Here is a 115,343-nt window from a genome sequence, read left to right on the forward strand (position 1 = left end):
AGTAACAGATTCATATCCAATCCAATACTGTTTTTCTGGACTTCTTGACGATTTTTTTGGAAATTGCAGCGTCATATCTCGAAAGTTTTCTAGTAATCTTTGCCCATATTCTGTACAAATAGACTCTGGGTGAAACTGCACACCCCAAAAAGGTAAATGCTGATGACGCAATGCCATCACCAATCCTTCTTCAGTCCAAGCAATTTTTTCTAGACACTCAGGTAGTTCATCAGCGACTAACAACGAGTGATAACGCACCACAGAAAACTGATTAGGAATGCCTTGAAATAATTTTGAATTATTATGATAAATTTTACTGAGTCTACCGTGTCTAACTTCCGGTGCGTGAATCACTTTTGCACCATGTAGGTAGCCAAGTCCTTGATGCCCTAGACAAACTCCTAGCAAGGGCACATCTACATTCTCAATTATTTGCCGACAGACTCCAAAATCTTCTGATCTTTCTGGACGACCGGGACCAGGTGAAATCACAATGTTGTCAAATGCAATTTTTTTCAATTCATCCCAGTTAAGTTGATCGTTATAGATTACTATAGGTACTTCCCCATTTACTTCGGCAATCATCTGGTAAAGATTAAAGGTATAAGAGTCATAGTTATCAACAATTAACGTTTGCATACATAGTCAATTAGCTAGCACATATAGCAATCCTAAATCATTCGTGAAAAATTAGATCCCCAACTTCTTCAAGAGGTCGGGGATGTGGATTAAGTTCTATAGGCACATCTTCAAAAAGAAAGGGTTTCAGAACATTTTCCTGGATGAATGCTGGCTTGTTTGCCAAAGGTCACATTTATACGAGAATTTCGCTAGATTTTGTGCCATTTCTAGATTTTACCTTCTTGTTTTTAACCCTGATTTGTGGTAAGTCTTTTTTGTCTTTGTAAAAGTAACAGATTTCCACTAGAGTTGGCCATATTTCTAGAGAACCGTGAAATTGGCTAATGACATCATCAATAATTCTGGAAACATTTTGCTGAAAAAAGTCTGGTTCAAATCCATAAAATACTCTCGATAAATTCTCAGCAAATAATTGAAGTGATAGCTTACGTTCTTCATTTTGGGCAGACATTGAGGCTTTGATTACCTGTCTGTGGATAGCAGCGATTTTTTCCAGAATTTCCTCAGAATCTTGTAAAGTCACCTCGCCAGAGTAATCAAACTTGATTCCCAGATCATCAAGATGATAAACACTACTTTTAATTTTCCTTTTGAGGAGGCTACATATTTCCTCGTTAAAGAGTTCACTAGCGAGAGGATTACGCATATAGTTATTTCTAATATGGTTTTGGACAGCATCAACGTGTGCAGCCACGATGCCCTCTTGCTGTATCCAAATTCTATAGATATAATCTTCAAATCTGAGTCGAGTTGGAAAAAATGGTGGTAAACCTAGCTGATTGTCATATCCAGCGACTCCACAATCCATTCTCCAGTTTTTGTTAGTAATAACAGGTCGAAAATTAGTAAGAATATAAAAATCATTTAGGTCATTTGGACTAATTTGGTTCTCATCATTGAGATACATGTGAATAAAATCAAGTGTATCGATATCATTAGTTCCTGTGCGAAAAGTCTGGGCAATCTTGACGATGGCATTATTTAACACTCTCCCTGGTTGTAATAAGAGGCTGTTCTCTCGAAAGTAACCTTTGGTTGTGTTAGTTTCTAAATCCATTGCTGTATCAAGAACCAATTCTCCAGCCTCGAAGTTTTCTGGTACATGACTAGCTTTTTGACCGAGAACATCACCAAAAGCTGTGAGTAAGTCAAAAGATTTATGGATGTAGCCGCCTTGTTGGTTGGACTTGATTAATTTCCCTCGACATATTTCATCACCTGATAAAGATTCTGGGCTAGTTTCAATTAAGGCATCCGGTCGCATATCGTCATCTGCACTAACCATTAAATGTCCAAGTGTGTACATTAACGTGAAGTTACGATTTCCTCCATAACTAGGTCGGAATAGGTTTTTGACTAGTGATTCTAGCTTGCGATCGCGCAGTCTTTCGTTTAAAAATGTAATAAATTGCTCTTTCTGTTGAGGCCCGACATAAAACACATCATTGACTGTCTTAGTCTGCTCTAAAAGCGGATAATATTTCTCATGGTTGGCAATGCTGGAATCATCAAAGACGATAATTTTTACAGCATGACCATTTGCCCAGAAATTCTCATCATACTTTTCTATGGTCTGTGCTACATCTCTCAGTCGATGAGTCGGGATAACAAATACCGTTTCTTTCTGTTTCATAAAATTTGTTCAGGTTTCTCAAGTAAAATTTTAGAAATTCAAACTCTATTTCAAGGCTCTCAGTTAACTACTTACTGCATCCAGAATTAGTTAACTAAATTAAACCGATAAATCGCTACCAATTCCCAGCTTATTTTTACTATCCTCCAACCTTTTCCATAGTGCCTCAATTTGACTGAAGGCTTCTTCTGGAGATAGTTTGCCACCAGTTTCTAAGCTAGTGATATAACTAACTCTTTGAGAAAATTCTTGGAGGTTGGCATTAAAGACTAAGTTATTTGGCTGAAATTTACCGTGGTAGCGATCGCGAGGATAGAGAAAGCTATTTTTATCTTCATGATTTGGTTTTAACATTAATTTACTCCTGATGAAAAGCTAAAATTTTTATTTATTTGGGGCTGATTACAACGATCTGATTTAATACCATTTGGTAATACTGTTTCGCAGAGATTGACAGAATTACGCCCTTGGATATCATTATTTCTTGAAGCTTTTATAAGATTTGCATAACTAAGATTGGCATTCCTAAAATCAGTTCCTTCTAAGTTTGATGCTGACAAATTTGCCTTTTGTAAATCAGCATTAGTTAGCAATGTATTCTTAAGAATAGCTCCAGTTAAATCGGCTCCTTGGAGATTTGCTTCCCGAATATCTGCCCACTCTAAATTTGCATACCGGAGATTAGCATTTTTGAGGTTAGCTCCCTGAAGATTTGCCGATCGCAAGTCAGCTCGTTCTAAATTTGCTCCCGAAAAGTTCACTGCCGATAAATTACAACTGAAACATTTTCTTGTTTCTTGAAGCTGTTGAATTCCATGCTGTCGAAGCAAATTATTACCTTGGCTAACCAACGAGGGAGTCAGGACAAATGGTATCGGAATCAGCAGTCGAAAAAGGGGATTCATAAACAAAAACCCAAGTTTAAAAATGAGGAATTTGAAAAATGATTGTGACAGATGGTTTCACAAAACCCATACATAGAAAGCAATTCCCAATCCAAAATCTAAAATCTAAAATTCAAAATGGTATTATCTTCCTATGGCAATTTGGAAGGCTTCAGCAACAGGCCCTAGAACCAAAACAGGAAAAAATGTCAATGCTCCCAGAATCAAAATGGTGGCGGCAGTCACGCTCGTAAATAGTCTGGTATCTGTATTTAGGGTGGCAATTGAGGTAGGTATAAGTTGTTTGCACGATAGGCTATCTGCTAGCAGTAATAAAGCAATAATCGGAATAAACCGTCCCATCCAGAGGGTAAATGCTGTTGTCAGATTCCACCACAAGGCAGTCGGGGCGGGTTGGGTGTCTGCTAAACCTTCAAAGCCGGAACCGTTGCCCGCAGCTGCCGATGCATACTCATAAATCACCTGGGTAAAACCATGAAAGCCAGGATTGCTCATACCTGCAAGTTGCTCAGGAAAAGCTAGGGTAATGGCACTAGGGAGTAAAATTAATAGCGGGTGGATCAGAATAATTACGCTGGCGAGGGTAATTTCCCGTTTTTCGATTTTTCGCCCCAAAAACTCTGGGGTTCGTCCTACGATTAAGCCAGTCAGGAACACTGCCAAAAACATATACACCACCAAAGAAGCAGCCCCAGTGCCCATCGCTCCCCAAATCACTTGCAAAAACAGGTTGAGCAAAGCACAAAATCCACCAGAGGGCATCAGCGAGTCGAAGGCAGCGTTAGCAGAACCAGTCATGGTTGCTGTTGTAGTGATGGCAAATAACGCCGTTTCCGCCCAGCCCAACCGGACTTCTTTACCTTCCAAATTGGTCTGCTGACTACCTAGCAGGGCATTGACGGCGGGATTGCCCTGATATTCACCGATCGCAGTTACACCAATTAAGATTACAAAAATGGCGAACACCATCCACAATAGTCGGCGACTCTGTTTTAAGTTCCCGATAAAGATGCCGTAGGTATGAAGTAATGCTGTAGGAACCAGTAACATTGCTACCACTTGCACCAAATTTGTACCGCCATTGGGATTTTCAAAAGGATGAGCCGAGTTGCCACCAAAGAAGGCTCCACCGTTCTCACCCAGCATTTTGATGCTTTCAAAGTGGGCAATAGGGCCACGAGCGATCGCCTGAGTTGCTCCTTCTAAGGTGGTAATATTTACAGGGCCGCCCAGGGTTTCGGGCACACCGCCCAACATCAACAACACTGTACTGACAATAGCGATGGGTAGCAGGACTCGCGTTATCGAGCGAGTCAAATCTACGTAAAAGTTGCCCAATAGTCTACCTGTTAAGCCGCGAATGAAGGCAATTCCTACCGCTAATCCGGTGGCTGGCGCAACAAACATTAAGAAACCCAAGGCTGTGATCTGGCTCAGGTAAGACATTGTGCTTTCTGGCACATAGTGTTGCAAATCGGCAGCAACTAAGAATGAAATGGTGGTGTGTAATGCTGTGTCCCAAGTGGGCATCCCTAAATTGGTAGGATTCAACGGTAGTAAGCTTTGGAACATCAGCAGTAGTAGCGCCAAAACTGCCATTGCTGTATTACTGAGTAGAACAGCGATCGCATAAGTTTTTCCAGTCATGCTCTCTTGTGGTTCAATACCCATAAGGAGATAAATTAAGCTCTCCAATGGGTTCATCACTGCATCGAGCCAAGTTCTTTCCATCAAAAAGACTTCAGCTAGGTAGTGTCCGACCATTGGTACTGACACGACAACTAGGAACAGGGTGAGGAAGATTTGCACAAAACCTTGGAGCATAATTGGGAAGCGTGACATCAAGCGATCGCTATAGTGTAGCGAGAAACTCACCTATTTATGACAGTAGTCAGAGCAATTGAGTGCTTGTATAGTTAGAGCAATGGCAGGCTGTACTGCACACTTTAGATAACGGTTGTTGTTAAAAAATTGACACCTTTCACAGGGATGTTGCTGTAAATATTTGATGCTTACTATTTCGTCTTTATCTTGTGCTGCATTTTCTGGGGGATCTTCTAGTGCTTTGCAGACAGATGAAACGAGATAAACGACCATTGCCCAAACAATCATGAAGGAAATGTGAGCCAAAAATACTGCGACAAAGGGGATATCTCCGTCTTGTGGTTTTGTGTCATTATGTGTTAGCTTCGCCAGGTTTGCTTCAACTAGAGTTGAGTGATGAACACTTTGTTGGGTGGATACATAAAATCGGAAAAACTCTGAAGTAGGCATATTAAAAACCTTTAGTCAGTCGAACTCAGATTTAGTAAAGGTCATCTAAATTAAACATCTTCAGAAACTCGTGAGAAACTACTACCTTGCTTAGTTTCCATCCCAGATTTTGGAGGAAGTTTGCCGATGTGAATGTTCATCTGTCTAATAATATGTGGAATTCAAATTAGTTGTTAAATCTGAGTCATCTGAATTAACAGATTGCCTGTCTGCTGGTCGAGCTTCCAGTAAGCAATAGTTGAGGGAATAGTAAACAGAATGAATTTTCTTGAGAGTGACTTTGAGAGCGGGAACCATCATCGGATGGGTTGCTATTGCTAAAACGTAGTCTCCAGCAAAAATAGTCGGATTATCTGTTGCTGAGATTACTTGAGTATCTCTTAAAATCCCTACAAAAACGCATCGTTCAGGTAACTGGATTTCAGCTAAATGAAGACCGCAGTAGACGCTATTATCTTCGATAAAAACACCAAGCAAGCTTGGATCTAAAACCTTTTTGTTTTCTAGCACAAAACATTTTTTAACTCTAATAATATTGTCCAATATTTTAAAGAAAAATATGTTTTTCTGTAGATATATTTTAAAGATATATAAAATGTATTAAGCGAATATCTCTATGTTTATTGATTAGTTAATTAGGTATATATTTAGAGATATAGTTATGATATAGAGTAAGAGGTTTTAGTTAAATAACGAACCGCAGAGGCGCAGAGAACACAGAGGAAGAGAGAAGGATTTTACCCTGGAATGTTGATGTGGTGGACTGCTAGATGTAAAACAGTCGTAGGGGCACAGCAATGCTGTGCCCCTACCGTGTGGTCTATTTAACTGAAAATAGCTGTAAGTAATCTGCGTTTATTTCTTGATCTGATCGAGAGCTAAATTCAGCTTTAAAACATTAACCCCTGGTTCGCCAAAAATGCCGAGAAAGCGACCATCGGTATTTTGGGAAATTAAAGTTTCGAGTTGGTTTGCTTGAACTCCCCGCGTTTTGGCTACTCGTGCAATTTGCGCTGCGGCAGCTTCCGGGGTAATGTGGGGGTCAAGGCTGGAAGCAGAGGTGTAGACTAAATCGCCAGTGGGTTGCATACCTGCTTTTTTCAGACGAGTCAAGTCACCTTCAATTTTTTTGGTGGGGTCGGGGTCATCTTTACCTTTGATGCGTTCCAGTAATGCGGGATTACTGGGAGCCAAGTTACTAGCACCGGAAACCCCGGTTTTCAAAACTCCCCCATCATCCTTTTTGGGATCGGCTGTGCTGTAGCTCGTGGTGCTGGGACGGCTGTTAAAATAGCGATCGCTAGTAAAAGGTTGACCAATTAAGGCAGAACCGACAACTTGACCAGCGCTATTTTTCAGTAGACTACCATTTGCTTGAAACGGAAATACAATCTGCCCAATGGCAATCATCGCAAAAGGATAAATAATTGCTCCAATTACCCAGAGTACCAAGGTAGAACGAATAGCTCTACTAGCTTCGCGTGCAAAACTCATTAGAATTTCTCCGGTACAAACATTACAAAGAATAAATAGATGGAAAGTCCTAGCGTCGTCAGTCCTAACAATCCCAATCCCCAAGATTGACTGCGGGAAAGTTCTTCACCAGTAGCGGCATAGACTAGAGGTGCAACCACTAGGTTGAAACACATCGCCAGGAACAAATACAGTGGTAGCTTTTGTCTACGCCATTGATACCAGATTTCAGTTATTTCTTCTAATACTTGGGCAGCAATCGCGCGGCGGAGATGAACAGGTTTCATAGTAAATTAAGACAAAGGTAGGATAATATCTATCAGTTTGATGGCAATGAAGGGAGCAATGATGCCGCCAAGGCCATAGATCAAGATGTTGCGACGTAGCAGTTGATCTGCTGTTAAAGGTAAGAACTTCACGCCTTTGAGTGCTAGCGGGATTAATGCCGGAATAATCAGGGCATTGTAAATCAGCGCCGAGATGATCGCAGATTGGGCACTCTTTAATCCCATAATATTCAGTGCGCCGATGCCAGCCGCAGCAAAGATCGTGGGAATGATGGCAAAATACTTGGCAATGTCGTTAGCGATGGAAAATGTTGTCAATGCGCCACGAGTAATTAGCAACTGTTTACCTATGGTTACTAAGTCAATTAACTTTGTGGGGTCAGAGTCTAAGTCCACCATGTTAGCGGCTTCTTTAGCAGCTTGCGTCCCAGAGTTCATTGCCACACCCACGTTTGCTTGAGCGAGGGCAGGTGCATCGTTCGTACCATCTCCAGTCATTGCTACTAGCTTACCCTGAGATTGTTCCGAGCGAATCACCTCAATTTTGTCTTCTGGAGTTGCTTCGGCAATGAAATCATCCACCCCAGCTTCCTCCGCAATTACCGAAGCCGTAATTCGGTTGTCACCTGTCAGCATAACGGTGCGAACACCCATGCGCCGGAGTTGGTCAAACCGTTCCCGCAGTCCAGGTTTGACAATATCTTTGAGGTAAATAACCCCATAAATATCGTCATTTTGGCAGACAGCTAAGGGTGTACCTCCTAACCGAGAAACTCGCTCATAAGCTGCATCTATATCATCAGGAACCTGGCCGCCACGAGAACGGACAAACCCTTTAATGGCATCTACCGCCCCTTTGCGAATTTGTTTACCATCAGGTAAATTCGTGCCACTCATCCGAGTTTTTGCAGAAAATTCCACACCTTCGGCTTTGTCGATATTGAAATCTACCCCAGCCTGGGACTTTTCTGCTAGTATCACAATTGACTTGCCTTCTGGCGTTTCATCAAACAAGCTAGCAGCTAGGGAGACTCGCGCCACGTCTATTAGTGAGTGGTTATTCAAGGGAATAAACTCGTCGGCCATCCGATTACCCAGTGTGATAGTGCCTGTCTTATCTAGCACCAAGGTATTGATGTCACCGCAGGCTTCTACTGCTCTACCAGAGGTCGCAATGACATTAAATTGGGCAACTCTGTCCATCCCTGCAATACCGATCGCACTGAGCAAACCACCAATAGTTGTGGGAATCAAAGCTACCAGTAGTGAGATGAGAATCGCAACGCTAGCACCTGTACGCAAACTGTTTCCCGCCTCAGGGCCAAAGGCTGTGGTGATAAAGGTGGCAATGTAGCCCACGTAGGGGGGAATGGTTGACACTACAATCAAGAACACCTGTGTTAGTACTGCTAGCAATACCGTCAAGGCAATTTCGTTGGGTGTCTTGGTGCGTTGTGCCCCTTCCACCAGGGCAATCATGCGATCGATAAAGCCTTGACCAGGATCAGCACTAATGCGAATCGTCAACTCGTCGGAAAGTAAGCGTGTACCTCCTGTCACCGAACTGGCAATATCTGTACCTGGTTGCTTTAATACAGGGGCAGATTCCCCAGTAATGGCCGACTCATCCACTGAACCAATGCCTTTAATAACATCCCCATCGGCGGGAATCATGTTATTTGCCACCACCTGAACTATATCGCCCCGTCGCAGTTCCGTAGAACTGACTTTTACTATGGAACCATCAGGGAGGATTTTATTAGCGATCGTATCCGATCGCGTCGTTCGCAGTGAATCAGCCTGTGCTTTACCGCGTCCTTCCGCGACGGCTTCGGCAAAGTTTGCAAAAACGAGTGTGAAAAAGAGAATGAAGGTAATCAACCCATTTAACAAGCGTTGTTGGTTGATATCTGCCTGAATTGTGCCAAATAGATTTGGGTTAAGGGTGACAAGCAAGGTGACAATTGTCCCTACCCAAACAACAAACATAACTGGGTTTCTGACAGTAATTCGAGGATCGAGCTTGATAAATGACTCTCGAATTGCTCTCTGGTAAAGTCCCTTCAAATCAGCTTTGGGAGTATGCTTGCGCGAGTCACGAGTTCCAGATGGAATCCGGGATGAAGGAGAATCAGTAGTAGTTGGCATAGATTAAATTTTAGGGAATTGGGGATTGGGCATGGGGCATTGGGCATTGGGGATGGAGAAGAGGCAGAGGGGCGGGGTGCTGCTCTTGCTGGGGGAAAATTCTTCTCCCTAGCTCCCTGCTCCCTTGCTTTTTCATCTCCCTCATCCCCCATTCTCTACCCGATACCTTTGGCGATAAAAAAGGCTTCACCGATGGGCCCCAATGCCAGCACTGGGAAGAATGTGAGTGCGCCCAAGATTAAAATTACGCCTGCGGTGACGCCTGTAAATAGTCCGGTGTCGGTTCGCAATGTACCAGTTGTGTAGGGAACAGCTTGCTTGCGGGACATACTATCTGCTAGCAGCAGTAGACCGATGATTGGTACATAGCGTCCGGCTAAGAGGCTGAAGCAGGTGCTTAGGTTCCACCAAAGGGCGGTTACGGTAGTTTTCGTGCCAGTTGCGATCGCCAAGGGAGAGGGTTGTGAATCGCCTAAACCTTCAAACCCAGAACCGTTGTTAGCCGCAGCTGAGGCATATTCATAGATAACTTGAGAAAAGCCATGAAAGCCAGGATTGCTAATCCCTGCCAATTGGTCAGGAAAAGCTAAGGCGATTCCCCCCGGAATCAAAATAGCGATGGGATGAACTAGCAAAATCAGGAAGCTAGCCAGGACGACTTCACGCTTTTCAATCTTGCGTCCCAGAAATTCTGGGGTGCGTCCCACCATCAGACCTGTGACGAATACTGCTAGGATGCTATAGGCAAACAGGTAAGCGGTTCCAGTACCCTGTCCACCCCACATGATTTGCAGGAACATATTCGAGAGAAATATAAAACCGCCTGCGGGCATGAAGGAGTCGTGGAAACTGTTGACAGCGCCGCACATAGTACCAGTTGTACTTACCGCAAACAGCACGGATTCTGCCCAACCAAAGCGGACTTCTTTCCCCTCTAGGTTCGGTTGCTGACTGCCCAAAAGCGTATTTACAGCTGGATTGCCGTTATATTCTCCAATGGCGGTGACAATCAGAAATCCGATAAAAATTACACCGACCATTCCGTAGAGTAACCAGGCTTGTTTGGTGTTATTTGCAAACAATCCATAGGTATAAATCAGGGATGTGGGAACCGAAAGCATGGCCACAATCTGAATTAAATTAGAAAAGCCGTTGGGATTTTCAAAGGGGTGTGCCGAGTTGATGGCAAAAAAGCCGCCGCCATTCTCGCCTAGCTGTTTGATAATCTCAAAGTGGGCAACTGGGCCAAGAGCGATCGCCTGACTAATATTAGGGTCTTCTAAGGTCGGAAATACTGCTGGGCCAGCTAAGGTTTCTGGCACACCAAGAGCAATAAAGATGATGCCACCAACAATACTAATCGGCAGCAAAATTCGGGTAATCGAGCGAATTAGGTCTACATAAAAGTTACCCAAAGGTCTACCCGTCAACCCTCGAATAAAGGCGATCGCGACTGCGATACCTGTTGCCGCCGAGGTGAACATGTGGTAGCCTAGCCCCAACATTTGACTACCGTAGCTCAAGTAGGTTTCACCAGAATAATGTTGCTGGTTGGTGTTAGTAATAAAGGAAATAGTTGTATGTACAATGGTGTCCCAGGTTGGGGCATCTATCTTGGTTGGGTTAAGCGGTAGCCATCCCTGATTGGCGATGATAAAGAAAATCAGCAACCCCATGACTACATTGCTGTACAGGATTGCTCGTGCATACTGCCAACCCGTCATATTTTCTTGGGTTTGAACGCCAACCAAAGAGTAAAGCACTCGCTCAATCGGATTCAAAATCACGTCGAGAAAAGTTCTTTGATCTAGGAATACACGCGCTATATATCTCCCAAAGAAGGGAGTAATCGCTACTATAATTAGTAACGTTAATGCAATTTGAATCCATCCTTGTAGCATGAGCTAGTTCAACTCCGACATGAGTAAATTTGAGATGGTTATTAGATATTTTGCTTTCATGATTCACAAAAATAAATGAAGTATATTAGCATGTTAAATGCTAAAAAAATGAGCCAAATTTATCTGAATAATTGCCGAATAAGTAGTCACTATCAGTGTTAATCGTGCAAATTTCTCCTATCTTTAAAGCACTACTCACTATCTAAGTAGGTGCTTTTGATATCAATCATGTAACTTTTTTTGTCAAAAAACAAGGTATAACTTAATATTTAAACTAAGATATATGAGTCAGATCGCTCCTGTATATCTAGGTATATAGATTATTTAGTTGAATATATATCTGCAAGTATAGAAATCTAATCAGATAGTAAATCAACAGTTATTTGGCGAAAAAGTCAACTGATTCTTTAAGGATTGGTTAAATTTAATAAATAAGCTTACTGCTGATATATAGCAGTCCTAAATCATTCGTTAACAATAAGATACCCGACTTCTTTCAGAAGTCGGGTATCTTATTCTCTCGATTTTCACAACTCATTTAGGATTGCTATATTCATGTTCCAGAAGCTATCCAAAAAACTTGTCAGGATGTTGGGTTACGCAAAGCCTCCACCCAACCTACAATTTTTCAGTTATTTATTCACATCTAGCAACCGTGAAGTTTGTAACCGACTCATCCACTTCTCTAAATAAACTCGATTAACTTTTTGCTCATTTGAATTTTTAGTATCCAAAGGATGAGGCATCAGTCCCAAAATGGTTGCTGTCGTCACGCAAAACATCGATTTTTGGAAACTAATGCAAATTTGTACCCGCAAATCATCTTCACCCCGGAGACTACGACGATAAATTTCGTGCAGATACTCTGGAAGATAATGACGCATATCCTGCATCAGCAAGGTAGGAGGAATACCTGCACCGCCGATAGGCAAAGGATCGGCATACAATGCGCCATATTGAAATAGAGTTTGATCTGGGGGAATTTGATATCCTTGGGCGTTGTATGAAACTGTACCGTGGAAAGGAGTTCCTCGGAAGAATACTGCTTCTACATAAGGGATGGCTGTATCTGCTAAGAAAGTCAAACCAACGCTTTTGGGAATGATTTCATAAACTTCACCCCGAATTTTGATGGTGTAGGTAATTGGGTTTGATGCATTTGCCACTAACCCAACTTTAATGTGTTCTACAACTTGGGGAATCGATTTGATTTTGCCTTGATCGTAGAGGTCTGATAAGCTGAGGAAGATATCAGCCATGACTCGCCAGAATTGACCTAAACCTGTGTAGTAAGCAGAGACACGCAAGTGTTCAGTCAAGAAATCTGGAAACAGTTGGTTTATACTCGGAATGAAGGGATTATTTTTAAATTTTGCGGCAATAACGGCTTGCGCTCTTTCTTGAAATTCTGTTGTATCTAAATACGTATCTAGTCCACCGCCACCGTGCCACATCATAGCTTTCATGCAATACTCGGCATATTCAAAATTAATTCGGTTATGCCACCAGTGACGGAGTAATTTTTGAAAAGAAACCTCTCCATTAAAGTATTTAAAAAATGGAAAAAATACTAAAAACTGATGCTCGGCAATATAGTTAAGATTTTTTGAGTAGGCATCTAAAACTACCCCATAACTTTTAAGAATACCAACAACTTCTAGTACATTTTCTGGACTATCGGGAAGTAATGCATCTCCTTTTTGCAGGCGTTCAATATACTCAGCTAAGGGATTGTGAGTTGCTTTCTTTTTAATAGTTACCATTACCATCTCTCCGAAAAGTTTAGGGATTGGGTACTGGGGATTTGGTACTGGGAATTGGGTACTGGGAATTGGGTATTATGTATTAAAAAAAATCTCCCCTAGTCCCTAGTCCCCAGTCCCTAATCCCTACTCCCCATTGCTTTATCCAAGGACACTGCTACTACTACATTTTGGCTATTCACCATTGCTGTAATTGTTGGTTCAGTCCAGCGCACTAACCAAGCAGGTTGAATGCCAAAAATCACAATCAGCGCCGCTAAAATTACTGCTGGGATGCGATCGCTCCAATACACTCGTGGTAAGTTGGTAACTTGTGCAGACAAGCGGCCGAAAAAGGCGCGGTTGACGAGTATTAAGAAGTAAACCGCTGTTAAACCAGTACCAAGCATACATAGCAAGGTTTGCACTGGGAAAACTGGGAAACTCCCTCGATAAACTACGAATTCAGAAATAAACCCTAGCATTCCCGGTATACCAGCGCTGGCCATGACTCCGACAATCATCAAGCTACCGATTACTGGCATACCCCGTTCTGGGTTGAGCAATCCTTGGATAACCTCTAAATCACGGCTTCCGGCTTTTTTATACACAACCCCTACTAGCAAAAACAACATTGCCGAAATCAAGCCGTGGCTAATCATTTGCATTACAGCACCCAACACACTTAAAGGTGTGGCCGCCGCCGCCGCTAACAGCACATAACCCATGTGTCCAATGGAGCTGTATGCTACCATTTTTTTCATATCGGTTTGAGCGATCGCGCAGGATGAACCATACAGCACACTTACCACCGCCCAAGTGGCTAACCAAGGAGCCACATAAGCCCAAGCTTCTGGTAACAAGTTCATGCCAAACCGCAGTAAGCCGTAAGTTCCCAACTTCAACAGCACCCCAGCCAACAGTACGGAAATCGGTGTGGAAGCTTCAACGTGAGCATCTGGCAACCAAGTATGAAAGGGAACCAAGGGAATTTTAATCCCAAAACCGATCAAAATTCCCGCTAGCAATAAAAGCTGTGTTGCTAGAGGTAAAGTTGTTGCGTTCAAGGTTGCTAGTGCAAAGTTAGAGGAACCACTCAGCCAAACCATGCCGAGGAAACTTGCTAAAATCAGAATGCCCGAAACGGCTGTATAAATCAGAAATTTGGTCGCAGCATAACCCCGTTTCGCGCCACCCCAAATAGCTATCAACAAATACAGCGGAATTAGTTCCAATTCGTAAAACAGGAAAAATAGCAGTAAATCCTGTGCCAGAAAGGCTCCTGTCACCCCAGCGCTTAATAATAGGATCAAAGAGTAATAAAATTTCGGACGCTGTAGGGATTCATCGCTGCTGTAGATGGCAATGGCAGTTAACAATCCATTCAAAACCAGCAATGGCAAAGATAAACCATCTATCCCAAGGTTATAATTCAACCCTAAAGCATCTATCCAAGGGAGAGACTCAGCAAACTGTTGAGTAATTTCCCCTGGATGAAACTGAATTGCTAGTATGATTGTCCACAAAAAAGCGATACTGGCAAAGACCAAAGCCACCCCACGGGCGAATTTTCCATTGATGCCAGAGGGCGAGAAACCAATTAAAGCTGCACCGATTAACGGCACTAGAATTAAAACACTAAGCATAGACTTTAGGTAAGGGAAGCAGGGGAAGCAAGGGGAGCAGGGGAAGCAGGGGAAGAATAATAAATTTTTAACTCCTAACTCCTAACTCCTAACTCAGCACTCAGCACTCAGCACTCAGCACTCTTAAAAAGGCAATTTATCTAGTAAACCCAACGACCAGCTGATGAAAAAACCCAGGACGCTAACGACTGCTAGGATGGTCAACATATAGCCCTGAGATTGCCCAGAAATGCTGTACTTTAAAGTTTGTCCGCCAAGAATTGTTGCAAACCCAACCAAGTTTACAAAACCATCAACCAAGTAGCGATCGCTCCAAGCAGAAATTTTAGATAGCAGTGCAACTGCGCTTACCACCGTTACAAGATAAACTCGGTCAATATAAAAATCATAACCTAACAAGTCTTGCACAAATCTCCACGCCAAGATTCTGGATCGTGACCAAGCTTTGTGCAGATGAACTGTACACCCTACACCTACTCCCACCACGGTAGAACTAAATAATGCTAACGCCACATACCAGTTAATACTTTCCCAATCGGGTAGCAAGTACCATTGCTGTAACATCAGAGGTAAAAGCAGAGTCAGCACTGTCAGAATCACCATTGGTAGCGCCATCTGCCAACCAACTTCTGGGGTGCGACGGGTTTTTTGTTGCGGTTTACCCCAAAATACTAATCTAAATACTCTGGTTAGGTTTAATGCTGTCAAACCATTAACTAATATTAAAACCCCAATTACCCAAGGGCTAATACTGACAAAACCATCAGCCCATGCTAACATTGCCCAGAAGCTTCCTAGTGGTAGTAGTGTTACCATCCCAGCTGAACCGACCACAAAGGCAGTGGTGGTGGCTGGCATCCGTGACCACAAACCGCCCATTTCTGTCAAGTCTTGGCTTTGGGTAGTCAAGATGACTGAACCAGAACTCATAAATAATAATGCTTTGGCGATCGCATGAGTTAACAGCAACATCAAGGCTACACCCCCTTGCTGCAACCCTACGGCCAAAAATACTAACCCCATGTATGCACTGGTGGAATGAGATAGCGATCGCTTAATGTCAATTTGAGCTATAGATACTAATGTGGCTCCAATCGCTGTCACCGTACCCATGACTACCAAGGCATTTAAGGCAACTGGCGACAGGGCTAACAATGGTTGAAATTTATACAGTAAATAAGCACCACCAGCTACTACCAACGAGTTTCGCATTACCGAAGCGGGGTTGGGTCCTTCCATTGCCTCATCTAACCACAGGTGCAGGGGAAATTGGGCACATTTACCAGCAGGCCCAGCAATTAACGCCAACCCCAGCAACGTCGATGTCATTGGACTTAAATTAGCTGTTTGCGCCCATTCATATAAATCCGAAAAGTTTAAACTCCCGGCTAAGGTAGAAAGTGTTACCACAGCCATTAGTAGCAACAAGTCTCCCACCCGTTTAGTCCAAAACGCATCCCGCGCCGCCGTCACTACTAACGGTTGAGCATACCAGAACCCCACCAGCAAGTAAGTCGAAAGGGTCAAGACTTCCAAAAGGGCATAGCTGAGAAACAAAGAATCACTGATTGCTAGACTACTCAACGCTGCTTCAAAAAATCCCAGCAGCGCAAAAAAACGCGCCAACGACCAGTCTTTTTCCATATAACCCAGAGCGTAAACTTGTGCCAGTAAGCTTAACCCTGTAATTAAAACTGTTGCCCCAATACTAACGGGTGAAAGTTCTAAGGCAAAAGATAAGTCTAAATCGGCAACTTTGAACCAATTCACCAGTAAAGTTTCTGGTTCTCTATACCAGATACTTTTAAACACAAACAAGCTATGGATAAAAGCTAAAACGGTCGTCAACAAATTTAAGTATGCCGCAGGTCTTGGCCCTGTTCGCTGAATTATTCCTATTCCCCACGGCAAGGTCAAAATTGCGCCTAATAAGCTATAAAAAGGCACAAACCAACTTGTTGAAAATAGAAATTGATCCATTTAAATTTTCCTTGACGAATCAGCCTTGATTAAAAAAAAGCTCTAAAACAATTATTTATTTAATAAAATTAATTTACCAAAATACCGATGTTTTTTTAATATTGTTTCCGCTACATTCTAGCGAGTACTTTTACCTAGCTTTACCCTATTTAACATAAGTAAAATATAACTTTACATAAGCAAAAGCATTTACTTGCCTTAACATCACTGACCTTTTTACATTTGTATTTCTACTTTCAGCAAAGTACTTTATACAATATATTTGGAAAAGTTATATATTTTTCACCTAGTCATTGTAGATGTAGCAATCTTTAACAAAAGATAGATGCAGCAAAAGTTACAGCCGATGTTTGTCCCTCGACAGATCGGATTAGCCTTGGTTATGAATGTCGTTTTGTAAATGTAATAAAGAAATTATAAAGCATAAGTGGCCTCTCTAAGAATTAGTGAACTTTAATCGCCCAGAAGGACAGATAACTTTTTGTTAAGTTTTTTAAAACTTTCTTATCATAAACTATTATAGTAATTTATATTGCCAGGGACGCCAAGCTTTCCTATGCTTAATTTGGAAGTGTTTTCTTAGCTATAAGATAAACCTCTCCCCGTCAAAAATTTCAAACAACAGTACCGATCTGATTCATTTTGTAGGAGTTCTGCGATGCCAATTGCAGTTGGGATGATTGAAACGAAAGGCTTTCCAGCAGTTGTAGAAGCTGCTGATGCGATGGTGAAAGCCGCCCGTGTCACTTTGGTGGGCTATGAAAAAATTGGTAGCGCTCGTGTCACCGTCATAGTTAGGGGAGATGTATCGGAAGTTCAAGCTTCTGTAGCAGCTGGAGTTGAAGCGGCGAAAAGAGTCTTTGGTGGTGAAGTGTTATCCACTCACATCATTGCTCGTCCTCACGAAAACCTGGAATACGTCTTGCCGATACGTTACACAGAAGCGGTAGAACAATTCCGTACTTAAAAGCTGTTTAAACAAAGTAATTAAAGCTCTTTACCTGATTGAGCATCACTTTTGTCCAAGGCTAAAAACAATAAAAAAGGGATTAAAACTAATGTCAATTGCAGTGGGAATGGTTGAAACGCTAGGCTTTCCAGCAGTGGTGGAAGCTGCCGACGCAATGGTGAAAGCGGCTCGCGTCACTTTAGTAGGTTATGAAAAAATTGGTAGTGGTCGGGTAACGGTAATTGTTCGGGGTGACGTTTCCGAAGTGCAAGCTTCTGTGGCCGCAGGAGTTGAATCTGTAAAGCGAGTCAATGGCGGACAAGTACTGTCTACTCACATCATTGCTCGTCCTCACGAAAACTTAGAATACGTTCTACCAATTCGTTATACCGAAGATGTAGAGCAGTTCCGGGAAAATGTGAATGCAATTCGTCCTTTCGGTAGAAGACCGTAATTTGTAATGCAAATTGCCAAAGTTCGCGGCACAGTAGTTAGCACCCAAAAAGATCCAAGTCTTAGAGGTGTGAAACTACTGTTGTTACAATTAGTAGATGAAAACGGCAATATCCTACCAGAGTATGAAGTAGCAGCAGATATTGTGGGAGCAGGAGTAGATGAGTGGGTACTCATCACTCGTGGTAGTGCCGCTCGTCAAGTTGTTGGCAATGAACAGCGTCCATTGGATGCAGCAGTGGTGGCGATCATAGATACTATTTACGTTGAAGATCGCCTAATTTACAGCAAAAAAGATCAATATTGATAGTCAGTAGTCATTGGTCATTAGTTCTCGACAAAGGACAAATGACTAATGACAGAAAATACAGGAGGAATCTCGCGATGGCAGTCCGCAGCACGGCGGCACCCCCAACCCCGTGGTCAAGGAATTTAGCTGAACCCCAAATCCATGAAACTTCCTTTGTACATTCGTTCGCCAATCTAATTGGGGATGTACGAATAGGTGCAAATGTAATCGTTGCTCCGGGGACTACGATTAGAGCGGATGAAGGTACACCCTTTTATCTTGGTGAAAACACTAATATTCAAGATGGTGTTGTCATTCATGGATTGGAGCAAGGACGAGTAATTGGTGATGACCAAAATAAATACTCGGTATGGATTGGTAAAAACACTTGCATTACCCACATGGCTCTAATTCACGGGCCAGCTTATGTAGGGGATAATTCCTTCATTGGCTTTCGCTCGACGGTGTTTAATGCCAGAGTGGGTGCAGGTTGCATCGTGATGATGCACGCTTTGATTCAAGACGTAGAGATTCCCCCTGGTAAATATATACCTTCGGGAGCGATAATTACCAGCCAGCAGCAAGCTGACCGCTTGCCAGATGTGCAAGATCAAGATAAGGAATTTGCTCATCATGTGGTTGGGATTAATCAGGCATTACGAGCTGGTTATCTCTGTGCTGCGGATATCAAATGTATAGCACCCATTCGGGATGAAGTTGCTAAATCTTATACAGGTAATGGTATTACTGTTTTAGAGCTAGAAAGGAGTAGTGAAGTGGCGAGCAATAGCTTGGGTGCAGAAACAATAGATCAGTTGCGGTATCTATTACAACAAGGTTATAAAATTGGTACGGAACACGTAGACCAAAGACGATTCCGCACAGGTTCTTGGACTAGTTGTCAACCAATTGAACCGAGATCAATCGGTGAAGCGATCGCAGCCTTAGAAAGCTGTCTAAATGACCATAGCGGTGAGTATGTCCGCCTATTTGGCATTGACAAAGGTAGACGGCGTGTGCTTGAGAGCATCATCCAACGTCCAGATGGTGATGCAAAACCAGCGACCAGTTTTAAAGCTCCAATTAGTAGCCATAGCAATGGTAGCTACAGCAGCAGTAATGGTAATGGTAACAGTAATGGCTCTAGCAGTGCCAAAGTTAATGGCGAAACACTAGATCAGATCCGTCAACTTTTGGCAAGTGGTTATAAAATTGGCGTAGAACACGTAGATGAGCGGCGCTTCCGCACTGGTTCCTGGACTAGTTGCAAGCCAATAGAAGCAACTTCCACAAATCAAGTCATCTCCGCCTTAGAAGAATGTATAGAAAGCCATCCAGGCGAATATGTGCGTTTAATCGGCATTGATACCAAAGCTAAACGGCGGGTATTAGAAAGCATTATCCAACGTCCAAATGGTCAAGTAGCACCCTCTGGTAGTCAGAAATCATTTGCTACCAGTGCTAGCTCTGCTACAGCAACAGCTACCAGTAGCCACTTGAGTACAGAAGTAGTAGACCAACTCCGGCAATTATTGGCTGGTGGCTCTAAAATTAGCATAGAACACGTAGATGAGCGTCGCTTCCGTACAGGTTCCTGGACTAGTACTGGTCAAATTCAAGCCTCCTCAGAAAGAGAAGCGATCGCAGCTGTAGAAAGACAACTCGGCGAATATCCAGGGGAATATGTACGCTTAATTGGTATTGACCCGAAAGCCAAACGGCGGATATTAGAGACTATTATCCAACGTCCAAACGGTCAAGTAGCCTCCTCTGGCAGTCAGAAATCATTTACTACTAGTGCAACACCCTCTGCAAAAGCAACAGCTACCGCTACCGCTACCGCTACCCGCTTGAGTACTGAAGTAGTAGAACAACTCCGGCAACTATTAGCTGGTGGGTATAAAATTAGCGTTGAGCATGTAGATCAACGGCGATTCCGTACAGGTTCCTGGACTAGTACCGGTCAAATTCAAGCCTCCTCAGAAAGAGAAGCGATCGCAGCCGTAGAAGGACAACTCGGCGAATATCCAGGGGAATATGTACGCTTAATTGGTGTTGACCCCAAAGCCAAGCGTCGAGTATTAGAAACGATTATTCAACGACCATAACAGTGCTGAGTTAAAAGTGCTGAGTCTGAGTTAACACTTTAAAGACACCAGTTAAACCAGCTGTAAGCTCAGATTTTGTGAACATACTCAGCACTCAGCACTCAGCACTCAGCACTACACCTGCTTCCGAGGTTAAAATTTCCATGTCTGTGCCGCCACTGCGCCTCAGCAATAACTTTGATTCTTACATTAGTGGTGAGGTGACTATTCATCCAAGCGCGGTACTTGCACCTGGGGTGATCCTCCAAGCGGCTGTAAATAGCAAGATCATCATTGGGGCAGGGGTCTGCATTGGGATGGGAGCAATTCTCCAAGTCCATGAAGGCACTCTAGAGGTAGAAGCAGGTGCAAACCTGGGAGCCGGTTTTTTGATGGTTGGCAAAGGCAAAATTGGAACAAATGCTTGTATTGGTTCAGCAACAACAGTTTTTAACTATTCGGTTGAACCTGGACAAGTAGTACCACCTGGTTCAATTTTAGGAGACACCAGTCGGCAGATTAGCCAAATCAAGGAACCAGAACCATCTACAAATAACCCTACTTCTACAAATGCAGTACCGCCAAAGGAAGAGGAAAATGGCTCAGGTGAGGTTAAGGAAAAGGTAACTTCCTCGACTAACTTCTCAGCTGCGGCTTTTGTAGATTTCAAACAAAACAAGTCGATTTCTTATTTTAAATCTCCCGCCACTCCCGAAAGTCAGCCTCCTCCCGTAGAGGAACCTGCCAATGATGCTAACTCCACCTTGGAGTCAGCCGCCCAAGAGTCTACAGAATATCATTCAGACCCCAATCAGCCAACTACAGAATCCCCTAATGGTTTCGGGACTCAAATTTATGGACAAGGGAGCATCAGCAGACTGTTGACTACATTGTTTCCTCATAGACAATCCTTGAGCAACCCAAACTCTGACGATTAGTTCGAGTAAGTGTTAATTGTAAGGTGTCGGCTTTTTCCGTATTTTGGAGAATTCATCATGGAAACATCTAATCAACGGTCTACTCGCAGCAACCAAGGGGCGAGTAGTCAAGAAACCTTTCAGGATACCGCCTTGGGTTTAGTTTCTACCCGCAGCTTTCCCGCGATCGTGGGGACAGCAGATATGATGCTGAAATCGGCAGGAGTTCACCTCGTTGGGTATGAAAAAACTGGTAGTGGTCATTGTACTGCGATCGTTCGGGGTGGAATTGCTGATGTGCGTCTGGCGGTAGAATCAGGCGTGCAAACGGCTGAACAGTTTGGTCAGCTGGTTTCTAGTTTAGTGATTCCCCGACCTTATGCCAACCTAGATATAGTGCTTCCCATCACAACCCGTTTTACGAAATTGATGGAAGAGGGCAATTACAGCCGTCTGAGTAATCAAGCAATTGGTTTGGTAGAAACGCGAGGATTTCCGGCGATGGTGGGAGCGTGTGATGCCATGCTCAAAGCTGCTGATGTTCATTTAGCAGCTTATGAAAAAATTGGTGCGGGTTTGTGTACAGCGATTATCCGTGGTTCCGTAGCCAATGTGGCGGTAGCAGTGGAAGCGGGAATGTTTGAGGCAGAACGTATTGGGGAATTGAATGCTGTGATGGTAATTCCTCGACCCCTTGATGAAATGGAGTTAACCTTGCCCTTAGCAAGCTGCTGGATAGAAGAACGGGAACCGTTAAACTTGCCAGTGAATATTAAAGAACAAGTTGCCGAAATCGAAGTATTAAGATTACCAGACTTAACCAAGCTACCGACAAAAGTTACAGAAGAATTATGGAATGATGAATGATGATAGATGAATTTGGGAAAATCCTTATTCATCATTCATCGGGAGATGGAAGGCATCTTACGCTTTAGCTGTTCTGATAATAGCTTCTTGAATCCATAAAGAAAATACCATTATTATAATATCAAGAATAGAGTTTTATCTATGATAAAACTCGTAACTTTCTGTGAGCATCACTATATCATTTGCCAGTGTTCAGCAATACTAGTCTTATATCTATTAATCGCTATATACAGGAGAATCACCCTTGAACCAAGCGACGCTGCACCAGTTAAAGGTGTTCGAGGCGGCGGCACGGCACAGTAGCTTTACTCGTGCTGCTGAGGAATTGTTTCTCACCCAACCTACTGTTTCTATGCAGATCAAGCAACTTACAAAAACGGTAGGGCTGCCATTATTTGAGCAAGTAGGGAAGCGATTGTATCTGACGGAAGCCGGACGGGAGTTATTTGCCACTTGTCGGCAGATTTTTCACAATATAGCCCAGTATGAAATGAAGGTGGCAGATTTAAAAGGGCTAAAACAGGGACAATTACGCTTGGCAGTGATTACCACAGCAAAATATTTTATCCCACGTTTGTTAGGGCCGTTTTGCGAACTTTATCCAGGGATTGATATCTCGCTACAAGTAACAAATCACGAACAAATTTTAGAACGGATGAGTCAAAATTTGGATGACTTATATATTATGAGTCAAATTCCAGACAATATAGATGTGACTTGTGAACCATTTTTAGAAAACCCTTTGATCGTATTTGCACCGACTAATCATCCGTTATCCAAAGAAAAAAATATTCCTATCCAACGCCTGTCTCACGAACCTTTTATTATGCGGGAGCCTGGTTCAGGAACACGCCGCGCCGTCCAAAAGCTATTTGAAGAGCAAGGGGTAACGGTAAAAGTCAAGCTAGAATTGGGAAGTAATGAAGCAATTAAACAAGCGATCGCAGGTGGTTTAGGTATTTCTGTTTTATCTCGTCATACCTTACTATCAGACACTTCAGAGTTTAGCATTTTAGATGTACAACACTTCCCCATTCAGCGACATTGGTACATGGTTTACCCATCTGGCAAGCAGCTCTCTATCGTCGCTCGTGCCTATTATGAGTATCTACTAGCTGCGGCAAAGAATTTTGTCGAGCAAAGTTCTGATACTGCTTCTAGTACGCTCGAACCAATTCATAGGTAATTCGTAATTCGTAAGGGAACTCCAAGAAATAAATTATCCAATTTTGTGGGGTGGGCATCTTGCCCGCCATATAAGCTGGGCGGGCGAGACGCCTACCCTACAAGAGTTAATTGGATATTTTTTTATTTGGAAGTCCATAATTACGAATTACCTAAAGGGGGGTTGACTCTTAGACCGGGAAACATTGACAATTAACCAGCAGAATCATTAAAAATGGGGGAAAACTGGCAATGGTTAACCCGGAACTACCGTCTTGGCGCAAAACAGTACAAAGCGAGATTGTAGCTGTTACCGTGTATGCTGATAGAGCATTGGTTACACGGCGGGGTGTTGTTAATTTAACAGGAATTGAACAGGAATTAGTAATTACCCCAGTGCCAATAACTCTAGAAACTGAGTCTGTCAGGGTTAGTGGTACAGGTACGGTAGGGGTGCGCTTGCTGGGAGTTAGTAGCGATCGCATTTACACTACTGAACCGATAGCAGAACGAGTAGCACATTTAACAAGACAAATTCAGCAATTAGAAGCAGAAAAACGCCACCTACAAGCCCAAGTAGATGCTTTAGCATTGCAATCTAGTTTTATCGCCGGCTTACGTGAAAAAACAGAAGAACCCTTTGCACAGAGTTTGTCTAGGAAAAATCTCAGCCTTAGCGAAACTTTGGATTTCCTGAACTTTCTCGGAAGCCAGTATAGTGAATATGCGATCGCATCTGGAGAGTGCAAAACCCAACAGCAGGAATTAGACAAACAACTGCAAGCACTCCACACCTCATTGCAAAAAATCCAAACACCCCATCCGAAAGAGAGTTTTAACTTAGTTGTCGCAGTTGAAGTAGCGGGTGAAGGCGAATTTGAATTAGAGGTATCCTACATAGTAAATCGCGCTAGCTGGAATCCGCTTTATGACTTGCGCTTTAGCACTACCAGCGATATTGTGCATCTAAGCTATCTTGCAGAAATCACCCAAAGTACTGGTGAAGATTGGATTGGTGCAAATCTCACCCTTTCTACGGCTAAACCAGGATTAGGTACACTCCCACCCAAACTTGAACCCTGGTATATTGATGCACCACGTCCCCAAATGTTACGCCGACGACAATTTGATGCCCAGCCACCACTGCTGCCTAGCATACCAGAGCCGCCTGCTGCTGCCGCCAGAGCAGATTGGCAAGAACAAGACGAAGCTACCGAGGATAGTCTCATTCCAGCAGAAACCGTTATAGCAGAAGTATCCAAACAAGGAAGTGTAGTTACCTTTAAATTGAATAGTGGCGGCAACATTCCCAGTGATGGCGCACCCCATAAAACTACGATTTTCAACGATGATTATCCTTGTAGCTTCGATTATGTCGCAATGCCGCGCTTGGTAAGTTTTGCTTATCTACAAGCGAATGTGAAAAATAATCCCAATGGTGCGACTTTGTTAGCAGGTAAAGCGAATATTTTTCGCGACAACGTTTTTGTCGGCACTACTGGGTTAGACAATATTGCCCCAGGGCAAGAATTCAAACTGAATTTAGGAATTGATGAAGGTTTAAAAATAGAGCGCGACTTAGTTGAGCGTTTGGTAGATAAAAGATTAATTAGCAGCCAGCGCCGGACTACTTACAGTTATCGGTTGATAATTACTAACTTACTCGATAAAGAATTAAATCTGAAACTAACAGAACAATTGCCAGTTAGCCGCAACGAGCAAATTAAAGTGCGTCTTAGTCGCAGTAACCCACAAATTCAACTTGGTGAAATGGGAATTTTAGAATGGCTATTAACTCTTCCACCCCAAGAGCGGCGAGAAATATATTATCAGTTTAATGTTGAACATTCGCCTGATTTAATGGTAGTTGGGTTAGATATTTAGGGAATGCCAAAAAGTTAATTCTCTGCTAAAAACCATAACTTTTGTGGGGCTGCTAGATCCCCGACTTCGCAGAAGTTGTCGGGGATCTGAACACCACTAACCTCTCAAAACTTTTGGGACAGACTACTAGTTTTCACGTTAAGTTGACATCAATGAGCAATGCTGTACCCCTACGACTCACATTAAAGTAAAGGAGTCAGCAATCGCGAGACTCTCACGGCTAACTTAAACCAAAAAGGTTTTTTATCGTACTCATGAAGATCAACAGCAACACAGACGGCTAAATCATCCTCTAACATCTTTTTCACACTTTGGACAAACTCAGGCTCGGTAACAAAACCCATAACTTCAAAATTTAGAGAAAAAGAGCGATTATCTAAATTCACAGTTCCTACTCCTGCGAGATTCTTATCAACCACTATAATTTTCTGGTGCATAAACCCATTTTTATAACGATACAATTTGATACCGATTGTTTCCATTTCGGTGTAGTAAGAGAAGGAACATAAATAAACAAATAAGTGATCGGGTCGATTTGGTAAGATGATTCGCACATCTACACCTCGCATTGCTGCTAGTTTTAAAGCCGACAATGTTGCCTCATCCGGCACAAAGTATGGACTAGCAATCCAGAGGTGAGTTTGAGCTTGATTAATTAGTTCAACGAAAAAAAGCTTACAAGCTGGCAAACTATCTGCGGGGCCTGTAGGAAGTATAAATGCAGTTTGATTAGTTTCCTGATTAACTTTTACCTGCCAATTAACTTCGATAAGTTTTCGAGTCGCCCAATACCAATCTCGCACAAAAGAGTTTTGTAGGCTTTGTACAGTTGGGCCTTCAAGCATGATATGAGTATCACGCCAGGGACTCAATCGAGGATTTTTTCCTAAATATTCGTCACCAATATTCAGTCCACCTACAAATGCTATTTCTCCATCCACTACCAGAATTTTCCGATGATTGCGAAAATTAAATTGGAACCGATTACCTTGACCTTTGGTAGTGTTAAATGCACTGACTGCAATTCCATGCTGTTGTAGAGACTCGATATAAGGGCGAGATAGTTTCTTTGAACCAATTTCATCGTAGAGAAAATAGATGCTGATTCCTTGCTTGGCTTTAGCAATCAACGCTTCTTTAAACTCATTACCTGATTGGTCATCGTTAACAGTATAAAATTGAAACAAAATATAATTTGTCGCTGCTGCAATCTTTTTCAGCATTGCTTCATAGGTTTGCTGACCATTAATCAGTAATTCGGCAGCATTCCCTGATGTGAAAGAAATATCTGTAAAAGTCTCCGCTAATGGTTGTAATTCAGCGAGATTATCGGGTGGCGCAACTTGAAATTTAATCAGTTCGCTATAAGTAGGATGTAAAAGCTTGTAGTGTTGTGCATAGACTGAGCGTAGTGTTTCAGCATATCCGTGAAATTTAGTTCTTCCTAAAATCCAATACAACGGAATTGCTAGCCAGGGAAAGGTAATTAGAGAAATACTCCAAGCAATTGCCCCTTGGGAAGAACGCACATTCATCACTGCATGGGCTGCATGTATAACTCCCACGAAATGAACAACAACTGTCGCTGTGCTAAAAATTGCGAGAACACTACTATCTACAAGCATCTTAATTTTTTTGAGGATTGGTATAAGTAAATTCTGCCAGCAATGGTTTGTGATCTGATGAACAAATTTCGTCTAGCACTTTCGCACTAGCTTTCTTCACACTGATATCTCGGTAAAAGATATGATCTAAAGGGGGTGATAGTAGGAAGCGTTTAATTTTATCCTGATCATGAGGTGCAAAAACGACAGACGTTAACCCTAATTTAGTTGTTACTTGATTGAGGATAACTGCTCTTTTTCGACTCCAAGTATTGAAATCTCCTGAAAATATTAATGGGCCACGATGTATAGATAACGCTAGCTCTAATTCTTGCAGTTGTATTTTAAATTTATTTAAATCTACAAAATTTATCAAATGGCTATTGATTGTCAGGAGAGTTGTGCTTTGTTCAGATAGCAGATACTCAGTAATTAAAGAAATTTTAGGAGTTCTCACAATCGGCTCATGATGTTCAGTAGTGATAACTTGTTTGGTAATTGGACTAATTGTAGCTGCTGTGAAAATCCCCGAATAGGTTTGATGATGAATATCTACAAAGTTAGGTGCAAAGCTCCAATTCATTTTCAGCCATTTTCCCCATTCATCGGCTTCTAATTTGAGAGAAAACTCTTGTAATAATATTAGATTTGGCTGATAAGTATCGATGATTTTTACAAAATCTTTTACCCAAGTTTTATTATAGTTTTGTTTAGCAATATTCCAACTGAGAATCTTAATTGATTTACTATCAATTTCTGTTTGGAGGGAATTATTTTTATCAATTGTCAGTTCTTGCAAACGCAGAAATCTATAACCTGGGATAAATCTCGTTACGAGAGTATTTACGTGTTCTTGAATATTAGACATCACTAATATTAAAATGGATTTCTTTTAGCTTAACGCTATTGTATAGTTGTCACAGAAAAATGGCGCACTTGTAAGGCTATCCCAAACTGCGGTTTGGGTAGCAGGATCGGCAAAGTTTCCAAGCGGATGATGGCCAGTCCTTGGGTTATTTTAAATCTGGTTGTGCCCAAGTTCTGGCAAATAATCCTAATCTTAGTTGAAATAACAGCGATCGCTTGGCATCGGGAATTGCATTGTCAATTAAAATCGCTGTAAGTAAGACAACTTGCAATACTGTTCGGTTAAGACAAGAGACGCGATGAATCGCCGTCTTTACAATAATCAGTCTTGCGTCTTGACGGCGATTTATTTTGAGGGGATTCACCTTTCGGTAGATTTAGACAGAATCATCAAAACTGTATATTTGGATGGTGTAACACATAATTTACGATAAAACCTCATGCCAAATCAGTAATTTACAATCAACAGATGAAATTTTGATTGAATTCTAGTTAATTTGTTCTTTAAGTTCCTCATAAGCCATGACATCCCCTGAGCCTCAAACCGATTTTGGAGAAAAAGCTCCACAAACCTCATTTGAGCCACCTTCTGGAAAACGGCGGTGGCTTTGGTTATTTTTAGCAGCACTACTATCGTTAGGGGGCGGAGCAGCTATAGTTTGGCGTTTGCTCACTCCGCAAAATTCAGCACCCTCAACTGCTAACACTCAACCTCAAGGGGTAAGAGTCAAAATATCGACAGTGCAAAGCGGCATAATTGAGGAAAGTTCAGATTTTATTGCTAGCCTAAAATCTCAGCGCTCAGTCACGCTCCAGCCGAAGATTCAGGGCCAAGTTACCCAAATACTTGTCAAATCTGGAGATCCAGTCCCCGCAGGAGCGGCAATTCTCCAAGTAGATCGTACACCACAAGCAGCGATCGCTCTTAACAATACTGTGCCTCAAGCGTTTTTATTGCAACTGGCAAATGCCCGCGCAACACTTAAATCTCTGGAAGCAGAACGACCCTCATACGTTGCAAATGTGCGATTATACCAGCAGAACTACGAAAAGTTTGTCAACCTAGCTGAACAAGGAGCCATATCTCGACAGACTAGCAATCAGTTTGCTGATAGGCTCGCCAATGCTAAGACTAGTCTTGATGCAATTGATTCCAGAATTCAAGCACAACGAGCCATCATCTTGCAAGCTGAAAAATCCTTGCAGCAAGCTAATGTAAATCAAACACAGCAGATCCAGTACGACAAAATTATCGCTCCCTTTAATGGCACTATTGGTAATATCGCTGTGAAAGTTGGTGATTTAGTTAATACTTCCACACAATTAGTTAATATCACCCAAAATCGACCTTTAGAAGTGAATATCTCTGTACCACTACAGCAAGGGGCCCAATTGCGTAAGGGAATACCAGTGGAGGTTATGAATACACAAGGTCAAAAGCTGGGTAGAAGTAGGGTATTTTTCATCGCACCTAGCGCCAGTAATGAAACACAAACGATATTAATCAAAGCACTTTTTGATAACCCTAACGGTCAATTACGGGCAGATCAATTGGTAAGAGCTAGAGTGTTCTGGAATCAGCGCCCTGGAGTTTTAATCCCCACAACAGCAATGACTCGTATCGGTGGGGACACTTTTGTTTATGTAGTTGAAACCGAAAAATCTCCCCAAGGTATATTGCAACAAGTAGCTCGACAAAGGCAAGTGAAGCTAGGCGAGATCAAAGGTAATAATTACCAAGTTATTGAAGGATTACAGCCAGAAGATAAAGTTATTATCTCAGGATTGCTCAATCTTAGGGATGGTGTTGCGATCGTTCCAGAATCTTAGTGAAGGTTGGGGAGTGGAGGATGAAGCAATACTGTTCGGTTAAGACAAGAGACGCGATGAGTCGCCGTCTTTACAATAATCAGTCTTTCGTCTTGACGGCGATTTATCGGATCTTTGCGATCTATAATTTTCATCAAAAAACCTTAACCGAACCGTATTGGGAGATAAGGGGAAAAGAGAACAAGGGGAATAACCAATGCCCCATGCCCCATGCCCCACAAGAGTGCTGAGTGGGGAATCTCATTTCTTTACTCAGCACTCAGCACTCGGAACTCAGCACTCTTTATAATTTCCCTGTGAATACCCTCTCGGCTGGGCCTGTCATGTAAACTCGTTGGTCTACTTCTGACCATTCAATTTGTAAGGGGCCACCTGGTAATTCTATAGTGGCAGTGCGATCGCATTTTCCAGTTAACACTCCAGCTACTAAGGAAGCGCAAGCACCAGTCCCACAAGCTAATGTAATTCCAGCACCCCGTTCCCATACCCGCATTTTTAGATAGTCACGGCGCACTACTTGAATAAATTCGGTATTTATGCGTTGCGGAAAAACTGGGTGATGCTCAAATTTGGGGCCGATGGTTTCTAACTCAATTGCTGCGACATCTTCCACAAAGGTAATAGAGTGGGGATTTCCCATACTTACACAAGTGACATCCCAAGTTTGCCCCGCCACCTCCAACGGCAAAGAAATGACTTTTTCTTCAGCAGGTGCAAGGGTGGTAGGAATTTCGCCAGCGAGTAATCTGGGTAAACCCATATCCACCTTTACTTGACCATTAGGAAGGATTTGGGGAATCATCACACCAGCTAGGGTATGAATGCGATATGTGATTGAGGATTGGGAAAATTCTTGCCCAGTCCCCAGTCTCTCTAAATCTGCTAAAAAGCCGGCTAAACAGCGAATGCCATTGCCACACATTTCCGGTTCGGAACCATCAGAATTAAAAATCCGCATGGTGTAATCAGTGCCGTTTTCGCCGGGTAGGGCAAAAATAACACCATCAGCACCGATACCAAAATGGCGATCGCACAACTCGATCGCTTGCTCTGGTGTCAATACAGGCAAAGATGACGAGCGATTGTCAATCAAAATAAAGTCGTTGCCTAGACCATGATACTTAGTAAATTCGATTGCCATTTCTTCAAGGATGAATTATCAAGGATTAGTTACTCTTTATTTTGCCTTGTAGGTTCATCTTTACTAAAAATGCTTACCGAATTTGACACCACTTTGCCCAGTATTAAACAAGTCCAAAACCTGATTAAACAAACAACGCCAGTAGAGTTAAAGCTGCTAACTCAGGATGTGCTGATAGGAAAGGTTTTATGGCAAGATCCACAGTGTATCTGTATTAATGATGAAAACAGTCAGCAAATCATTATTTGGAAACAAGCGATCGCTTATATTAAACCCAAGAGTTAGTCATTTATCCTTTGTGAATAACCAATGAATGACTAATGACTATTCTCGCCAATTATCTATAGGCAGGGACTCTTTGAGAATTTCTGCCTCACCAGCTTTCACCACGGGGATAGAAAGGGGTACTGAAGTGGCGATCGCAAATAACTGTTCTAGTTGACTCAGACCTGACAAGTTACCACATAATAATACTTGGTCGCTAACTCGTAAATCCATACCGCCATCAGGATAGCGGATAAACTTGCCATCTCGCCGGATCGCCTGTACTTGCACTCCATATTGCTTGGCGATATCTAAATCTGCAAGAGTTTTACCTAGTGTTGGCGCATCTGCATTGACTGTAACCCACTGACAAGCACTATTTTCTCCGGGAACAGCCGCTTGTCCCTTGGCGAATTCTGCCAAAGCTGCCAGTTCTTCATCTGCTCCCACAACCAGCAAGCGATCGCCTTCTTCTAATTTAGTTTGATTATTGGGATAATCGATTTCATCGCCGTTAGCGCGGCGAATTGCCATCAAACTTGCTCCTGTTAAGTAGCGCATATCTGCTTCTTCTATGGTCATACCAATCAAAGGCGAAGCAGTGGGGAGAGGATACCAGCGCTGATTTAAATCGAGAGTTGCTTGGCGCAAATCACGAGCAACTTCAGTGGCAGAACGTTCTGGCCGCAAATCTAAATAATGATCGTTGCGGATTTGCTGCATTTCTCGTTGGACATCTGCTGGTGACAACAAGCCTAAGCCAGTTAATAAATAAGTTGCCATTTCTAAACTGGCTTCAAACTCTGGTTGTACAACTTCTCTGGCTCCCAATTGATACAGCACTTCAATATTTTTATCCTGGGTAGCACGGACAACTAAATCTAATTCTGGGCACAATTCCAAAGCGCGTTTCAAGCAAAGACGGGTACTCATCGGGTCTGGGAGTGCGATCGCCATTCCTTTGGCATGATTCACGCCGGCAGTTTCCAGAACATGTAAACTTACGCAATTACCATATACATAAGACACTCCAGCCTCACGCAACTGCTGAATTCTGCTTTCCGATTGGTCGATTACTACCACAGGTAGGTGATGTTGCTGCAACAACTTCACCAAATTCTTACCCACTCGCCCATAGCCACAAACTACCACATGGTCTTTGAAGGGCAAATCTTCCGATACATCTCGCGCCTCATCTTCTTCTAAGTACGGTTTCAACCAAGGCATTGATTCGGCAAAGTTAAATAAAAATGGCACTAACCGCAGTACAAAAGGAGTCAGCATGAGAGTGACTGCGGTGGTTCCCAAAATTAATAAATATACTTGTCGCGACACCAGCCCCAAAGACTGCCCTTCACTAGCGAGAACAAAGGAAAATTCCCCAATTTGCGCCAGTCCCAAACCGGCGATTATGGCTGTTTTCAAAGGGTAGCGGAATAATTTCACTAGGGGCGTGATAATCAAAAATTTACCGACGAAAACTATTGCCACCAACCCCAAAATCAATTCTAGATTATTCCACAAAAACACTGGGTCAATTAACATCCCAATGGCGGCAAAAAATAAACTGGCAAAGATATCCCGCAGTGGTTCCACATAAGTCAGGGTTTGATCGGCGTACTCCACCTCAGAAATCATCAAACCCGCGACAAATGCCCCCATTTCAATGGATAGCCCCAAATGCTCTGTCAATAGGGCAATGCCCAAACACAGGGCTACAACTCCTAATAAAAATAGTTCTTTACTTTCGGTACGGGCTAGCAATCGCAATAAAGGCGGTATCAGCCAAATCCCCGCAGCGATCGCCCCAGCTGCAAATAAACCAATCAAAGCTAGCGCTGTTAGCACAGCGATACCAATGGTTTCTGCTGGTTGGTTGAGGGCTGGTAAGACTGCTAACATCAGCCCTAGTGCCAAATCCTGTACTACTAAAATTCCCAGCATCACCTGTCCGTGGGGCGTTTCTGTTTCGTTGCGCTCCATCAAACACTTGAGAACAACGGCTGTGGAAGACAAGGACAGAATACACCCTAAAAACATACCTTTAGCAGGTAAAGTTCCCCAGGCTCCAGTTAACCCGCAGATTGCAACTGTGACTAGAATTGTCAAAGCAATCTGGAGTCCACCGCCGCCAAGAGCGATCGCTTTTACCTTCTTGAGTTCTGCAAAGGAAAATTCCACACCCAATGCGAATAACAAAAAGGCGACCCCGAACTGTGCCAGAGTCTCTACTTGAATGACTTCTTTAATCAATCCCAGTCCGGCTGGCCCAATGATCATGCCGCCAATGAGATATCCTAGCAGCACCGGTTGTCGCAGAAGTGCTGCCAACAGTCCACCACAGGCTGCAACGGCTAGAACTGAAACTAAATCAACAATTAGCCTAAAATCTTCTTGCACCAGTTTTAAAAAAACTATTAATTAAGACCTATTAATTCAGGATACAAAGTTTTATGGCCTCAAACAGCTTGTTTGGGAAAAGGGCATTGGAGATTGGGGATTGGGGATTGGGGATTGGGGATTGGGGATTGGAGATTGGGGATTGGGGATTGGGCAGGAGAGAATGATTTTACAGCTATTTTCAGGTAAATATAGCGGTTCTCGAATGGAAGCAATACATTTATTTTGACCTCTCTCCTAAAAGGAGAGAGGCTTTGATGCTCACTCCCCTTCCCCCGCAGGGAAGGGGCTGGGGGTTAGGTCTGTATTTCACGCAATTGAGAACCGCCATAGACTACGCAGGGGTACAGCCAATACGGTTCGGTTAAGGCAAGAGACGCGATGAATCGCCGTCTCTACAATAAGGGAACTCCAAGAAATAAATTATCCAATATTGTGGGGTGGGCATCCTGCCATAGGTGTCAAGTTAAGCTCAAACTTCCTATATCAATAAGCATTTATGCTCAAAAACTCGGCTTGAAAGGGACAAAAAACGAACTTTTTCAGGGACTATTAATGCTTTGTTTATTAGCATCACTCCCAGCTTGCGTATAAAAGTTAGAAAAAGTTCACCTTTATACTTCGTTCCTCACAAAACCCATCGTTGACAAATGGGTTTTAACCTTAAGTTGACACTAATGGCATCCTGCCCGCCCAGTTTTTATTTGGAAGTCCCTAATAAGTCTTTGGTAGAGATTTTTTACCCGAATGCCCAATGCCCAATGCCCTTTTCCCAATGCCCAATCCTCATTAAATTTTAGGTGAGCCAAGGGCACTCAATAATAGCAATGACCACGGCATTTTAATATCAGGTATAAGCCATGAATACTTTCTCAGTATGGGCAAGCCAGCAGGTAGTACAAAACGTAGAGAACGTAATGATGCAGGTTGATCGCCATTTTCATCGACAATTCCATATTTTTTAGCCAGTTCGGCAACAATTTGCACACGTCCTGTATGGTGTATAACATTTGCTTCACCAGCAAGTGCAGCGATCGCCCGTCCAGTTAATAAGGGAGTTTCCCAATTGTAGCGATCGCTGATGAATGAGTTTTTCTGGTCAGTACCATTGCTTTGATTCATCTCAGAAGCAAAACGCGAAAAAAGCTCAGTACCAACAATACCCGGCCAAATTGAAACAGAAGTGACGTTATGGGGTTTGAGTTCAACAGCCATGTTAGCAGCAAGGCGATCGCAAGCTGCTTTGCCAACTCCATAAGCTGTATTAAAAATATAAGACATCCCACCCCACGAAGAAATAGTGCAAATTAGTCCAGAGTGACGCTTAGTCATCATTCGCGCAGCAAAAACACTTGCAACATAGTGGCTACGAAGACCAACATTATTGCTAGCATCCCAAAGACTAGGCTCACAATCCCAAAATGGCTGCCCAAAAGCGTCTCTTATTGCCTGAACTCCTGAGTAAGCATTATTTACCAGTATATCGAGTTGTCCATTCTGCTCATCTTGAATGCGATCGAACAGCAAACTCACCTGCTCATCGTCGCTGTGGTCTACTTGGACGGGAATGCATAAACCACCAACTTCCTCAATGGCTGATTGAGTTTCGCTAAGACTCCCTGAAACCCCATTACTAGAAGAGTTGTTGAGGCTCCGTCCCGTTACATATACAGTTGCACCTGCTTCACCAAGACCAATGGCAATTCCCCCACCAAGTCCCCGCGTAGCACCTGTTACCAAAGCCACTTTCCCTTCGAGGTGTCTCATGATAGCTTATTTCTAATCTTTGACCGTTAAATATTGATTATTACAATATTCTTTCGTTGCTGTGATTGAAACAACTTCTACTTCTATCGGTTTTTCTTTAGTTCCATCAATGAGAAACTCACTAGCTCCTGCACGAGGTTTTTTCGGATTTCCCCAATCATAGGTGTAACCTAAACCTGTCCAAGGATAATGTTCTTGACTCCCAACTGCATAAGAAGTTGTGTATATATCTTGCAAAACCCGATAATTAGCAGGAATCGGTATATTAAAAACATTACAACTAGAATCATTAATTTCTGGATCAACGCATGGTCTACTTAAATCTTCGGCTTTCACCCATATTTCTATGAAATGGGTCTTATTTGAGTTTCTATTTAAAATTAAGCCTAAATACTGCTGTAATCTCAGAGAAAGCATAATATTATCGGGAATATTTATGCCAATACCCTTGCAATTTTGACAAAATTCTTTAACTTGAGGAACGGCTGTTAACCAAGTCCGTGCTTCTATACTTTTTTTTGTACCTACTTTCCAATCTTCAGTTGGGTTTTTGACATATTTCCAATTCGCCATCAGATATTCAATTTTGCCATTATTCTCTCTCCACTTTATTTGAGCATTATTTTTTGACAATGGCCAAAGATTGTTTACCACTTTATCTTTACTCGGTCTTTTTGCATCCTCAATAGCTTCATTTAACTGCTTTTTAAGAGCTTGATAACTCTCAGGTTTATTTTTCTCCAGATACTCATTGACATTTTGGTTGGTTTCTGATTGTGCTAAGAAATTCTTTCTCAGATTTGATGTACTCTGTATGGGAATTTCTCTAGCCAACAAACCAGAGTATCCTACTGCCAAAAATGCGCCTGTCAAGCCTAAAAATACTTTAGCCTTCAATTTTTTCATCAAAATAATCCTGTGGATTTCTAACAATGGGGTATATGTTCTATCCCATGTAAATATGGGATAAACTCAAAGATTGCATCTGATTTTATATTTATGTTTGGCTGAAATAATATTGTGCTTAATATTTTTAATTAACTTTATCTGGATAAAAATAAATATCTACAATCTGGTCATTTGCCACAGCCATCACAACAGATTATTGAACCACATCTGTCGTCAGGGCACAGCAATGCTCATTGGTGTCAACTTCAGCTGGAAATAGCTGATCTATTCGCTTCCATGCCCGCCCGGAAATAAATTTTCGGGCTAATAGCTTAAGTCTACTGAAGTAGACTGGAGATTTTTGGCGATATTTAGTCATCTTCAGATGACTTTAGCTTATGAGACGGGAATTTCAATTCCCGGCGGACAAGCGGTTTCGCGTTAAGTTAACACTCATGAGCAATGCTGTGCCCCTACCGCGTGGTCTATTTATATCTGCGATCGCAGTTTAACTAGACTTAATGCAGTACCAGTAAAATTACTTATAATATTCAATAAAATAAATCATGATCTACAGACACGACAATGTTAATTTGTCTGCCTCTACAACATAATTACAAGGCAAGACTAACAAGCGATCGCTTGTCAAAAACATTGTTTTCTTGTTTAAATGAGGGGTCTGACCCTCTATTTATCATTAGTAGGAAGGGGTTTTGGTCAAGTCATCCTTGTTGGTAATCAACTTCTGCCTAACTTCACAGGATGACGCTGGCTGAACAAGCGATTAAACTATGGATAATGTCGAGGAACTGTTGCTTTTAACACCACTTACATAAATTTAATCTCATTGTTAAATCTAAAATCTCATCCTGCTATATAAAATACCAGTTATGTCAGCGTATCAAGGAAGTTGTGGGGAGACCACTGATGTGATTATTGGTGTTCACAACCAAGAAAACCTCGAATTACAAGCGAATTCTGCTCCTGTGGGTACTCTTGCAACAAGACAAGGAACTTTTTCTACGTTTCTTGCTCCCCTAACTCAGGATACTTTCAAACAGGTAGTTAAGGATGTCGAGCAAAAATTACAGATTGTCCATCAAACCCTGTCAATGCTGGATTCTCATGGGTTTGAAACCATTCTGCAAGAAATGTTGCATTCGATTACCTTAAAAACCGGGGAATTACTGGGAGCAGACCGGACGACGATATTTTTATTGGATGAAGAAAAACAAGAACTCTGGTCAATTTTAGCTGAGGGTGAAGGCGGTCGCTCTTTAGAAATTCGCATACCTGCTAATAAAGGCATTGGTGGTGAAGTTGCCACTTTTAAAGAAGTTATCAATATTCCTTTTGATTTTTATAACGATCCGCGATCGCATTTTGCCCAAGAACAAGAAAAAAGAACTGGCTATCGCACCTACACCATGCTCGCTTTGCCACTCTTAAATGAACATGGGCAATTAGTTGCAGTAGTACAATTACTGAATAAATTAAAATCTGGAAATAACCACGATGCTGCACTTGCAGAGCGCATTGATACCAGAGGTTTTAGCTGTGCTGACGAACAATTATTTCAAGAATTTGCCCCTTCAATTCGCCTGATTTTAGAGTCCTCGCGCTCTTTTTATGTAGCTACCCAAAAACAAAGAGCTGTAGCAGCGCTGATGAAGGCGATTAAGTCCCTCTCTCAAAGCAGTCTTGACTTAGAAGACACGCTGAAACGAGTGATGGATGAAGCTAAGGAACTGATGAATGCCGATCGCAGTACACTATGGTTAATAGACCGCGATCGTCATGAATTGTGGACGAAAATCACTCAGGATGATGGTTCAACGAAAGAGTTGCGAGTCCCCGTAGGTAAAGGTTTTGCTGGGATCGTCGCGGCTTCTGGTAAGAAACTGAATATTGGCTTTGATTTGTACTACGATCCTGACTCAGAGACAGCCCAACAACTAGACCAGCAAAATGGCTATCGCACCTGTAGTTTACTTTGTATGCCAGTATTTAATGCCGATCAACAACTGATTGGCGTTACTCAACTCGTAAATAAAAAGAAAAATGGTGATTTTCCTCCTTATAACCCAGATGATTGGCCCAAAGCTCCCGACTGCTTCCAAGCTAGCTTTGACCGCAATGATGAAGAGTTCATGGAAGCTTTTAATATTCAAGCGGGAGTAGCGTTGCAAAATGCCCAGTTGTTTGCCACAGTCAAGCAACAAGAACAAATGCAACGGGATATTCTGCGTAGTCTTTCCAATGGAGTAGTTTCCACTGATAAAACTGGGTTAATTATCGCTGCCAATGAAAGCGCCCAACGTTTACTAGGACTGGGAGTAGATGACCGTTTAGAAGGTAAATTAGTTAATGATGTCATCGGCATCAAAGAAGGCGACTTTAGCAAGTGGTATCAGGATGCTTTACATGCGGTTGACTTAAAGGGTCGCCAGCAATATTACCCCGATCGCACACTTATTAGCACTGGTACAGAACAGCATAGTATTAATTTGTCGATTAACACCATTGCCGATGCTAGCGACCAAGAGCAAGTGCGGGGGGCGCTGGTGGTGATGGAAGACATCAGTGATGAAAAGCGGCTCAAAAGTACGATGTACCGCTACATGACCCAGGAATTAGCTGAAGAATTGCTGAAATTAGATGATGCTAAACTAGGAGGCGATCGCAAAGAAGTTTCGATATTATTTTCGGATATTCGTGGCTACACCACTTTGACAGAAAACTTAGAAGCAGAAGAAGTGGTGAGTATGCTCAATGAATATTTTGAATCAATGGTGGAGGCAGTCTTTAAACATAAAGGTACTCTCGACAAATACATCGGCGACGCGATCATGGCTGTATTTGGTTCTCCTCTACCATTAGAAGAACACGCTTGGATGGCAGTGCAAACATCCTTAGAAATGCGCCATCGGCTGCACGAATTTAATCAACGTCGCCATACAGATGATAAGCCCAAAATTAAAATTGGCATTGGCATCAACTCCGATACCGTGATTAGTGGAAATATCGGCTCTAGTAAGCGGATGGAATTTACCGCTATTGGTGATGGCGTTAATCTTGGCTCCCGCTTAGAAAGTGTTAGTAAACAGTATGGTTGCGATATTATTATTAGCCATAACACTTTTCAACCATGCCAAGATCAAATTTGGGCTAGAGAACTAGATTACATTCGTGTTAAAGGTAGAAACGAACCAGTAGCCATATATGAATTATTGGGTTTGCGTTCCAATCCAATTGAAAGCGAAAAATTGCAAGTAATTGAGCATTATCATAAAGGACGCGAGTATTACCTTAAGCGGCAGTTTTCTTTTGCTAGAGCCGAGTTTGCCAAAGTTTTAGCAGCTGATAACCATGACAAAGCTGCTATGTTGCACCTACTACGTTGTCAGCATTGGTTACAATCACCCCCAACAGAATCAGATTGGGATGAAGGAGTCTGGACATTTCAGGAAAAATAAGCAATTTTTCTAAAAGAAAATATGTTGTATTATTTTGCTAAACCGAGTGTACGACCAGGAAAACCAGCAACATCAAAATATCGGGTTGAACCAACAGTTTGATACTTCAAGATCGTTTTTAATCCATTAGTAGCTGGTTGAGATGTCAGAGTATGAGATTTAAAAGAAACTTTCTTTGCTCCTTTGGTCAAGGCTTCATGTAAAACACGACCTATAAGTTTTCCTTGATGTGGAATCTTCAAATTTAAAGTCTCAGCCAAGGTAATAGCCACATCAGCATTACTCACTGGTACTCGGTCTACAAAAGCTTTCTGAAAGTCAGGGCCGATCGCAGCCATATTATTGTAAGTATCAGCACGGCTAAAAGAGCCATGCATACCTTGTCCTTGCTGCAAAGAAGAGTCTGCAACCTCGACACCACAAGCGGTTGGTTCGCCACAGCCAGTATCAAATGTCCTAAAGTTTACTGCGATCGCTGGACTCGGAAGATGAGATTTACCACGAAGCCCGATCGCACTTAAGGGTAAAGTTCCTGGAATAGAACCTAATGCATCATCTACAAATAAACCGCTAACATAATCTTCTTTTAAGAGGATATCTACAATTTGTTTGACAAGTGCTTTGCGATTTGCAGGATTAGGCAAATAAATCAAATCTGAACCACCGTTAGCAGCCACTAACACATCAGGTTTATTTGGTTCTTTACCAATTAAACCGTTTTTAGAAAGCTGGCCCTGAGTTGGATCAACAGCAGCATTTTGCTTATCTGGATCAAATAAAGACAAATTTAAACCATGAGCAATATCAATAGCGAGAAAACCAGGTGGCAAAAATTCTTTGGGAACATCTGAATAATTAAGTGTTGTTGAATAGCTAGTTTTGCTCTCCTTGCTGATGGTAGAAAAGCCGTGATCGGCTGTCACAAAAATATTTGTGGAAGCTTCTAAATTTAGCTGTTTGAGAACGGCACGGATTTGGGCAAGATTATTATCAACATTTTGACGAGCGGCGAGTGAAGTGGGGCCATTAATCCCTGGAATGAGAGTGTTGAGACTATCACCTTGATTATGCTGAGTTCCATCAGGATCGCGTGACCAATAAATTAAAACAAAAGGTTTTTGCCGTTGCTTGAATAGAGGTAATAATACTTTTGTTGTGACATCAGCAAAGTATTGTTGTTGAAATATATTAGCTACTTTTGTTCCTGATACTGTGCTGTTACCAGATTTACCATTATCTCCTCGCGCTGGAGATTTTAAGGCAATGCCGTTTTTGGTTAACAGTTCAGTTATTTCAGAACTCAGAGGAATTCCCGTTTGAGAACCAGTGGCATCATCAATTATGATTGTAGGTTTACCAGTTCGTTGAGTTACATCTTGAATTAAGACTGGCCCAACCTTCCCCACCGCAGCGGTGCTAAATCCGGCTTTACGTGCGGCATCTAATAGGCTTTCTTCGTTTAGGTAATTACCATCAAAGTGTTGGTTAAGCTCTCCCAAAACAGCGTCATTTTCTAAGAAAGGAACAGGGCTATCACTAGCATTTTTGACAGGAAAGCCGACATTAATTGTATTACTGAAATCGCCAGTGTCACCGAGATAATGTCCAGTAGCGATCGCAGAAGCATTAGCTGTAGTAAATGTCGGAAACAGCGAATGGCTATTGACAAAATTCACACCCTGCTGGCGAATTTCATGAAGATTAGGAGTTTCCTGAGCATTAACTTTACTAGGTCGCAATCCATCGGTAATAAAAATTATCACATTGTGTTGAGGTTTTGTATTCGCAAATCCTGAGACTGCCAACACTGTAACTAGTGTCATAGTGGCTAGTATCAGAAAAGTTTTATATATCTTAGGTAAAACGATCTGCATACATCTCCAAATGTAGATATTTCAGGCTCTTTGGGTCTTTTGTATTTAATTGAATCATGGATCAAGCTTGATTGCGTGTTAACTATAATACAATTTTTTTATACTAGAATAGATTTCAGTGCGATCGCAGCTATTGTAAACAATTAATTTTACTTTTTCACTCAGAACTCGTCAGTCAGCAATATTTATCAGTCTGCACAATAAAATTATCTGTTAATTGAATTAATATCAAGTCGTAAAGACTATTTTGCGAATGAGTTTTAAACTTTAAGAATGGTGTTTGCACTGCTTAAGCTGAACCATAGCGTATTAGGTTATAAAATTCTTGTAGGACAGATGATAACTAGATTATTTAAATTAATTTTTATACAATCTTAATATTTCTCAATTTAGTGTAAAAAATCTTGGGATTCAGTTCATAAGTAAGAGCGATCGCTTTGTAAAGGTTAGTTGATATTTCTTGTCAAACTGCTAGTAAAGTTAGAAACTAAGAAATACAACACACGCAATTATTTTATGACTGCTATTTCTAACCTTGAATTCAAACGACCAATTTGGCAAACTGCAATCATATTGACTTTAGGCTTTTGGCTCAGTGCAAGTCTAGTTTTAGACTGGGTAATTATGCCTAGCCTTTATCTTTCTGGAATGATGAGCCAAGCTGGTTTTACGACAGCAGGCTATACGATTTTTTGGAACTTCAATCGGATGGAGTTATTATCTGCTGCTATTGTATTAACTGGGGCACTAGCTTTAGGAAAAACTCAATATCACTGGCGTATTGGCAGTATTGTTTTATCTGGGCTGTTGCTAACTATAGCTATGCTTGACACCTATTTCTTAACTCCGCAGATGTGCGCCATAGGAGTTCAACTCAACCTATTTGAAGCTGCTGCTGCTATTCCATCGACAATGAGTTTACTGCACGGTGGTTATTGGCTACTGGAAGTAGTTAAGCTGGTGGCATGTGGCACGCTTTTAACCTGGTGCTGGCGGGAGCAAGTTTAAGTCGATGGAGAAATATAACAGTGAGAATGTCTAATTATAAATCTCACGCCAAAGACGCAAAGAATATCTTGCGTCTTTTTGCTACATATATATAGGCTAGGCATACAATTTTATATTTATATTTGTGACTTTTAAAACTTGAGATTTTTCGGGTAAATTGCTACTGTAAAATGATTCATTCATTTATAAGTGTAATTAAAGAAGCATCTACAATTATCTTTTACTGTACATTTTCAGCCTTCCCGGACATCCGAACAAATAAATATTTATGACAATTGTCTGGAAGATGCTATTAATTAGTTTTCATGTTTACTTTACTGATTTATCATGAAGTTTATATATTTCTGCTAATTTTTTTTGAAAATTATAGTAACCTGAATTTTAGTGAGTACTTTGCTTGTTATCTACCATCTAGTTGAAAACAGCTATTTTGCAGGTATTTACTACCAATGAAGAATTTCGCTGTAAATTCTTGAATTTGTCACTCTAAATTGTGCAGGTGATTATTTAGCCCCAGCCCCACACAACATTAGAACCCGTTTGCAGTACTTATGAAGAGATTCCCTTCTGCTGATTTGTCCGCCTGTGCATCTCACTACAAACCATCATGGCGACAATTATCAGCTAACTCATCCTTGTCCGGAGGTTTACCATTCTTGTTGTGCGATAATTTTGCCCAATCCCAACATTAAGAGTTGCTCTACAATCACCAACCTAAGTAAGACATTGAGTTTTTGGAATGCTTAGTTTGTAATCATACTTTTTCTCTGGAAGGAGTTTCCCTCAAGAATAAACTTCTTAAAAAAGTACCCGACCACTTTCGTCACGGTTGCAAAAACATAGTTCATCAGTGCGGACTGAATGCCTAAAATCCTTGATTTAGTAGCATTCACGTCTATATGACAGTAGATTTTGGTTGCTTCAGATTTTAGCATTGCGAGCAACAAAAGTTTTGCAAGAGAACTAAAGTATCTGTAATTTCAGGCTGCGAAATACGGATGAGAATGATGCTTTTGTGACTGATGGGCGAGAGCCAATTGTCTATAGGTGGCACTTGAGTTACTGTTAGATTGGCTAGATTAGCTAAAGATACAGAAAACCAATCTAATTTTTGAAATACTATATCCTGGCAACTAGTCGGGCAATTTTGCTATTGGTCAGTAGCATGAATTCGTTTAGTTGTAACTCGCGGATTATAGCTTAACAGAGATTGGTGAATTAAGAGTTGGGGGGTGTGGAATCTCTGTACTAACTCAATTGTGACCACTATATTTTTCTGATAGTGCTTCTAACAAAGTAGCAGTGAATTCCGAAAAGGTAATTCGCTAATTTTGCCTGCAAATATTAATTTTATTCCCAAGCAATTCCAATGAAAACACTTCCGATTAGTAGATACAGATTTTTCCAAAAGCTTCAGCCCCTACCGTTGTTAAAAAAAATTACTGGTAAGTCTGTTACTGGTTGTTTGCAGGTGTTTAGTACATCAGGCTCTTGGTCAATATATGTGGACGAGGGTAAACTAATTTATGCCTGCTACTCAGAGAAAATGTTTGAGCCGCTTTACAGAAATTTGCAGTGCTTGAGTCAGGAAATTTCTACTCTCCCTCACGGAATCAAAGACCAGTTGCGGGCAATATTTGAAACTGGTATTGAAAATCAGGCAATACCGAATCCAGATTATCTAGCTATTTGTTGGTTAGTCAATCAGAAATATATCAGTCCTGCTCAAGCAGCAATGCTGATAGAGCAATTGGCGCTAGAAGTTCTGGAGTCATTTCTGAACTTAGAAGAGGGAAGTTATGAATTTATTCCTGAAAGCTTTCTAGATGATATGCCAAAGTTTTGTCATCTAAATCTCCGCTTACTAGTTGAACAATGTCTAACACCCCAAAGCTTTGACCAAGACTCTCGTAGAGAAGTAGCTTATCGTCAAACATCACCAAGTTCTCAATCGCACTCCTCACAATTTTTCCAAATAAATGAGCTACAATCTAAAGCCAAAACTACACCAAAATTGCCTGAAATAAACAGTTATAAACCAGCAGCTTACTCTATTAGGAGTAATGAATATAGGGGTCAGCAAATTATTCAACCGCCTGCTGACAAAAAAATCTACACAATCTTTTGTATTGATGACAATCCTACAGTCATGAATGCTATTAAAAGTTATTTAGATGAGCAAACATTTTCTGTTATGGGAGTTACCGATTCTTTAAAAGCTTTAATGCAGATTGTCCGTATAAAACCCGACATAATTTTGTTGGATATTTCGATGCCTAATTTAGATGGATATGAACTCTGCTCCTTACTGCGTAAACATTCACATTTCAAGAATACACCTGTGATTCTGGTGTCAGAAAAAGTAGGATTTATAGATAGAGCTAAAGCTAAGATGGTCAGAGCATCGGGTTATTTAACTAAGCCTTTTACACAAGGAGATTTACTAAAAGTAATTTTTCAACATATTGTTTAATTTCCTAATATAAAAAAATAACTTTACTTAAGCGACCTATTATTTAAAAGATTTAAGCTTGAGCAAGCTGTTTCATATTTAAACTACATATATTGGGCGGGCAAGATGCCATTAGTGTTAACTTAAGCTGAAACTCCTTTAAAACCTCGTTTCCAGCCCCGGTCTGGAAATGCTGCTCCTGGTGGCTCTGCCGCCAGCAAAAGAGGCGGAGCCTCAACAATGAGCATTCCCAGTCGGAGACTGGGAACGAGATAACTGGGGACTAGGAAGAGTTTTCTTGTCTACGAGACGCTGCGCGAACTAAACTTGGGTAGTGGTCTGAATACCCAAACAATTTTCTCAGCGCCCAGTCCCTTATTCAAATTACCGTACAAATTTCGTTAGTGATTGCAAAGAGAGCGATCGCTCTTTTCCACTGTTATATTAGTCTTTAGATAATCCTGCACCCACTCACAGCTATATTTCAGCAAGTTGAGATGGAAAATTTGTTGTAGATCCCATAAAATCACAAGTTGGTCATCTCCACCAGAGGCGAGGGTTTTACCATCAGGGCTAAAGGCAACACTGCTGACATTAGAAGTATGTCCATTCAGGGTGACAAGCAAAGTACCATCGATCTTCCAGACTTTGATCGTATTGTCAAAACCTGCCCCCGCCAACATTTGACCATCTAGACTAAATGCTACTCTCGTTAAACCAATACTTTTACCATCAAAAATTCTTACAAGAGTGCCATCGCGTTTCCAAAGTCGTAGACAACCATCTCCACCAGTGGAGGCAATAAATTGACTATTGGGGCTAATGGCAACTCCAAAAACTTCACTCTTGTGCCCTTCTAAGGTGCGATCGGGTTTTTCTAAGAGGCGTTCGCGATTTTCTGAAGTCCAAAGTTTAATAGTACCATCAGCACTCGCAGAGGCGATAAACTGCCCATCTGGACTATAAACAATGTCCCAAATTCGGGCTGTATGCGCCTGGATAACTTGGTGCAATTGGAACTCTCCATTAGAGTCGCGTTGCCAGAGTCTCAGCTTGTAATCAAAACCCACAGTCACTAGCCGATTACCATCTGGACTGTAGCTAACACCCAAAAGACCGATACCTGGCCCCTTCAAAATGGTTCGCTGATTGCGGTCTAGTTCCCATAGTCTCACAACACCACCAGAACCAACGATCGCTAAAGTTTTACCATCGGGGCTAAAGGCGAGACTAAGCATTCTGGAATCTTCTTCAACAATAGTTTTGGCTAAAGAACCATCGCGTTTCCAGAGTTTGACTTCTTTGCCAGCAACGGAGGCTAGGCGTTGCCCATCAGGGCTAAATGCCACCCGCCAGACCATTTCTTGATGACCATTGAGTAGCTTGACTAAGGGTGAGTTGACTCTCCAGAGTTTGACAGTGTTATCGTGACCGGCAGAGGCGAGGGTTTCTCCGTCAGGACTGAAGGCGACGGTTTGAACATTTGCGGTATGCCCCTGCAAAGTTCTTAACAGAGTACCATCTAGCCGCCAGAGTATCACGGTTTTATCAGCGCCGCCGGAGGCAATGGTCTGCCCATCAGAGCTAAAGGCTACACTAAATATTTCAGCGTTGTGTCCTTTAAAAGTTCTCAGGAGAGTGCCTTCTCGATTCCACAGTCGCACCATCTTATCTGCACCGCCAGATACTAAAGTTTGTCCATCAGGGCTAAAAGCAACACTCCAAACAGTTGCCTTTCCGGCTGTGAATGTTTTGATTAGCGTTCCATCCAATCGCCAAAGCTGATTAGTGCCGCCTACCATACTAGAAGCAAGGGTTTGACCATCGGGGCTGAAAACAATTCCCCATACACCACGTTCATGCTTGAGAGTTCTAATTAAAGTGCCATCTAGTTGCCAAAGCTTAACACTAAAATCGCCACTGGCAGAAGCGATAGTTTTTCCATCTGGGCTAAAAGCAACTCGCCACACCGCAGATTTATGGTCTTTGAGAACAGTTAACAATTTACCATCGATCGTCCAAAGACGGATAGCGCCATCAATACCGCCAGCAACTATCAGATGGTTATCCGGGCTAAAACGGACGCTTTGGATGGTTGCAGTATGTGGTAATGTTCTCACTAGCGTTCCATCCCGCTTCCACAACTTGACTGTGCGATCAATGCTAGATGAGACAATCCACTGACCATCGGGGCTAAAATCAACCCCTAAGACAATCCCTTGATGCCCTGACAGATGATTAAATTCATCAGCACCGTAGACAGATTGTTGTAACACTTTGCCTGTTTGGAGATCCAGGGCATTGGCATCTGCAAAATTTTGCAGATCGAGCCGTTGAAATTTCCGTCTAGCTTGGATTGCTTGTACCAGTGCATCTAAGCGTTGATTAGAATTAAAACTACCATTGGAAGCAGCTGCGATCGCTCGTACCTCACTCAGCGATGCTTGTCGATCGGCATAGAGGGTTGCGATCCCTAAGATAATAGCTGCTATTAGAGCTATACTTACCCCTATTAGTAGTCGTTGCTGATGGCGGGCGCTCTTTTGTTCACTTGCCAATCGCGCTTCGGTTTCTTTGAGCTGTTCTACTTCTAATTTTTGTTGGAATTCTCGACGTTCCAATTCCTGGCTGGCTGCTAAAAATCGATAGTCCAAATCGCTGAGACTTTTACGCTGAGTCCAATCCAATACCTCTTGTAAGGCATTTCCCCGTAGCAGGCGTGACTCATCTTGAAAATCCGATGCTACCCAAGCATTGAATGGCTGTGAATAAGGGCGCAGATTGTCTAACTGCCTTAATACCCATTCTGAATTGAAAATACTGCGGTAGATCGGATTTTTGATTCTGAGATAGCCATTGTATTTCTCAACCAATCCCGATAGTAAAAGCTCCGTCTGTTCTCGACTATCATCGGTAGGCACGGGAGATATTGGAGGTAGAAGATACAAAGAGTCGCTAGTGTCTTTATTTTTTGCGTCCCCCCATCCCCGCGTCCCTTTGTCCTCGATTTCCTCTGCTTGCAATACCTGCTGATAGAGACTCAACAATCGTCCAGCTTTTTGTTGGTTGAAAAGTAAGCGATCGCGAATAGTGCGGAGGTGTTCGGGTTCATCTTGTGATTCCCAGTTTTGAATAATGTGCGATCGCACCAATTCTTCTACCCAATACGCCTCAGTTTTTGGCGATAAAACAATTTTCCGATCTGATGACTTTGAGGCAGTTTGGAGAACTAACTGACAGAGTTTTTGAGTGAGAAACGGTTGTCCCCCTGTCCAGTAAATCACCTCTTGCAGCACAACTTCTGGTTGACTGATTGCTTCTTTTAACCCATTTAGCAATGGGCTAGCTTCATGCAATCGAAAACCGTATAACTCTATAGCCGTCCCAATATTAAAAGGTGTCCGGCGTTTGTCAGCAATTAAGTCAGATGGGCTGGCTACTCCAAACAATGCAAATCCCAAGCGTTGAAAATTCTGATCGTGTGCTTGCTGATTGTAGCAATGACGAATCCAGGCAAAAAAGTCATTGACCGGAAAATTCAAACTCAGTAAACTATCAATCTCATCAATGAAAATGAAAATGCCTTTGGCTTTGTCATCTGTTTCACCATCGCCCTTGACATTTGGCAGCAAGACTTCTTCAACAAACTGGTGTAGTTTTTGTATAGGAGAAAGACCTGCTTGGATATCCCACCATTGCTTAAAGTTGACGTGTTCCGCCAGATTTAACCCGTAGAACATGCTAACAATGATTCCTTTATACCATTGTGCTGATGTGGTATCCTCGCTACCCAATTGAGTCACATCTAAGTAAACACATTTATAGCCTTCTGACTTGAGACGACGACTTATTCGCTGTAGTAGCGATGACTTACCCATTTGGCGAGAGTTAAAGACATAGCAAAAATCACCGCCTTTTAGACTGGTATAAAGCTTTTCGTCTGCCTGACGCACAACATAAGTGGGATCGTCACTGTGGAGGCTACCGCCAACTTGGTATCTCATGCAAAAGTGTGATTAGAAAAAAAGGAAGATATAAAAACAATAATTTAAGAATTCAGAATTCAGAATTCAGAATTTTGTTTAGGGAGACAGAAAGAAAAATTAAAACCTTTTACTCTTATCTTTATACCTTTATACTCCCAGTCCCTAGTCCCCAGTCCCCACCCAGTCCCTTTTTCAACCAATCGTGTTTTCAGCTACAGTTATATTCTAGGAAAGTAGGCAACAATATTCGTAAATAACTAGAAATGCAGCCCTACCTGTAGAAAGATGCTGCCGTTTCATGAAACCCCGAATTATTGTTTGTGGCTTAGGACGTACCGGATATAAAACCTTTCGCCTGCTGAGACATCAGGGAGCCTTCGTTGTTGGTATTCATCATCAATCTATCCCTGGCGAAACGGCAGGAGATGTGATTGTTGGCGATTTACAAGCAGCTTCTACCCTAACAGCAGCAGGGATTCAACAGGCACACACTATAGTAATCGCTGGATCTAAAGATGCTTTGAATTTGTCTATTATGATGCAGGCACGGGTGCTGAATCCCCAGATTCGGATTATCAACCGTTTTTATAATACAAATTTAGGGGAGCGCTTAGATCAAAGTTTGCCAGACCATTTGAGTATGAGTGTTGTAGGATTAGCAGCACCCGTATTCACCTTTGCAGCAATGGGAAACCGAGCGATCGGACAAATCAAATTATTTCAGCAAACTTGGCCAATTCACGAAGAATACATTGATGAAAACCACTTCTGGAAGGGTCGAAAGCTGAGTGAATTGTGGGAAGACCGATCGCGGATGCTAATTTATTACTTGCCAGTCAAAGGCGAGATGGATTTGGTGTCAGCTGTCATCTCTGGACAAGAGATAAGAGTAGGCGATCGCATAATTATAGGCACTCAACCCCGCATTCGTTCTCCCCGGCGATCATTGATTAGAAAACTGCTGAAAGTTATGACTAATTTTAGGCAGTTTCAAGAACACGGGCGATCAGTAGTGCTGGGTGCGATTGCACTATTGGCGGTGATTGCGATCGCTACATTCACCTATATGTCGGCTGAGTTGAGTTTGTCTCCTGTGGATGCTCTATATTTTTCTGTAGGCATGATTACCGGAGCAGGTGGTAATGACAAAGTAGTAGAAAATGCTCCTAACAGTATTAAGTTATTTACTGTTGTGATGATGCTGGTTGGAGCAGTGGTGATTGGTATTTGGTACGCCATGCTCACCGATTTTGTCTTAGGAAGCCGCTTTAAGCAATTTTGGGATGCAGCCCGAATTCCCCAGCGATCGCACTACATTGTCTGTGGCTTGAGTGGCATTGGCGTGAGAATTGTCCAGCAACTCCACGCCAGCGGACATGAAGTTGTAGTAGTTGAACCCGACTCCAACAGTAAATATATCAACACCGCCCGCGAACTGGGTATTCCCGTCATTCAGGGCGATGCTAGCTTTCGCACAATACTCAAAGCCAGCAATATAGACTCTGCCGCCGCAGTGCTGGCTGTTACTAGCAATGATGCTACCAATCTGGAAATTGCCCTCAAAGCCAAAGGTTTGACACCCAGCATTCCGGTGATTGTTCATTATGCCGATCCCGATTTTGCTGGCATAGCGCAACAGCTATTTGGCTTCGAGGCCGTACTGAGTCCAGCTGAACTAGCAGCCCCAGCTTTTGCCGCTGCTGCACTAGGGGGACGCATCCTCGGCAATGGCATCACAGCCGATAGTCTTTGGGTGGCTTTTGCCACTGTGATTACAGCTTCACACGCTTTTTGTGGTCAGTGGGTGAAAGATGTAGCCATGTCTGCTGATTGTGTACCTTTATACGTAGAAACTAATCACCAAACTCTTCACGGCTGGGATTTGTTAGAAACTAATCTCAGTGATGGTGACGTTTTATATATGACCATGCCAGCAACGCGGCTATATCAACTGTGGCGAGACGAGCGAGTTTGTGAATCACACACTTAAATACCCCAGGGAACAGGGTTGAAGTCCCTGGTTTACCTCACCTTGAATCCCTCTCCGATGTATTGGAGAGGGAAGCTAGAGACAGGATGAAGTTGTGTATCTTATTTAACGTGAATTCGATTGCTCATCATATAATATCTACCCAATTTGCTCAATCAAAAAACCTCTAAGAAGGTTTTACTACGCAAAACCGTCCCTCTCCGACTCGGAGCTACGGTGTACACACAAGTGGTATCTACAAGGGTTTCAAGCTTTCTAGACCCAATAAATTGTCATTACGAGCGGAGCGAAGTAATCGCATAATCCCGTAGTTTTTGCGATTGCTTGTCTGCGACACGCTCTTGCGTTCGTCGTTCCTCCTCTCTACGAGACGCACTCGCGTTCGCAATGACAAGCTTTCGGAGCGATCCAACAGCTTAGGGATAGACGACGAAACCAAGTGTGAGGTGTAATTTCAAGACTTGTGTGTACACCGTAGCCGACTCGGAGAGGGACAGACTTGAACCTTAGTTCAAGGCAGGGAGAGGTTCGTCTAACTCACGTTTATTTAATCCACGTTCCTTATTGCCCAGTCCCCACTCCCATTTATTTGTTAACTACTCGTTGCTGATATTCTTGCTCAGTAATCATATCGAGAGTGTTCTCTAGGCGATCTACAAATACGATACCGTCAAGATGATCGTACTCGTGTTGAAAAATCCGAGCGATAAAATCGGTTAATTCTTGCTTTTGTAAATTGCCTTGAGAGTCAGTGTATTCCACCTCAATAGATTTATAACGAGGAACTAACCCCCTAATTCCTGGAACACTTAAACAACCTTCCCAATCTTTGACAACTTCAGTTGAATGGGCAATGATTTTGGGATTAATCATGGCTGTAGGTTCCATTTCTGGGGCGTTGGGATACCTGGCATTAGGACGGGAAGCCACGATAAATAAACGATAGGATTGTGCTACTTGAGGCGCAGCAATTCCCACGCCGTTAGCCTTGGCCACAGTGGCAATTAAGTCTTCAATTAATTTTTGGATTTGCTCATCTTGAATATTCTCAACCCAAGCAGCTTTTTGGCGTAATGTTAGATTTCCTAATTGAATTATTGGCGCTAATTCAGTCATGATAAAACTCCTTTAAGTAATGGGGAATGGGGACTGGGGGGATTGGAGATTGGGGATTGGGGACTGGGCTAATGACAAATGACAAATGACTAACATCATCCTTCACGTCTTACGGGCAAAGGAGCAGGTTGGACTCCTACTCGGACAATTTGGCCATTGCGTTCTACTTCTATTGGTAATTTAGTACCGATTTTGCTCTTTTCTACTAGCTTTTGTACTTCTTCAATTTTAGTAACAGGCTGGCTGTTAATGCTTTTGATTACATCACCAACTCGTAGTCCGGCTATAGATGCAGGCGATCGCGGCACAATCTCTACCAGCAAAACGCCCTCATCTGCTGTAAGATTTAAGCGATCGCCTGCAACATTTTTGATTCTTTCTTTATTTTCCGGTGTCAATGTCACCATCTGAACACCCAAATAAGGATGATCCACCTTACCTGTAGCGATTAATTCTTGGGCAATTCTTTGCACAGTGTTAATGGGGATAGCAAATCCCAAACCTTGAGCGCCTCGAATAATCGCTGTGTTCATCGCAATCACTTGACCACGAGCATTGAGCAATGGGCCACCAGAATTACCAGGGTTAATCGCTGCATCTGTTTGGATGTAATCAACCCGCTTGTCACTAGCGCCGATGTCGCTACTAGAACGACCTGTAGCACTAATAATCCCAGAAGTTACGGTATTATTCAAGCCTAATGGATTACCAATGGCAATTACAGCCTCTCCTGGTTGTAAAGCGTCGGAGTTACCCACAGATAAAGTTGGCAGATTATTCGCATCAATTTTAATCGCAGCCACATCCGTTACCGGATCTTCACCCAAAACTTTACCATCAAAAGTCCGCCCATCTTTAAGTGTGACAGTCACTCTATCAGCACCGTCTACTACATGGGAATTGGTCACAATTTGACCTGAAGAATTAATAATAAATCCAGAGCCACTACCCCGTTCTACGCGTTGTCTAGCCTGTGGGGTTCCCTCTCCAAAAAACCGCCGAAAAAATGGATCGTTGTTAAATTCGTCTGGTACGCGAGAAGTAATTGTTCGAGAAGAATCAATGCGAACTACCGCAGGCCCCACCTGTTGCACTACTTTCACTACAAAATTAGGATCTCCAGACGAAGAGAAAATTGGCGGGGGGACAATTGCTGGATTGGGTTCTATTGTCTTTTGAGCTTGAGTCTCGCTTTGTTGAGCCTCAATTGTCTTAGCAGGTAGAAGAGAGCAGCTCCCCAGGAACACCACTGCTACCCCGAATGAGAGCATTCCCAGAATATTATTTACCCCCCATCTGTGGGGCAAAGACCTGGTATTTATCTTTTTGGGCGCTGAGTGATGGTTTCTTGTCTTCATGTGTCGTTGCTTCTCCGTGTCAATGAGAGTGCTGAGTTAAAAGTGCTGAGTGCTGAGTTAAAAGACCGCTCATAATAAGGGACGAGGCATATACTGAGTACTAAAGCTCTGATAAATTTTTGCTTTACTCAGCACTCGGTACTTAGCACTCAGCACTCGGTTTGGTCAGTGGATGTTAGGATCTTGCCTACTGGGTATGTCCCAAAATGATTACAACTTAAAAGCCTATTTTAGGTCTAGCGTGTCTCAATGCTAAATTGATGCTTTCTCTTCTATTGTGACGTGGTGGATAATGGAAATTCCCATAGAAAGTCTGTGGAGTCAGGTACTAGAGCGCCTAAAGCTTGAATTATCCCGACCTACCTTTGAAACTTGGATCAAAACTGCTAGTGCGGAGCGATTAGAAAATAATTGCTTGGTGATTCGCACTCCTAACCCATTTGCTCGTAATTGGTTGCAGAAGTATTACATCAATACCATTGCTCATGTAGTACAAGATATTCTCGGTCATCCGGTAGGAATTTACATTACTGTTGCTCAAGGTGATGAAGTTTCTCATTTTAGTGAACGAGATGTTTCTTGGGAATCACCAAATCCCAATACTATTTCTGAAGCTGTTGCTAATCACAATCATAAAACTACTGAATTAAACTCTAAATATGTCTTTTCCAGATTTGTAGTTGGTGCTAACAATCGGATGGCTCACGCAGCTTCTTTGGCAGTTGCAGAATCTCCAGGGAAAGAGTTCAATCCTTTGTTTTTATGCGGTGGCGTCGGTTTGGGTAAAACTCATCTCATGCAGGCTATTGGTCATTATCGCTGGGAAATTTGTCCTGATTGTAAAATATTTTATGTTTCTACTGAGCAGTTTACTAATGATTTAATTACAGCGATTCGGAAGGATAGTATGCAGAGTTTCCGAGAACATTACCGAGCCGCCGATCTTTTATTAGTTGATGATATTCAGTTTTTAGAAGGAAAAGAATACACTCAAGAAGAATTTTTTTATACTTTTAATACTTTACATGAAGCTGGAAAACAAGTTGTCATTGCTTCTGACCGTCCTCCTAACCAGATTCCGAGTTTACAAGAACGTCTTTGTTCTCGGTTTTCTATGGGGTTAATCGCGGATATCCAAAAGCCGGATTTAGAAACGAGAATGGCAATTTTACAGAAAAAAGCTGAGGATGAAAATATTAGTCTTCCCCGCGATGTGATTGAGTATATCGCTTCTAACTATACTTCTAATATTCGAGAATTAGAAGGAGCTTTAATTCGGGCGGTGGCTTATATTTCTATTTGGGGCTTACCGATGACGGTGGAAAATATTACACCAGTTTTAGAACCGCCTAATGAAAAAATGGCAGCTACTCCAGAAGCTATTTTAAAGGTTGTGGCGGATAATTTTGATGTTTTAATAGATGACCTCAAAGGCAACTCACGCCGAAGAGAGATTAGCTGGGCGCGTCAAATAGGGATGTATTTAATGCGTCAACATACATCCTTGAGTTTGCCGAGAATTGGCGAGGAGTTTGGTGGTAAAGACCATACAACAGTGATTTATAGTTGTGATAAAATTACCCAACTTCACCAGAGCGATCGCACTTTAGCACAAACCCTACGCCAACTGAGCGATCGCATCAATATCACTAGCCGTTCCCGAAAACCATCATAAAAATAGATGAAGTTTTCCACAACCCGCACTCTGAATCATTTGTCTAGATGACTCAAGAATTAGTCAAGAATTAGTCAAGAATATTAAGTAACGTATAAAAATTGATTAAATTTAACTGAAATTGTGGAAAAAACTGTGGAAAACTTAGTATTTTCCTGGTTAAATTTAATTAAGTATAATTACCTTGTGGAAAAATATCAGAGTTTTTCCACAAGTTTTCCACAGATGTAAAGCAACTTGCCTAACGACTGCAACTGAACTGATTCTAACCCTGACAAATGGTTCACCCGATTGGGTGTATGCGATCGCAACATCCAGAACTACTCTGAAAGTAGAGCCAGTTTTTTTTGCTGTTAGTGATCGTGCCGACAGCTAAAAAACTTTCACAATGGCTATGATTGCCTTGAATATTATGCCAATTGCTTATATATCAAAGGGTCTAAGAGTGGATGAAACTGTAAAATCACCGCATAAAGCAGATTTTTCACCAGAGAAGATCACTCTCTTGGAAACAACTGCTGCCAATTTACCGGGGATGATTTTTCAAATTCTGCAACGGCAGGATGGTTCTATATTTATCCCTTATATTAGTTCTGGTTGTAAATACTTGTATGAATTAGAACCAGAAGCTATACAGGCGGACTATCAGGTGCTATATAAACTGATTCATCCACAGGATATAAAAGCTTTTGTAGAATCTATTGCTGTTTGTCGCACCACTGGTAAACCTTGGTATTGGGAAGGTCGGATCATTACGCCTAGTGGGAAACTTAAATGGATTCAAGTTACTTCGCAACCCGTACTACAAGAAGCAGGCAATTTGCTTTGGAATGGCTTAGTTATGGATATTACAGACCGAAAACAAGCCCAAGAAAAATTGCAAGCAAGTGAGGCGCGCTATCAAGCCATTTTAGATGCTATCCCTGATTTGATGTTTCGTATCAGCCGTGATGGCGAGTATCTAGATTTAAAAAGTGAGGGAGTAAATGTCACTCTTTCGCGAGAAGAAATAGTTGGCAAACATTTGGAAGAGTTATTGCCTAGTGATGTTGCAGCTATTAGCCAAGTAGCCATTGCTAAAACTTTAGATTCTGGAACTTTACAAACTTGTGAATATAAACTACCAACGCCTTTGGGAATCAGAGATTATGAGGCGCGGTTGGTAGTAAGTGGTCAAGATGAGGTACTAGCAATTGTCCGAGATATCACAGATCGGAAACAAGGAGAAGTCGCTTTACAAAATCTTGCTCAAAAATTTGCCAAAGCTTTTAGTTGTAGCCCCGATTCAATTACCATTAGCACGCTACAAGAAGGACGTTTCATCGAAGTTAACGACAGTTTTGTGGAACTCTCAGGTTATGAACGAGATGAGGCGATTAGTAAAACTGTTTTTGAGTTAAATCTTTGGGTACACGATCGCGATCGCCAAAACTTAGTACAGGAGTTGCAAGCTACAGGAGTGGCTCGGAACTTGGAAGTTGAATATCGGCAAAAGTCCGGCGAGATAATTACAGCGCTGCTTTCAGCCGAAGTCATTGATTTAAATGGCATTTCCTGCATTTTAGCAGTGCATCACGACATTACAGAACGCAAACAGGTAGAAGCACAATTACGCCTTTGTGCCCAACGCGATCGCTTGTTAGCAGAAACCCTAGTACGAATTCGCTCTTCCCTTAACTTAGAAGAAATTCTGCAAACCACCGTGACGGAAGTCAGGCAATTTCTGCAAGCAGATCGAGTTCTTATTACTTTAAACAATGCCAACTTGGGAATCAGAACTATTGCCGAATCAGTAGATCCCAAGTATCCATCAGTCTCAGGGTGGTCTACTAATGACGAAGCTTATCTACAAGAATTGCGAAACTTATTAAAAGATAATTTTGTGCGTGTCGTTGAAGACATGACGCAAATAACCATATCTCCGAAAGTCAAAGCACACTGCGAGAAATTCCAAACGAAAGCTAGTCTGGCTATACCAATTATGCTAGATGACGAATTATTTGGGGCATTAATTGCCAATCAATGCTCCGGTTCGCGTCATTGGCAGCCAATAGAAATTGATTTGTTACAGCAGATGTCAGAACAGGTAGCGATCGCTATTCACCAAAGCCAGATATACCAAAAATTAGCAGAACTTAACACTAATTTAGAACACCAAGTAGAAGAACGAACAGCACAATTGCAGCAGAAAATGCAAGAAGTTGAAAAATTGCATCGCGTCAAAGATGTTGTTTTGCATACGGTTGCCCACGATTTACGAACTTCGGTGATGGGTAACTTGATGGTGTTAAAGAATTTGTTAAATCAGGGAGTGGGGGCTGGGGGCTGGGGACTGGGGACTGGGGATCAGGGAAAAAGGGCACAAGGACAAGTTATTGAAGAAGTCTCTCCCTTGTCTCTTCTCAATGCCCAATCCCCAATCCCTAATACCCAATCCCCAATCCCCAATCCCCAATCCCCAATCCCAATATCTCGCTCAATTATCGAGCGGATGATTCAAGGCAATGATCGCCAACTAACAATGATTAACTCATTGCTAGAAATTAATTCCTGTGAAAAACAGGGTATTGAAATCAAACACGAACCTGTGCAACTTAGCACCGTACTGGGAGGAACATTTGCCCAGTTGGAACCAATGCTGACACAAAATCAAGCGACTCTGAAGAACTTGGTTGCTGCTGATTTACCGTTAGTAATGGCAGATGGGACTAAGTTGCAGAAAGTTTTGGTAAATTTAATTACACATAGCTTGCACAATAATCCACCAGGATTAAACTTTACCCTCAGTGCCACCGTTGAGGCGGGAATGATTCGCATTCAGATTCAAGATGACGGTGTAGTAATGAGTAAACTAGAGTGCGATCGCCTCTTCGATCTCCATGTCCGCGATCCCCAAGACTGTTGCTCTACAAGCATTGGCTTAAAAATGTATCTTTGTCGGAAAGTTATTAAGGCGCATGGCGGCAATATTGGTGTTATTAGTAACCGCAAGCGTGGATTAACTTTTTGGTTTACACTACCTTTAGCAACTTCATCTGCAACAATTCACCCATAAATCACCAAAAAATGAGAGGGTGTTAATTATGGCAATGTTGAGTAAGGGAAACACCCTCAAGGTATGGGCAAAGTTGCTCGGATGCTAATGGCTACTCCATTTAGAACAGTGCAAAGCTGGTGGAGAAAAACTTTTTCTGCACCAACAATAGATGAAATCACTACTCTTTACAAAGCTTGGCGTAACCGTTTCTTGTGGCAAAGATTACGTTTATGGTTATGGCTGGCGCTGATTTGTCTGTTGTCTTTTACTTTGCGAGATGTTTACAGCTTGTTTTTTCCTTTTGCGGAGTTGCAACAGCTGCCAGAAGTACTTACAACTCAACGCCTTGTAATCAATGTTGCAATGCTGCTGAGTATACTGATCTGCTTGGCTTTACATAAAACTAAGTTAGGTCGTCGTCATCCAGATTTATTATTTTTGGGGTCTTCTTGGTCAATTAGTTTAGCATCGCAATTATTTGCAACTCTTAGAGGTTTTGCGCTACCCGATACCATCGGTTGGTCGCTGCTGTTTTTGAGCCAAGCTGTGTTGATGCCTGTCTCCTGGATTCTTCACTTACTGACTCAACTGAGTGTGCTGGTTTACTATTTTGGTGTGAATACGGCACTTGGGCTAAAAACACCAATCCCCGAACATCCAGAAATATATAATGTCACGTTCATTTTATACATTTTTTGGTTTTGTACTATATGTGACATGGGTGTTTATCTGTACGATCGCCTGCAACGTTCTGAGTTTTACGCCCGTCAAGAATTAGAATCTGCCTATCAGAAACTCAAGGTTGCAGAAGCTAAATATCGCAGCATTTTTGAAAACGCCGTTGAAGGGATTTTTCAAAGCACTCCCAATGGACGTTATATTACGGCAAATCCTGCTTTAGCAAGAATTTATGGCTATTCCTTACCGGAGGAAGTGACAGCAAATTTCACTGATATTGAGCAATTGTACGTCGATCCGAACCGCCGGGCAGAATTTGTGCGCCTGATGGAAAAGTATGGTAGTGTTTCGGAATTTGAGTCCCAAATTTATCGCCAAGACGGGAGTATTGTCTGGATTTCGGAAAAAGCCTACGTAGTGCGTGACGAACAGGGAAAACTGCTTTACTACGAAGGTTTGATTGAAGACATTACCCAGCGTAAGCAAACTGAAGAAGAACTAAGAGTATTTTTCCATGCCGTTTCCCACGACTTACGTAACCCAGTGCTGGGTACTTTAATGGTATTGAAGAATTTGCTAAATCAGGGATTGGGGACTGGGGACTGGGGACTGGGGACTAGGAATCAAGGGCAAGGAGGACTGGGGACTGGGAATCAAGGGCAAGGGAGACAAGAGGGAACTATTGAAGAAGTCTCTTCCCAATCCCCAATCCCTAATCCCCAATCCCCAATCCCCGTTTCACGCTCAATTTTAGAGCGGATGATTCAAAGTAGCGATCGCCAACTGAACTTAATTAATTCGTTGATGGAAACTCATGTTAGCGAGGTGCAGGGTGTTGTTTTGCAACATGAATCAGTACAATTACTGACAGTTGTCAAAGCTGCGATCGCTGATTTAGAGCCATTACTAGCACAAAATCAAGCCAAGCTGACAAATCTGGTATCCGCAGATTTGCCTTTAGTGAATGCCGATCCTACGCAACTATGGCGAGTTTTTTCTAACTTAATTGTCAATGCATTGAAACATAATCCCCCTGGATTGCTCTTGACAATCAATGCTACCCGTAAGGATGACATGATTTACTGTACTGTCAGTGATAACGGCGTAGGAATTAGTAAACAACAAAGCGATCGGCTTTTTGACCTTTACTTTCGGGGTGCAAGTATCGGCAATTCTGTAGGTTTGGGATTAGGGTTGTATCTGTGTAAGCAAATCATCCATGCCCACGGCGGTGAGATTGGTGTCAACAGTGCATTGAATGCAGGGGCAACATTCTGGTTTACCTTACCTATTAGCTGATTTCCTACTTACTCTTAAATGCTTACGGGCATACCTATTTCTAGCTTTGTGGTAATTGTTAGATTGTCGAATCTTGGCTTTTTTTCTTTCTCTGCTGAACTTTTTAGATTTCTGACGATTTGCACGGTTTAACTGTTTTTCTGAGTTACGGTAAAACTTAGGCGCGGTTTCTACATTACCTTTGTTACCATGATTTACATAAACAAACAGTCAAGGCAAAACAAAACAACACGAGTGTTCTAAAGGACTCAGCTAGCCTTCTCCCAAAGGGACACGCAAGCGCGAACATCACGCAGCCTGAAGTACGGAATACGTAACGACGTTGCTGTTCCTCAAGGGTTTTCGGCATATTCCTTATAAGATCGAAAATAAATTCATGCTGTGTTTATGGCAACCCAACTCACCCAAGCCAAATCACCAACAGAACTGGTAATCACCTGGGAAGCCTTACCCAAGGATTTTCAACTAGAGGATGAACCAGTGGAGAATACAGGTCAGCCGCTTTTGGCTGGTGCTTTGCGTGAAAGCCTAGAAATCAGTGGATTCATTCAACCCCAGATGTTGATCGCCTCTAACTTTGGTCTTTGTGCAACAGTCAACGGGCAATTTATCGCCAAAGCACCTGACTGGGTTTATGTGCCGTTGGTTAATGAAATTGTCGGTAATCGCAAAAGTTATACACCCAATTTAGAAGGAAATATCCCCGCGATCGCCATCGAATTTATCTCCGATACTGAAGGTGGAGAATATTCGGTAAAGCGATCTTATCCACCAGGAAAATGGTTTTTCTACGAACAGATTTTGCAGATTCCCATTTACGTGATTTTTGAACCTAATGGCGGTTTATTAGAATATTATCAACTAGAAAATCAACGCTACGAGTTAAAGCTGCCCGATGAAAATGGTCGTCATTGGATTGACGCAATGGGCTTATTTTTGGGAACTTGGCAAGGAACAAAAGAAGGGCGAACTGGTTATTGGTTGCGCTGGTGGGATCAAGCGGGGAATTTGTTACCGTGGGCTGTGGAACAGATTGAACAAGAACGCCAACGCGCTGAACAAGAACGCCAACGCGCTGAACAAGAACGTCAGCAAAAAGAAAGACTAATTGCTTATTTACAATCTCAGGGTATTGATCCAAATAATTTGCCCCAGTTCAAGTAAGACCAATTCATGTAGACACATTCGCACAGATCCACATATTTATTCTTCCCAGTCCCTAGTACCCAGTCCCCAATCCCCAATCCCCAATCCCTAATTCAATCTTCAATCATCTCCAACAATTGCGCCTCGCTTAACTGCGTAATTCCCAACGAAACCGCTTTTTTTAACTTAGAACCTGCATCTTCTCCTAATACTAAATAATCTGTTTTTTTACTCACCGAATCAGTCACTTTCCCACCAGATTTTTGAATCAAAGCCTTTGCTTCATCACGCTTTAAGGTTGGTAATGTACCCGTAATTACAAAATTTTTACCCGCGAATTTTTGATTACTATCGCCAACTAATTTTGTTTCCTCTGTGGCAGTTAATTGTAATCCTTCTGCTTGCAAGCGTTCTATCAATTTTTGGTTGGCATCAATCCGAAACCACTGATACACCGATTGGGCAATTTCAGCACCAATACCGTAAATGCCTTCAATATCTGATTGTTTTGCTGTGGCTAACTGGTCTACAGTGAAATATTTCTGAGTCAACAATTGGGCATTTACACTGCCAACGTGACGGATGCCTAAACCATATAATACCCTTGACCAAGGTTGATTTTTTGATTGAGCGATCGCATCCACTAACTTCTCTGCTGACTTTTTCCCCATTCTTTCTAATTCAGATAACTTCTCTGTTGTCAACTCATATAAATCGGCAACGGAATGTACCAAACCTTTATCAACGAGTTGATATACCAACTTTTCGCCCATACCTTTAATATCTAAGGCATCACGACTTACCCAATGTTCAATGGAACCTTTAAGAATTGCTGCACAGGAAGCATTGACGCACCGAGTCACCGCCTCACCTGATTCTCGCACCACAGGTTGACCGCAAACTGGGCAATGGGTAGGCATCAGGAAGGGTTCAGTATCAGTCGGACGGAGTTCTTTGATTACCCTCACCACTTCTGGAATGATTTCCCCAGCTTTGCGGACAATGACAGTATCGCCAATGCGAATATCTAATTGAACAATGCGATCGCTATTATGTAAAGTTGCACGGGAAACTGTTGTCCCCGCCAATTGCACCGGGCGCATCTCGGCTAACGGTGTTAACGCCCCCGTTCTCCCAACATTCACAGCAATATTTTCCACACGGGTAGGTGCTTCTTCAGCTGGGTACTTTAAGGCTACTGCCCAACGGGGGAATTTCTGGGTAAACCCTAGCTGTTCCTGAACTTTAAAAGAACTCAGCTTCACTACTACCCCATCAGTCATGTAGGGTAAATTCAGCCGTTCCGTATCCCAATATTCATAATATTTTGCCACTTCTGCGATCGAAGCACAGAGTTTGTGGTTAGGGTTGACTCGAAAACCCATTTTTTCCAACAACTCCAACGCTTCCCATTGAGTATTGGCAATACTGGTGTCATCTCTACCAGGAATGTGCAAGGTGTAGCCAAAGAAATCTAAGCGCCGTTTAGCGACAATGCGTGAGTCTAGTTGTCTCAGTGTACCAGCTGCGGCATTACGGGGATTAGCAAATAATTGCTCACCTGCTTTTTGCCTTTCCTCGTTGATTTGTTTAAACACTTCCAATGGCAAAAACGCCTCACCTCGCACTTCCACCCTTTCGAGAATTTCTAACCCTTCAAAATTCAAACGTAAGGGAATTGAGCGAATTGTCCGCACATTTTGGGTGATATCTTCACCAGTCACCCCATCACCTCTAGTTGTCCCTCTAACTAGAATGCCATCTTGGTAGGTAAGAGCCAAAGCAGAACCATCAATTTTCAGTTCACTGACATATTCCACTGAATCTATTTTTGGTATTTGTCGCCGCCAACGCTGATCCCAGGCTTGCAACTCATCAAGATTGAAGGCATTCTCCAGACTGTACAAAGGGATATTGTGACGCACCGAGGTAAACTGGGTTGCTGGTCTCTCACCCACGCGCTGAGTCGGACTATCGGGTGCTGTCAATTCTGGATATTGAGTTTCGAGTTGTTGTAATTCTCGATATAGCTGGTCATAGACTGTATCCTCCATAATGGGAGCATCTAGGACGTAATAAGCATAGCTAGCTTGTTGCAATAACTGGCGCAATTCTTCTGTGCGCTTTACTTCCGGCTTCATCTGTGTCATTAGGATTATTACAAAATATCTAGACGAATACAATTTAAAAATGAGCAAACCTGCATAGCCAGGCTTTGTTTAGATAGCCGCAACTGGCCGTCGTCGAGTCAAGGTACTTCTCACAAAAATTGGGTTTGGCTAATCAGCTTGCCTTAACAGAGGTACTTTGGGCAAACATTACTATTTTTCTAGGTTAATTAATTTAATACCAATCGTCGCATCCATCGCTAGACCTAACATTTTACGTACAGCGCTTCCTGACAATAAATCATTCTCTGTTGAAAACCTGAAAATAATTTTTTCTAATATAAGTAATTTTAAGATACTAAGTATTATAGATTCAAGTCAAAGCAGCATAATTATACCTAAAATATCTAAATAAAATATCAGTATTCTGAATTCTGGAATCGTCTGTAAATCAAGAGTATCTATAATTGTCGGCACTGCTCCCTGGTATTGCATAAAAAAACAAATACCAACCTATTTAGTTAGTGCAGCCCAAAACCCAATACATTATTACAGATTTATTTTACTAATATGTTCATGCGCTCTTTAACATTTACTGCCTCTAGTGCAGTGTTACTTTCAACTTTAGTCAGTTCCGCTTTTGCCGCTCCCAACAACTTTGCTAGTAGTGTTGGCAATACCGATACAAACACAAAGGTACTTGCTCAAAATGTTATCCAGTTAAAGAAAATTCCTCATAGCACAATACAAGCAATAGCCAACGGACAAGACCGATATGCGGCTATTTGGGTTAAGTCTGGTGGTGCAGCTTGGGAGGCGCGACATGGATTGACCTCAGCCCAGTATCAAGCGACTTTTGACAAACTGGTTGGTCAGGGATATCGGTTGGTTGATGTCAGTGGTTATGGTGTGAATGGACAAGACCGATACGCAGCTATTTGGGTGAAGTCTGGCGGCCCAGCTTGGCAAGCACGACATGGATTGACCTCAGCCCAGTATCAAGCAACTTTTGACAAACTTGTTGGTGAAGGATATCGATTAGTTCACGTTAGTGGTTACAGTGTCAACGGAAAAGACCGATACGCCGCTATTTGGGAGAAGTCAGACAGCCCAGCTTGGGAGGCGCGACATGGATTGACCTCAGCCCAGTATCAAGCGACTTTTGACAAACTGGTTGGTGAAGGATATCGCTTGGTTGATGTCAGTGGTTATAGTGTGAATGGACAAGACCGATACGCGGCTATTTGGGTAAAGTCTGGCGGCCCAGCTTGGCAAGCACGACATGGATTGACCTCAGCCCAGTATCAAGCGACTTTTGACAAGCTGGTTGGTGAAGGATATCGATTAGTTCACGTTAGTGGTTATGGTGTGAACGGACAAAACCGATACGCGGCTATTTGGGAGAAGTCAGATAGTCCAGCTTGGCAAGCGCGACATGGATTGACCTCAGCCCAGTATCAAGCAACTTTTGACAAACTGGTTGGTGAAGGATATCGATTGGTTGATGTCAGTGGCTACTATAGCGGTTCTTAATTGCATAGAATACAGACCATTTGTAGGGGCACAGCAATGCTGATATAGCAATGCGATTTGATTTCTGAATCACTCGTTGAGGTAAGGGACTGGGAAGAAGGAATAAAGGTGTACTGAGTTTTGTTCAAAAATCAAATATGAGTCTTATAGGTGTCAACTTAACGTGAAAGCAAGTCTATAACTAGCTTTTAGATTGCCTCGTTCCCAGTCGGAGACTGGGAATACTTGTCTTTGAGGCTCCGCCTCTCTTTACTGGCGGCAGAGCCACTTTTGAGTTGCATTTCCAGCCTCCGGCTGGAAATGAGATTTGAAAAGGGTTTTAGCTTAAGTTGACACCAATGAGCAATACTATGCCCTATTGTGTATTGCATCCGAACGAGAACCGCTATAGTGCCGCAAGGCGGAATTAAAAATTAAAAATTGAAGAAGGCAGGAGGCAGTCCCGATGAAACAAGTTTCACAGCCTTGAATGAAAGAATAACTGGGGACTGGTATTTTTACCATACTCAGTGCCTCGGCTTATAGTGCTAAGTTTTGAAGTTGAGTACTCAGTACTTTCGCACTATGGTAAAAGCCCCGCTCTAGTGGGCGGAATCTTTATAAATTTTGAGGAATGTTGATACCCCGCCCCTCTGGTGCGTCCGCTGCGCGAATGTGGGCGGTCTTTTAACTCTAAGCCGAACGGGCTAAACTCCCCGCTACCGCTAACGGAACTCAGCACTATAACTACTAAATAAAAGTTAAATAAAGGGCTAATCGAGAACATAAAAAACCCCGACTTGATAGCCGAGGTAGATGGGAGAAGTCCAAATGTCGATGGGATATTGTAAAACCGAAGTCTGTTTTTCTTAGTTAACACCCAATGCAACCAAAACTAGATAGGTAATAGACAAGGTGCAATTTTAGCTATGCAGCTTACTTTGGAGCTTTACTAAGTTATGTAAATAAATATAACAACAATATTACAAATAGTCAACTAGACTTGACAAACAAAGGCTGATAAAATTCATAAGAAATACTTATTAAAGCAGTACATCGGCAAATGAAACGGGTTACTGGGTAAGATGGTGGGATGAAAACGAGAACCGATCTTTTGGGGAGTACGAACACTAAGGGATTAGCTACACAATTCAGGGTAGTTGGAATTAAGCCAGAGATTTGAGAAGCTAGCTACTAGATCGCGAAAGTCTTTACAATTCCTTTGTTGACTCAAAAAGTATTTCTCGACCTATGACGAATCAAGCTCCTATCCCGGTTATTGTCAACGGTGCTGCTGGTAAAATGGGCCGTGAGGTAATTAAGGCGGTGGCGCAAGCGCCTGACTTAAACCTAGTGGGTGCAATTGACCACAGTTTGGAACATCAAGATAAAGACGCTGGAGAATTGGCAGGTTTAAGCGAACCTCTGGAAGTGCCGATTACCAATCAATTAGAACCGATGTTGGGGTATGTGGCTGGCGACAGACACTCTCCTCCAGGGGTGATTGTAGACTTTACTCATCCCGATTCAGTTTATGACAATATTCGCAGTGCGATCGCTTATGGTATTCGTCCTGTAGTCGGCACTACTGGGTTAAGTCCAGCACAAATTCAAGACTTGGCAGATTTTGCCGACAAAGCTAGCACAGGTTGTCTAATTATTCCTAATTTTTCCATTGGGATGGTACTGTTGCAACAAGCTGCGATCGCAGCCTCCAAATATTTTGACCATGTGGAAATTATCGAACTGCATCACAACCAAAAAGCTGATGCTCCCAGTGGTACTGCCATTCAAACGGCACAATTATTAGGAGAATTGGGTAAAACTTTTAACCCTGCTCTTGTAGAAGAAACGGAGAAATTACCAGGAGCAAGGGGCAGTATCGCAGAAGAAGGGATTAGAATTCATAGCATCCGCTTGCCAGGATTGATTGCCCACCAAGAAGTTATTTTTGGCGCAGCAGGACAGATTTATACTTTACGACATGATACGAGCGATCGCGCTTGTTATATGCCAGGAGTGCTACTAGCGATTCGCAAAGTCTTAGCGCTAAAGTCGTTAGTATATGGATTAGAAAAAATACTTTAAACACACTCTCAGCACTCATGTTAGTACCACTGACTCGCCAGAAATTTGAACAAGTTGTCCCCCTAATTGCCACTGGTTTGCAGTACAAGTACTACTGGGGGAAATTCTCAAATTTTTTGCAACGGCTGTTAATTTCTGTAGTTGCCGTAGTTGTTATTTTGCTTGTAACAGTCGTTTTCAAGCTTGAGTTTGCTTCAATAGTATTTGTACTAGGGGTAGTTAGCGCTTTTTTTTGGTTGTGGTATCCAGTGTTTCAAGCAAGTATGCGGAATTTGCAATGCCGCCGTTATAAGTACGGCGGTTTTTTCCGTGGTCGAGTCCTAGATTGGTGGATTACAGACCAGTTAGTAGGTAAACAAGAAACAGTCAACAACAAAGGCGAATTGGTGATTGTAGAAAATCGGGAAAAACAGATAAATTTAGAGATTGGTGATGACACTGGATTTACCATTGAATTTGTAGCACCATTACGTCCTGCTCACAAAATTATTACTCGTGGTCAAATTGCAGAAATGGTAGTAATGTCAAATCGCTCAGATTTGAGCAGTATTGAAGAATTTAGCGATATATACTTTCCTAATCGTGACCTATGGGTTAGCGATTATCCTTATCTGCGGCGGGATTTCTTTAACGAAGTCGGTCGCCGCTTGCGTGAAGACCAACAACAAAAACCGCGTCGGCGGCGTCGTAGAGTAGAAGATTGAATAATAAGTATTCAAAAAGACGCAAGGTACAGACCTACATTAATTACGAGCCTGACCAAATAATTACTAATTAGTAATACTCGCCTCCGGCGAGAAGCAAGCTACGTAATTCGTAATTAAAGAGGGTACAAGCCAAAGGCGAACAATTATTGGTGGATTCAAGCCCCCACTAATTGTAACTAAGCTGTTGTGATTATAGTTTGCACATTGAGGCGGCAGGGGAGCAGTGCAGGGAGCAAGGGAGAGGAGTTACAGGTTTTGCCTAATCATGCTTGTGATGCAATTTGTAGGCGCAACAGCTTACAAATTACGAATTATGTTGACCTATACCTCTTGCCTTCTTGCTAACGAGAACATCCAACTTTGATGAGTTTCCCTTGCAAACGATAATTTATAGTCCCACAAACAAAACCTGGCGACTTAGGTTCTACATAAGACCGTGTTGGCGGATTTTGTTTATCTAGTCGCGATTTCCAATCACTAGATATTTTATCTAGAGTAGGATACTTTCTTAAAAACTGTGAGTCTGCAACAATATCGTGAGACCCCTTAACAGTTACTTTAGAACTATTGATGTAGATATTATAATCATAAATAACATTTTTATTCTTAGTGTTGATATTAATATCCTTCCCAGGAAAAGCATAGAGAATGTTATTTAAAATTCTGACATCAGATGAAGTATGAGCAAATATTTGCCCCCCTTTAATTTCTGGACTCTGATTATTTAAAACTGCTGTGTTATTTATAATATCAACATGCTCACTTAAAAATGCATGAATACCCGATCCACCATTATTAAATGCAAGATTATTTTTAACTAAAGTACGTCCTTTATATGCACCCAATTTGGAGTTATTGTCATTTCTTGTACTATCGATAATAATGCCATTACCGTCTGTAATCTTTCCAACTGCAATCCAAGGAATGTACATACGATTGTTATAAGTCTTGTTGTTGGTAACAAACATCTTGTATCCCCGGTTGTTGTCAAAATTCCAATTGCTCAACATCGAAATGCCACTGCAACCATAAACGCTGTACCAGGCATTATCGAACACCACATTATTATCTATCGTCACATAGTCCGATTGAATAGCTGAAATACCTGCTCCTCCACAACCATGCACTTTGTTGTTGACAATATGTATATGGTGACTATGACCATTTTTTCGTCCATCCACATTTATGCAGTTTCCACTTGTCAGCGGATTTTGTTTGTTAGTTTTCTCACTCATCGCATAATCAAGGGTTATGTTGGCATTGTTTCCTACGACTTCCAACCCATTGATCTCGATATATGAAGCTCCATTTGAAATTAGGATACCATTCCAGGCATTATGCTGAATTTTTGGGAAATGCCCAGGATATGCTTTATACCTAATCCAGGCATTTGCAGTTCCAGAACGTTTAATACTTATTACACTCCCATCTTTGGGTGAATTTGTGTATACTCCGTTCATAATCAAGACTGTATCGCCAGGGTTGGTAAGGTCTGCGGCCCTTTGAATTGTCCTAAAGGCGGATGATGTAGAAAGTCCGCTATTTTTGTCGTTTCCAGTACCACTAACATAGTATGTTTTTTGAGTCGCTTTAGTACTAATTAGCTCACGACGAGATAAACTCATTTCCTGGTTAGTAGATACCTGACGAACGGTTTCAACTAAAGATGCTTTTATCCTTTCTGCGTTAGCCAAAAGAATTAATCCTACAGGAATTGCCAGATATGCGCTTAAACTGAAACCTCGAATTCCCACGATAAAAGGCTCCTTTCTTAGCACTACTTAATAAAAATATCAGGATATTCAGTAATTTTGAATACTCTTTTGGATACAAAATAGAATAGAGTCAACTTTCCTAGCTCCCTCGATTTCCATCTTGTCCATAGGCTTGCCAAGCCAAGTCTACCAATCCATCAACGATCGCAGCTGCTACAACTGCATTCCCTTTGCGACTGTCAATTGTAATATAAGGAACTAGAGAGTCTTGTAAGCGCTCCTTAGCTTCATCAACATTTGCAAATCCCACTGGAGTCGCAATTATTAAAGCAGGTCTAATTTCCTCAGATTCAATTAAATCCACCAGTGCTGTCAATGCCGTTTGCGCTTGACCCACCACAAAAATACCCTCTGGATAACGCTTTGCTAAAGTTTCTATTCCCCATGCAGCGCGAGTTTTTTCTTTTTGGGGACGTGTTAAAGCTTCCATACTGCAATACAGCGGATTAGCAAAGGTGTTTTGAATGTCGTAGGCAATACCTACTTGTACCATCGGCACATCGACCACAATCGTGGTACGCGCGGCTAGTGCTGCTGCTCCAGCTTGCAAGGCACGCTCAGAGAAACGAATCAAAGACTTATACTCAAAGTCAGCCGTGGCATAGATTACCCTACGCACAATCTCATACTCTGCGGGAGAAAAGACATGATCGCCAATTTCACTATCAATGATTGCTAAACTTTGAGCATCTGTTACGTGCCATTCCATTTTTGTTGAGCTTCTCAAATATTAGCTTTCAGCTTATCAGCTTCAGAGAGTTAAGAGTTAGGAGTTAGGAGTTATAAGTTAATTAAACTACTCGCTCCTAACTACTCACTCATAACTCATTACCAGAAGAAGACCGACTGAAAATAGGAGATAGGTAGGCAACTAAGACGCCAATGAGAAACCCGGAGATATTGCGAGTTAGAGGTACCCAGTCGCTTGTACGTGTCACCACTGGCCCAATGCCAAAGGCAATAAACAAGATTCCCCACAAAGGTGAGAAAATTAAAGCCCATTGCCAAGCGAAAACTTGGCCTTTATCGCGGGGTTGAGCTGCAAATCCACAAATCACCCCACCAATCACTGAGCTAATCAAGGTGAGAATCCACTGCTCTCGTGGTAGTCCGGGGACAACATTGCAACCCCCCTTAAGTAAACAGCCTTTAACTGATTCTAAGGCTTGCAGAATGGCTTGATCTTCGCCTTGTTCGCGGACAAAGTACAAATTACCGAAGCGGGTTTGCAATTCTATCCAGAAAGTCCGGGGTAAAAGTTCATAAACAGCATCACCGACACTAAAGCTGAGGATGTTACCGCCACGAGAATCGGCAACTAGTAGAATGCTTTTGTCATCCAAACCCCAATATTTGATAACTGCGCGACCTGGGGTGCGGTCATACTGGGTCAATACTCGCAGTTTCCAACCTGTATCGGCTTCAAACTGCTCTAAATCTTTAACCAGCTTTTCTTCTTGCAGGACAGGTAGAGATTTAGCTAAGTCTACAACAGGGGTAAAGGTGTCAGGGAGTAACTCAGGATTGTCATAAGCCAGTGCTGGGGGAGAATGCATGACCCAAATCGACCCAGCCAGAAAAAATATTGCAATGGATATCAGAATTCGTCGCCAAAAACAAGATTGCATGGACGTTTTTATATAAATATCAACGGTAGAAGTGAACAAGTTGTTTTAAAAGAGTACTGTAAAAATGATAGTTCTTTACACTTGTTTACTTTACTCTAATCTAGGGGATCAAAGCAAAAGGTTTTTGGGGAGTGGAGAATAGATTCTTCTTGTGTACAGGTTATGCGTATTTTGTCAACCAGTTAAAATACAGCTATCTCCAATTAAAATATATGGTGCAAAGGCTATGCTCTAATTCAATCTTCGTCATCAAAATTGTTTTCCCAGCTAGCAGCGTCGTTGTAACCGTCATTAGCGCGGTATAATTCTGCTTTGATCCGGTGATTTTCTTGCCTCAGCACTTCTCGTTCTCGCAACGTTAGTGGTGGTTTTTCATTGCTTAGGGTGCGATCGCCTGTTCGTCTTGCAGGTTTTTGGCGCGTGAAATTTCTCCATGCAGCTTTCACGCCAACAACAATAGTACGTGTACCTACTTGCAGATTTTGAGCCTGTTTTCTTGCACTATCAAGACTTTGGTCAACTTGCTTGACAACTTGACTAGCGCTTTTTACACCTTCACTGACATCATCAGTTAAGTCTGTGATTTCTAAGCCAGTCACGCGGATAGCTTCTAGAGTGGGTGGTAGTTCCCGTGATAGGGTATCAAATAGCTTTTCTGCACTACGAGCCGCACGTGCTAACTCCTGCAAAGCCGGTATTGCCGCCACTAAAACCGCAGTCAAGCTTGTGGCGACTAAAAGTAAGGAGAGTCCCAACCAAAACAGGGGTTCAATCACGATTGTGTCATTTATGAGCGTTCTAATTGCTGGGGAAGTGAATCTGAGTCTTCAGCAAACGTTTGTCGCTTCAAGACTTGGTTTTCCTGCTGACTGGCATCTACACCTGCTGCGATCGCTTCCCGTAATCTATCTAATGTCTCATCCCAATTTCGTAGAGCGCTAGCAGAGAGACGATCTGCCTGAATTTGTACACTCGTTGATAAATCTTCTGCCAATTCTGGGATAGCATTAGCAGATTTTTTCAAAATTTTACGCGTTTCGCGCCCTGTGCGTGGAGCCACGAGCAAACCAGTCAAAGCACCGATAGTAGCTCCCAGCATCAAACCGCCAATAAATACTCCAGAACGGTTATTAGACATCTTATTGTTTCTCTCCTTACACCTATTTTAGGTGGGTTTTCTCCCCTTGTAAGACTCTACCGATTTTATTCAGTTAATCTATCGTGACAAAATATCAGCCATAAATGTTGCTTTTATTCATTAATTAATATAAAAAGCATTAATTACTTATAAGTCCAAATTTTTCATGTCTCCCAAAGTATTAATACCTCCGCGAAAGCTTCTGGCGGGCGTCTCTTTGTATTAACACATCCCCCATAGTTCCGTACCCTTCTCCTAATGGAGATGCTGCATCAAGGGTGGTAGCCCCCGCACCCTCAGGAAGCAAGCTAGATGATCTTCATGTCAGCCCTAATTATAAATGCTCATGTGAACCTGACATAACTCATTTTGCAACTGTGCTTTTCCCAAATATTAACTCTAGCTTCGGAAAATAACGCTGCCAGATTTGGCGTCCTAGCAAAAGTAGACTGATAATTTGCCGCACTTGTTGAATTTGTATTTGTAGCGCTTGATTTCTCTGCCGTAAGTTATAAATATTCTGCTGGCTGAGATAAATATTTTCCGGTGCTTTGTTCAGTGCTGTATGGGTACAACTTTCATAGGCGGTTAACCTATCTGCGATGTATGCTAGCTGCTGCTTTAGTTGACACACCCGCCAAGCCACATAGAGTAGTATCACCGAAATCAGGGTGTTAACTAGGATAACTAAAATTATCATTGTTTATCTTCACCAATATTAGCTTTGAGGAATTGTTCTATATACTTGATTTGGCTCTGATTTAATGATGAAGAAACTAGAGGATAAAAATTATTGCACAAAGTACAACCTAGATTATAGTAATAAAGTATTGCAAGGCTTTACTAGGTGAAAATTAGTGTAACAAAGGCTGATGGCTAAAAACTCGCCAATGTGCCAATTTTGTAACAACGATATATCCACACATTGCCAAACCACAGCTACAATTGCCTTAGATTCACGACTTGGTTTGCGAAATCAACCCGTATGCTCAATAAGCCCCATCATGACTACATTCCACTTCTCAAGTTGATAATCCTAGTCAATTTGCGATCTTTGTGGTAAACAAGCACAATGGTATAGTCCCTTCAAAAAGCGGTGAGAGAACTACACCCTTGGAGGCTGCCCAGCATCGCCTTTATTATTGTGCTTCTACCTCTACCAGTTTTCCAGCCTGTCGCGTGAAGCTGACTAATATTTTGCCTCTAAAAACCTCACTGGTACAACACGGCGTAAAGAAATCACCTATTCTAAATCAATGAAACGGTTACGCTGTATTCGTTTTGAATTTTGAATTTTGTTAGCGCAGCGTTAGCGAGTCATCGAGCGTCATTTTGAATTTTGAATTCCGCCTTGCAGTACTAGTGGTTCATCAACCAGAAAGTGCTGGGTGTGGACTGGGGAAAGTGGGAAAAGGAAGAGTCTATATAATTCCTCTTCCCTTGGCCTTTACCCTTTTATCAGCCAAGAGCTTCTGCATCTCACCTTAACTTTAACCTGAAGACTTTTCCCTAGTATTTTACCAATACTTGAATAATAATGATTATTTTTCTTACACATCCAGTAGGAGTTGAGGATGTCACAAAAATCACCATTGAATAATTTTTTTCCAGCTATTCTTGTTGCATTGACAATTGGATTTGTTGGATGTGGAAATCAAGCTGCAAGAACTGCATTTACTCAGACTACCACCCAGGTAAATGAGAACCTCCCCCAAGTTGTAGCAACTACAAGTGTATTGTGTGACTTAACCCGACAGGTTGCTGGAAATACAGTTAACCTCACCTGCTTAATTTCTCCTACAGCCGACCCGCAATTTTATAAACCAAAACCGGAAGATCGTAAAGCCATTGAGCGAGCTAATCTTATTCTTTATACTGGTTACAATTTTGAACCAAATCTGATCAAGTTAATTAAAGCTACTAAAAACTCTGCACCGAAAATAGCTGTTGTTCAAATGGCAGTGCCTAAGCCACAAAAATTTCAGATAGGTGATAAGAGTGTAACTGATCCTCATATTTGGCACAATGCCAAAAATACTATCAGAATGGTGGAGGTAATTAATAGTAATCTGAGAAAATTAGAATCTAATGATGCAGAGGCTTATACCAGCAATACTAAAAAAATCACGAATGAACTCACTCAACTAGATAGCTGGATTAAGTCAAGAATTGCCAGTATTCCTACCAAAGAACGCAAGTTAGTTACAACCTCTGATGCACTGAGTTATTACGCCAAAGCATACGGTATCTCATTGGCAGGGGGATTACAAGGTATTAGTACTAACGAAAAACTGACAGCCGAACGAGTCAAAAATTTGGCTACAAACATTAAACGGGCTAAAGTATCAACAATTTTTGCTGAGGTAGAAATTAATCCTAATTTGATTCAATCTGTAGCCACAGAAGCTAACGTGAAAATTTCTAACAGGAAGCTTTATGCTGAGGGACTTGGCGAACCAGGAAGCGACGGTGACACTTATCAGAGAATGATGATTGCCAATACACGCACAATTGTGGAAGGACTTGGAGGGACGTATTTGATGTTTGAAGCTAAACCTTCTAGATAGCTATAACATCAATTCAGTAATCCTAAAAACCAGGTTTTCTAAAATTGCAGGCAACTTGGTTTATTAGTCTATATTTTTCAAGACATAAATGTAGGAAAGATGGGTAAAAGAGATTGTGTTATTCAGATTTATCCGGTGTCCACCATACCAATGCTTTACTTTGTATCTCTTTGATGAACCCATCTTTCCCATCCATATATCCGATGATATCGTTAGGATACTGCTTTGCTAACTCACGTTTTAATTCACTATATTTCTGTGCATCTTAAAGATGTGCAATCATATAATCCCGAAATGCTAAATGTCGTTTTACTTCCGATGATTTAGCCGTGAAGGTATGGATATGATGCGTCCTTGTACCTATTGTATTATTCTTACGAAAAAAGCGGCGACCTGGTATGCCAAACTCACCCATTACTTCATAACCTAACGCTTCCATACCCAAACTACAATCATCTACTTTGGCAATATTTTCAACTTCAACCAGCAAATCAATAATAGGTTTCGCGTAGATATGTGAAATTGCTGTGCTACCAATATGGTGAATAGCAACTACATTTTCACCTAGTATAAGCGCAACACGTTTTGATTCATGGTCAAATTTGCTGCGCCATGTCGAATCATGCGGTACTACTTCTATTTTCATCAGGATTTAGCAAAAATATTTTTAAAGTGGAGACGTAAGATGTGTAAGACATCACACATCGCTTCACTACTATTGAATCCAAAATCTAAAATACTAAAATTGACTCACCATCCCCAAGTACCAGGAGTGCCTTTAAATGGCCCAACAATATCACTGGTTATCCAACCACCGTAGAAGTTACCTGGTTGTGGTTGCACCTCTTCGCCATTCACGTAACATTTATCCATGACATGAGCGTAAAAAGCTACATAGTCCTTGATAGATTCAAAGGCTGGTGTGGGATTTTGGTAAAACCAACCAGCATTATGGACTTCTTTTTCACCAACTCGGATTGTATAGTAACCAGCACTTCCCTTCCACTCACAAAAACTAGATTGCGGAGTCAAATGTAGATATTCCATTTTGATATCTACAGGGGGAATGTAGTAAGAAGGAGGATGACTAGTTTCTAAAACACGTTTGGCATTGTGGGTATCTGCAATTATTACTCCGTTAAAGATTATTTGGATATGTTTATTTGTGTCCTCCAGACGAGGAGGACGGGGGTAATCCCAAACTGATTCTTGTCCGGGAGCAGGTTCGATGCGTTGAGAATTAACCATCATCAAGAGTGCTGAGTGCTGAGTGCTGAGTATTGAGTGAGGAAAAGTACATAGATACTAAGTAATAAGTGAAGCAGCAACTCTCCTTGTGGAGTCACTGCGGTCTTTTAACTCAACACTCTTTATCGTACCTCTTTAAGAGCATCAACTTGCTTGGTAAATAACTCAGTGAATAAACTAAGCACAGTCCGTTCTTCACGTACTTTTATATTGGCACTGATAGACATACCTGATTGCAAGGTGACGTTTTTACCCTTAATTACTAAAGATTGCTTATCTAATGAGAGTTTTGCCGGAAATCTGTAAAACTGATGGGTTTGGTCTGGCGGTAATGCGTCTGAACCTATGTCAATCACTTCCCCTTTGATATCGCCAAACTCGCTGTAAGGAAAGGAGTCAATTCTGACATCTACCTTCATACCTTTTCGCACAAATCCAATATCTTTGTTAGTGATGAAAACTTCAGCTATATAGCTTTCATTGGGGACAATTTGCAGCAATTTGGTAGTCGGAGTTGCAACAAATCCAGGATTTTTTGCTTGTAAATCGAAAACTGTTCCAGCCACGGGCGCGCGGAGTTCTTGATATTTAACGTTTAATTGTGATTGAGATATTTTACTATTGACATCTGCCAAACGCTGCTCATTATCCAGTAAAACTTTCATGAATTGGCTATCGATTGTGGCAATACGCTGTTTATTATCAGCTATTTTATCTAAAATATTTTTATTAGAAACAGCCACCGTATTGCTTGCTTCTTGTTGTCCTTTTTCTATATCAAACTGGAGGCGTTTTAGTTCTTCACCTAGTTGTGCTACTTCCGCCGTGCGGTTTTGTACTTCTTGTTGTTGGTTGAGATACTGAAGTTGAGAAATACCACCTTCTTCTGCTAATATTTTCAGCTTCTCTAAAATCCCCTGTTGAATAGCTAAACTTGATTTACTATCTTCCAGTTTAATTTGATTTTGAGTAAGTTGCTTTCTGGTTTTTTCTACTTCAAATAGCGCCGCAGAAGAACGAGAGTCTAATTCTTTTTTGGCAACTCGTAGAAGTTGTTGTTCATCAATTCCCAGTCTAGAATCTTGACCAGAGTTTTTTAATTGAGTCCGAAATAATTCATTTTCTGCTACTAAGGCAGCTCGACTTTTTAACAGAAAAGCAGTTTCTTGTGGTAAATTACCGCGCAGATATAACAATTCCGATCCTGTGGCGGTACTTGCACTCATCAATCGACGATAAATTTGGTTTTCTTTAATTAATGCAAGTCGAATTTTCTTCAAAGAATTTAATTCGGCTACAGAAACGATAGAATCAAAAGTCAGCAATAAATCTCCTGGCTTAACTTCTTGTCCATCTTTAACATTAACTGTTTTCACCACTCCACTAACAGGAGCTTGAACTTCTTTGACTGTTCCTTGCGGCTTTAATTGTCCTGTTGCTGGCACTACTTGCTCAATTTTTGCAAAATAAGTCCAAGCAATTCCAAAACAGGCTAGTCCTATGAGCGTAACCATGATTGTACGCGACCAAATTGGAGATTGGCGCAAGACAATAGATTGCTCAAACTCCTGATCGTTTGAGTTATTTAAAGATTCTTGAGCAGCTTTCTGTTGTTTTGTAAGTAGGCTTGAATCTTGCTTCACTCCGTTTTTTTGATTGCCATTTTTCTGATTGCCGTTGAGGTGATTGCCATTAAGTTGAGTCATAACGATTTGGGATTTTAGATTTTGGATTTTTTGTAGAGTGGGCAATGTTTCCCGATGCCAAAAACCTTTGCCCCAGGAATGACTAATTACAAGTTTACATCTTGTTGCTGATACAGGTAATAATAATGACCTTTAGTAGCCATTAATTCCTGATGACTACCTTGCTCTATAACCCTGCCATTATCCATCACAACAATCATGTCTGCATTACTCACAGTATTCAAACGATGGGTAATAAAAAATACTGTATCACCTTTGAATGCTTTGGCTAAATTGAGACAGATTTGCCGTTCTGTGGGATAATCTAATGCGCTGGTTGCTTCGTCTAAAACTAATAGTTTTGGTCTTTGTAAAACTGAACGAGCGATCGCAATTCTTTGTCTTTGTCCACCTGAAAGTGCAGAACCGCGCTCTCCCACCCGCGTGTTATAACCGTTGGTTAAGTTCATGATAAACTCGTGAGCGCACGCAACCTGAGCCGCTTCGATAATTTCTTCGGTTGTGGCATCGGGATTGGTTAGGGCAATATTTTCCTGAACGCTGCCGTCAAACAATAACGTCTCTTGGGGAACTACGCCTATTTGTCGTCGCAGTGAATAAAGTTCCACTTTGGCAATATCATAACCATCAATCAATATTCTGCCGGACTCAGTATCGTAAAGTCTCAGCAGTAACTTCATCATCGTACTTTTACCAGAACCGCTTTGTCCGACAATGCCGATAAATTTCCCTGGCTCAAATTCGAGGTTTACATTAGAAAGTTGTAGAGGGCCACTTGTACCAAAACGGAAGGAAACATTTTCGTATTTCACTGCTCCCTTAATAGTAGGTAAGGGTATATTGTAGCGGTCTGTTTCTCCTTCTTGTGGTGTATCGACAATATCGCTTAAACGTTCTAGAGACAAGGCAGTTTCTTGGAAGCTTTGCCAAAGTTGAGCTAAACGTAATATTGGGCTGGTAACGTAACCCGATATAATTCTAAAGGCGATTAATTCGCCTAATGTTAATTGTTGTTGGAGAACTAAATAAGCTCCTACCCACAAAACTAGTAAACTGCTGAGTTTGTTGAGAAAGTTACTGGTAGAATTTGCAAGGGTAGAAGTCACAACTGTTTTAAAACCAGCGGCGACAAATCGGGCATAACGCTCTTGCCAGGAAAAGCGCGATCGCAATTCGATATTTTGCGCCTTTACTGTTTGAATTCCTGACATCACCTCCACTAAATAAGATTGAGTTTCGGCGTTGCGTTCGGCTTTGGCACGTAACTGTCTGCTAATGGTGGGAGAAGCAACTAAGGTGATCACAATAAACACGGGAATTGTGCTTAAGCCAACTAAGGTGAGTTGCCAACTGTAAATCAGCATTACACCAATATAGACCACTGAAAACAGAGCATCTAACCCTACTGTTAAGGCAGTACCCGTGAGGAATTGACGAATATTTTCTAATTCGTTGATGCGAGTGGAAAGTTCACCCACTGGTCGGCGTTCAAAATATCGCAGCGGTAGACGTAGTAAATGGTCAATAATTTCTGACCCTAAACCCATATCAATCCGATTAGTGGTATCGACAAAGAGGTAGGTTCGTAAGGTAGTCAATACTGCTTCAAATAGCCCGACTACTAACAGCAAAACCCCCAAAATATGTAGTGTACCAATACTGTTTTGAGTGATAACTTTGTCGATAATTAACTGAACGACTAGGGGATTTGCCAACGCTGCCAATTGCACGAAAAAGGAAGCGATAAAGACTTCTATGAGAACTCGACGGTAGCGTGATAAATAGGGTATAAACCACCGTAAACTAAAGCGTTCTTGGGGTGTTTCTTTGGTAGCACTGAGTAGTAATACCCTAACTTGGGGCGGAAAGTTGGTTGGATCAACCTCTAATTGTTCAACCAATTGAGCAGGTTTGCAGCGCACAATTCCTTGAGATGGCACACCTACAACTACGGTATTGGCATCAGCTGCATATAAGACGGCAAAACTATCACCATAGCGAATCAGCGCAGGTGTCGGAATGCGCGTTATAGAAGCGACTGGTAGCTCTATCAATTGGGCTTTCAGTCCAATGGACTCTGCCAGGTAAGCAGTAACTTGAAACGATATAGTCCCCTGACGTTTGACTTGCTCAGTTAAGATGCGGCGAACCACCTCTCGCCGAAATGGCATTTCTAGGTGCTTCGCGATCATTTGGAAGCAGGCGAAGGCTGAATTTAGTTCTCCTTTACCGCCAAAAAATGGGTATTTTTGTTTTGGCGAATTCTTTGAATTTTGGGGGGCTGTCTGTGGAACTATTTCATCTGATGCATAGGGGATATCTAATTTCTCTGCGTTATCTGATGTGGTGTCACTAACCACAAGTTCTATCTGATGACTATCTTCTAAGAGCAAATCTGACGGATGTATACCAAGCAACCGCGCGGGGTTTTGACCTATAACTTGGATATTATCTCGATCGTCGTCTGATTCTAGGCGATCGCCAGGTGACAAATCTGTGATTGTACCACCGCCACTGACAAACCAGATGCTTTCGCTATCCAGTTGGTTGAATTGAGTTTTTCCTAAAGGGAGGTAATGTATTTTTGCCTTTGGTAAGGCTTTTTCTGCCAGTTCTCTGAGATTTAAGGTAGCGATCGCCTGCTTTTGCCAATAGGAACCGATAATATCGAAAACTTCTGCCAAATAACTGCGGTTCTTACGAGCTTCGGCAAAGGCTGGGTATGAAGCCAGAAAGCTAAAATATGCTGATGCACTCAAGGTTAAACATACTACTTCGGTAGAAGCGATCGCTGTTTCACAAGGAACATCGCGCAACAAACCAATTTCGCCAATAATTTCTCCCGGTTGTAGTAATTTGAGGGTGATTGGCATTTGCGTCTGGGGGTCGTATCCCAATAGCCGCACTTGTCCCTCATAAATGATGGTGATACGTTCTGGGAGACTTTCTTTACCGATGATTTTCTGACCTATGCGATAGCGCCAGGCTTGTAGTTGTTCTGATAAATTAGCGATCGCTCCATCTGGTAAGCGATCAAACCCCTCTAGGGTGGTGAGAAATTCGGAAAAAGTGCTCTTAATATAAGTCATATCAAACAAATCGAAGGTAAAAGTGAAGAATAAGGCTGAGAATATTACCCAGTATCTCTTTTATTAACAGTGGCAGCATTGGATTTTATGCCAGCAGCAGCAAGACTTATCTGGCATTTAAGTTGCCTAATTTTGTCAAATCACAGAGGTTACTTTTGTCTAATTTCATACCTGCATTCACTTAACACGGTTCCTACTTCTATCTATCGTTCAAAAGCAACGATAGTCTAAATAGATCGAGGACAAGTTATCACTTGGTTAACACCACATAATTTATACAAGTTTAAAATCAATATTTAGTATTGCAAGTATGCAGGACGGATACTCATCATCAAACCAAGATACAGAAACGCGGCTGTTAAATTTAGGGTCGCCTATTTTTAATTTATGATAATCAACCTGAAAATATCACAGATGTTTTCCTAAGTAAATACCCTAATTAAGAATTATGTAATAAAAAAAACTTTAAATTTCTGAATGATGTTTTACATATTCCTGAATACAGGGATTGACAGTATCATTGATGGCGAAAGACAATGAACTTTCCTTGTTAAATAGTACCCATAACCGATTATGAAAGAATTCTCCATCACTTTTTTGCTAGGCTAATTTAATAAGAAAAGTAAAGGCGAAGATTTTTTGCCCCCTAAGAGGAATCAACTATTAAATTTATGAAGGAAACATAAGAACTGCCTTCAGTAAATTTACTAGTTTAATTCACATTAAGTCATTTGCATCAATACGCAAAAAAATAACCCCACCCCACAGATGGGATGAGGTTGTTCGATTTTGCTAAGTAATTACCCGATTTTAAGCAAGACAAGCTGCCACTAGTATTACCCGCAAATAAAAGGGAAAAGGTTAAAGGGGAAAGAGATGAATAGGTCGCGCCACTTGCGGGCGAGGTTTTTACCTTCCTCATAAAATTTGGATTATTTCGCTTGACTTCGGGCGAGGTTTTTACCTTTCCCCCTTCCCCTTCTTCATAAAACAACCCCATCCCGCAAGTGAGATGAGGTTGGAAGAGTTAAGTTTTTTACTTCCCTGATTTACTTCTTTCCTATGGTTTCTGCAATAATTTGATTTATGCAAGCCTTCATTGTTTCAGAGACAGATCGTACATAGGGTTCTTTAAAAATGGAATTATGAATCCCAGAAATATCATAAATATCCACTCCCCCTAATGCCAATTTACCCCAACCCATTTTGGCATCACCCTGTCGTTGTCCAACTACAAGACCATCTTCTGTTCGGAATACGGTTGCTCGACCTGAGTAAACTTGTAGAACATATTTTCTGAGCGCTTGTATGCTGGCCTCTTGCACCATGTATTTCCGGTTGGAGTAAGGTAAGGGGCGTCCGAGAATCAGGTGAAAGTGAAAGACAATCCGCCAGAGTATCTCTTTGATTTGATACTTAAGCCGCTCTGTATTTCCTTTTACCTGCTCAATAACATAATTAGATGCAGTTGTTAAAAGATTCTTCCAATGGTGAGAGGTTGGTTTTTGCAATGGCACAGATTCAATATTTCTTGAACCGTAGGTATCAAATAAAACTAGCAAATCTACTTTCTTACCTTGCATGACCAATTGCCGAGCCATCTCATAAGCAATTATACCCCCAGACGAGTATCCGCCGATCAAATAAGGCTCACAGGGCTGAATAGTCTGGATTTGTTGAATGTAGTGCGCTGCCATGTCTTCAATTCGGGTATAAGGAAGTTGCTTTCCATCTAACCCTTGTGGTTGTAGTCCATAAAATGGTTGATCTGATCCTAAATGCACTGCCAATTCACGGAAACGCAGAACTTCTCCACCCAAACCATGTACACAGAAGAAAGGAGGCTTAGAACCGTTGGGCTGAATAGCTACTAAAGATGACCAAGGAATTGATGTTTCAGACTTGACATCAGATGTTGATGCCACTGAAACCCCAACATTTGAGGATTTTTCTCGCTCAACAATATTAGCTAATTGCTCAATAGTTGGGGCTTGCAAGAGGATAGATAGAGCTAAGTTTTTGCCTACAATCTTTTCAATCTCAGAAAAAAGACGTACTGCCAGCAGTGAGTGTCCACCCAAATCAAAAAAGTTGTCTGTTATTCCAATCGGATGAACTCCTAAAACATTTTCCCAGATTTCTGTTAATTGAAGTTGTAAAGGATTTTCTGCTGTAGCAAATATTTTTCCTATTTTAGGATTAGTTAGATTAAGTGCAGCTAAGGCTTGGCGATCAACTTGACCATTAGCATTCAATGGCAAAGAATCCGCCATGACAAAGGCAGAAGGCAACAAATGCTCAGGCAACTTTTGCTGGAGAAAACTAAGTAGTTGCTCACTTCCAAAAGTCTCCCCTTCTTTAGGAACAACATAAGCAATTAAACGTTTATCCCCAGGAACATCTTCTTTGGCAATCACCACAGTTTTTTGTACGCCTGGATATTGACCTAAAATTATTTCAATTTCAGCCAAATCAATGCGAAAACTGTGGATTTTTACCTGATTGTCTAGGCGACCCAAAAACTCAATATTGCCGTCGCTTAAGTAGCGTCCTAAATCGCCACTTCTGTAAAGATATACTCCAGATTCACTGCTAAAGGGATTGGGGATAAATTTCTCAAATGTTAAGTCTGGACGGTTAAAGTAGCCTTGTGCAACACCAATACCGCTAATGTAGATTTCACCAGGAATGCCAATTGGCACTGGTTGCGATCGCTGATCGAGAATGTAGATTTTGGTATTGGCGATCGCTCTCCCTATGGGAATTTCTGACCGAGTGTTACTCCCTTCAGTGGCGGTTTCTGGATCGTAAATCGTGGCGGTTAAAGTTGTTTCTAGCGAACCATAAGCATTCAGCCAGCGTACTTGCTTGCCAACTTTTTCTACCCAAGTTAAATAGGCATTGCGTGAGACTTTTTCACCACCAACCATGACTAAGCGTAAGCTGACGGGCAAGGTTTGTGGAGATATAGCTGGCTCATTAACTAACTCATACCAAAAAGAAGTAGGTAGATTGACAACGGTAATCTGTTGTTGAGTAATGAATGGGAAAAACTGCGCCGTCGAGTTTTGTAGCTCTTGAGGCTGGATAATTGCAGTAGCACCAGCAATCCAAGTGGGGAAAAGTGATTCAATGAAAGAATCGCAACTGATACTAGATATTAGTAGTAAGCGATCGCGCTCAGTCAACTCCCAAGTTTCGCTAATGGCCAAGCTGTGGGTGACAAGATTACGGTGAGTAATGGCTATACCGTTGGGTTTTCCATCGCAGCCGGATACATACATCACACAAGCGAGAGTCTGATCTGTGATGTAATATGCTAGATTTTCTGTCTCGTGTACGGCAATACCTTCCCAATCACTATCCAAACAGATAACTTGTGCCTGCTGCTCAGAGAGTTTCTCAACCAATGAGCTTTGGGTTAACACTAAGGATATTTGGGTATCTTCTAAAATAAAAGCCAGACTATCTTGCCCAGATGTCGCAGCTATGGATACGTAAGTTCCCCCTGCTTTCAAAACACCCAACAGCCCCACAATCGCATCTAGGCAAGGCTCTACATTCAGACCAACGAGTACCCCCGATTTTACCCCTAGAGTTTGCAAATAGCGGGCTAGTTGATTTGCACGCTGGTTGAGTTCCTGATAGGTTAGTTGCTGATTTTTAAAACTTACTGCAATATTATTTGGAGTTCGTTTCGCTTGAGCCTCAAACCACTGATGGATACAAGTATTCTGGGGATAATTAGCCTGTTTGCCATGCCAATCAATCAACACTTGATGTTGTTCACCTGCTGTTAACAGGGGTAATTCAGATATCGGCAGATCGGGATTAGCAACAATACCTTCGAGTAAATTTTTGAAGTGTCCCAACATCCGCTCTATGGTACTGGCATCAAACATCTCGGCATTGTAATCAAATACCATGCCCAGTCCATTATCCTGTTCCCGCAAGACTAATGTCAGATCGTATTTGGTTTTGCCATTATAAATATAGCCAAATAAAGAAGTGATAGTCAGATCGGGTAGTTGCACTGATGCCATGCCACGACCATTAGACCAAGGAGGATTGAGGGAGAACTTTACCTGAAATAAAGACGAACTACTGCGACTTTGTTGTTCTGGTCTAAGTTCTTCAATTAACTTTTCAAAGGGTAGGTCTTGATGGCTATAAGCTTCTAAGCAATCCTTACGCACGCGATCTAACAATTGTCGGAAAGTTGGATTTCCTGCTAAGTTACCCCGCATTACAAGGGTATTAGAGAAAAATCCAATCAGCCCTTCGGTTTCTACTTGTCCGCGGCTGGCACTGGCAAAGCTGATGAGTAGGTCTTCTTGTCCAGAATAACGGTAGAGTAATAGCTCAAACACTGTCAGTAGAGTCATGAACAGGGTGACACCCCATTTTTGACTCAAGTCTGTCAGGGTATGGTTTAGGGTCTTTGGTAGCAGTAGGGCCGCGCGATCGCCTCGATAAGTTTGCACACCTTGAGGACGGGGATGATCGTAAGGTAACTTAATGATCGGTAAATTGTCTTCTAGCTTTCGCTTCCAGTAGTTTACCTGTGACTCTAAAACCTCTCCCTGGAGCCATTGATATTGCCAATTGGTAAAATCAGCATACTGCACTGGTAAGGGAGTTAAAGGAGAAGCCTTCCCAGCTGACAATGATTTATAAATGGTAGTGAAGTCTTGATAGAACACATCAGAAGAAGCTCCATCACAAACTATGCAGTGCATATTCCAGATTAGCAGATGCTCGCGATCGCTCAACTTCAGCAGCAGCACCCGCAAAATCGGCCCATTGGCTAGATCAAAAGGTTGATGAGCTTCTTTCGTTGCTAGTAGGTGAGCTTCCGCCTCTCGTTGTTCATCTGCTACTTGCTGCAAGTCAATTATTGGCAATGTCAAAGAAACATCGGTAGCAATAACTTGAGTGGGCTTTCCATTCACTGCTGGAAAAGTTGTCCGCAAAACTTCATGGCGACGGAGGACTTCTCTCAAACTTTCCTCTAAAACAGCAACATTAAGATTTCCCGTAAAACGCACCACAACGGGCATATTATTTGAGGAACTATTAGGTTCAAACTGATGGAGGAACCATATCCGTTGCTGACCGAAGGAAAGTGGCAAGTTGCCATTCCGTTCACAAGCGACAATTGGAGGAATTTGCGAACTGGCGGCTGTAGTAATTTGTTTGAGAAAGTTGATGATTTCGGCTTTTTGAGTTTTTAACTCGGTGAGCAATTCTGGTGTGAGGCTGTCTTTTGCCGCCCGATAGCGTAAGCGTTCGCCCTCTAGCCAAATTTTGACATCGCGCTGACGTAGCTCAGATAGTAGTTCATCTAATGTTTTCATAGCTCACCTTCCTCGTAATCATCAGCTGTTTCACTATCAGCAGTCTGAACACCTTGGGTGGCCCAGCGCAGAGTCTCCACTCGTTCAGCCAATTCTGCTACCGTTGGTAATTCAAATAAATTGGACATCAGAATTTCTGCTTGCAAGGCTTGACGCACTCGAGAAACCACTTGAATTCCTAGTAGAGAATATCCACCCAATTCAAAAAAGTTGTCGTAAATTCCAACCTGCTTGACATTAAGAACCTGTGTCCAGATATCTGCAATCTGCTGCTCAATGGGAGTGCGAGGCGCTACATAGTTTGCCTCCAGTTCTGGGCGGGAAGCATCTGGCTTTGGCAATGCCTTGCGATCGATTTTGCCATTGGGGGTTAACGGCATAGCTTCTAGTGCCATAAAGATTGTTGGCACCATAAAGTCAGGAAGCTGTTGTTTCAAGAATCGACGCAATTGTGAAATCACTTGCAAGCTATCTTGACCAGTTTCCGCAACTATATAACCTACTAGATTATTCTCGTTAGGAGTGTCTTCTCGAACAATTACAACAGCTTCTTTTACTTCTGGATGTTGCAGGAGTGCGGTTTCAATTTCACCTAATTCTATGCGGAAACCACGCACTTTTACCTGATAGTCGATCCGACCCAAGTATTCAATATGTCCATCTGGTAAATAGCGAGCCAAATCTCCAGTTTTGTATAAACGCGATTTCGGGTTTGCGCTGAAGGGATTAGAAATAAATTTCTCAGCAGTCAGATCGGGACGATTCAGATATCCCCTTGCTAGTCCTTCGCCACCAATATACAACTCACCTGATATACCAATAGGAACGGGTTGTAAATGGGAGTCTAAGATGTATGTCTGCGTATTAACTAGAGGGCAACCAATGTCTATTGTTTTATTTGCCGTTGTCACCTTGTAGCCTGTTGACCAAATCGTTGTTTCTGTAGGCCCGTAGAGGTTCCACAGACAAGCTCCTTTAGGTAATAATTGATTTGCTAGGTCTCTAGGTAAGGCTTCACCTGTGGAAATCATCTTGAGTTGAGGACTACCTGCCCATCCCGCTGCCAGTAATAGCCGCCAAGTCACCGGTGTCGGTTGCATAAAGGTTGCCCCAGAGGTGGTTAGCGTTTTTAACAGTTTAGTGCCATCAGCCGCAACTTCACGGCTCACCAACACTAACTTCGCACCTACAGACAGGGGGAGAAAAATTTCTGAAACAGCAATATCAAAGGATAGGCTAGTAACAGAGAGGAGAGTATCCTCAGCAGTTAAACCGGGTTCTTGAGCAACGGCATTCAAGAGATTAACAGCACTCTGATGTTGAATTTGAACGCCTTTTGGCTGACCTGTGGAGCCAGATGTATAGATGACGTAGGCTAAGTTATTGGAAGTGACGTTATGTGTAGGGTTATCTAACCCATAATCTCTGGATTGCCAGTTGCTATCAAGGCAAACAATCTCTGCTTGATGGTTTGGTAGCCCCGACTTTAGCTTCTCCTGCGTTAGTAGCACTGACACCTGAGCATCTTGCAGCATAAAAGCTAAACGTTCTTGAGGATAAGCATAATCTAATGGTACGTATGCTCCCCCGGCTTTGAGAATGCCTAAAACTCCTACAACCATTTCCAAACTGCGCTCGACACACAGACCAACTAGAACTTCTGGTCCGACTCCTAAGCTTTGAAGATAATGGGCTAGCTGATTAGCTTGCTGATTCAGTTCGCGGTAGCTAATTTGTTCGTCTTCAAAAACTACAGCGATCGCATCTGGAGTTTTCTGTACTTGAGCTTCAAACAGCTGGTGAATGCAAATATCTTGGGGATAAGCTGTTTGAGTATTGTTCCATGTTGCCAATAACTGTTGCTCAACTGCTGGCAAAATTGGCAATTTAGCAATAGTTTGATTAGGGTTAGCAACTATGCCCGATAACAAAGTTTCAAACTCTGCCATCCGGCGGCGGATAGTATCAGCATCAAATAAATTAGTGTTGTACTGACATTCTAGGATAAGTTCACCATGCGATTCCGTAGCATTGATAAACAGTTCAAAATTCTCGAATGCGCGTGGATTAGAGAAAAATTCCACCTCTAACTCGATAAAGGGAAGTTTATCGCTATCTAAGGCTTGATCGATGTTAAATATAATTGGTACTAAGGGAATGCGGCTAGAATCTCGTGGCAATAATAATTTTTTGACCAGACTACCAAAGGTAAATTGTTGGTGATCGTAGGCATCTAAGACAGCCGATCGCCGCGTTTGCAAGTAGTCGCTGAAAGATTTTTCGCCATCAATCTGGCTACGCAAGGGTAATAAATTTACACAGTGACCTACAAGATTATATTGCCCCAAAGCCGCTTGTCCGGCGGCTGGAATACCTACAACCAAGTCGTTTTGTCCTGTTAGACGGTGCAGCCAGACCTCGAATCCTCCCAGGATAGTGGTCATAAAGCTACAACCGAGTTTTGTTCCTAGTTGTTTGAGGTTGGCAACTAATTGAGGATTTAAATGCCAATCTTCGCGGGCGGCGTTAAAGGTTCTGAATGGTGGACGAGGGCGATCGCTAGGGAAATCCAGCACAGGTACAGAGTCAGCGAATTGTTGTAACCAATATTCTTCTGTGGCGATCGCTTCTGGACTATCCGCCTCTTCTTCCTGCAAAGTCGCATATTCACTTAAGTAGTCTGGTTCTTCTAATTCAGGAACAATACCCTGTTGCAAGCCAGAATAAAGTTTACCCAAATCTGGCATCAGCACTGCCCAAGACCAACCATCACAAATGATATGATGGGCTGTCAAAATAGCTAGATGCTCCTGCGGCTGCAATTTGGCAATTTTTGCCCGAAATAGAGGGCCATGTTCCAAGTCAAAAGGTTGCTCTACTTCTTGTCGCAATATACTAGCTAATTTGTCCTGATGTTCCTGTGGTTCCAGGTTAGAAAGATCAATAATAGGGATTTCAATTTGCCTAGAAGCAACAATGCAGAGTGTATTGCCATCGGTGCTAAAAGTTGTCCGCAGTGCTTCATGACGTTGTACTAATTCTTCAATCGCAGACTGGAGAACTTTGACATCAAGTTCGCCTTTTAGTCGCAGAGATTGGGACTCATTATAAGCACAATTGGCTGCATCCCCCATTTGCACAGAAGCCCAAATTTCTTTTTGTGATTCTGTGGCAGGGGCAGTTAGAAGTAATTCTCCATCTACAAATGGATCAAAATCAACCGCAGTCAATCTGGATTGGTAATCTACAGGTGATAAGCTCATAAAACTCTCTTATTTTCTCAATTTATTCAATGTGGTTAAATTTAAATTTCTCTTGGCAAACTACTGACTTTAATACATTATTTACCCATGATTGTAGATTTTAAATAATTCCGCGCTGGCACTTCTATAAATCTATATGTCAATGATGCAGTCAATAATACAATCATAAGAAATAATCCTAGAGATGTCAATGCTTGATAGTTTGTGAATGTTCTGCCAAAAACCTCATGAAAATTATAGAGCCATAATATTTTTAACAGTTCTTGAACAAACCAATGAACCATATAAATTGAGTAAGATATAGTGCCGAGATATAACATTAATTGGGAATTCAAAAATTTTGATATCACACTATTGTTGTTGAAAGATACACCTAAAATTACTAGAGAAAAAGCTGGTAAAATTAGCCAATCATGAAAGTTCTGAAAAGGATGCCAATAGTAATTCATAATCATAATTATCCAAGCTATGGCTATAATTGTTAGTAAATTAAGATTGAAATACTTTTTATAATTTCCTCTGCGATAGACTTTGTAAGTTATAATTCCAAGTACACATTCTAGACCACATCTAGCTATCGAAGGGATGCCAACAATACTATCTAAATTACCACGCGTAAAGGTAATTAGTAGTAATATGCTCAAGAGACTACAACTATAAACTATAAAATCATTTTTGTTATTTTTTAATAAAATAAATAATAAAAATGGAAATATACAGTAAATAACAAATTCTACACTAATTGACCAAGCAGGTTCATTCCAATAGGTATTACACCATAATAAAGGCGGACATCTTAAATCAAATGCTTGTAGGAGAAAAATATTTGCAAAAAGAGCAGTGAAGTTAAATTTACCGGTGAAAGCAAAAGTATTTAGTAAGAGTGTTTTTGCAATTTCTAATCCAACAAATAGAAGCAGCATGAATATATGTAGAGGATAAATTCTAGCAAATCGTGAGAATAAATATGAGCGATATTTATCTAAGCTTACTTTTGAATAAAAATTCTCTGTATAAACGTGGGTCATAATAAAACCACTCAGAATAAAGAAAAAATCAACCCACAAATATCCATTTCTAAAAAAATCACTATAGGCTGATAAAGTTGAACCGGCTTTAGGTAAAGTGCTGTAAGAGAAGTGGTGTACAACAATAATCAAGGCTGCAATACCACGTAGAGAAGTAAGAGATTTAATGTGTTTATGCATTAACATTTTTGGTTTTAGTTTTCTTAAAAATACAAAAAATTAGCTATTCTCAAGATAATGGTTTCTGGATTGGAAGTTTTGTAGGACTTTATCAAAGCCAATATGACAGTCATGAAACTTATATAATATTCAATTCATCTCTAGTTTTGAAATCTACTTAATAGTACCAATATCCTGATAGGTGGGCATTGCCCACCTACATTTGAGTTAAGGGAATGTGGCTAGAGTTCTATGAATTGATTTTGCTAGATAAAATATCTCAATGATTTAGATTTTAATTTCTACCTAGAACACCGATTCAGTATTCAGAACAATTAATAATTAGCCATTTTAGAAAACTTGGATGTTTTTCACAATCTTATTAGTAAGTTGTTTTAGCATTCTCTCAATGGATTTGAGTCTTAATCCACCAGATCGTAGGATTGTCAATTTGTTTTTCGGATGGTGCAAAGATTTTGATGCAGTCTCGCAGGGCAGACTTACCTGGTGGAGTGGGTTCCAATCCCACTGTTTCAGGAAACACTTGCGACTTGTAAATATTTCCCAGGACGGTCGATATCGGGGATATACCAGGCGGGGTTTCCTTGGGGATCTCGTCCTAATTTGGCATTAGGTTGCGGAGGACGATTGCGTAAACTGTTATTGGTAATTTCGCGGTTTGTTACTTCTATGGGCGGTGCAGACAAGAAGCCAGCAGCCTGCATTTCGGCAATAGTCTCTTTAAAAGCTGCCATTACTAAAGCCAGATCGGCTTCAGAATGAGCTGTGGTCAAGAAGCAAGGACGGTGATCCCAAATATGTACTCCTTTATCCCGTAGCAAGTAATACAGCAAATCTCCGTAGGGGAACTCTGGTAAAGGCTTCACCATGAAAAGGGAGCCGAAATTATAGACTGTGAACGGTGCTTGAACTTGCTGGAAATAACCCATCAGTTCTGCTACAAACTTATCGGTTCTTGCGTTGAGATTTTGCTGCAAGCTGGGGCCACTTTGTTTTAAATGTTGAAGTACTGCTTTGGCGGCTGCTAGTGCTAGAGGATGGCGGACAAAGGTGCCGGCAAAGTAAGTCACGCCTACCTCTGGAACGGAGTCATCCCCAAACTGCCAAAACCCACCATCTAGAGCATCCATATATTGTGATTTGCCAGCAATGACTCCAATTGGTAGCCCACCGCCCACAATCTTGCCATAGGTTGCGATATCAGCCTTTATACCGAAATGTGCCTGAGCGCCACCTTGATGAATTCTGAATCCGGTAACAATTTCATCGAAAATCAGAGCAATACCAGCTTTTTCAGTAAAATCACGCAATTGGTGAAGGAATTCCTTGGGTTGGTATTCAGGGCGACGGCTTTGCACAGATTCCACCATTACTGCTGCTAACTCATCAGCCCGATCTTGGAGGATTTCTAGAGACTCAGGCGAACCATACTCTAACACCAAAATGTTCTCTACCATTTCGGGTGGGATACCAGGAGCCGCTGGAATTGACCGGAGTTTCTTTGTACCCCGAACAATTACTTCATCCAAAATACCGTGATAAGCTCCAGAAAAGATGGCGATTAAGTTACGCCCTGTGATGGTGCGTACCATCCGCATCGCTCCTAGAACTGCTTCCGAACCTGTGTTGCAAAAAGCTACTCGGTCAAAGTTTGTCACCTCACACATTAGCCGCGCCACTTCTCCAACTAAGGGAGTTTGCGGCCCAATTTCCATGCCAAGTTTCAGTTGTGCTTCAATTGCTTCAGTAATAAAAGGTGGCGACCAACCAAATAAATTCAAGCCAAAGCCGTTGCTTAAATCGACATATTCATTGCCATCAACATCCCAAAGTTTAGAACCTGATGAACGAGATGCCACGATGGGATAAACCATCTCTTTCATCGTCGGGTTAAAGCCAGAAACAGTTCTTGGATCTGCTAAATAAGGGCGATGAGATTGAGTAAATTCTTTGGATTTTTGAGTCCGTTGTGTATATCTTTGGATAATTTTGTCTAGATGAGTGCGTTGTTGCGCTGTCAGAGTTTTAGTCTGGGTCTTTTCAATTCGAGCTGCCGCACCAAATGGCTTTTTAGCACCATTTGACTCTGTGTCTACCGATGCTGATTCTTTGCTGGTTTGGGTTGGGGGGATAGATACAGCATTTTCTGGCTTGATATGATTATTTTGAGATGTTGCCGCAGGTACAATTGGGATTGTTATAGATTGACTGTTGTTACCCAATAGTGCCAATTGCTGGCTCATAATTTGTAGCTGCTGATTAATAATATTTTCTAAGACACTAGAAGATGCAGCAGGTTGAGGAGAAATCTGAGGCGCAGATCCATTTGTATGAACTTCATGCACTACTAAAGTGGGTGATGTGGTTGCAGGTAATGGCAATGGTGTTTCTGGAATGGGGTTTGCAACGGTTTCTGTTAATCCTAGTGCAGATAAAACTTCGGGAGACAAGCCTTGATTGATTAAGTCAGCTAGCGTTCCTAAATTTGGGCAAATTTCTAGTAAATGTCTAAGTGTGACTTTGACTTTAAATTTTTTCTTCAAAGCTAGCCCGACTTGTGTCAGAGATAAGGAATCTAATCCCATTTCTAAAAATGTTATCGAGTCGTCAACACTAGCGATTTCCAATCCTGAAGTTTCTTCGATAGTTTCTTTGAGCAGGGGAATAAGCTTTTGCTGAGGGAATGTTGTCATAGTTTGGGTCTTTTCTAATAATTGGGGATTTAAAAGTTTGGGAGTTGCTGCACGATTGGGATGAGGTGGAGGATCAATCCAGAAGCGTTGACGTTCAAAGGGATAAGTAGGTAGAGGAATTCGTTGTCGCGTTTCTCTTTGATAGAAATTACCCCAGTCAATAGATACTCCTGATAACCACAGTTGTCCTACTGCCTTGAGTAATGCTGTCCATTCGGCTTCGTTCTCAGCGTTATCACTTAGAGAAGCAACCGCAATCTGTTGTTTGATATCTTTTGCTTGTTGGCGGGCTAAGGTCGTAGTTGTGATTCTTGGCCCCACTTCTAACAGTACGCGCTCTGGCTGCTGCCATAGAGTTTGTACGCCCTCCGCAAATCGCACAGTCTGACGTAAATGTATAGCCCAATACATCGGATCGGTTGCTTGCTGGGCTGTGATCCAGTCGGCGGTAACTGTGGAAACAAAGGGAATTTGGGGTGGTGATAATTTAACCTTCCCAACTAACTCTGCAAAGGGAGCAATGATGTTATCCATCATTGGTGAGTGGAAAGCGTGGGAAGTGTGTAAATGGCGACAGACAATTTCTTCGCTTTCTAATTGTTTTTGCAGAGACGCGATCGCCTCTGTGGGTCCAGAAACTACACACAGGGAAGGGCCATTAATTGCGGCGATCGCCAGTTCTGCACTCAATCGCGGCTCTACCTCTTTGGCTGGTAGGCGCACTGAAAGCATTGCCCCTGCTGGTAACTCCCACATTAAGCGACCGCGAGTTGCCACCAACATCAACGCATCTTCTAAGGTGAATACACCCGCGATACAGGCGGCGACAAATTCGCCAATACTGTGGCCAATCATGGCTTGGGGCTTGACTCCCCAACTTTGCCAAAGTTGCGCTAAAGCATATTCAATGACAAATAATGCTGGTTGGGTAAAGCAGGTTTGCCGCAGGGAAATAGCCGCAGTTTCGCGTAGGCGTAGCCCGCCGTAGGCATCGCCCGACGCGGGATAGATAATTTCTCGTAAATCCCTGCTCAGTAAAGGTTTAAGGATTTCAGCACATTCATCTACTACCTCCTGAAACACAGGTTCGCGGTTGTAGAGATTCAGTCCCATGTCCACATATTGCGATCCTTGTCCGGGGAACATGAAGACAACGGCTGGATTGCGGATTTCTAGATGACGGGTATTTACTTGATTTGGATCTAAAGATTGGAGGGCTGCGATCGCATCTGTGATATCGTGACAAACTATACTGCGTCGGTAGTTGAAAGCTTTGCGCCCTCGTTGTAGAGTATAAGCTACATCGGCTAAGTTAATTTCAGCATTGTACTGGAGATGTTGCTGTAAATTTGCGGTTGCAGCCTCTAAAGCTTTACTAGTTTTTGCCGAGAGCAACAATAGCTGCTGTGGACGCGAAGCACCTGAACTTTGGATTTGTGGCGCTTCTTCTAGCACAATATGAGCATTAGTCCCGCCGACACCAAAAGAACTTACACCGGCTCGTCGCGGAGTTTCACCTTCTGACCATTCAGCTAGTTGGGTATTTACATAGAAGGGGCTGTTGGCAAAGTCAATCTTGGGATTGGGAGCCTCAAAATTTAAACTAGGGGGAATCTTTTTATAATGCAAAGCGAGAGCGGTTTTAATTAATCCTGCTACCCCAGCCGCCGCAACTAAATGTCCGACATTGCTTTTAAGAGAGCCAATTGCACAAAATTGTTTAGCATCTGTATGTACACGAAATGCTTGGGTTAGTGCTTCAATTTCAATCGGGTCGCCTAAAGGTGTAGCTGTACCGTGAGCTTCAATATAAGAGATAGTTTCTGGGTGAAAGTTGGCATCAGCTTGCGCCATTGCAATGGCCTCTGCTTGTCCATCGACACTGGGAGCCGTAAAACTCACCTTATCAGAACCGTCATTATTGATACCAGAACCTCGAATGACAGCATAGATGCGATCGCCATCATTGAGTGCATCTTCTAAACGTTTGAGGACAACCAGTCCTGCGCCATTGTTGAACATTGTGCCCTGAGCGCTGGCATCAAAGGGACGACAATGCCCATCCCCAGAGAGCATACCGCCTTCTTGAGCCACGTAACCGCTGTTTTGAGGTGTAGTCATAGATACACCACCAGACAAAGCCAAATCACACTGATAACTGGTTAAGGCTTGGCAAGCCTGAATGACTGCTACTAAAGAAGTGGAACAGGCTGTATTGACGCTGACAGCTGGGCCTTTGAGGTTGAGTTTGTAAGCAGCACGAGTGGTTAAAAAGTCTTTTTCATTAGCTAACATCGTTTGGAACTCACCGATGCGATCGACAATTTCCATACGACCAGCAATGTGATTAGCAAAATAAGTATTTTGACCACAACCAGCGTACAAACCAATCAAACCCTCAAAAGATTCTGATTGATAACCAGCATTTTCTAGAGCTTCATAAACCAACTCCAGAAAAACTCTCGCCTGTGGGTCCATAACCACAGCTTCCAGGGGATTAATGCCAAAGAATGCAGCATCAAAGGTTTCTCCCCCAGAAATGATTCCTCTAGCTTTTATGTAGCTAGGATCTTTGCAAAGGTTTGGGTCAATACTAGGATCTAGTTCCTCATCTTGAAAAAAAGTCGTTGACTCTAATCCCTCACACAGATTGCGCCACAACTCATCGACATTTCCAGCGCCAGGAAATCTTCCTACCATGCCAATAATGGCAACACCATCAATAGGATCTTGGTTCTCGGATGCTTGCATATTTACCATTGCTTAAACACCTTGTTGATGATTACGGCGACGAGTACGAGCAGCTTGTTGACGTTGGGCGCGATTTTGCAGCTTGTCAGAAGACGGTTGGCTATTCTGGTTTGAATCCAAATATTTTGCTAAAGAGCCAATCGTTGAATACTGAAATAGCTTCACAGTCGGTAGCTGAATCCCAAGTTCTTTTTGTACTCGCACAGCAACTTGCAGAATTGAGATTGAAGTTCCTCCCAAATCAAAGAAATTATCGTCAATTCCAATGCGATCGATTTTGAGCAAATCGGACAAAATACCCGCCAGCAGAAGCTCTAAATCGGTTTGGGGAGAAATATACGCTTGTTCTAGTTGCGGACGTTCTCTACTTGGTGCTGGTAATTTCTGTCTATCTAATTTGCCATTTACAGTCAAAGGCATTGATTCTAATAACACAAAAGCTGATGGCAGCATGTGACTAGGTAATCGCTGCTCTAAAAAGCTACGCAATTGATTGGACGTATAGCTACTGTTTTGATGAGGAACAACATAAGCAACTAACTGCTTTTCGCCTGTTTCTTCTTGACGAGCGAGAACGACAGTTTCGCGAACTTCAGGATGTTGAGCAATTTCTCTTTCAATTTCGCCTAGTTCAATTCGGAAGCCACGAATCTTCACCTGATGGTCAATGCGACCGAGATATTCTATGTCTCCATTGGGTAGATATCTTGCTAAATCACCTGTTTTATAAAGCCGCGCCTTTGGATCGTTACTTAAGGGGTTAGCAATAAAAGCTTTCGCAGTCAAATCGGGACGATTGAGATAGCCACGAGCTAAACCTGCACCTCCCACATACATTTCACCAGGAACACCAACAGTAACTAATTGTTTATGCTCATCTAGCAGATACAATTGCAAGTCAGGAATTGGACAACCAATCACACTCCCTGCTCCTGGACTCAAGTCATCTTCTGTAATTGGACGATAGGTAACATGAACGGTAGTTTCTGTAATACCGTACATATTCACCAACCTTGGAGACTCATACCCGTGACGAGTAAACCAAGGCTTTAAGCTTTGAATTTCTAATGCTTCCCCACCAAAGATTACCCAACGTAGAGTTAAGTTTCCAGAATCAGCAATTGTCTGTTCTGTGTGGATTAATTGTTGAAAAGCTGAAGGAGTTTGATTGAGAACTGTAACTTTTTCTTTGCAGAGTAATTCATAGAAGGCTTCGGGAGAACGGCTAAGTAAATATGGTACTACAACTAACCGTCCGCCATAAATTAATGCACCCCAAATTTCCCACACAGAAAAGTCAAAGGCAAAGGAGTGAAACAGCGTCCATACATCCTGTTGGTTAAAGTTATACCAGTGTTCAGTAGCTTTAAATAAGCGGACAATATTGGAGTGATTAATTAATACACCTTTGGGCTTACCTGTAGAGCCTGAAGTATAAATTATGTAAGCTAAATTTTCAGAGGTTACTGAACTCGCGGGGTTTTCTGAACTGTATTGAGATAAGATTTCTCTCTCAGAATCAAGGCATAAAACTTGAATATGGTTTTGAGGAAGATTATTTAATAAGTGCTTTTGTGTTAGCAATACTGAAACTTGAGCATCTTCTAAGATAAAAGCGAGGCGATCAACTGGATAATTTGGATCAAGTGGCGCATAGGCTCCACCCGCCTTGATAATACCTAACAATCCCACTATCATTTCTAAAGAGCGTTCTACACAGATGCCAACGAGGATATCAGGCCCTACACCTAAATTTTGTAAGTATTGTGCTAGTTGATTGGCTTTGATATTCAACTCACGGTAGGTTAACTGTTGCTCTTCAAACACCACCGCTACAGCCTCAGGTGTCAGTTCTACTTGTGCTTCAAACAAGTGATGAATACACGCTTGCTTAGGATAATCAGTTTGAGCATGATTACACTCGTCCAGTAGGTGTTTTTCAGATTCTTTCAAGATAGATAATGCTAAATTATCTTGTTCTAAGTTATTTACTGATAATGATGTTTGAGGCTGATTTGCTAGCATTTGATTTTTATGTTTAGCCAATTTGAAATTGTATTATAAAGATGAATTACACAACAAATTATGCTGCAATCTTACAACGTTTGTATTAAAGGGCACTGACTCTAATATTTAGTTATCCTATTCTGACCTATTTCCTCAAAATCGTAGTTATTTTCAATACATCTTCATTGAAAATTAAAAAATTAGAGATGTTTGCAATGGGAGTATTAACTGTACGTATGCTTATTTTGAGAGAATAAAAAGAATTAATACCTTGAGGGTCAAGAAAGAGAGTGATTTTCAGCCGTTGCGTCTGCAAATTGCATCACAAGCATAATTAGGCAAAACCTGTAAATCCTCTCCCTTGCTTCCTGCTCCCCTGCCGCCTCAATGTGCAAACTATAATCACAACAGTTTACCAAGCCCCGTTGGGGCGGGTGTAGGGGTGTAGGGAAAAAGACGCTTCCCTAACAACCCCTCTCTTTAAAAATACAGTCCGAGCGATCGCCACTCAAATTGGAGCAATTTTATTCTTTCATTAACGCACCCTACGAAAGCTGCTATGCACTCAGCAATGATATGGTTAATGTCAGGTAAAAAAAGCACATCTAATTAAGATATGTAAAATCACTGGATTAAATCTAAAGCAGCATTGTATTCCCACTTTGGATATTATTCAGTATATGTACATGAAATCATTTGGGTGCGGCTCTTTTGAAAAGACACTTTTTGTCTGTCCATAAAGCCTAAAGTTATTGTGGAGCAGTAATTACAGGCTTTAAGTATTCTCAAAATACAGTTCAAATTTCAAAAATAGAAACATAATTTTTTGTAGCATAATATACACACTGAAAGCCTGTTTTTAGGTTTGATTTATCTGCGATCGCTTAATTTTGCGTATTTAGCCTAGAGAGTAGAAAATTAGATATAGAGCAGATTAGAATCATGTAGTACAAATGTAGTTTATCGTCTTCCTAAAAGAGCCGCACCCATTTGATTATCGATCCCCTCAATGACATCTTGCTCAGTCCTGCTTCCTATTGGGAAATTGCTATCAAAGTTAGTATTGGTAAATAAATTGGCTCAGGCGATTGTTATCGAATTATCATCGTTACTCAAACAAAGTGCGTAGGCGTAGCGCGTCGTAGACATCGCTCTGCAACGTGGTTTTCCTCTAGAGCTTGCTTCTTAGAGTTGTCTATGATAGTTTGCTAACTAGTATAAAGCACAGTAGCTCTATCAACTTATCGTAGTATAGTGAACAGTGTCGTTGATATAGCTGAAGGAGTGCGCTCAGGACTCAGCACTCAGTACTGAATAGGGTAAACCCAACTATTTGCAGAGGGTAATCATAATGCAGATTGGACTGTTCCACCAAATGTGGGCTACTCCTAATATTGAAGACCAGGAATTTTTTGCTCAGACGATCGCTGATGTGCAATTAGCTGAAACACTGGGTTTTGAATCCTGCTCTTTTGGAGAGCATCATTTTATCAGAGAACGGCCTTTTTATGGTCGATTACCAGTTCCAGAAGTGTTCATTGCTAGGCTAGCAGGGGAAACGACCCGAATTAAACTTGGCACAGCAATTAAAATTCTCACCTTAGAAAGTCCACTACGTTTTGCAGAATCCGTATCTTTGCTGGATCTACTAACTAATGGCAGAGTGATGTTTGGACTAGGCCACGGAAGTCCTGCTGATATGGAACATACTGGCTTCAGCCAAGAAGAAAAACATCAAATCTTTCGTGAGCAACTTCTAGAAGTCTTAGACTACCTTTCACCCCAGCGACAAGGCTCCCAAATTACACCACTACCCCGCCAAGGGTTAGGAAAATTGTTTTGGTTAGGAGTACGCGATCGCGAAACCATAGTCTTAGCTGCTAAACTTGGTCTTAATCTATTAGTCGGACAAGGGGAAGGAGCATCTGCTCAAAACATCTATAGCGATATCTATCGACAAGCCGGTGGGACTGGAGCATTGCGAGGATTTAGGCTAGTGTACGTTGCCCAGACAGATGCCGAAGCTCAAAAGACAGTTGCCTCATCAGCCGAAGTATTCTTCAGCCTCAGAGAAAAGTTACCAGCATACACAGAAGCACAGCGTCAAGGACGCATCCCCCCAGGACCGCCAAAAGACTTAGCAGATATGTTGAAGCGCATTAATTACATTGTCGGTTCCCCCGAAACTGTTGCCGCACAACTTAATGAGTATGTTAGAGCCACTCACATAGACCGCTTGGGGATCAAGATTCATCTGCCAGGACTGGCGAATGAACATATCAGGCGAACAATGAAATTATTTGCCCAAGAGGTTGCCCCCAAAGTGCAGTTATTAAAACAACCACAGGCAGTCTAAGCAATTCAAAATTCCCAATAAATCAAACTATAGTAGTCATCCTGGCTCTTGAATCAATACTTTCTTCAGCAAGGACAAGCTGAACTTTAGTTTTCTGAACTTGGTAGTAAGGACATCACTTTACAATGAATATACGTATGCAAACTATTCATAAACGTAAAATCAAAGGCGGAGGCTAAACGTTGGCACAATTCCAAGCAGAACCTCTGGCTTTATCAGGCTCTCAAAAAAATTGGGTCTTACTCGGTGTCGGACTTGGGGTGTTCATGTCTACCCTAGATGTGGGCATCATCAATGTTGCTTTACCCACATTGGTACAAGCCTTTGGCACGAGTTTCCCTACGACTCAATGGGCTGTATTGAGTTACCAGTTGGTCAGTTCCGGTTTAGTTTTGGGAGCAACGCGTTTGGGGGATATGTGGGGCAAGAAATCCTTATACCAGGGGGGACTTGTTCTGTTCACTTTCAGTTCGCTGTTGTGTGGTTTTGCACCTAGTATTGAGTGGTTGATTGGCTTTCGGGCACTTCAAGGACTAGGTGCTGTGTTTATATCTGGGCTTGGTTTGGCAATCATCACAGAAGTTTTTCCCTCTTCCGAACGAGGTCGGGCTGTTGGCGTCATCGGTAGTGTAGTGTCACTGGGAATTGCTTTTGGCCCTTCTGCTGGTGGACTGCTCTTGAGCTTGTCAGGCTGGCATAGTATATTCTTCATCAATATACCGCTAGGAATCATCGCTAGTTTCTTAATAGTTCGCGTGGTGCCACCTTCTGGACGCGTTGAGGGTAAACAGAAATTTGACTTTTTTGGAGCCATATTGGCTTTATTGACCCTCGGTAGTTTTGGGTTGGGTATGACGCAAGGGCAAAGCCAGGGCTTTAGCAGTACTAATGCCTTGGTATTATTAGCGATCGCAACTCTAAGTTTCACGACTTTTTTAGTAGTTGAAGCGATCGTAGAGCAGCCACTACTAGAACTGCACTTGTTTCGCAATCTTCAGTTGAGTATGGGTTTGCTGAGTGGCTGGCTAGCCTTTACTGTTATTGGTGGTTCGCTACTCATCGTCCCTTTCTTTCTGGAGGGAGTTAAGCAATATCCGACGATAAAAGTGGGGCTACTACTAGCCGTATCACCTGTACTTAGTGGATTAATTGCCCCCTTGGCTGGAACACTTTCAGACCGCTTTGGTGCTAGATTGATCAGTTCAATTGGGCTGGGGCTGATGATTGGCGGCTGTCTGGGGATCAGCACCTTTGATGCTCAAATTACTGAGCTAGGCTATGTATCGCGCTATTTTATTTACGGCATTGGACTCGGTTTATTCCAATCGCCTAACAATAGCACTGTTATGGGATCAGTACCAAGGGAACGACTAGGGATTGCTTCTGGGTTGCTGTCTTTGTCACGTACCTCAGGAAACACCGTAGGAGTTTCTCTGATCGGGGCAGTATTTGGAGCCTTGATCGCTAGTATGTCTGCGGGTGCAGATGTCTCTGTTGCCCCTCCTGATGCGATCGTTGCAGGGTTCCAAGGGACTTTTCGCTTCGCAGCCATAATACTGAGTGTGGCGGCAGTTGCATCTGTTTTGAGGATCAGTAAAAGACGGGGTGCAGGGGAGTAGGGAAGAGGCAAGGGAGCAGGGAGCAGGGAGAAGAATTTTCCCCTCCGCCCCCCGCACCCTGCCCCTCTGCATTAATGCCCAATGCCCGATTATCACTTATCAATTATTAAGGAGTTAGATAAATGACAGGTAAATTAGAAGGAAAAGTAGCAATTATCACTGGGGCTTCAGCAGGAATTGGAGAAGCAACGGCGATCGCTTTGGCTTCAGTTGGAGCAACAGTAGTACTCGCGGCTAGACGTGGCGATCGCATTCAGGCGTTAGCAGAACGGATCGAAGCTAGTGGTGGTAAGGCATTGCCCATTGTTACAGATGTGACTGATGAAACCCAGGTAAATAACTTAGTGTCCAAGGCAAATGCCGAATTGGGAAGGGTTGATATCCTTGTTAACAATGCAGGGATTGCCTTACTCGGCACTATTGAAGCTGGAAATAGCTCAGACTGGCGGCGATCCTTTGACCTCAACGTGTTAGGATTGCTATATGCTACTCATGCTGTTTTGCCTTTGTTGAAGGCGCAAAAATCGGGGCATATAGTTAATATTTCCTCAGTGGCCGGGCGGACAGCGCGGGCGGGCATTGGTGTTTACAATGCTACCAAATGGGGTGTTAATGCCCTATCTGAAGCATTGCGCCAAGAAGTCCACAAAGACAACATTCGCGTCACCATCATCGAACCTGGTTTGGTGGATACGGAAATTGACAACCAAATTACCGATCCTGTTGCCAAACAACGGATTCAAGAACGACGCAAGTCAATTCAACCTCTGCAAAGCGAAGATATTGCTGCTGCGATCGTTTACGCCCTGACGCAACCACCACACGTTAATGTCAACGAAATTCTCATCAGACCAACAGGACAAGAACACTAACGCCTCCTAACATACTCTACTGGGGTGGCAAGCAAAAAAATTGTGCATTAGACGTAGGTTGGGTGGAGCGGAGCGCAACCCAACATCATGATATATGTTGGCTTTGGCAAAGCCTCCAACGCCACTTGCTACAACGCTCTTAACCCGCGCAACGCAGTGACTCCCCAACCTACAATTTTTTGCAACATTTTAGCCTTGCCATGCCACTACGAGTGCGATCGCAATTATAAAGCGATCGCACCAACCCTACAGGCGATCGCTTATTGTGAGATGAAGTCTACTAAACACTCTTCTCTAAGTATTGAAAAATTGTAGTTTACTAGTCTAAATGCTTAACAGGCATTGATACCAGGTTTCCCAAGCAATGAGCAACTTCTTTCCGATGACAGCGATTCGGGTTCATTTCAGCACACAATAGTAAAACATTACCCGTTTGAGCAATTTGTGCAATTTCATATAGAGCTATATCTGCTTCTTCTTGATTTACTGGAATCCAATTTTCTTTACCAGATGTGTTGCCTAAAGCGGTTTTAGAAATATACTCAATATTATTTAATTCACAGAATATTTTAATTTTGTCGCCGTACCATTTACGACTCCAAGCACGAGGAACCATTCTGACATCAACAACACATTCAACATCAAATTTTTGTAGGTATTCCAAGAAGGCATCGTAGTCTTTACGATTGCCATATCCAAAAGTAAGTATACATCTTGTTTTAGCAATATCTTTAACTTTCATTTTTAATTCCTGGAACAATCAAGTTTCAATATTATATTTTTATTAATGGTGGGTAAAATATTCCAATAATCATAAAGCTATTTTTGTGAGTTTTTAGGTTTCCCATGATAAAGTATAAATCTTTTTTGTTTAAAAACTCGTCTTCTAGTTTTTGGCGGACTTTTTCTAAAGCCTCCTTTTCTTTACTCTCCAGACTTGTTTCATTTGATCTATCTCTACAATTTCTATAAAGTTGCTGAATCTCCCAATCGCTTATTGTACAACGATGATTATCTCCATCTTGAGAAATAAACTCGTAACCAAAATTGTAAGGGATTTTATCTAACTGCACTGAAGGCTCAAATAAGTCTAGTTGATCCAAGATTCCTTGCTGTTTTGGGTTCCATTCTCGTTCTGTCTCGTTACAGAAGTATTTTTTTATAGTTTGTGGTTTAATAATACCGAGAGACTTACCTTGCTCTTTAATCTCCCGAATAGATTTAAATTCTAGTGGCAAAACCAAAGCTTTTCGCTCTTCCCAGTTTTTGCGAGTATCAATTTTTCGTATTACTTCTATCGAAGAATCATCTATACGAAAACTTTCTTCTCTATAATCTTTGTCATTTCTTTCTATTTTAGCACTTATTATTGACCATCTTGGATAACGCTTATCAAAATCTAATTGACGAAACCGAATGGGATAAATGCGAATCCATTGAACTGGTTGATCGTCTTCATCTAACAGAACTCCTGCTGTACAGACTGTTTCTTGATATTTGGTGCTAATTGAAGGGTATGTTTTAGTTGCAATTAAAATTTTCCTTCTTTCCATACAACAACCTCTATATGAACTAGCTAACTAAGTGATATTATAGACACATTATTACTCTCAGTATGGTATCAAAATTTTCCATTATATACTGCCGAAACTCTCAAAATTTGGGAAAATAATAAAGTAAGTCGAATATTATACGACTAACCCAAATTCTTCTAGGAAAATATGACTCATCCTTTCCTTGAACGCCTGCGTAGTCCAGATAGCCCAGTCCTCGTCTTCGACGGGGCAATGGGAACCAACTTACAAACCCAAAACCTGACTGCTGAAGATTTCGGCGGCGCACAGTATGAAGGTTGTAACGAATACTTAGTCCACACGAAACCCGAAGCTGTCGCTAAGGTTCACCGAGACTTTCTCGCTGCTGGTGCAGATGTCATTGAAACCGATACCTTTGGCAGTACGTCCCTGGTGCTGGCAGAATATGACTTGGCAGACCAAGCCTACTACCTCAGCAAGACAGCCGCAGAATTGGCGAAGCGTGTGGCTGCGGAATTTTCCACGCCAGAAAAGCCCCGGTTTGTGGCAGGTTCTATCGGCCCGACAACGAAACTCCCTACCTTGGGACATATTGACTTTGACACCATGAAAGCTACTTTTGCCGAACAAGCAGAGGCGCTGTGGGATGGTGGTGTCGATTTATTTCTGGTGGAAACTTGCCAAGATGTGCTGCAAATTAAAGCGGCGCTGAATGCCATTGAAGAAGTATTTGCTAAGAAAGGCGATCGCAGACCGTTGATGGTGTCTGTGACAATGGAAAGCATGGGCACAATGTTGGTTGGTTCCGAAATCAGCGCTGTGCTGACAATTCTGGAACCTTACCCAATTGACATTCTTGGTTTAAACTGCGCCACAGGCCCAGACTTGATGAAACCACATATCAAGTATCTGGCAGAACATTCGCCTTTCATCGTTTCCTGTATTCCCAACGCGGGTTTACCTGAGAACGTGGGCGGTCAAGCACACTACCGCCTGACACCGTTAGAATTGCGGATGTCATTGATGCATTTTGTTGAAGATTTGGGTGTCCAAGTGATCGGGGGTTGCTGTGGGACGCGTCCAGAACACATTCAACAATTGGCAGAAGTTGCTAAAGACCTGAAGCCAAAAGTTAGACATCCTAGCTTAGAACCAGCAGCAGCATCAATTTACACCACTCAGCCTTACGATCAAGATAATTCCTTCTTGATTGTCGGCGAACGTCTCAACGCCAGTGGTTCCAAGAAGTGCCGCGATTTGTTAAATGCCGAAGATTGGGACGGACTCGTTTCAATGGCGAGGGCGCAAGTCAAAGAAGGCGCACACATCCTTGATGTCAACGTCGATTATGTGGGACGCGACGGCGTGCGTGATATGCACGAATTAGTTTCGCGCATTGTTAATAATGTCACACTGCCTTTAATGCTTGACTCCACCGAATGGGAAAAAATGGAGGCAGGTTTAAAGGTTGCCGGTGGTAAGTGTTTGCTGAACTCCACCAACTACGAAGATGGGGAACCGCGCTTTTTAAAGGTGCTGGAGTTAGCGAAAAAATACGGTGCGGGTGTAGTCATTGGTACTATCGATGAAGATGGGATGGCGCGGACAGCAGACAAAAAGTTTGCGATCGCAGAGCGTGCATACCACCAAGCTGTAGAATATGGCATACCACCCACAGAAATATTCTTTGATACCCTAGCGTTACCAATTTCCACCGGGATTGAAGAAGACCGAGAAAATGGTAAAGCCACAATTGAATCCATCCGGCGGATTCGTGAAGGATTGCCTGGATGTCATGTGATTTTGGGTGTTTCCAATATTTCCTTTGGTTTGAATCCAGCCTCGCGGATGGTGCTGAACTCAGTATTTTTGCACGAGGCAACAACGGCGGGAATGGATGCAGCCATTGTCAGCGCTAACAAAATTTTACCGCTATCGAAGATTGACGAACGCCATCAAGAAATTTGTCGGCAGTTGATTTATGATGAGCGGAAGTTTGAGGGTAATGTTTGCGTTTACGATCCCTTGGGAGAGCTTACCACAGCGTTTGCTGGGGTGACAACTAAGCGCGATCGCTCCTTAGATGAAAGTCTCCCCATCCCAGAACGTCTCAAACGCCATATCATCGACGGTGAACGCATTGGCTTAGAAGAACATCTGAAAAAAGCCTTAGAAGAACATCCCCCGTTGGAGATTATCAATACCTTTTTGCTAGATGGCATGAAAGTTGTCGGGGAATTATTCGGTTCTGGACAAATGCAGCTGCCCTTCGTTCTGCAATCTGCGGAAACCATGAAAGCGGCGGTGGCGTTTCTAGAACCCTTCATGGAAAAATCGGAATCAGGTAACAATGCCAAGGGAACTTTTATCATTGCCACAGTGAAAGGCGATGTCCATGACATTGGTAAAAATTTAGTGGATATTATCTTGTCCAACAACGGCTACAAGGTGATTAACCTGGGAATTAAACAGCCGGTGGAAAATATCATCAATGCTTACGAACAGTACAAACCTGATTGTATTGCCATGAGTGGTTTGTTGGTGAAATCCACCGCCTTTATGAAAGAGAACTTGGAGGTATTTAACGAAAAGGGAATTAGTGTCCCCGTAATTTTAGGTGGTGCGGCGTTGACTCCCAAGTTTGTCTATGAAGATTGCCAAAATACCTACAAAGGTAAGGTTGTTTATGGCAAAGATGCCTTTTCTGACTTGCACTTCATGGATAAATTAATGCCAGCAAAGGCAACTAATAACTGGCAAGATTTGCAGGGATTTTTGAACGAAGTCGAAACTGCTGAAGTTTCGACAAATGGTAACAAAGAACCAAAATCTACAACTGCTGAAGAAACATTTGCTGAACCAAAAGTAGTAGATACGAGACGTTCCGAAGCTGTGGCTGTAGATATTGAACGTCCCACACCGCCTTTCTGGGGAACGAAATTATTGCAGCCTAGCGATATTCCCATCGAGGAAATATTCTGGCACTTGGATTTACAAGCTTTAGTTGCTGGACAGTGGCAATTCCGTAAACCAAAGGAACAATCTAAGGAAGAATATCAGGCTTTCTTAGCTGAGAAAGTCTACCCAATTTTAGAAACTTGGAAACAGCGAATTATTGAAGAAAATCTGTTGCATCCCCAAGTGATTTACGGGTATTTCCCTTGTCAAGCCGAGGGGAATTCTCTACATATATATAACTCAGAGAACCAATCACAACAGGTTGCAACTTTCGAGTTTCCCAGACAGAAGTCTTTAAGGCGGCTGTGCATAGCAGATTTCTTTGCACCGAAGGAGTCGGGAATTATTGATGTCTTCCCAATGCAAGCGGTAACTGTAGGGGAAATTGCCACAGAGTTCGCCCAAAAGCTGTTTGCTGCCAATCAATACACCGATTACCTGTATTTCCACGGTATGGCGGTGCAGGTGGCGGAAGCTGTAGCGGAATGGACACACGCCAGAATTCGCCGGGAGTTAGGTTTTGCTGCTGAAGAACCCGACAATATTCGGGATATATTAGCACAACGATATCGTGGCTCGCGGTATAGTTTTGGGTATCCAGCTTGTCCAAATATTCAGGATCAGTACAAGCAACTGGAGTTATTGCAGGCTGACAGGATTAACTTGTATATGGATGAAAGCGAACAACTTTATCCAGAACAGTCTACCACTGCGATTATTACCTATCACCCGTTAGCCAAATACTTTAGCGCGTAGAATCCTACTCATTAAAGCAATAGCCTTGGTGTTAGTGATATTTTGCCCTCGAAGATCCCCCTTCAAAGCCTCTCTCCTACAAGGAGAGAGGTTTAGAGTGAGGTTCAGATGTTACTTTGATGATTTTTCCGGGAATCCTGTAGTTGTATACCCACCAAATTTATTAATATTTCAGCTTAGGTAGGCTTATTTATGCAACTCATTACCTCATTAGATATTAGAAATTCAGAATATTTATCAAAAAATCGCCTCATCAGTTACCATCATCAGTTGCGTCTAATTTTTTCGCTGGGTAATCAGGTAAAAAACGTTCTGGAAATTGGGATTTTTAATTCTCTGTTAACAGACATTCTAAAGAATAATGGATACAACGTCTCCACTGCTGATGTTGACCCCAGCCTTAAGCCAGAAATAATTTTAGATTTGACTACAGATTTTTTATTACCAAAAGATAAATTTGATGCGATTGTCTTGTTTCAAGTGCTGGAACACTTCCCCTACCAACAGTCAGAAGAAGCATTGAGAAAACTTGCTATTGCGACTAAGAAATTTTTGGTGATTTCGATTCCCTATTGCACTCAATACCTCTCGTTTCAGGTGAAAACCTCTTTCTCAGGTAGACCAAGGCATTTACTATTCAATGTCCCCAAATTCTGGAGTACAACGCCAGTCTGTGACGAACACTACTGGGAAATGGGTTTGAAAGGTTATCCGAAAACTCGGATTTTAAACTCTGTTGCCAAAGCTGGGTTAACTGTTAAGCAAGAATTTATCGATCCCACTTATCCATACCATTATTTTTTGGTGTTGGAGAAAAATTCTAGTAATACTTAAACAGCAATCTGTGGGGAGTGGGAAGTCGGAAGTAGGGGAATCCGAATCAGAGAATGGGGGCAAACAATCCTTAAAAAAGGTGCGATCGCCTAAGTTATGCTTTTAAAATCCTAATTGGTATCATACCCTTCTATGTTCTCCGGGTTTATCCTGGAAAACAGATGGCTAGGTTGTATTACCTACTATCATCGTTTCAGATACTAACATCGAAAACTACCAATTATGCTAGAACAAGGCACTATCAGTATTCATACTGAGAATATTTTCCCGATCATCAAGAAGTCGCTTTACTCAGATCACCAAATCTTCTTGCGGGAACTGGTATCCAACGCTGTAGACGCCATCCAAAAGCTAAAAATGGTATCCCGCGCTGGCGATTATGCTGGAGATATCGGCGAACCAGAAATTGAAATTGCCATTGACAAAGATAAGAAAACCCTATCCATTTCCGATAACGGTATCGGGATGACCGCAGATGAAGTTAAGAAATATATCAATCAAGTTGCCTTCTCTAGTGCTGAAGAATTTATTCATAAGTATGAAGGCAAATCAGATCAACCGATAATCGGCCACTTTGGTCTTGGTTTCTACTCTTCCTTTATGGTGGCGCAAAAGGTAGAAATTGACACCTTATCTTACCAAGAAGGGGCGCAGGCGGTTCACTGGACTTGTGATGGTTCTCCAGCTTTCACTCTCGAAGACTCGCCCCGAACAACTCGCGGTACTACTATTATTCTCAGCCTGCAAGGAGAAGAAGAGGAATTTCTCGAATCCGCACGGATTAAGAATCTTGTCAAGACATACTGCGACTTTTTGCCAGTCCCAATTAAACTAGATGGCGAAGTAATAAATAAGCAAAAAGCACCGTGGCGAGAGTCTCCGAATAATCTTACTCAAGAAGATTATTTAGAGTTTTACCGCTATCTGTATCCTTTTCAGGAAGAACCTTTGTTATGGGTACATCTAAATACAGACTATCCCTTTATCATCAACGGGATTTTGTATTTCCCAAAAATGCGACCGGATGTAGATGTTACCAAAGGGCAGATCAAGCTATTTTGCAATCAAGTTTTTGTTAGCGACAACTGCGAAGAAATTATCCCGCAATTTCTGATGCCGATGCGGGGTGTGATTGATAGTACCGATATTCCCCTGAACGTATCGCGCAGTGCCTTGCAAGGCGATCGCACCGTGAAGCGAATTGGTGACTACATTGCCAAAAAAGTAGGCGATCGCCTCAAAGAACTTTTCCGCGATAACCGCGAACAATACATTAGTGCGTGGAAAGACCTGGGCACTTTTGTCAAATTCGGCGTTCTCAACGACGAGAAATTCAAAAAACAAATCGAAGATATCATTGTCTTCCGCACCACCGCCAAGCTGACAGAAAAAGTTGCTGCTGAAACGCCAGTGGTTGAAGTCCAGTCTTCAGACGGGGATGCTTGGCAAGATGTCACTCCTTCATCCAATTCTGAGAACTCGACACCCATAGCTCCCTATACTACGCTGAAAGAGTATCTAGAACGCAACAAAGAACGCAACGAAAACCGGGTTTTCTACAGCACCGATGGAACAACCCAAGCTACATACATAGAACTGCACAAAAATCAAGGTTTAGAAGTCCTGTTTATGGACTCCTTTATCGACACCCACTTTATCAACTTCCTAGAGCGGGAATATCAGGATGTCAAATTTACGCGGGTAGACTCAGATTTAGATAATACCCTGCTAGAACAAGACAAAGCTACGGAAATTGTCGATCCTAAGACGAACAAAACCCGGAGTGAGACGATTAAAGAGTTATTTGAGAAATCCCTCAACAAACCCAAACTCAACATCCGTACCGAAGCTTTGAAATCAGACGATCCTCAAGGTACACCACCTGCGATCGTGCTTTTACCAGAGATTCTCCGCCGCCTGCGCGAAATGAACGCTATGATGCAACAGCAGTCAGCAGAGTTTCCTGAAGACCACGTTTTGCTAGTGAATACTGCTCACCCCCTAATTCAAAATCTGGTAAATCTTAACCAAGGTAGTATCATTCAAGGTGACGGTGAATCGCCTACAGATCAGTTAGTCAACTTGATTTGCCAACACGTCTACGATTTAGCGCTGATGTCTCAGAAAGGATTTGACGCAGAGGGAATGAAATCTTTCGTCGAGCGATCGAATGAGGTACTCACCAAGTTGACAGAACAAGCGAGTAAATAGTGCTGAGTGGGGTATGGGGCATTGGGCATTGGAAATTGTTTAATGATTATTCTTCCCCTGCTCCCCCTGCTCCCTCTGCTTCCCCCACTCCCCATTCACCACTTCTGTTGCCTAAGACCTAAAATGGAAAGGCTGTATTAAAATAACAATCTGGAGATATTTGCTATGTCCCGTCGCTGTGAACTAACTGGTAAGAAGGCAAATAATGCTTTTGCTGTTTCCCACTCCCACCGCCGTACTAAACGCCTTCAGCACGCTAATCTGCAAAATAAGCGTGTTTGGTGGGAAGGCGGAAATCGCTGGGTGAAGTTAAAGCTGTCTACTAAAGCAATCAAAACCCTACAAATTAATGGGTTAGAAGCAATGGCAAAAGAAGCTGGCATTAACCTAAATCATTACTAAGTAATGTGGATTTCATAACCCGATATTTTTGTAGGGTGTAATATAGGTGATTCGTCGGGGCGCACAGCTAGCTGTGCGCCCCTAATGTTTATTACATCTTGAATGGCAGGCTGTGTATTTTTTGAATTCTGTTAACGTGAGTTCGACAAGTCTTATTTGACCTCTCCCCCAGCCCCTCTCCATGTCGGAGAGGGGAGCAAAAAGCTTAATTTTTCGTTGCTCCTTTCTTTCCGTTTCGGAGAGGGACGGTTTTGCGTAGTAAAACCTTCTTAGAGGTTTTTTGATTGAGCAAATTGGGTAGATATTATATGAGCAATCGAATTCACGTTCTGTTAGCAGCAAGAGAGAAATATAGGAATCCGTTTTGATTTAGAGAACGTTACTTGCGTAGGAAGGAAACAGGGAACAGAAGCAAATAGATATGTACTGAATTTTTTCACGCAATCAAATATGAGTTCTTTATCTAATTTTTTACACCACGTATAAACCTCGATGTCTCTGAATAAATATACTTAACATGTTTCTATTCTTCATGATTGAAGTTAGACCGCTCTATACCTAAAATTAATATGAATTTATTTTAAAATCGCTCAATATTCTTAACAATAGTTCAAGATAGAGATTAGCTGAATAAATAGAAAAACTGCCCGACCTCAAACAACTATTAAATGAGGTAGCAGAAGCCTTGATAGTAGAGCTATGAAAGGAAATCCAGAAACTAAAAACCGCACTGGAAACTACAATTAATCAAGACTCTCCAGCAAGCAAAAATAGTTGATCAATTACAAATAAACAAGGGAATACTAAAAATAGGTACTCTATTTTCTTGATAATTTATGACAACGAACAGTTATGAAGCGTCGAACCACTCAGACCTGCAAGAGTGTCACAAACAGCTACAGCTAACGGTTCAATATCAAAAAATATTGGCGAGAATTCTGGCTAAGATTCGCGCATCTGTAAATATAGAATCTCTATGTTCGACTTCTTGTCAAGATATTTGTCGGCAATTGAAAATTGAGCGAGTTGCAATCTACCGTTTCAACGCTGATTGGAGTGGTAGTTTCATCAATCGTTTTGGCTTTGCAGAACATCCTTGGGATGCATTGACTGCCTTTGGACAGGACTTGGTGTGGGAAGATTCCCATTTGCAAGAAACCAAAGGAGGACGATATCGCAAAAATGAGCCGTTTGCTGTAGCTGATATTTACGATGCAGAACATGCTCGTTGTCATATTGAGGTATTAGAACAGTTTCAGATTCGGGCGTATGCGATCGCACCGATTTTTATTGGTGCAAAATTGTGGGGAATGCTTGCAGCCTATCAACATTCCGCTCCTCGGCAATGGTATCCTCACGAAGTCGAATTTTTTGCCCAAGCTGCCAGCCATCTCGGTGTGGCAATGCAGCAGGCAGAAAATTTAGAAGAAACCAAACAACGCACAGCTGAACTGCAAGATGCGATCGCCCGCCAACGTGCCTTGACGGAAGTAGTAGGAAATATTCGCTCGTCTGTAAATACCGAAATTATTCTAGACACTGCCTGTCAAGAACTCTGCAAACTCTTGAAGTTAGAGCGGGCAGCAATTTACCGCTTTCATGAAGACTGGAGCGGTGAATTTGTCAGCCAATTTGGGATGGTAGAGGCGCAGTGGGATAGAATCCATCCCTTTGGCAAAAATCTAGTTTGGCAAGATACCTACCTCCAAGAAACGAAAGGTGGACGCTACCGCAATAACGAAAGTTTTGTTGTCAACGACATCTACCAAGCTGGACACTCGCGTTGTCATATCGATATTCTGGAGCAATTCAAGATTCGGGCATATACCTTAGCGCCCATCTTCATCGGCCCAAAACTGTGGGGACTGATAGCAGCCTATCAACACTCTGGCCCGCGCCAATGGGCAAATTACGAGGTGGAATTCCTTGGACAGGTAGGGGCACAATTGGGAGTCGCGATTCAGCAAGCCGAGAATTTGGCTCAGTCGAAACAACAAGCTTCTGCCTTACAAGATGCGATCGCTCGGCAACGGGCATTAACTGAAGTAGTCGGGAAAATTCGCTCTTCTCTCAATATTGATTTAATCCTAAAAACCACATGCCAAGAAGTGTGTAAACTGCTGCGGGTTGAGCGGGTTGGCGTTTATCGCTTCAATGAAGATTGGAGTGGCGAATTCGTTAGTAATTTCGGTATGGTTGAGGCACAGTGGGACAGTATAAATCCCTTTGGCAAAAATCTCGTTTGGGAAGATACCCACCTCCAAGAAACCAAGGGTGGACGCTACCGTAACAACGAAAATTTTGCTGTAGAGGATATCTACCAAGCCGGACACTCGCGCTGTCACCTAGATATTTTGGAGCAGTTTAAGATTCGCGCTTATGCGTTAATCCCAATTTTTGTGGGACGGAATTTGTGGGGATTGCTGGCTGCCTATCAACATTCTGCACCGCGCCAGTGGGATAGTGTGGAAGTGGAATTTTTGGTACAGGTTGCTAGCCAACTGGGAGTAGCACTGCAAAGTTCTCAAATGGTGACTCAAATTCAAACTCGCGCTGATGAACTGCAACAATCAGCTGAACAGCGGCGAATTTTATTTGATTTGGTCGTCAAAATCCGGGAATCCTTGGATTTGGAGACGATCTTTAAGACTACAGTACAGGAAGTGCGGCGATCGCTCAATACAGATCGAGTGGGTATTTTCCGCTTTGATCCTAATGTCGGTTTTTGCAGCGGTGAATTTATTGCTGAAGATGTTTTACCCAAGTTTGATTCTGCCCTCGCCGTGAAGGTGCAAGACTATTGCTTCGGCGATCAATACGCACCGCAATATCGTCAAGGAGAAGTACAAGTAATATCTGATGTCAACAGCGTTGGCTCCAAAGTACCTCATCTTGATGTGATTGAGCGATTCCAAGTCAAAGCACAGATTATTGTGCCGTTAATGGAAGGTGATGAACTGTGGGGGTTGTTGTGCATTCACCAATGCACCCGTACACGTAATTGGGAAGAAGCTGAATTGGAATTTGTCACCCAAGTGGCAGCTCAACTCAGTGTAGCGCTACGTCAAGCCAACTTGTTTCAACAATCTAGTTTGCTGGGTCAAACTCGTGAAGAAGCCAATCAACTCGCCCAAGCACTAAATGAACTGCGTACCGCCCAAATGCAAATTATCCATGCTGAAAAAATGGCCAGCTTGGGGCAACTGGTGGCGGGAGTTGCCCATGAAATTAATAACCCAATTAATTTCATCCACGGAAACTTAGAACACGCCCACCAATACACGCAAGAATTGCTTCGCTATGTGCAGCTTTTTTGGCATCATTATCCTGATGCCGCACCAGAAATCCAAGAGTTCTTCAAAAAAGCCGAAATAGCGTATTTGATCGAGGATTTACCTCAATTATTCCAGTCTATGCAGGTCGGCACTGAACGCATTCGGGAAATTGTCACATCTTTGCGGAATTTTTCGCGCCTAGATGAAGCTGACTTCAAGCCAGCAAATATTCACGAAGGCATCGACAGTACACTAATGATTTTACAAAACCGCTTGAAGCCCTCAGCCGATAGCCTCACTATTCATGTGAGTAAAGATTATGGTACGTTACCTCTAATAGAATGCTATCCCGGTCAGTTGAATCAGGTATTTATGAATTTGCTGTCCAATGCTATTGATGCTCTAGAAGAACGAACCACGCAGGAATCTTTTGAAGCGTTGGCAAAAAACCCCAGCAAAATCCGAATTTCTACTTCCCTGCTCAATAAAGATTGGATTGTAATTCGGGTAGCCGACAACGGACTCGGCATCGATGAAAAAGTCCTCTCTCGACTGTTCGATCCATTTTTTACTACTAAGGTTG

The 115,343-nt window shown here is 42.1% G+C and carries 74 protein-coding genes and 4 pseudogenes (2 of these 78 running past the window's edge); 32 read left to right on the forward strand and 46 right to left on the reverse strand.

Annotation, left to right across the window (positions count from 1 at the left end):
- The 14 genes from pabB to V7L07_RS27265 form a co-directional block, all read right to left on the reverse strand.
- Positions 1–639, reverse strand: the beginning of a protein-coding gene (gene pabB / locus V7L07_RS27200) for an aminodeoxychorismate synthase (protein WP_335062074.1). The gene continues 1,524 nt to the left of window position 1, outside the view; the window shows 639 of its 2,163 coding nt (coding positions 1–639); its start codon is at positions 637–639; the stop codon falls past the left edge of the window.
- Positions 640–814: 175 nt separating this feature from the next.
- On the reverse strand, positions 815–2,275 hold the full coding sequence (locus V7L07_RS27205) for a hypothetical protein (protein ID WP_335062076.1): 1,461 nt from the start codon (positions 2,273–2,275) through the stop codon (positions 815–817).
- Between the two features lie 99 nt (positions 2,276–2,374).
- On the reverse strand, positions 2,375–2,629 hold the full coding sequence (locus V7L07_RS27210; RefSeq protein WP_335062079.1) for a DUF7219 family protein: 255 nt from the start codon (positions 2,627–2,629) through the stop codon (positions 2,375–2,377).
- Positions 2,629–3,180: a pentapeptide repeat-containing protein gene (locus V7L07_RS27215; RefSeq protein WP_335062081.1), complete on the reverse strand. Its 552-nt coding sequence runs from the start codon at positions 3,178–3,180 to the stop codon at positions 2,629–2,631. The genes V7L07_RS27210 and V7L07_RS27215 overlap by 1 nt, the downstream gene beginning before the upstream one ends.
- 123 nt (positions 3,181–3,303) lie before the next feature.
- Entirely contained in the window at positions 3,304–5,004 is a 1,701-nt protein-coding gene (kdpA, locus tag V7L07_RS27220) for a potassium-transporting ATPase subunit KdpA (RefSeq protein ID WP_335062233.1), read from the reverse strand.
- Positions 5,005–5,055: 51 nt separating this feature from the next.
- Positions 5,056–5,454 (reverse strand): hypothetical protein, encoded by a 399-nt coding sequence (locus tag V7L07_RS27225; RefSeq protein ID WP_335062084.1) that lies wholly within the window; start codon positions 5,452–5,454, stop codon positions 5,056–5,058.
- 144 nt (positions 5,455–5,598) lie between these two features.
- Positions 5,599–5,964, reverse strand: coding sequence for a TrkA C-terminal domain-containing protein (locus V7L07_RS27230; RefSeq protein ID WP_335062086.1), 366 nt, complete (start codon positions 5,962–5,964; stop codon positions 5,599–5,601).
- A gap of 345 nt (positions 5,965–6,309) precedes the next feature.
- On the reverse strand, positions 6,310–6,948 hold the full coding sequence (gene kdpC / locus V7L07_RS27235) for a K(+)-transporting ATPase subunit C (RefSeq protein WP_335062088.1): 639 nt from the start codon (positions 6,946–6,948) through the stop codon (positions 6,310–6,312).
- On the reverse strand, positions 6,948–7,214 hold the full coding sequence (locus V7L07_RS27240; protein WP_335062090.1) for a potassium-transporting ATPase subunit F: 267 nt from the start codon (positions 7,212–7,214) through the stop codon (positions 6,948–6,950). Before V7L07_RS27240 ends, kdpC begins: the two co-directional genes overlap by 1 nt.
- A gap of 6 nt (positions 7,215–7,220) precedes the next feature.
- Entirely contained in the window at positions 7,221–9,362 is a 2,142-nt protein-coding gene (gene kdpB, locus V7L07_RS27245; RefSeq protein WP_335062092.1) for a potassium-transporting ATPase subunit KdpB, read from the reverse strand.
- 155 nt (positions 9,363–9,517) lie between these two features.
- Entirely contained in the window at positions 9,518–11,263 is a 1,746-nt protein-coding gene (gene kdpA / locus V7L07_RS27250) for a potassium-transporting ATPase subunit KdpA (RefSeq protein ID WP_335062094.1), read from the reverse strand.
- 632 nt (positions 11,264–11,895) lie between these two features.
- Positions 11,896–13,026 carry a CO2 hydration protein gene (locus tag V7L07_RS27255; RefSeq protein ID WP_335062096.1) on the reverse strand — a complete coding sequence of 377 codons (1,131 nt, stop codon included), beginning with the start codon at positions 13,024–13,026 and terminating at the stop codon, positions 11,896–11,898.
- 119 nt (positions 13,027–13,145) lie between these two features.
- Positions 13,146–14,651 carry an NADH-quinone oxidoreductase subunit M gene (locus V7L07_RS27260; protein ID WP_335062097.1) on the reverse strand — a complete coding sequence of 502 codons (1,506 nt, stop codon included), beginning with the start codon at positions 14,649–14,651 and terminating at the stop codon, positions 13,146–13,148.
- 123 nt (positions 14,652–14,774) lie between these two features.
- Positions 14,775–16,631 (reverse strand): NAD(P)H-quinone oxidoreductase subunit F, encoded by a 1,857-nt coding sequence (locus V7L07_RS27265; protein WP_335062099.1) that lies wholly within the window; start codon positions 16,629–16,631, stop codon positions 14,775–14,777.
- Positions 16,632–17,289: 658 nt separating this feature from the next.
- Between V7L07_RS27265 and V7L07_RS27270 the strand changes: the two genes are divergently transcribed.
- From V7L07_RS27270 to V7L07_RS27305, 8 genes are all read left to right on the forward strand, one after another.
- Positions 17,290–17,598 carry a carbon dioxide-concentrating mechanism protein CcmK gene (locus V7L07_RS27270; RefSeq protein WP_012410633.1) on the forward strand — a complete coding sequence of 103 codons (309 nt, stop codon included), beginning with the start codon at positions 17,290–17,292 and terminating at the stop codon, positions 17,596–17,598.
- A gap of 91 nt (positions 17,599–17,689) precedes the next feature.
- The gene (locus V7L07_RS27275; RefSeq protein ID WP_010995041.1) at positions 17,690–18,034 is read left to right on the forward strand and encodes a carbon dioxide-concentrating mechanism protein CcmK; all 345 of its coding nucleotides are present in this window, start codon (positions 17,690–17,692) and stop codon (positions 18,032–18,034) included.
- Between the two features lie 6 nt (positions 18,035–18,040).
- Positions 18,041–18,340 carry a EutN/CcmL family microcompartment protein gene (locus tag V7L07_RS27280; protein ID WP_334799553.1) on the forward strand — a complete coding sequence of 100 codons (300 nt, stop codon included), beginning with the start codon at positions 18,041–18,043 and terminating at the stop codon, positions 18,338–18,340.
- A gap of 77 nt (positions 18,341–18,417) precedes the next feature.
- Positions 18,418–20,430: a ribulose bisphosphate carboxylase small subunit gene (locus tag V7L07_RS27285; protein WP_335062101.1), complete on the forward strand. Its 2,013-nt coding sequence runs from the start codon at positions 18,418–18,420 to the stop codon at positions 20,428–20,430.
- 143 nt (positions 20,431–20,573) lie between these two features.
- Positions 20,574–21,347: a transferase gene (locus V7L07_RS27290; RefSeq protein ID WP_335062235.1), complete on the forward strand. Its 774-nt coding sequence runs from the start codon at positions 20,574–20,576 to the stop codon at positions 21,345–21,347.
- 57 nt (positions 21,348–21,404) lie between these two features.
- Positions 21,405–22,193, forward strand: coding sequence for a BMC domain-containing protein (locus tag V7L07_RS27295; protein WP_335062103.1), 789 nt, complete (start codon positions 21,405–21,407; stop codon positions 22,191–22,193).
- Between the two features lie 244 nt (positions 22,194–22,437).
- Positions 22,438–23,379 carry a LysR family transcriptional regulator gene (locus tag V7L07_RS27300; RefSeq protein ID WP_335062106.1) on the forward strand — a complete coding sequence of 314 codons (942 nt, stop codon included), beginning with the start codon at positions 22,438–22,440 and terminating at the stop codon, positions 23,377–23,379.
- A 230-nt stretch (positions 23,380–23,609) separates the two neighbouring features.
- The gene (locus V7L07_RS27305) at positions 23,610–25,241 is read left to right on the forward strand and encodes a mucoidy inhibitor MuiA family protein (RefSeq protein WP_335062108.1); all 1,632 of its coding nucleotides are present in this window, start codon (positions 23,610–23,612) and stop codon (positions 25,239–25,241) included.
- 182 nt (positions 25,242–25,423) lie between these two features.
- Here V7L07_RS27305 and cls read toward each other — a convergent pair whose 3' ends face one another.
- The 3 genes from cls to V7L07_RS27320 all read right to left on the reverse strand — a co-directional run bounded on the left by cls (position 25,424) and on the right by V7L07_RS27320 (position 28,077).
- Complete coding sequence (cls, locus tag V7L07_RS27310; protein WP_335062110.1) at positions 25,424–26,866, reverse strand: cardiolipin synthase; 1,443 nt, start codon at positions 26,864–26,866, stop codon at positions 25,424–25,426.
- Between the two features lies 1 nt (position 26,867).
- The gene (locus V7L07_RS27315; protein ID WP_335062111.1) at positions 26,868–27,713 is read right to left on the reverse strand and encodes an endonuclease/exonuclease/phosphatase family protein; all 846 of its coding nucleotides are present in this window, start codon (positions 27,711–27,713) and stop codon (positions 26,868–26,870) included.
- Positions 27,714–27,858: 145 nt separating this feature from the next.
- On the reverse strand, positions 27,859–28,077 hold the full coding sequence (locus V7L07_RS27320) for a hypothetical protein (protein WP_335062112.1): 219 nt from the start codon (positions 28,075–28,077) through the stop codon (positions 27,859–27,861).
- 157 nt (positions 28,078–28,234) lie between these two features.
- On the opposite strand from V7L07_RS27320, the gene V7L07_RS27325 reads away from it, so the two are divergent.
- The gene (locus V7L07_RS27325; RefSeq protein WP_335062114.1) at positions 28,235–29,542 is read left to right on the forward strand and encodes an efflux RND transporter periplasmic adaptor subunit; all 1,308 of its coding nucleotides are present in this window, start codon (positions 28,235–28,237) and stop codon (positions 29,540–29,542) included.
- On the opposite strand, the gene V7L07_RS27330 is transcribed toward V7L07_RS27325, so the two are convergent.
- On the reverse strand, positions 29,539–29,676 hold the full coding sequence (locus V7L07_RS27330) for a hypothetical protein (RefSeq protein WP_335062116.1): 138 nt from the start codon (positions 29,674–29,676) through the stop codon (positions 29,539–29,541). The two genes, V7L07_RS27325 and V7L07_RS27330, sit on opposite strands and share 4 nt — an antisense overlap.
- 149 nt (positions 29,677–29,825) lie before the next feature.
- On the reverse strand, positions 29,826–30,683 hold the full coding sequence (dapF, locus tag V7L07_RS27335) for a diaminopimelate epimerase (protein ID WP_335062118.1): 858 nt from the start codon (positions 30,681–30,683) through the stop codon (positions 29,826–29,828).
- Between the two features lie 69 nt (positions 30,684–30,752).
- Here dapF and V7L07_RS27340 point away from each other — a divergent pair, with 69 nt between their 5' ends.
- Positions 30,753–30,968 (forward strand): Hfq-related RNA-binding protein, encoded by a 216-nt coding sequence (locus V7L07_RS27340; protein WP_335062120.1) that lies wholly within the window; start codon positions 30,753–30,755, stop codon positions 30,966–30,968.
- Between the two features lie 39 nt (positions 30,969–31,007).
- Here V7L07_RS27340 and V7L07_RS27345 read toward each other — a convergent pair whose 3' ends face one another.
- From V7L07_RS27345 to V7L07_RS27360, 4 genes are all read right to left on the reverse strand, one after another.
- Positions 31,008–33,347, reverse strand: a complete 2,340-nt coding sequence (locus tag V7L07_RS27345) for a cation:proton antiporter domain-containing protein (protein ID WP_335062122.1) — start codon at positions 33,345–33,347, stop codon at positions 31,008–31,010.
- Between the two features lie 789 nt (positions 33,348–34,136).
- A complete protein-coding gene (locus V7L07_RS27350; RefSeq protein ID WP_335062124.1) occupies positions 34,137–35,114 on the reverse strand; it encodes an SDR family NAD(P)-dependent oxidoreductase in 978 nt (325 codons plus the stop codon).
- Between the two features lie 12 nt (positions 35,115–35,126).
- Complete coding sequence (locus V7L07_RS27355; RefSeq protein WP_335062126.1) at positions 35,127–36,020, reverse strand: hypothetical protein; 894 nt, start codon at positions 36,018–36,020, stop codon at positions 35,127–35,129.
- 196 nt (positions 36,021–36,216) lie between these two features.
- Positions 36,217–36,381, reverse strand: coding sequence for a hypothetical protein (locus V7L07_RS27360; RefSeq protein WP_335062128.1), 165 nt, complete (start codon positions 36,379–36,381; stop codon positions 36,217–36,219).
- A 511-nt stretch (positions 36,382–36,892) separates the two neighbouring features.
- Here V7L07_RS27360 and V7L07_RS27365 point away from each other — a divergent pair.
- Complete coding sequence (locus tag V7L07_RS27365; protein WP_335062130.1) at positions 36,893–39,478, forward strand: GAF domain-containing protein; 2,586 nt, start codon at positions 36,893–36,895, stop codon at positions 39,476–39,478.
- A gap of 29 nt (positions 39,479–39,507) precedes the next feature.
- On the opposite strand, the gene V7L07_RS27370 is transcribed toward V7L07_RS27365, so the two are convergent.
- Positions 39,508–41,301: an alkaline phosphatase family protein gene (locus tag V7L07_RS27370; RefSeq protein WP_335062132.1), complete on the reverse strand. Its 1,794-nt coding sequence runs from the start codon at positions 41,299–41,301 to the stop codon at positions 39,508–39,510.
- A 567-nt stretch (positions 41,302–41,868) separates the two neighbouring features.
- Here V7L07_RS27370 and V7L07_RS27375 point away from each other — a divergent pair.
- Entirely contained in the window at positions 41,869–42,360 is a 492-nt protein-coding gene (locus V7L07_RS27375) for a hypothetical protein (protein ID WP_335062134.1), read from the forward strand.
- A 1,369-nt stretch (positions 42,361–43,729) separates the two neighbouring features.
- Positions 43,730–44,833, forward strand: coding sequence for a response regulator (locus V7L07_RS27380; protein WP_335062136.1), 1,104 nt, complete (start codon positions 43,730–43,732; stop codon positions 44,831–44,833).
- A 380-nt stretch (positions 44,834–45,213) separates the two neighbouring features.
- On the opposite strand, the gene V7L07_RS27385 is transcribed toward V7L07_RS27380, so the two are convergent.
- Complete coding sequence (locus V7L07_RS27385) at positions 45,214–48,816, reverse strand: AAA-like domain-containing protein (protein WP_335062138.1); 3,603 nt, start codon at positions 48,814–48,816, stop codon at positions 45,214–45,216.
- Positions 48,817–49,096: 280 nt separating this feature from the next.
- Between V7L07_RS27385 and V7L07_RS27390 the strand changes: the two genes are divergently transcribed.
- The gene (locus V7L07_RS27390; RefSeq protein WP_335062140.1) at positions 49,097–50,788 is read left to right on the forward strand and encodes an NAD-binding protein; all 1,692 of its coding nucleotides are present in this window, start codon (positions 49,097–49,099) and stop codon (positions 50,786–50,788) included.
- 585 nt (positions 50,789–51,373) lie between these two features.
- On the opposite strand, the gene def is transcribed toward V7L07_RS27390, so the two are convergent.
- Positions 51,374–51,904 (reverse strand): peptide deformylase, encoded by a 531-nt coding sequence (gene def, locus V7L07_RS27395; protein WP_335062142.1) that lies wholly within the window; start codon positions 51,902–51,904, stop codon positions 51,374–51,376.
- A gap of 95 nt (positions 51,905–51,999) precedes the next feature.
- Entirely contained in the window at positions 52,000–53,262 is a 1,263-nt protein-coding gene (locus V7L07_RS27400; RefSeq protein WP_335062144.1) for an HhoA/HhoB/HtrA family serine endopeptidase, read from the reverse strand.
- Positions 53,263–53,554: 292 nt separating this feature from the next.
- On the opposite strand from V7L07_RS27400, the gene dnaA reads away from it, so the two are divergent.
- From dnaA to V7L07_RS27420, 4 genes are all read left to right on the forward strand, one after another.
- Positions 53,555–54,937, forward strand: a complete 1,383-nt coding sequence (gene dnaA / locus V7L07_RS27405; RefSeq protein WP_335062237.1) for a chromosomal replication initiator protein DnaA — start codon at positions 53,555–53,557, stop codon at positions 54,935–54,937.
- A 184-nt stretch (positions 54,938–55,121) separates the two neighbouring features.
- On the forward strand, positions 55,122–55,313 hold the full coding sequence (locus V7L07_RS27410) for a hypothetical protein (RefSeq protein WP_335062146.1): 192 nt from the start codon (positions 55,122–55,124) through the stop codon (positions 55,311–55,313).
- A gap of 12 nt (positions 55,314–55,325) precedes the next feature.
- Positions 55,326–57,992, forward strand: a complete 2,667-nt coding sequence (locus V7L07_RS27415) for a sensor histidine kinase (RefSeq protein WP_335062148.1) — start codon at positions 55,326–55,328, stop codon at positions 57,990–57,992.
- A 63-nt stretch (positions 57,993–58,055) separates the two neighbouring features.
- Positions 58,056–59,951: a PAS domain-containing sensor histidine kinase gene (locus V7L07_RS27420; RefSeq protein ID WP_335062150.1), complete on the forward strand. Its 1,896-nt coding sequence runs from the start codon at positions 58,056–58,058 to the stop codon at positions 59,949–59,951.
- Here V7L07_RS27420 and V7L07_RS27425 read toward each other — a convergent pair.
- Positions 59,952–60,137 (reverse strand): annotated as a pseudogene (locus V7L07_RS27425) (RNA-guided endonuclease TnpB family protein); the annotation flags it as partial. It lies immediately after the preceding gene.
- Positions 60,138–60,338: 201 nt separating this feature from the next.
- Here V7L07_RS27425 and V7L07_RS27430 point away from each other — a divergent pair.
- Positions 60,339–61,115: a Uma2 family endonuclease gene (locus V7L07_RS27430; RefSeq protein ID WP_335062151.1), complete on the forward strand. Its 777-nt coding sequence runs from the start codon at positions 60,339–60,341 to the stop codon at positions 61,113–61,115.
- Positions 61,116–61,210: 95 nt separating this feature from the next.
- Here the strand turns inward: V7L07_RS27430 and ligA are convergent, their stop codons facing one another.
- On the reverse strand, positions 61,211–63,247 hold the full coding sequence (ligA, locus tag V7L07_RS27435) for an NAD-dependent DNA ligase LigA (RefSeq protein ID WP_335062153.1): 2,037 nt from the start codon (positions 63,245–63,247) through the stop codon (positions 61,211–61,213).
- Between the two features lie 534 nt (positions 63,248–63,781).
- On the opposite strand from ligA, the gene V7L07_RS27440 reads away from it, so the two are divergent.
- From V7L07_RS27440 to V7L07_RS27450, 3 genes are all read left to right on the forward strand, one after another.
- A complete protein-coding gene (locus V7L07_RS27440; protein ID WP_335062155.1) occupies positions 63,782–64,738 on the forward strand; it encodes a hypothetical protein in 957 nt (318 codons plus the stop codon).
- A 1,230-nt stretch (positions 64,739–65,968) separates the two neighbouring features.
- Positions 65,969–66,805, forward strand: coding sequence for a 4-hydroxy-tetrahydrodipicolinate reductase (gene dapB / locus V7L07_RS27445; RefSeq protein ID WP_335062157.1), 837 nt, complete (start codon positions 65,969–65,971; stop codon positions 66,803–66,805).
- A gap of 17 nt (positions 66,806–66,822) precedes the next feature.
- Positions 66,823–67,509 carry a phosphate ABC transporter permease gene (locus V7L07_RS27450; RefSeq protein WP_335062159.1) on the forward strand — a complete coding sequence of 229 codons (687 nt, stop codon included), beginning with the start codon at positions 66,823–66,825 and terminating at the stop codon, positions 67,507–67,509.
- A 344-nt stretch (positions 67,510–67,853) separates the two neighbouring features.
- Here the strand turns inward: V7L07_RS27450 and V7L07_RS27455 are convergent, their stop codons facing one another.
- From V7L07_RS27455 to V7L07_RS27480, 6 genes are all read right to left on the reverse strand, one after another.
- Positions 67,854–69,266 carry a right-handed parallel beta-helix repeat-containing protein gene (locus V7L07_RS27455; RefSeq protein ID WP_335062160.1) on the reverse strand — a complete coding sequence of 471 codons (1,413 nt, stop codon included), beginning with the start codon at positions 69,264–69,266 and terminating at the stop codon, positions 67,854–67,856.
- 100 nt (positions 69,267–69,366) lie between these two features.
- Positions 69,367–69,996 (reverse strand): precorrin-8X methylmutase, encoded by a 630-nt coding sequence (locus V7L07_RS27460; RefSeq protein ID WP_335062162.1) that lies wholly within the window; start codon positions 69,994–69,996, stop codon positions 69,367–69,369.
- Positions 69,997–70,105: 109 nt separating this feature from the next.
- Positions 70,106–70,915: a TPM domain-containing protein gene (locus tag V7L07_RS27465; protein WP_335062164.1), complete on the reverse strand. Its 810-nt coding sequence runs from the start codon at positions 70,913–70,915 to the stop codon at positions 70,106–70,108.
- A gap of 236 nt (positions 70,916–71,151) precedes the next feature.
- Positions 71,152–71,691 carry a DUF948 domain-containing protein gene (locus V7L07_RS27470; RefSeq protein ID WP_335062166.1) on the reverse strand — a complete coding sequence of 180 codons (540 nt, stop codon included), beginning with the start codon at positions 71,689–71,691 and terminating at the stop codon, positions 71,152–71,154.
- A gap of 11 nt (positions 71,692–71,702) precedes the next feature.
- Positions 71,703–72,053, reverse strand: coding sequence for a YtxH domain-containing protein (locus tag V7L07_RS27475; protein WP_179063835.1), 351 nt, complete (start codon positions 72,051–72,053; stop codon positions 71,703–71,705).
- Positions 72,054–72,417: 364 nt separating this feature from the next.
- Positions 72,418–72,753, reverse strand: coding sequence for a hypothetical protein (locus V7L07_RS27480; RefSeq protein ID WP_335062168.1), 336 nt, complete (start codon positions 72,751–72,753; stop codon positions 72,418–72,420).
- Positions 72,754–73,627: 874 nt separating this feature from the next.
- Here V7L07_RS27480 and V7L07_RS27485 point away from each other — a divergent pair.
- Entirely contained in the window at positions 73,628–74,620 is a 993-nt protein-coding gene (locus V7L07_RS27485) for a metal ABC transporter solute-binding protein, Zn/Mn family (RefSeq protein WP_335062170.1), read from the forward strand.
- A gap of 118 nt (positions 74,621–74,738) precedes the next feature.
- On the opposite strand, the pseudogene V7L07_RS27490 reads toward V7L07_RS27485, so the two are convergent.
- The 9 genes and pseudogenes from V7L07_RS27490 to V7L07_RS27530 all read right to left on the reverse strand — a co-directional run.
- Positions 74,739–75,266, reverse strand: a pseudogene (locus V7L07_RS27490) (GrpB family protein).
- 104 nt (positions 75,267–75,370) lie between these two features.
- Positions 75,371–75,868, reverse strand: coding sequence for a DUF427 domain-containing protein (locus V7L07_RS27495; RefSeq protein ID WP_335062239.1), 498 nt, complete (start codon positions 75,866–75,868; stop codon positions 75,371–75,373).
- A 122-nt stretch (positions 75,869–75,990) separates the two neighbouring features.
- Positions 75,991–77,574, reverse strand: a complete 1,584-nt coding sequence (locus V7L07_RS27500; RefSeq protein WP_335062172.1) for an HlyD family efflux transporter periplasmic adaptor subunit — start codon at positions 77,572–77,574, stop codon at positions 75,991–75,993.
- A gap of 86 nt (positions 77,575–77,660) precedes the next feature.
- On the reverse strand, positions 77,661–80,663 hold the full coding sequence (locus tag V7L07_RS27505; protein WP_335062173.1) for a peptidase domain-containing ABC transporter: 3,003 nt from the start codon (positions 80,661–80,663) through the stop codon (positions 77,661–77,663).
- Between the two features lie 1,049 nt (positions 80,664–81,712).
- Positions 81,713–86,020, reverse strand: coding sequence for a non-ribosomal peptide synthetase (locus tag V7L07_RS27510; protein WP_335062175.1), 4,308 nt, complete (start codon positions 86,018–86,020; stop codon positions 81,713–81,715).
- Positions 86,020–89,283 (reverse strand): annotated as a pseudogene (locus V7L07_RS27515) (non-ribosomal peptide synthetase); the annotation flags it as partial. The gene V7L07_RS27510 and the pseudogene V7L07_RS27515, both read right to left, overlap by 1 nt.
- A 77-nt stretch (positions 89,284–89,360) precedes the next feature.
- Entirely contained in the window at positions 89,361–90,491 is a 1,131-nt protein-coding gene (locus V7L07_RS27520) for an acyltransferase family protein (RefSeq protein WP_335062179.1), read from the reverse strand.
- A gap of 512 nt (positions 90,492–91,003) precedes the next feature.
- The gene (locus V7L07_RS27525; protein WP_335062181.1) at positions 91,004–95,944 is read right to left on the reverse strand and encodes an aminotransferase class III-fold pyridoxal phosphate-dependent enzyme; all 4,941 of its coding nucleotides are present in this window, start codon (positions 95,942–95,944) and stop codon (positions 91,004–91,006) included.
- A 3-nt stretch (positions 95,945–95,947) separates the two neighbouring features.
- Positions 95,948–97,960 (reverse strand): annotated as a pseudogene (locus V7L07_RS27530) (non-ribosomal peptide synthetase); the annotation flags it as partial.
- A 1,333-nt stretch (positions 97,961–99,293) separates the two neighbouring features.
- On the opposite strand from V7L07_RS27530, the gene V7L07_RS27535 reads away from it, so the two are divergent.
- The 4 genes from V7L07_RS27535 (at position 99,294) to V7L07_RS27550 (ending at position 103,104) form a co-directional block, all read left to right on the forward strand.
- Positions 99,294–100,298 (forward strand): LLM class flavin-dependent oxidoreductase, encoded by a 1,005-nt coding sequence (locus tag V7L07_RS27535; RefSeq protein ID WP_335062183.1) that lies wholly within the window; start codon positions 99,294–99,296, stop codon positions 100,296–100,298.
- Positions 100,299–100,480: 182 nt separating this feature from the next.
- On the forward strand, positions 100,481–101,917 hold the full coding sequence (locus tag V7L07_RS27540) for an MFS transporter (protein ID WP_335062185.1): 1,437 nt from the start codon (positions 100,481–100,483) through the stop codon (positions 101,915–101,917).
- Positions 101,918–102,039: 122 nt separating this feature from the next.
- Entirely contained in the window at positions 102,040–102,789 is a 750-nt protein-coding gene (locus tag V7L07_RS27545) for an SDR family NAD(P)-dependent oxidoreductase (protein WP_335062187.1), read from the forward strand.
- Between the two features lie 87 nt (positions 102,790–102,876).
- The gene (locus tag V7L07_RS27550; RefSeq protein ID WP_335062190.1) at positions 102,877–103,104 is read left to right on the forward strand and encodes a hypothetical protein; all 228 of its coding nucleotides are present in this window, start codon (positions 102,877–102,879) and stop codon (positions 103,102–103,104) included.
- 4 nt (positions 103,105–103,108) lie between these two features.
- Here the strand turns inward: V7L07_RS27550 and V7L07_RS27555 are convergent, their stop codons facing one another.
- Both V7L07_RS27555 and V7L07_RS27560 read right to left on the reverse strand, forming a co-directional pair.
- Positions 103,109–103,531 carry a DUF488 domain-containing protein gene (locus V7L07_RS27555; RefSeq protein ID WP_335062192.1) on the reverse strand — a complete coding sequence of 141 codons (423 nt, stop codon included), beginning with the start codon at positions 103,529–103,531 and terminating at the stop codon, positions 103,109–103,111.
- A 31-nt stretch (positions 103,532–103,562) separates the two neighbouring features.
- Positions 103,563–104,342 carry a hypothetical protein gene (locus tag V7L07_RS27560; RefSeq protein WP_335062193.1) on the reverse strand — a complete coding sequence of 260 codons (780 nt, stop codon included), beginning with the start codon at positions 104,340–104,342 and terminating at the stop codon, positions 103,563–103,565.
- 168 nt (positions 104,343–104,510) lie between these two features.
- Between V7L07_RS27560 and metH the strand changes: the two genes are divergently transcribed.
- The 5 genes from metH to V7L07_RS27585 form a co-directional block, all read left to right on the forward strand.
- Positions 104,511–108,038, forward strand: coding sequence for a methionine synthase (metH, locus tag V7L07_RS27565; RefSeq protein ID WP_335062195.1), 3,528 nt, complete (start codon positions 104,511–104,513; stop codon positions 108,036–108,038).
- A 192-nt stretch (positions 108,039–108,230) separates the two neighbouring features.
- Positions 108,231–108,872 carry a class I SAM-dependent methyltransferase gene (locus V7L07_RS27570; RefSeq protein WP_335062197.1) on the forward strand — a complete coding sequence of 214 codons (642 nt, stop codon included), beginning with the start codon at positions 108,231–108,233 and terminating at the stop codon, positions 108,870–108,872.
- A gap of 222 nt (positions 108,873–109,094) precedes the next feature.
- Entirely contained in the window at positions 109,095–111,083 is a 1,989-nt protein-coding gene (gene htpG, locus V7L07_RS27575) for a molecular chaperone HtpG (protein WP_335062199.1), read from the forward strand.
- Positions 111,084–111,248: 165 nt separating this feature from the next.
- A complete protein-coding gene (gene rpmB, locus V7L07_RS27580; RefSeq protein ID WP_292718775.1) occupies positions 111,249–111,485 on the forward strand; it encodes a 50S ribosomal protein L28 in 237 nt (78 codons plus the stop codon).
- Between the two features lie 836 nt (positions 111,486–112,321).
- Positions 112,322–115,343 carry the 5' portion of a GAF domain-containing sensor histidine kinase gene (locus tag V7L07_RS27585; RefSeq protein ID WP_335062201.1) on the forward strand. Its footprint extends 182 nt past the window's final position, so the window shows 3,022 of its 3,204 coding nt (coding positions 1–3,022); its start codon is at positions 112,322–112,324; the stop codon falls past the right edge of the window.

The organism is Nostoc sp., from assembly GCF_036916985.1.
GTDB lineage: Bacteria > Cyanobacteriota > Cyanobacteriia > Cyanobacteriales > Nostocaceae > Nostoc.

Bases quoted from the DNA above. Each gene is read 5' to 3' on its own strand.
- V7L07_RS27205 (WP_335062076.1), bottom strand. From the start codon at position 2,275: ATGAAACAGAAAGAAACGGTATTTGTTATCCCGACTCATCGACTGAGA.
- V7L07_RS27210 (WP_335062079.1), bottom strand. From the start codon at position 2,629: ATGTTAAAACCAAATCATGAAGATAAAAATAGCTTTCTCTATCCTCGC.
- V7L07_RS27215 (WP_335062081.1), bottom strand. From the start codon at position 3,180: ATGAATCCCCTTTTTCGACTGCTGATTCCGATACCATTTGTCCTGACT.
- kdpA (WP_335062233.1), bottom strand. From the start codon at position 5,004: ATGCTCCAAGGTTTTGTGCAAATCTTCCTCACCCTGTTCCTAGTTGTC.
- V7L07_RS27225 (WP_335062084.1), bottom strand. From the start codon at position 5,454: ATGCCTACTTCAGAGTTTTTCCGATTTTATGTATCCACCCAACAAAGT.
- kdpC (WP_335062088.1), bottom strand. From the start codon at position 6,948: ATGAGTTTTGCACGCGAAGCTAGTAGAGCTATTCGTTCTACCTTGGTA.
- V7L07_RS27240 (WP_335062090.1), bottom strand. From the start codon at position 7,214: ATGAAACCTGTTCATCTCCGCCGCGCGATTGCTGCCCAAGTATTAGAA.
- kdpB (WP_335062092.1), bottom strand. From the start codon at position 9,362: ATGCCAACTACTACTGATTCTCCTTCATCCCGGATTCCATCTGGAACT.
- kdpA (WP_335062094.1), bottom strand. From the start codon at position 11,263: ATGCTACAAGGATGGATTCAAATTGCATTAACGTTACTAATTATAGTA.
- V7L07_RS27255 (WP_335062096.1), bottom strand. From the start codon at position 13,026: ATGGTAACTATTAAAAAGAAAGCAACTCACAATCCCTTAGCTGAGTAT.
- V7L07_RS27260 (WP_335062097.1), bottom strand. From the start codon at position 14,651: ATGCTTAGTGTTTTAATTCTAGTGCCGTTAATCGGTGCAGCTTTAATT.
- V7L07_RS27265 (WP_335062099.1), bottom strand. From the start codon at position 16,631: ATGGATCAATTTCTATTTTCAACAAGTTGGTTTGTGCCTTTTTATAGC.
- V7L07_RS27270 (WP_012410633.1), top strand. From the start codon at position 17,290: ATGCCAATTGCAGTTGGGATGATTGAAACGAAAGGCTTTCCAGCAGTT.
- V7L07_RS27275 (WP_010995041.1), top strand. From the start codon at position 17,690: ATGTCAATTGCAGTGGGAATGGTTGAAACGCTAGGCTTTCCAGCAGTG.
- V7L07_RS27280 (WP_334799553.1), top strand. From the start codon at position 18,041: ATGCAAATTGCCAAAGTTCGCGGCACAGTAGTTAGCACCCAAAAAGAT.
- V7L07_RS27285 (WP_335062101.1), top strand. From the start codon at position 18,418: ATGGCAGTCCGCAGCACGGCGGCACCCCCAACCCCGTGGTCAAGGAAT.
- V7L07_RS27290 (WP_335062235.1), top strand. From the start codon at position 20,574: ATGTCTGTGCCGCCACTGCGCCTCAGCAATAACTTTGATTCTTACATT.
- V7L07_RS27295 (WP_335062103.1), top strand. From the start codon at position 21,405: ATGGAAACATCTAATCAACGGTCTACTCGCAGCAACCAAGGGGCGAGT.
- V7L07_RS27305 (WP_335062108.1), top strand. From the start codon at position 23,610: ATGGTTAACCCGGAACTACCGTCTTGGCGCAAAACAGTACAAAGCGAG.
- cls (WP_335062110.1), bottom strand. From the start codon at position 26,866: ATGCTTGTAGATAGTAGTGTTCTCGCAATTTTTAGCACAGCGACAGTT.
- V7L07_RS27315 (WP_335062111.1), bottom strand. From the start codon at position 27,713: ATGTCTAATATTCAAGAACACGTAAATACTCTCGTAACGAGATTTATC.
- V7L07_RS27325 (WP_335062114.1), top strand. From the start codon at position 28,235: ATGACATCCCCTGAGCCTCAAACCGATTTTGGAGAAAAAGCTCCACAA.
- V7L07_RS27330 (WP_335062116.1), bottom strand. From the start codon at position 29,676: ATGAAAATTATAGATCGCAAAGATCCGATAAATCGCCGTCAAGACGAA.
- dapF (WP_335062118.1), bottom strand. From the start codon at position 30,683: ATGGCAATCGAATTTACTAAGTATCATGGTCTAGGCAACGACTTTATT.
- V7L07_RS27340 (WP_335062120.1), top strand. From the start codon at position 30,753: ATGCTTACCGAATTTGACACCACTTTGCCCAGTATTAAACAAGTCCAA.
- V7L07_RS27350 (WP_335062124.1), bottom strand. From the start codon at position 35,114: ATGAGACACCTCGAAGGGAAAGTGGCTTTGGTAACAGGTGCTACGCGG.
- V7L07_RS27355 (WP_335062126.1), bottom strand. From the start codon at position 36,020: ATGAAAAAATTGAAGGCTAAAGTATTTTTAGGCTTGACAGGCGCATTT.
- V7L07_RS27360 (WP_335062128.1), bottom strand. From the start codon at position 36,381: ATGACTAAATATCGCCAAAAATCTCCAGTCTACTTCAGTAGACTTAAG.
- V7L07_RS27365 (WP_335062130.1), top strand. From the start codon at position 36,893: ATGTCAGCGTATCAAGGAAGTTGTGGGGAGACCACTGATGTGATTATT.
- V7L07_RS27370 (WP_335062132.1), bottom strand. From the start codon at position 41,301: ATGACACTAGTTACAGTGTTGGCAGTCTCAGGATTTGCGAATACAAAA.
- V7L07_RS27375 (WP_335062134.1), top strand. From the start codon at position 41,869: ATGACTGCTATTTCTAACCTTGAATTCAAACGACCAATTTGGCAAACT.
- V7L07_RS27380 (WP_335062136.1), top strand. From the start codon at position 43,730: ATGAAAACACTTCCGATTAGTAGATACAGATTTTTCCAAAAGCTTCAG.
- V7L07_RS27385 (WP_335062138.1), bottom strand. From the start codon at position 48,816: ATGAGATACCAAGTTGGCGGTAGCCTCCACAGTGACGATCCCACTTAT.
- V7L07_RS27390 (WP_335062140.1), top strand. From the start codon at position 49,097: ATGAAACCCCGAATTATTGTTTGTGGCTTAGGACGTACCGGATATAAA.
- def (WP_335062142.1), bottom strand. From the start codon at position 51,904: ATGACTGAATTAGCGCCAATAATTCAATTAGGAAATCTAACATTACGC.
- V7L07_RS27400 (WP_335062144.1), bottom strand. From the start codon at position 53,262: ATGAAGACAAGAAACCATCACTCAGCGCCCAAAAAGATAAATACCAGG.
- dnaA (WP_335062237.1), top strand. From the start codon at position 53,555: ATGGAAATTCCCATAGAAAGTCTGTGGAGTCAGGTACTAGAGCGCCTA.
- V7L07_RS27415 (WP_335062148.1), top strand. From the start codon at position 55,326: ATGGCTATGATTGCCTTGAATATTATGCCAATTGCTTATATATCAAAG.
- V7L07_RS27420 (WP_335062150.1), top strand. From the start codon at position 58,056: ATGGGCAAAGTTGCTCGGATGCTAATGGCTACTCCATTTAGAACAGTG.
- V7L07_RS27430 (WP_335062151.1), top strand. From the start codon at position 60,339: ATGGCAACCCAACTCACCCAAGCCAAATCACCAACAGAACTGGTAATC.
- ligA (WP_335062153.1), bottom strand. From the start codon at position 63,247: ATGACACAGATGAAGCCGGAAGTAAAGCGCACAGAAGAATTGCGCCAG.
- V7L07_RS27440 (WP_335062155.1), top strand. From the start codon at position 63,782: ATGCGCTCTTTAACATTTACTGCCTCTAGTGCAGTGTTACTTTCAACT.
- dapB (WP_335062157.1), top strand. From the start codon at position 65,969: ATGACGAATCAAGCTCCTATCCCGGTTATTGTCAACGGTGCTGCTGGT.
- V7L07_RS27450 (WP_335062159.1), top strand. From the start codon at position 66,823: ATGTTAGTACCACTGACTCGCCAGAAATTTGAACAAGTTGTCCCCCTA.
- V7L07_RS27460 (WP_335062162.1), bottom strand. From the start codon at position 69,996: ATGGAATGGCACGTAACAGATGCTCAAAGTTTAGCAATCATTGATAGT.
- V7L07_RS27465 (WP_335062164.1), bottom strand. From the start codon at position 70,915: ATGCAATCTTGTTTTTGGCGACGAATTCTGATATCCATTGCAATATTT.
- V7L07_RS27475 (WP_179063835.1), bottom strand. From the start codon at position 72,053: ATGTCTAATAACCGTTCTGGAGTATTTATTGGCGGTTTGATGCTGGGA.
- V7L07_RS27480 (WP_335062168.1), bottom strand. From the start codon at position 72,753: ATGATAATTTTAGTTATCCTAGTTAACACCCTGATTTCGGTGATACTA.
- V7L07_RS27485 (WP_335062170.1), top strand. From the start codon at position 73,628: ATGTCACAAAAATCACCATTGAATAATTTTTTTCCAGCTATTCTTGTT.
- V7L07_RS27495 (WP_335062239.1), bottom strand. From the start codon at position 75,868: ATGGTTAATTCTCAACGCATCGAACCTGCTCCCGGACAAGAATCAGTT.
- V7L07_RS27500 (WP_335062172.1), bottom strand. From the start codon at position 77,574: ATGACTCAACTTAATGGCAATCACCTCAACGGCAATCAGAAAAATGGC.
- V7L07_RS27505 (WP_335062173.1), bottom strand. From the start codon at position 80,663: ATGACTTATATTAAGAGCACTTTTTCCGAATTTCTCACCACCCTAGAG.
- V7L07_RS27510 (WP_335062175.1), bottom strand. From the start codon at position 86,020: ATGAAAACATTAGATGAACTACTATCTGAGCTACGTCAGCGCGATGTC.
- V7L07_RS27520 (WP_335062179.1), bottom strand. From the start codon at position 90,491: ATGCATAAACACATTAAATCTCTTACTTCTCTACGTGGTATTGCAGCC.
- V7L07_RS27525 (WP_335062181.1), bottom strand. From the start codon at position 95,944: ATGGTAAATATGCAAGCATCCGAGAACCAAGATCCTATTGATGGTGTT.
- V7L07_RS27535 (WP_335062183.1), top strand. From the start codon at position 99,294: ATGCAGATTGGACTGTTCCACCAAATGTGGGCTACTCCTAATATTGAA.
- V7L07_RS27545 (WP_335062187.1), top strand. From the start codon at position 102,040: ATGACAGGTAAATTAGAAGGAAAAGTAGCAATTATCACTGGGGCTTCA.
- V7L07_RS27550 (WP_335062190.1), top strand. From the start codon at position 102,877: ATGATATATGTTGGCTTTGGCAAAGCCTCCAACGCCACTTGCTACAAC.
- V7L07_RS27555 (WP_335062192.1), bottom strand. From the start codon at position 103,531: ATGAAAGTTAAAGATATTGCTAAAACAAGATGTATACTTACTTTTGGA.
- V7L07_RS27560 (WP_335062193.1), bottom strand. From the start codon at position 104,342: ATGGAAAGAAGGAAAATTTTAATTGCAACTAAAACATACCCTTCAATT.
- metH (WP_335062195.1), top strand. From the start codon at position 104,511: ATGACTCATCCTTTCCTTGAACGCCTGCGTAGTCCAGATAGCCCAGTC.
- V7L07_RS27570 (WP_335062197.1), top strand. From the start codon at position 108,231: ATGCAACTCATTACCTCATTAGATATTAGAAATTCAGAATATTTATCA.
- htpG (WP_335062199.1), top strand. From the start codon at position 109,095: ATGCTAGAACAAGGCACTATCAGTATTCATACTGAGAATATTTTCCCG.
- rpmB (WP_292718775.1), top strand. From the start codon at position 111,249: ATGTCCCGTCGCTGTGAACTAACTGGTAAGAAGGCAAATAATGCTTTT.